General features: G+C 61.9%; 102 protein-coding genes and 1 pseudogene (1 of these 103 only partly in view). 52 read left to right on the plus strand and 51 right to left on the minus strand.

Going from position 1 to position 113607, the window contains the following annotated elements:
• A pseudogene (locus tag CAG25_RS28885) lies at positions 1–124 on the plus strand (IS110 family transposase); the annotation flags it as partial.
• 36 nt (positions 125–160) lie between these two features.
• Here the strand turns inward: CAG25_RS28885 and dxs are convergent.
• The 3 genes from dxs to CAG25_RS17995 form a co-directional block, all read right to left on the minus strand.
• Positions 161–2059, minus strand: coding sequence for a 1-deoxy-D-xylulose-5-phosphate synthase (gene dxs, locus CAG25_RS17985; RefSeq protein WP_085612526.1), 1899 nt, complete (start codon positions 2057–2059; stop codon positions 161–163).
• A 91-nt stretch (positions 2060–2150) separates the two neighbouring features.
• Complete coding sequence (ispA, locus tag CAG25_RS17990; RefSeq protein ID WP_085612527.1) at positions 2151–3038, minus strand: (2E,6E)-farnesyl diphosphate synthase; 888 nt, start codon at positions 3036–3038, stop codon at positions 2151–2153.
• Positions 3035–3277, minus strand: a complete 243-nt coding sequence (locus tag CAG25_RS17995; protein ID WP_007894317.1) for an exodeoxyribonuclease VII small subunit — start codon at positions 3275–3277, stop codon at positions 3035–3037. The genes ispA and CAG25_RS17995 overlap by 4 nt, the downstream gene beginning before the upstream one ends.
• A gap of 363 nt (positions 3278–3640) precedes the next feature.
• Here CAG25_RS17995 and CAG25_RS18000 point away from each other — a divergent pair, with 363 nt between their 5' ends.
• The 6 genes from CAG25_RS18000 to CAG25_RS18025 are packed head-to-tail and all read left to right on the plus strand — an operon-like array spanning position 3641 to position 13814.
• Positions 3641–4432 carry a YfaP family protein gene (locus CAG25_RS18000; RefSeq protein ID WP_085612528.1) on the plus strand — a complete coding sequence of 264 codons (792 nt, stop codon included), beginning with the start codon at positions 3641–3643 and terminating at the stop codon, positions 4430–4432.
• Positions 4433–4467: 35 nt separating this feature from the next.
• Positions 4468–6180, plus strand: coding sequence for a DUF2138 domain-containing protein (locus CAG25_RS18005; RefSeq protein WP_085612529.1), 1713 nt, complete (start codon positions 4468–4470; stop codon positions 6178–6180).
• Complete coding sequence (locus tag CAG25_RS18010; protein ID WP_085612530.1) at positions 6150–6815, plus strand: DUF1175 domain-containing protein; 666 nt, start codon at positions 6150–6152, stop codon at positions 6813–6815. The genes CAG25_RS18005 and CAG25_RS18010 overlap by 31 nt, the downstream gene beginning before the upstream one ends.
• Positions 6812–11377 (plus strand): alpha-2-macroglobulin, encoded by a 4566-nt coding sequence (locus CAG25_RS18015; RefSeq protein ID WP_085612531.1) that lies wholly within the window; start codon positions 6812–6814, stop codon positions 11375–11377. The genes CAG25_RS18010 and CAG25_RS18015 overlap by 4 nt, the downstream gene beginning before the upstream one ends.
• A gap of 1 nt (position 11378) precedes the next feature.
• A complete protein-coding gene (locus CAG25_RS18020; RefSeq protein ID WP_085612532.1) occupies positions 11379–12998 on the plus strand; it encodes a DUF2300 domain-containing protein in 1620 nt (539 codons plus the stop codon).
• Positions 12999–13001: 3 nt separating this feature from the next.
• The gene (locus CAG25_RS18025) at positions 13002–13814 is read left to right on the plus strand and encodes a YfaP family protein (RefSeq protein ID WP_085612533.1); all 813 of its coding nucleotides are present in this window, start codon (positions 13002–13004) and stop codon (positions 13812–13814) included.
• Between the two features lie 61 nt (positions 13815–13875).
• Here CAG25_RS18025 and CAG25_RS18030 read toward each other — a convergent pair whose 3' ends face one another.
• From CAG25_RS18030 to CAG25_RS18080, 11 genes are all read right to left on the minus strand, one after another.
• Positions 13876–14172, minus strand: coding sequence for a type II toxin-antitoxin system RelE/ParE family toxin (locus tag CAG25_RS18030; RefSeq protein WP_085612534.1), 297 nt, complete (start codon positions 14170–14172; stop codon positions 13876–13878).
• On the minus strand, positions 14162–14401 hold the full coding sequence (locus tag CAG25_RS18035) for a type II toxin-antitoxin system RelB/DinJ family antitoxin (protein WP_085608779.1): 240 nt from the start codon (positions 14399–14401) through the stop codon (positions 14162–14164). Before CAG25_RS18035 ends, CAG25_RS18030 begins: the two co-directional genes overlap by 11 nt.
• A 409-nt stretch (positions 14402–14810) precedes the next feature.
• On the minus strand, positions 14811–15551 hold the full coding sequence (locus tag CAG25_RS18040; protein ID WP_085612535.1) for a helix-turn-helix transcriptional regulator: 741 nt from the start codon (positions 15549–15551) through the stop codon (positions 14811–14813).
• 220 nt (positions 15552–15771) lie between these two features.
• Positions 15772–16299 carry an inorganic diphosphatase gene (gene ppa, locus CAG25_RS18045; protein WP_007933577.1) on the minus strand — a complete coding sequence of 176 codons (528 nt, stop codon included), beginning with the start codon at positions 16297–16299 and terminating at the stop codon, positions 15772–15774.
• 114 nt (positions 16300–16413) lie between these two features.
• Positions 16414–17226, minus strand: coding sequence for a zinc-dependent peptidase (locus tag CAG25_RS18050; RefSeq protein WP_085612536.1), 813 nt, complete (start codon positions 17224–17226; stop codon positions 16414–16416).
• 4 nt (positions 17227–17230) lie between these two features.
• Positions 17231–17881, minus strand: a complete 651-nt coding sequence (locus CAG25_RS18055; protein WP_011336118.1) for a DedA family protein — start codon at positions 17879–17881, stop codon at positions 17231–17233.
• Positions 17882–18108: 227 nt separating this feature from the next.
• A complete protein-coding gene (locus tag CAG25_RS18060) occupies positions 18109–18570 on the minus strand; it encodes an N-acetyltransferase (protein ID WP_042610602.1) in 462 nt (153 codons plus the stop codon).
• Positions 18571–18686: 116 nt separating this feature from the next.
• Complete coding sequence (eutC, locus tag CAG25_RS18065) at positions 18687–19520, minus strand: ethanolamine ammonia-lyase subunit EutC (protein ID WP_371857729.1); 834 nt, start codon at positions 19518–19520, stop codon at positions 18687–18689.
• Entirely contained in the window at positions 19517–20911 is a 1395-nt protein-coding gene (locus CAG25_RS18070; protein ID WP_085612538.1) for an ethanolamine ammonia-lyase subunit EutB, read from the minus strand. Before CAG25_RS18070 ends, eutC begins: the two co-directional genes overlap by 4 nt.
• Positions 20912–21102: 191 nt before the next feature.
• On the minus strand, positions 21103–22473 hold the full coding sequence (gene eat, locus CAG25_RS18075; protein ID WP_039771884.1) for an ethanolamine permease: 1371 nt from the start codon (positions 22471–22473) through the stop codon (positions 21103–21105).
• A gap of 306 nt (positions 22474–22779) precedes the next feature.
• Complete coding sequence (locus CAG25_RS18080; RefSeq protein ID WP_039771883.1) at positions 22780–24300, minus strand: aldehyde dehydrogenase family protein; 1521 nt, start codon at positions 24298–24300, stop codon at positions 22780–22782.
• Between the two features lie 301 nt (positions 24301–24601).
• On the opposite strand from CAG25_RS18080, the gene CAG25_RS18085 reads away from it, so the two are divergent.
• From CAG25_RS18085 to CAG25_RS18100, 4 genes are all read left to right on the plus strand, one after another.
• A complete protein-coding gene (locus CAG25_RS18085) occupies positions 24602–26518 on the plus strand; it encodes a sigma-54-dependent Fis family transcriptional regulator (protein WP_085612539.1) in 1917 nt (638 codons plus the stop codon).
• 91 nt (positions 26519–26609) lie between these two features.
• Positions 26610–27959 (plus strand): UDP-N-acetylmuramate:L-alanyl-gamma-D-glutamyl-meso-diaminopimelate ligase, encoded by a 1350-nt coding sequence (gene mpl / locus CAG25_RS18090; protein WP_007958628.1) that lies wholly within the window; start codon positions 26610–26612, stop codon positions 27957–27959.
• The gene (ubiX, locus tag CAG25_RS18095) at positions 27956–28603 is read left to right on the plus strand and encodes a flavin prenyltransferase UbiX (protein WP_039771880.1); all 648 of its coding nucleotides are present in this window, start codon (positions 27956–27958) and stop codon (positions 28601–28603) included. The genes mpl and ubiX overlap by 4 nt, the downstream gene beginning before the upstream one ends.
• A complete protein-coding gene (locus CAG25_RS18100; RefSeq protein ID WP_085612540.1) occupies positions 28596–28880 on the plus strand; it encodes a YceK/YidQ family lipoprotein in 285 nt (94 codons plus the stop codon). Before ubiX ends, CAG25_RS18100 begins: the two co-directional genes overlap by 8 nt.
• A gap of 43 nt (positions 28881–28923) precedes the next feature.
• On the opposite strand, the gene CAG25_RS18105 is transcribed toward CAG25_RS18100, so the two are convergent.
• The 4 genes from CAG25_RS18105 to CAG25_RS18120 all read right to left on the minus strand — a co-directional run bounded on the left by CAG25_RS18105 (position 28924) and on the right by CAG25_RS18120 (position 34780).
• Positions 28924–31581, minus strand: a complete 2658-nt coding sequence (locus CAG25_RS18105) for a hypothetical protein (RefSeq protein WP_143492961.1) — start codon at positions 31579–31581, stop codon at positions 28924–28926.
• A gap of 236 nt (positions 31582–31817) precedes the next feature.
• The gene (locus CAG25_RS18110; protein WP_085612542.1) at positions 31818–32459 is read right to left on the minus strand and encodes an oxidoreductase; all 642 of its coding nucleotides are present in this window, start codon (positions 32457–32459) and stop codon (positions 31818–31820) included.
• A 27-nt stretch (positions 32460–32486) separates the two neighbouring features.
• The gene (locus CAG25_RS18115; RefSeq protein ID WP_085612543.1) at positions 32487–34214 is read right to left on the minus strand and encodes a C13 family peptidase; all 1728 of its coding nucleotides are present in this window, start codon (positions 34212–34214) and stop codon (positions 32487–32489) included.
• 110 nt (positions 34215–34324) lie between these two features.
• The gene (locus CAG25_RS18120; protein WP_064599685.1) at positions 34325–34780 is read right to left on the minus strand and encodes a MaoC family dehydratase; all 456 of its coding nucleotides are present in this window, start codon (positions 34778–34780) and stop codon (positions 34325–34327) included.
• Between the two features lie 193 nt (positions 34781–34973).
• Here CAG25_RS18120 and CAG25_RS18125 point away from each other — a divergent pair, with 193 nt between their 5' ends.
• From CAG25_RS18125 to CAG25_RS18135, 3 genes are read left to right on the plus strand one after another with little or no spacing between them, the layout of a single operon-like run.
• Positions 34974–35336 (plus strand): CidA/LrgA family protein, encoded by a 363-nt coding sequence (locus tag CAG25_RS18125; protein WP_085612544.1) that lies wholly within the window; start codon positions 34974–34976, stop codon positions 35334–35336.
• Complete coding sequence (locus CAG25_RS18130; protein ID WP_007958637.1) at positions 35336–36052, plus strand: LrgB family protein; 717 nt, start codon at positions 35336–35338, stop codon at positions 36050–36052. The genes CAG25_RS18125 and CAG25_RS18130 overlap by 1 nt, the downstream gene beginning before the upstream one ends.
• Before the next feature lie 10 nt (positions 36053–36062).
• Positions 36063–36653: an LON peptidase substrate-binding domain-containing protein gene (locus CAG25_RS18135; RefSeq protein ID WP_064599681.1), complete on the plus strand. Its 591-nt coding sequence runs from the start codon at positions 36063–36065 to the stop codon at positions 36651–36653.
• An 11-nt stretch (positions 36654–36664) separates the two neighbouring features.
• Here CAG25_RS18135 and CAG25_RS18140 read toward each other — a convergent pair whose 3' ends face one another.
• From CAG25_RS18140 to CAG25_RS18155, 4 genes are all read right to left on the minus strand, one after another.
• The gene (locus tag CAG25_RS18140; RefSeq protein WP_256575390.1) at positions 36665–38128 is read right to left on the minus strand and encodes a hypothetical protein; all 1464 of its coding nucleotides are present in this window, start codon (positions 38126–38128) and stop codon (positions 36665–36667) included.
• A gap of 247 nt (positions 38129–38375) precedes the next feature.
• Positions 38376–41822, minus strand: a complete 3447-nt coding sequence (locus tag CAG25_RS18145) for a calcium-binding protein (RefSeq protein ID WP_256575391.1) — start codon at positions 41820–41822, stop codon at positions 38376–38378.
• Between the two features lie 148 nt (positions 41823–41970).
• Positions 41971–43287, minus strand: a complete 1317-nt coding sequence (locus tag CAG25_RS18150) for a bifunctional DedA family/phosphatase PAP2 family protein (protein ID WP_085612547.1) — start codon at positions 43285–43287, stop codon at positions 41971–41973.
• Positions 43288–43341: 54 nt separating this feature from the next.
• Positions 43342–44037: a DNA-3-methyladenine glycosylase gene (locus CAG25_RS18155; RefSeq protein WP_085612655.1), complete on the minus strand. Its 696-nt coding sequence runs from the start codon at positions 44035–44037 to the stop codon at positions 43342–43344.
• A 177-nt stretch (positions 44038–44214) separates the two neighbouring features.
• On the opposite strand from CAG25_RS18155, the gene CAG25_RS18160 reads away from it, so the two are divergent.
• From CAG25_RS18160 to CAG25_RS18220, 13 genes are all read left to right on the plus strand, one after another.
• Positions 44215–45486 (plus strand): glutamate-5-semialdehyde dehydrogenase, encoded by a 1272-nt coding sequence (locus CAG25_RS18160; protein WP_085612548.1) that lies wholly within the window; start codon positions 44215–44217, stop codon positions 45484–45486.
• Positions 45455–46177 carry a nicotinate-nucleotide adenylyltransferase gene (nadD, locus tag CAG25_RS18165; protein ID WP_085612549.1) on the plus strand — a complete coding sequence of 241 codons (723 nt, stop codon included), beginning with the start codon at positions 45455–45457 and terminating at the stop codon, positions 46175–46177. Before CAG25_RS18160 ends, nadD begins: the two co-directional genes overlap by 32 nt.
• A gap of 72 nt (positions 46178–46249) precedes the next feature.
• Positions 46250–46744 carry a ribosome silencing factor gene (gene rsfS, locus CAG25_RS18170; protein ID WP_064382180.1) on the plus strand — a complete coding sequence of 165 codons (495 nt, stop codon included), beginning with the start codon at positions 46250–46252 and terminating at the stop codon, positions 46742–46744.
• Between the two features lie 9 nt (positions 46745–46753).
• On the plus strand, positions 46754–47221 hold the full coding sequence (gene rlmH / locus CAG25_RS18175) for a 23S rRNA (pseudouridine(1915)-N(3))-methyltransferase RlmH (RefSeq protein WP_009051038.1): 468 nt from the start codon (positions 46754–46756) through the stop codon (positions 47219–47221).
• Between the two features lie 9 nt (positions 47222–47230).
• Positions 47231–49126 (plus strand): penicillin-binding protein 2, encoded by a 1896-nt coding sequence (gene mrdA, locus CAG25_RS18180; RefSeq protein ID WP_039771860.1) that lies wholly within the window; start codon positions 47231–47233, stop codon positions 49124–49126.
• Positions 49127–49157: 31 nt separating this feature from the next.
• A complete protein-coding gene (rodA, locus tag CAG25_RS18185) occupies positions 49158–50261 on the plus strand; it encodes a rod shape-determining protein RodA (protein WP_050761190.1) in 1104 nt (367 codons plus the stop codon).
• A gap of 17 nt (positions 50262–50278) precedes the next feature.
• On the plus strand, positions 50279–51289 hold the full coding sequence (gene mltB / locus CAG25_RS18190) for a lytic murein transglycosylase B (RefSeq protein WP_007958658.1): 1011 nt from the start codon (positions 50279–50281) through the stop codon (positions 51287–51289).
• Positions 51289–52296, plus strand: a complete 1008-nt coding sequence (locus CAG25_RS18195; RefSeq protein WP_085612550.1) for a septal ring lytic transglycosylase RlpA family protein — start codon at positions 51289–51291, stop codon at positions 52294–52296. The genes mltB and CAG25_RS18195 overlap by 1 nt, the downstream gene beginning before the upstream one ends.
• 325 nt (positions 52297–52621) lie before the next feature.
• Complete coding sequence (locus tag CAG25_RS18200; protein ID WP_011336095.1) at positions 52622–53779, plus strand: D-alanyl-D-alanine carboxypeptidase family protein; 1158 nt, start codon at positions 52622–52624, stop codon at positions 53777–53779.
• Between the two features lie 84 nt (positions 53780–53863).
• Positions 53864–54139 carry a DUF493 domain-containing protein gene (locus tag CAG25_RS18205; protein ID WP_008087908.1) on the plus strand — a complete coding sequence of 92 codons (276 nt, stop codon included), beginning with the start codon at positions 53864–53866 and terminating at the stop codon, positions 54137–54139.
• On the plus strand, positions 54139–54786 hold the full coding sequence (gene lipB / locus CAG25_RS18210; RefSeq protein ID WP_039771855.1) for a lipoyl(octanoyl) transferase LipB: 648 nt from the start codon (positions 54139–54141) through the stop codon (positions 54784–54786). Before CAG25_RS18205 ends, lipB begins: the two co-directional genes overlap by 1 nt.
• A 25-nt stretch (positions 54787–54811) precedes the next feature.
• On the plus strand, positions 54812–55810 hold the full coding sequence (gene lipA, locus CAG25_RS18215) for a lipoyl synthase (RefSeq protein WP_162130488.1): 999 nt from the start codon (positions 54812–54814) through the stop codon (positions 55808–55810).
• A gap of 174 nt (positions 55811–55984) precedes the next feature.
• Positions 55985–56935 (plus strand): LD-carboxypeptidase, encoded by a 951-nt coding sequence (locus tag CAG25_RS18220; RefSeq protein WP_085612551.1) that lies wholly within the window; start codon positions 55985–55987, stop codon positions 56933–56935.
• 49 nt (positions 56936–56984) lie between these two features.
• Here CAG25_RS18220 and CAG25_RS18225 read toward each other — a convergent pair whose 3' ends face one another.
• The 5 genes from CAG25_RS18225 to leuS form a co-directional block, all read right to left on the minus strand.
• Entirely contained in the window at positions 56985–58307 is a 1323-nt protein-coding gene (locus tag CAG25_RS18225) for a lytic murein transglycosylase (RefSeq protein ID WP_085612552.1), read from the minus strand.
• Between the two features lie 61 nt (positions 58308–58368).
• On the minus strand, positions 58369–58533 hold the full coding sequence (gene arfA, locus CAG25_RS18230; RefSeq protein WP_007958672.1) for an alternative ribosome rescue factor ArfA: 165 nt from the start codon (positions 58531–58533) through the stop codon (positions 58369–58371).
• Between the two features lie 142 nt (positions 58534–58675).
• Positions 58676–59713: a DNA polymerase III subunit delta gene (holA, locus tag CAG25_RS18235; protein ID WP_039771848.1), complete on the minus strand. Its 1038-nt coding sequence runs from the start codon at positions 59711–59713 to the stop codon at positions 58676–58678.
• A 39-nt stretch (positions 59714–59752) separates the two neighbouring features.
• Positions 59753–60358 carry an LPS assembly lipoprotein LptE gene (lptE, locus tag CAG25_RS18240; RefSeq protein ID WP_064599662.1) on the minus strand — a complete coding sequence of 202 codons (606 nt, stop codon included), beginning with the start codon at positions 60356–60358 and terminating at the stop codon, positions 59753–59755.
• A gap of 87 nt (positions 60359–60445) precedes the next feature.
• Positions 60446–63052: a leucine--tRNA ligase gene (gene leuS, locus CAG25_RS18245; protein WP_064599659.1), complete on the minus strand. Its 2607-nt coding sequence runs from the start codon at positions 63050–63052 to the stop codon at positions 60446–60448.
• Positions 63053–63306: 254 nt separating this feature from the next.
• On the opposite strand from leuS, the gene CAG25_RS18250 reads away from it, so the two are divergent.
• Both CAG25_RS18250 and CAG25_RS18255 read left to right on the plus strand, forming a co-directional pair.
• Positions 63307–63630 carry a hypothetical protein gene (locus CAG25_RS18250; RefSeq protein WP_039771843.1) on the plus strand — a complete coding sequence of 108 codons (324 nt, stop codon included), beginning with the start codon at positions 63307–63309 and terminating at the stop codon, positions 63628–63630.
• A 105-nt stretch (positions 63631–63735) separates the two neighbouring features.
• A complete protein-coding gene (locus CAG25_RS18255; RefSeq protein ID WP_085612553.1) occupies positions 63736–64515 on the plus strand; it encodes a YdcF family protein in 780 nt (259 codons plus the stop codon).
• A gap of 35 nt (positions 64516–64550) precedes the next feature.
• Here the strand turns inward: CAG25_RS18255 and lnt are convergent, their stop codons facing one another.
• The 5 genes from lnt to miaB form a co-directional block, all read right to left on the minus strand.
• Entirely contained in the window at positions 64551–66074 is a 1524-nt protein-coding gene (lnt, locus tag CAG25_RS18260) for an apolipoprotein N-acyltransferase (protein WP_085612554.1), read from the minus strand.
• A gap of 14 nt (positions 66075–66088) precedes the next feature.
• A complete protein-coding gene (locus CAG25_RS18265) occupies positions 66089–66928 on the minus strand; it encodes an HlyC/CorC family transporter (protein WP_007909641.1) in 840 nt (279 codons plus the stop codon).
• A 5-nt stretch (positions 66929–66933) separates the two neighbouring features.
• Positions 66934–67428, minus strand: a complete 495-nt coding sequence (gene ybeY / locus CAG25_RS18270) for an rRNA maturation RNase YbeY (RefSeq protein WP_085612555.1) — start codon at positions 67426–67428, stop codon at positions 66934–66936.
• Positions 67421–68425 carry a PhoH family protein gene (locus CAG25_RS18275; protein ID WP_085612556.1) on the minus strand — a complete coding sequence of 335 codons (1005 nt, stop codon included), beginning with the start codon at positions 68423–68425 and terminating at the stop codon, positions 67421–67423. Before CAG25_RS18275 ends, ybeY begins: the two co-directional genes overlap by 8 nt.
• A gap of 207 nt (positions 68426–68632) precedes the next feature.
• Positions 68633–69961: a tRNA (N6-isopentenyl adenosine(37)-C2)-methylthiotransferase MiaB gene (miaB, locus tag CAG25_RS18280; RefSeq protein ID WP_064382169.1), complete on the minus strand. Its 1329-nt coding sequence runs from the start codon at positions 69959–69961 to the stop codon at positions 68633–68635.
• Positions 69962–70094: 133 nt separating this feature from the next.
• Between miaB and CAG25_RS18285 the strand changes: the two genes are divergently transcribed.
• Positions 70095–70424 (plus strand): DUF1820 family protein, encoded by a 330-nt coding sequence (locus CAG25_RS18285; protein ID WP_027617776.1) that lies wholly within the window; start codon positions 70095–70097, stop codon positions 70422–70424.
• A 111-nt stretch (positions 70425–70535) separates the two neighbouring features.
• On the opposite strand, the gene CAG25_RS18290 is transcribed toward CAG25_RS18285, so the two are convergent.
• The 4 genes from CAG25_RS18290 to CAG25_RS18305 form a co-directional block, all read right to left on the minus strand.
• Positions 70536–71090, minus strand: coding sequence for a tetratricopeptide repeat protein (locus tag CAG25_RS18290; RefSeq protein WP_085612557.1), 555 nt, complete (start codon positions 71088–71090; stop codon positions 70536–70538).
• 226 nt (positions 71091–71316) lie between these two features.
• Entirely contained in the window at positions 71317–72600 is a 1284-nt protein-coding gene (gene hemL / locus CAG25_RS18295) for a glutamate-1-semialdehyde 2,1-aminomutase (RefSeq protein WP_064599654.1), read from the minus strand.
• A gap of 10 nt (positions 72601–72610) precedes the next feature.
• Complete coding sequence (gene thiE / locus CAG25_RS18300) at positions 72611–73234, minus strand: thiamine phosphate synthase (protein WP_085612558.1); 624 nt, start codon at positions 73232–73234, stop codon at positions 72611–72613.
• A gap of 24 nt (positions 73235–73258) precedes the next feature.
• Positions 73259–74056: a hydroxymethylpyrimidine/phosphomethylpyrimidine kinase gene (locus CAG25_RS18305; protein WP_039771996.1), complete on the minus strand. Its 798-nt coding sequence runs from the start codon at positions 74054–74056 to the stop codon at positions 73259–73261.
• 304 nt (positions 74057–74360) lie between these two features.
• On the opposite strand from CAG25_RS18305, the gene CAG25_RS18310 reads away from it, so the two are divergent.
• The 4 genes from CAG25_RS18310 to CAG25_RS18330 all read left to right on the plus strand — a co-directional run bounded on the left by CAG25_RS18310 (position 74361) and on the right by CAG25_RS18330 (position 80854).
• Positions 74361–76709, plus strand: a complete 2349-nt coding sequence (locus CAG25_RS18310; protein ID WP_085612559.1) for a hybrid sensor histidine kinase/response regulator — start codon at positions 74361–74363, stop codon at positions 76707–76709.
• Between the two features lie 95 nt (positions 76710–76804).
• On the plus strand, positions 76805–78454 hold the full coding sequence (locus tag CAG25_RS18315; protein ID WP_085612560.1) for an acyl-CoA dehydrogenase family protein: 1650 nt from the start codon (positions 76805–76807) through the stop codon (positions 78452–78454).
• A 192-nt stretch (positions 78455–78646) separates the two neighbouring features.
• Positions 78647–80146 carry an AMP nucleosidase gene (amn, locus tag CAG25_RS18325; RefSeq protein WP_178076482.1) on the plus strand — a complete coding sequence of 500 codons (1500 nt, stop codon included), beginning with the start codon at positions 78647–78649 and terminating at the stop codon, positions 80144–80146.
• A gap of 72 nt (positions 80147–80218) precedes the next feature.
• Entirely contained in the window at positions 80219–80854 is a 636-nt protein-coding gene (locus CAG25_RS18330) for a pseudouridine synthase (protein WP_085612563.1), read from the plus strand.
• On the opposite strand, the gene CAG25_RS18335 is transcribed toward CAG25_RS18330, so the two are convergent.
• A complete protein-coding gene (locus tag CAG25_RS18335) occupies positions 80849–81058 on the minus strand; it encodes a DUF2788 domain-containing protein (protein ID WP_003228500.1) in 210 nt (69 codons plus the stop codon). The genes CAG25_RS18330 and CAG25_RS18335 overlap by 6 nt on opposite strands.
• Before the next feature lie 106 nt (positions 81059–81164).
• Positions 81165–81644 carry an Lrp/AsnC family transcriptional regulator gene (locus tag CAG25_RS18340; protein ID WP_008081091.1) on the minus strand — a complete coding sequence of 160 codons (480 nt, stop codon included), beginning with the start codon at positions 81642–81644 and terminating at the stop codon, positions 81165–81167.
• Between the two features lie 455 nt (positions 81645–82099).
• Between CAG25_RS18340 and CAG25_RS18345 the strand changes: the two genes are divergently transcribed.
• A complete protein-coding gene (locus CAG25_RS18345) occupies positions 82100–83149 on the plus strand; it encodes a DUF6515 family protein (RefSeq protein ID WP_085612564.1) in 1050 nt (349 codons plus the stop codon).
• Here the strand turns inward: CAG25_RS18345 and CAG25_RS18350 are convergent.
• Together CAG25_RS18350 and CAG25_RS18355 are read right to left on the minus strand one after the other, a co-directional pair.
• Positions 83143–84039 carry a cation diffusion facilitator family transporter gene (locus tag CAG25_RS18350; protein ID WP_085612565.1) on the minus strand — a complete coding sequence of 299 codons (897 nt, stop codon included), beginning with the start codon at positions 84037–84039 and terminating at the stop codon, positions 83143–83145. The two genes, CAG25_RS18345 and CAG25_RS18350, sit on opposite strands and share 7 nt — an antisense overlap.
• A 15-nt stretch (positions 84040–84054) precedes the next feature.
• Positions 84055–84474, minus strand: a complete 420-nt coding sequence (locus CAG25_RS18355; protein ID WP_039771823.1) for a hypothetical protein — start codon at positions 84472–84474, stop codon at positions 84055–84057.
• 108 nt (positions 84475–84582) lie between these two features.
• Here CAG25_RS18355 and hrpB point away from each other — a divergent pair, with 108 nt between their 5' ends.
• Positions 84583–87102: an ATP-dependent helicase HrpB gene (gene hrpB / locus CAG25_RS18360; RefSeq protein WP_085612566.1), complete on the plus strand. Its 2520-nt coding sequence runs from the start codon at positions 84583–84585 to the stop codon at positions 87100–87102.
• An 82-nt stretch (positions 87103–87184) separates the two neighbouring features.
• Here the strand turns inward: hrpB and CAG25_RS18365 are convergent, their stop codons facing one another.
• Entirely contained in the window at positions 87185–87514 is a 330-nt protein-coding gene (locus CAG25_RS18365) for a hypothetical protein (RefSeq protein WP_085690985.1), read from the minus strand.
• A 185-nt stretch (positions 87515–87699) separates the two neighbouring features.
• On the minus strand, positions 87700–88614 hold the full coding sequence (locus CAG25_RS18370; RefSeq protein ID WP_085612568.1) for a LysR family transcriptional regulator: 915 nt from the start codon (positions 88612–88614) through the stop codon (positions 87700–87702).
• 239 nt (positions 88615–88853) lie between these two features.
• On the opposite strand from CAG25_RS18370, the gene CAG25_RS18375 reads away from it, so the two are divergent.
• The 5 genes from CAG25_RS18375 to CAG25_RS18395 all read left to right on the plus strand — a co-directional run bounded on the left by CAG25_RS18375 (position 88854) and on the right by CAG25_RS18395 (position 94753).
• The gene (locus CAG25_RS18375; RefSeq protein ID WP_085612569.1) at positions 88854–90347 is read left to right on the plus strand and encodes an aldehyde dehydrogenase; all 1494 of its coding nucleotides are present in this window, start codon (positions 88854–88856) and stop codon (positions 90345–90347) included.
• A 32-nt stretch (positions 90348–90379) separates the two neighbouring features.
• Positions 90380–91750 carry an aspartate aminotransferase family protein gene (locus tag CAG25_RS18380; RefSeq protein WP_085612570.1) on the plus strand — a complete coding sequence of 457 codons (1371 nt, stop codon included), beginning with the start codon at positions 90380–90382 and terminating at the stop codon, positions 91748–91750.
• A gap of 387 nt (positions 91751–92137) precedes the next feature.
• On the plus strand, positions 92138–93115 hold the full coding sequence (locus CAG25_RS18385) for an ABC transporter substrate-binding protein (RefSeq protein WP_085612571.1): 978 nt from the start codon (positions 92138–92140) through the stop codon (positions 93113–93115).
• 10 nt (positions 93116–93125) lie between these two features.
• Positions 93126–93929: an ABC transporter permease gene (locus CAG25_RS18390; RefSeq protein ID WP_064599626.1), complete on the plus strand. Its 804-nt coding sequence runs from the start codon at positions 93126–93128 to the stop codon at positions 93927–93929.
• Complete coding sequence (locus CAG25_RS18395; protein WP_085612572.1) at positions 93917–94753, plus strand: ABC transporter ATP-binding protein; 837 nt, start codon at positions 93917–93919, stop codon at positions 94751–94753. The genes CAG25_RS18390 and CAG25_RS18395 overlap by 13 nt, the downstream gene beginning before the upstream one ends.
• A 2-nt stretch (positions 94754–94755) precedes the next feature.
• Here the strand turns inward: CAG25_RS18395 and CAG25_RS18400 are convergent, their stop codons facing one another.
• Together CAG25_RS18400 and CAG25_RS18405 are read right to left on the minus strand one after the other, a co-directional pair.
• A complete protein-coding gene (locus CAG25_RS18400; protein ID WP_085612573.1) occupies positions 94756–95832 on the minus strand; it encodes an endonuclease/exonuclease/phosphatase family protein in 1077 nt (358 codons plus the stop codon).
• A 74-nt stretch (positions 95833–95906) separates the two neighbouring features.
• A complete protein-coding gene (locus tag CAG25_RS18405) occupies positions 95907–96581 on the minus strand; it encodes a YciC family protein (protein WP_218191697.1) in 675 nt (224 codons plus the stop codon).
• Between the two features lie 178 nt (positions 96582–96759).
• On the opposite strand from CAG25_RS18405, the gene CAG25_RS18410 reads away from it, so the two are divergent.
• The 3 genes from CAG25_RS18410 to CAG25_RS18420 all read left to right on the plus strand — a co-directional run bounded on the left by CAG25_RS18410 (position 96760) and on the right by CAG25_RS18420 (position 98796).
• Entirely contained in the window at positions 96760–97533 is a 774-nt protein-coding gene (locus tag CAG25_RS18410; RefSeq protein ID WP_085612575.1) for a DUF2076 domain-containing protein, read from the plus strand.
• Positions 97534–97670: 137 nt separating this feature from the next.
• A complete protein-coding gene (locus tag CAG25_RS18415) occupies positions 97671–98150 on the plus strand; it encodes an NYN domain-containing protein (protein WP_085612576.1) in 480 nt (159 codons plus the stop codon).
• Between the two features lie 40 nt (positions 98151–98190).
• The gene (locus tag CAG25_RS18420) at positions 98191–98796 is read left to right on the plus strand and encodes a PolC-type DNA polymerase III (protein ID WP_085612577.1); all 606 of its coding nucleotides are present in this window, start codon (positions 98191–98193) and stop codon (positions 98794–98796) included.
• 127 nt (positions 98797–98923) lie between these two features.
• Here CAG25_RS18420 and CAG25_RS18425 read toward each other — a convergent pair whose 3' ends face one another.
• The gene (locus CAG25_RS18425) at positions 98924–99379 is read right to left on the minus strand and encodes an Lrp/AsnC family transcriptional regulator (protein WP_085612578.1); all 456 of its coding nucleotides are present in this window, start codon (positions 99377–99379) and stop codon (positions 98924–98926) included.
• A 163-nt stretch (positions 99380–99542) separates the two neighbouring features.
• Between CAG25_RS18425 and yedA the strand changes: the two genes are divergently transcribed.
• A complete protein-coding gene (gene yedA, locus CAG25_RS18430; protein WP_085612579.1) occupies positions 99543–100493 on the plus strand; it encodes a drug/metabolite exporter YedA in 951 nt (316 codons plus the stop codon).
• Positions 100494–100558: 65 nt separating this feature from the next.
• Positions 100559–101896: a DEAD/DEAH box helicase gene (locus tag CAG25_RS18435; protein ID WP_085612580.1), complete on the plus strand. Its 1338-nt coding sequence runs from the start codon at positions 100559–100561 to the stop codon at positions 101894–101896.
• Between the two features lie 38 nt (positions 101897–101934).
• Here the strand turns inward: CAG25_RS18435 and CAG25_RS18440 are convergent, their stop codons facing one another.
• Both CAG25_RS18440 and CAG25_RS18445 read right to left on the minus strand, forming a co-directional pair.
• A complete protein-coding gene (locus CAG25_RS18440; RefSeq protein ID WP_143492963.1) occupies positions 101935–103212 on the minus strand; it encodes a TIGR03862 family flavoprotein in 1278 nt (425 codons plus the stop codon).
• 139 nt (positions 103213–103351) lie between these two features.
• On the minus strand, positions 103352–104272 hold the full coding sequence (locus CAG25_RS18445) for a histone deacetylase (protein ID WP_007958746.1): 921 nt from the start codon (positions 104270–104272) through the stop codon (positions 103352–103354).
• Positions 104273–104354: 82 nt separating this feature from the next.
• Here CAG25_RS18445 and CAG25_RS18450 point away from each other — a divergent pair, with 82 nt between their 5' ends.
• The 3 genes from CAG25_RS18450 (at position 104355) to CAG25_RS18460 (ending at position 106490) form a co-directional block, all read left to right on the plus strand.
• Positions 104355–104924, plus strand: coding sequence for a GNAT family N-acetyltransferase (locus CAG25_RS18450; RefSeq protein WP_064599611.1), 570 nt, complete (start codon positions 104355–104357; stop codon positions 104922–104924).
• Between the two features lie 106 nt (positions 104925–105030).
• A complete protein-coding gene (tesB, locus tag CAG25_RS18455; RefSeq protein WP_007958750.1) occupies positions 105031–105900 on the plus strand; it encodes an acyl-CoA thioesterase II in 870 nt (289 codons plus the stop codon).
• A complete protein-coding gene (locus tag CAG25_RS18460) occupies positions 105897–106490 on the plus strand; it encodes an HAD family hydrolase (RefSeq protein ID WP_085612582.1) in 594 nt (197 codons plus the stop codon). Before tesB ends, CAG25_RS18460 begins: the two co-directional genes overlap by 4 nt.
• A 130-nt stretch (positions 106491–106620) precedes the next feature.
• On the opposite strand, the gene CAG25_RS18465 is transcribed toward CAG25_RS18460, so the two are convergent.
• The 4 genes from CAG25_RS18465 to CAG25_RS18480 all read right to left on the minus strand — a co-directional run bounded on the left by CAG25_RS18465 (position 106621) and on the right by CAG25_RS18480 (position 111206).
• Complete coding sequence (locus CAG25_RS18465) at positions 106621–107574, minus strand: hypothetical protein (protein WP_085612583.1); 954 nt, start codon at positions 107572–107574, stop codon at positions 106621–106623.
• The gene (locus CAG25_RS18470; RefSeq protein WP_085612584.1) at positions 107575–108462 is read right to left on the minus strand and encodes a neutral zinc metallopeptidase; all 888 of its coding nucleotides are present in this window, start codon (positions 108460–108462) and stop codon (positions 107575–107577) included.
• 190 nt (positions 108463–108652) lie between these two features.
• Complete coding sequence (locus CAG25_RS18475) at positions 108653–109486, minus strand: aldo/keto reductase (RefSeq protein ID WP_085612585.1); 834 nt, start codon at positions 109484–109486, stop codon at positions 108653–108655.
• The gene (locus tag CAG25_RS18480; RefSeq protein WP_178076483.1) at positions 109470–111206 is read right to left on the minus strand and encodes an FAD-dependent oxidoreductase; all 1737 of its coding nucleotides are present in this window, start codon (positions 111204–111206) and stop codon (positions 109470–109472) included. Before CAG25_RS18480 ends, CAG25_RS18475 begins: the two co-directional genes overlap by 17 nt.
• Positions 111207–111383: 177 nt before the next feature.
• Between CAG25_RS18480 and CAG25_RS18485 the strand changes: the two genes are divergently transcribed.
• The 3 genes from CAG25_RS18485 to CAG25_RS18495 all read left to right on the plus strand — a co-directional run.
• Positions 111384–112160 (plus strand): IclR family transcriptional regulator, encoded by a 777-nt coding sequence (locus tag CAG25_RS18485; RefSeq protein ID WP_085612586.1) that lies wholly within the window; start codon positions 111384–111386, stop codon positions 112158–112160.
• A gap of 116 nt (positions 112161–112276) precedes the next feature.
• Positions 112277–113338, plus strand: coding sequence for a Gfo/Idh/MocA family protein (locus CAG25_RS18490; protein ID WP_085612587.1), 1062 nt, complete (start codon positions 112277–112279; stop codon positions 113336–113338).
• 2 nt (positions 113339–113340) lie between these two features.
• Positions 113341–113607: the beginning of a sugar phosphate isomerase/epimerase gene (locus tag CAG25_RS18495; protein ID WP_085612588.1), read on the plus strand. Its footprint extends 549 nt past the window's final position; 267 of the gene's 816 nt are visible here — the first part of the coding sequence; the start codon lies at positions 113341–113343; its stop codon lies beyond the right edge, outside the window.

Below are 113607 nucleotides of genomic sequence, written 5' to 3' on the forward strand. Positions count from 1 at the left end.
TCTAGCCAGAACCCAAGCCTTGGTCATCCTCGCCCGCAAGCTTTGCCGGGTGGCATTCGCCCTCATGAAAAACCAGAGCGAATACCAACCGAATTTAAGGTTGCAGGGTTCCCCTGCAACATAGAATCTCCCACATGGGGTTTTGCGTGTATCCAGCGAGTTAGCGGCTGAGCAACTCCAGGCGCTCACGCACCGCCGCTTCGATCCCCACTTCATCCAGCCCGCATTCGGCCAGCATCTGCGCCGGTTTGGCGTGCTCGACATAAACGTCCGGCAAGCCCAGGTGCAGCACCGACTTGAGGATGTTCTCGCGGGCGAGGAATTCACTGACCGCGCCACCGGCGCCGCCCATGATCGCGTTTTCTTCGATGGTCACCAGCAGATCGTGGCTGTTGGCGATCTCGCGTACCAGCGCTTCGTCCATCGGCTTGACGAAACGCATGTCGACCACGGTCGCGTCCAGCGTCTCGGCCACTTTCAGGGCTTCGGCCATTTGCACGCCGAACACCAGCAAGGCGACCTTGCTGCCTTGGCGACGCACCACACCCTTGCCGATCTCGATCGGTTCGAGGTCTTTTTCGATGGTCGCGTTCGGGCCGGTGCCGCGCGGGTAACGCACCGCCGCCGGGCCGTTGTACAGGTGGCCGGTGGTAAGCATCTTGCGCAGTTCGTTTTCATCGCTCGGGGTCATGATGACCATGCCCGGGATGCAGCGCAGGAATGACAGGTCGAAGCTGCCGGCGTGGGTCGGGCCGTCTTCGCCCACCAGACCGGCGCGGTCGATGGCGAACAGCACATCGAGGTTCTGCACCGCGACGTCATGCACCAACTGGTCGTAACCGCGTTGCAGGAACGTCGAGTAGATCGCCACTACCGGTTTCGCGCCTTCGCAAGCCATGCCGGCGGCGAGGGTCACGGCGTGTTGCTCGGCGATCGCCACGTCGAAGTAGCGCAGCGGGAAACGCTCGCTGAACGCCACCAGATCCGAGCCTTCCTTCATCGCCGGGGTGATGCCCACCAAGCGCGGGTCGGCAGCGGCCATGTCGCACAGCCATTCACCGAACACGCCGGAATACTTCGGCCCGCCGGCCTTTTTCGGCGCAGCGGCCGGGGCGTCCAGCGGTTCGAGTTTGGTGATGGCGTGGTAACCGATCGGGTCGACTTCCGCCGGGGCGAAGCCTTTGCCTTTCTTGGTGACGATGTGCAGGAACTGCGGGCCTTTCAGATCGCGCATGTTGCGCAGGGTGGCGATCAGGGTCGGCAGGTCGTGGCCATCGATCGGGCCGATGTAGTTCCAGCCCAGTTCTTCGAACAGGGTGCCGGGGACCAGCATGCCTTTTGCGTATTCTTCGGTGCGGCGGGCGATTTCCCAGGCGCCGGGCAGGCGCGACAGCACTTTCTTGCTGCCCTCACGCATGCTCGCGTAAGTGCGGCTGGAAAGGATCTTCGCCAGATAGTTCGACAGCCCGCCGACGTTGCGCGAGATCGACATGTCGTTGTCGTTGAGGATCACCAGCATGTTGGCGTCGACTTCCGGCGCATGGTTCAGCGCCTCGAACGCCATGCCGGCGGTCAGTGCACCGTCGCCGATCACCGCGATGGCCTTGCGATCACTGTTCTGCAGGCGGGCGGCGATGGCCATGCCCAGCGCGGCACTGATCGAGGTGCTGGAGTGGCCGACACCAAAGGTGTCGTACTCGCTCTCGGAGCGGCGCGGGAAGGCGGCGATGCCGTCCTTCTGGCGCAAAGACTCCATGCGCTCGCGACGACCGGTGAGGATCTTGTGCGGATAGGCCTGATGACCGACGTCCCACACCAGCCGGTCGTCCGGGGTGTCGAAGACGTAATGCAACGCGATGGTCAGCTCGATGACGCCCAGGCCGGCACCGAAATGCCCACCGGTCTGGCCGACCGTGTAGAGCAATTCCAGGCGCAACTCATCAGCCAGGGTTTCCAGCTCGGCTTCGCCTAACCGGCGCAGGCCGTCCGGCGTGTTCGCGCGGTCGAGCAGGGGCGTGGTCGGGCGCTTGCGGGGAATCTCATGAAACGTCGTGGGCATCAGGCGAATCGTTATAGGTATAAAAGATGCGGCAGTTTACCTGATGCATCGCCCCCTGCCCACGCGTTGGTCTTTTTTGGCAGATAAGCCTTCAGTTGCGCCGGTCGACGATATACCGGGCCAGATCGCGCAACGGCTCGGCAGCCGCGTCAAACGGTCGCAGCGCGTGCAGGGCCTGATCGCGCAGTTCCAGCGCGTAAGCCTTGGCGGCGTCGAGGCCGAGCAGGGCCGGGTAAGTTGGCTTGTCACGGGCAATGTCGGCGCCCTGGCGTTTGCCGAGGGTTTCGGTATCGCTTTCGACGTCGAGAATGTCGTCCTGCACCTGGAATGCCAGACCGATGGCCTGTGCATAAGTCTGCAGGGACTTCAGTTCATCCTTCTCGGCACGGCCGCTGGCCAGGGCGCCGAGTTTGACGCTGACTTCGATCAGCGCGCCGGTCTTGTGCCGGTGCATCTGTTCCAGGGCTTTCTGATCAAGCTTGAGGCCGACCGAACCGAGGTCGATGGCCTGACCGCCGACCATGCCGGCCGGGCCTGCCGCGTGCGCCAGCGCTGTGACCTGTTGCAGGCGGATGTCCGCGCTCAGGTCGCTCAGGCGCGGGTCGAGCAGGGCGCTGAACGCCAGGCTCTGCAAGCCGTCGCCGGCCAGGATCGCGCAAGCTTCGTCAAATTTCTTGTGAGTGGTCGGCTGGCCGCGACGCAGATCGTCGTCGTCCATCGCCGGCAAATCGTCGTGTACCAGCGAATACGCGTGGATCAGCTCAACCGCACACGCCGCGCCGTTGGCCTGTTCGGCCTTGCCGCCGAGGGCTTCGCACGCCGCGTACGCCAGCAGCGGACGCACGCGTTTGCCGCCGTTCATCACGCTATAGCGCATGGCTTCATAAAGGCGCGCCAGTTCTGGCAGCGGGGCGTTGAACAGGGTTTCCAGTGACGCGTTAACCCGCGCCTGGCTGGTGGCCGAATACGCTGCAATCATTCTGGCTGATCCGCGTCGAAGGGTTCCTCGGCGAGTTCGCCATCGCGCTCCAGCAACACCTGGACCTTCTGCTCGGCCTGGGCCAGCGCCGCCTGGCAGTCACGGGTCAGGCCGATGCCTTGCTCGAAAGCGGTCAGCGAGTCTTCCAGCGACAATTCACCGTTCTCCAGACGCTCCACCAGCGTTTGCAGGTCGGCGAGGGACTGTTCGAAATCCAGTGCAGCTTTTTTGCGGGCCATGGCGGCTAATTCCGGTTGACGTTAAACCGGCGCGACACTAGCAGATAGGGGGGGTATGGGCAAATGAGCGGGGTGTTGTGGCCGTTTCATCATGGTGTCGATATCGGTCTTGTCTGGCCCGAAAGTTATTCGGCTCATTTTGTGAGCCGAATAAGTCCGCTATTCGGCTCACGCCCCGTCAATGTGCGTGATTCCCACCGCAAATCCACATGTATCCGATTGTTAAAAAACTGCCGAATCGCTAACCTTCGCGCCTTCTACGACCCGACAGTCACGGGTCTTTCAGACGAAACGCAGTTTTCACCGCTGTGAAGTACCGAGGATCGGGTGCAAGGTTTCGTCAGGCATGGCAGGAGGCATCACATGCATTCACTTCTTTTGCTGCTGATCGGGTTCGCCTGCGCGCCCGCGCTGCTGGCAGCGCCGAGTGCGGAGCTGTCAGAGCCTGTTGGCGGCTGGCGCTATCACGGGCTGCTTGATCGCACGGAAAACCCGCAAGTCGCCTATCCCACGCCGCCTATCGATCGCGGCATCCAGCGCAATCGCACAATGATCCAGGGCCAGCTCAAGGCGATCGGGCATCTGCGTCCGCCCCACAGCCTGGCAGTGAATGGCAATCCACTGAATCTGTACACCGACGACGATGGGCGTTTCGCCCGGCCGTATGCGTTCGGCGCCGGCTCCAACAGCGTCGAAGTGATCAGCGCCGACGGCCAGCCGCTCAAGCGCGTTCAATTCTACGAAGCCAACAATTTGCGCACGCCGGCGCGGATCCGCGTGGTGCTCGGTTGGGACGACCCTAAAGCCGAACTCGACCTGCACGTCATTACGCCTGACGGCCAGCACGCCTTCTGGGCGCGTCCGGCGATGAGCAACGGCGGCGGCCTCGATCCGGACGGTGTCGACGGCCCCGGCCCGGAAATGTTCACCATGACCGCGCCGCTGCACGGCACCTATCTGGTTTACGTCAACTATTGGGGCAACTTCGGTAACGGCGGCTATAACTTCGAGGAGACCAGCAACCAGAACGAGGTGATCACCTCGCAGATCACGCTGGTGCTCAACGAAAACACCGTCGACGAAAAACGCGAAACGTTCATCGTGCCCCTGCGGGCCATCGGTGATCTGCTGCTGGTCAAGACTTTCAACTATTAAGCATCCCGCCACGGATGAACTCGGGTTCTGGAAAGATGAGCGATAACACTGCTGCACCGGCCGCCGTAACACCTGCCGGCAAACCTTCCCGGCGCTGGCCGTTACTGGCGGTCGGGCTGTGCCTTGTCGCCGGCGTGGCGGGCGGGCTCGGCTGGCTGATGCACAAACCCAAGGCGCCACCGGCGGAACTGGCCAGCGACAAGCTCGGCCTGAGCCGCCCGGACGCGCTGCTGGAAACCCGCTCCCTGAGCCAGTTGCCCAAGGACCTGCTGACGGTGCCGTTCCTCAAGGCCACGCTCACCGAGGATTTCGTCTTCTATTACGAAACCCACGCCGACCGCCTCGGGCTGATCGGCAGTCTGCGGCGGATCATCTACGAGCATGACCTGAAGCTGCAGGACAGCTTGATCGAGCAGCTCTTCGATCAACCGGCAGACGTGGCGTTGTGGCGCGGCGCCGATGGTCGCTTGAAGGATTTCCTGCTGGTGATGGATCGCGGCGGGCTGGCCAAAGTGCTGGAGCCGCTGGCGAAAGTCGCGCTGGATGATTCGCAACTGAGCGTGCTCAGCACCCTGAAAGTCGGCGGCGACGAAGTGCCGCTGTATCAGCTGACCTACAACGCCGGCAAATCCCTGCTGTTCGCCTCCCGTGGCGACAAACTGGTGGTGCTGTCCAACCCGGCCAAATTCTACGACCCGGAAAGTGGTGCTTCGGAGGAATCCGGCCACGTCTCGCCGCAAGCGCTGGCGGCGCTGCTCAACGGCGAAAAACTGTTCCCCGAAGCATTCGGGCTCACGGCCAAAACACCTGAAACCAAACAGCGCCTGTCGGTCAATTCCAGCGTCCTGGCCATGGGTTACCAGCGCTTCATCCCGAATTTCGCCGGCCTGCGTTTCGACATGGACGACAAGGGCTGGCACAGCTTTCTGGCCATGGATGAGCTGGAAAACCAGCCGGACTTCGATTTCAAACCGGTCTGGCAAGCCATGCCGCTGGGCGCCAGCGCCTGCGTGACCTTGCCGGTGGCGGCCGAGCCGCAAAAACCGTTGCTGGTGAAACTCGGCGCCGAAGAAGCGGTGGCGCAGAAACTCACCGAGCACGTGGCTGGCGCGGCGGGCCTGTGCTGGTACGCCGATTCGCGGCTGTACACGCCCTTGCTAGTGGCCAGCCTGAACGACGAAGACAATGGCAAACTCGACGCGGATATCGGCACGCTGTTCGATTCGATGGTCGGCGCCTACGAAGGCAAGGTCGACGAGCACGCGTTCCCGGTGGTCGAGAAACAGGAAGGCCAGAGCCATCGCTGGCAACGTCAGGTCAGCTCTAACTTCGGCTCGTACGCGGCCAAGGAAGCCGAGAATCCGGACGCGATCACCGGCCGTGCGTTCATGAAAGTCAGCCTGGCGCGCCATGGTTCGACGCTGCTGTTTTCCCTCGACGACAAACTGGTCGACAAGGCCCTCGGCACCCTCGACAAACGCTTCCCGCCGATGGCTGACGTACTGCCGAAAGACGTGCTGATGCCGATCTACTTCGGCCCGGATTCGATGGCGCAACTGATCCGGCAGGAAACCCTCGACAGCCTGCCGCAGGACATGGAGCCGGTGTTCTACAACGCCGCGCAAACCTACCTGATCCCGAAACTGCGCACCCTCGGCGGCATGGGCAAATACGCCCTGACTTTGCCGGAAGGCAGCGAGCCTGACGGACACTGGCAATGGCTGCCGCTGGAGTGGAAAGCGCTGTGACCAGACTGATTCGCAGCCTCGGCTTGCTGGCGCTGTTGCTCAGCGCCGGCGCCCGAGCCGTTGAGGCTCCGGCCCTCGATCCGCAGCAGTCTCAGGTGTTTCGCGCCTGGTTCGTGCGCATCGCCCAGGAACAATTGAGCAAAGGCCCGAGCCCGCGCTGGTATCAGCAGGATTGCGCCGGCCTGGTGCGGTTTGCCGCCAACGAAGCGCTGAAAGTCCACGACGACAAATGGCTGCGCAGCAATGGCGTGTCCAATCGCTACCTGCCGCCGGAGCTGGACCTGAGCGCCGACCAGCGCAAGCTCGCCCAGCAATGGCAACAGGGCGGCGGCAAGGTCGGGCCCTACGTCAACGCGATCAAACTGATTCAGTTCAACAGCCATCTGATCGGCCGCGACGTGTCCCAGGCGCGCCCCGGCGATCTGATGTTTTTCGATCAGGGCGACGACCAGCACCTGATGATCTGGATGGGCCGCTACATCGCCTATCACACCGGTACGACCACCCCAACCGACAACGGCATGCGTTCGGCAAGCCTGCAGCAACTCATGACATGGAAGGACACCCGATGGATACCCGACGCAGCCAACCCCAACTTCATCGGCGTCTATCGACTGAATTTTCTCTCCCAATGACCGGTGCCCGCATGCTGCGTTTACTGCCTTTTCTGTTGCTGTTGACCCTGCCGTTTTCGGCCGTGAATGCCGAAGACACCGTGGAGCCAAGCGGCTACACGCCGGTGTCCGGTGAAAGCTTTTTCCTGCTGGCCGACAGCAGTTTCGCCGCCGACGAACAGGCAGTGGTGCGCCTCGAAGCGCCGGGTCGTGACTACCGTCGATTCCGCATGGAACCGTACGGCGGCGCCGACATCCGCGTGTACAAAATCGACAAGCCGCTGGACTTCCTCAAACGCCAGAAGAACCTGCACCGCGTGGTCAGCGACGGCCAGTTCAAGGGCGAAGGCCTGTCGAACACCCTGGCGTACCTGTGGGACAACTGGTACCGCAAATCCCGTCGGGTGATGCAGCGTGCCTTCTCTTACGAGTCGCGCCAGCAAGTCACCGAGGAAGTGCCGGAGCTGAAGATGGGCAATGCCATCGCCGCGCCGACGCCGTACGACGCGCAACCGCAGTTCGCCCTGATTCCGGGCCTGCCGGTGGTCAGCCAGTTCCGCTATCCGCTGTGGCAGGCCAAACCGATCCAGCCGCCGACCGGCGTCAATCTGGCCGGGTCTTCCAGCGAGTTCGTCAGCGTCGCGCCGGGTAACGTCTACATCCCGTTGGGCAATCTGAAACCGGGTCTGTATCTGGTCGAAGCGCTGATCGGCAAGTACCGCGCGACCACCATGGTGTTCGTTTCCAACACCGTGGCGGTGAGCAAGATTGCCGGTGATGAATTGCTGGTGTGGGCCGCACGCAAACACGAAGGCAGCTCGGTGCCGAAGGTCAACGTGCTGTGGACCGACGGCCTCGGCGTGATGAGCAGCGGCGCCACCGACACCGATGGTCTGCTGCGCCTGAAACACGTCAGCCCCGAGCGTTCGTTCGTGATCGGCGAGGACGAAGAGGGCGGCGTATTCGTCTCGGAAAACTTCTATTACGACAGCGAAATCTACGACACCAAACTCTACGCTTTCACCGACCGGCCGCTGTATCGCCCGGGTGATTGGGTGTCGCTGAAAATCGTTGGCCGCGAATTCAAGAATGCGCGGGACTCGGTGCTGCCGGGTGCAGCGGACGTCAATGTCAGCGTGCTCGATGCGACCGGCACCGAGCTGCAGCGCCTCGATCTCAAACTCGATTCCAAGGCCGGTACTCAGGGCCGTTTCCAGTTGCCGGACAACGCGGTGGCCGGTGGTTACGAGCTGCGTTTCAACTACAAGGATCAGGCCTACAGCAGCGCGTTCCGGGTGGCGGAGTACATCAAGCCGCACTTCGAAATCTCGCTGAATCTGGCCAAGCAGGATTACCGCACCGGCGAACCGGTGAAGGGCAGCCTGGTGCTGCTGTACCCGGACGGCAAACCGGTGGCCAGCGCCAGACTGACCCTGAGCCTGCGCGCCCAGCAACTGTCGATGGTCGACAACGAGCTGCAATACCTCGGGCAATTCCCGGTGGAACTGACCAGCACCGAACTGACCACCGACAGCAAGGGCAATGCGAGCCTCGACCTGCCAGCCGCCGACAAACCGAGCCGCTACATGCTCACCGTGTTCGCCAGCGATGGCGCGGCGTATCGGGTCAAGACCACTAAGGAAATCCTCATCGACCGGGGCGCCGCCAGCTTCCGCCTGAGCGCGCCGCAGCGCTTCAGCGCGGTCGGTGACAAGGTCGCGTTCAGCTTCGCCAACGAGGGCGGCAGCCAACAGGCGCAGGCCGTTGTGCCGAGCAGCTACAGCTGGGTTCGCCTCGAAGACCAGACCACCGGCGAAGGCAAACTGGCGGCGAAAGACAAAGGCTTCAGCGTGGCTTTTGATCGCCCGGGCACCTACAACCTGTCGCTGAAAGATCAGCACGGCCGAGTGCTTGGCGCGACCGGTCATTCGGTCACCGGCGACGGCGTCAAGGCTGTGCCGGGCACCGTGGAAATCGTCCTCGACAAACCCGAGTACAAGGCCGGCGACGAAGCGCTGGCGCTGATCACGTTCCCCGAACCAGTCAGCGATGCACTGCTGTCGCTGGAGCGCGACAAGGTCGAAGCCACCGCGCTGTTGGCCAAGGGCGGCGACTGGCTGAAACTGGAAAAACTCAGCGACACCCAATACCGCGCACGCATTCCGGTGAAGGACAATTTCGCGCCGAACCTGACGTTCTCCGTGCTCTACACCAAGGGCGGTCAGTACAGCTTCCAGAACGCCGGGATCAAGGTTGTTGCGCCGCAGATCGACGTGGCGATCAAGACTGACAAAGAGACCTATCAGCCGGGCGATACCGTGACGGTCGACCTGACCACGCAGTTCGCCGGCAAGGCTGTGCCGGCGCACCTGACGGTCAGCGTGGTTGATGAAATGGTCTATGCGTTGCAACCGGAAGTCGCGCCGACCATCGACCAGTTCTTCTACCACCCGCGCCGCAACAACGTGCGCACCAGCGCCAGCCTGTCGTTCATCAGCTACGACGTGGCGTTGCCGGGCAGCCCTGGCGCACCGGGCAAGGCCAACCGCAGCGAGCGCGGGGTGAAAGTGCTGGAGCGGCCGCGTCGCGAAGACGTCGACACCGCTGCGTGGCAGCCGGAATTGCTGACCGACGCCGACGGCAAGACCCGCTTCACCTTCAAGATGCCGGACTCGCTGACCCGCTGGCGCATCACCGCGCGAGCGATTGCCGATGACGGTCAGGTCGGGCAGAAGAAGCAGTTCGTCCGTTCGGAAAAACCGCTGTACCTGAAGTGGAGCGGGCCGAGCAAATTCCGCAAGGGCGATCAGCCGCAACTCGGTGTGTTCGTCTTCAGCCAAGCCGAGAAACCGGTCAAGGCTGAACTGGTGACGCACTACGCCGGCGCCGAACAACGTCTGCCGGTGACCCTCAACAACGGCATCAACTACCTGCCGCTGCCGGCCTTCGCACTGGCCACCGGCGAATGGACCGCCGAACTGGTGCAGGACGGCAAAACCGCCGACGCCCTCGCGGTGCGCCTGACCGCGACCGGCGAAGGCTGGCAAGTGACGCAGACCCAGAGCCTCGACGTGGCCAGCGGTGACACGCCGCTGAGCCTGCCGGCGGACGCCACCGACATTCGCCTGCGTCTGGATGACAGCCCGCAAGCGCTGTTCCGTTCGGCCCTCGACGATCTGCTCAGTTATCCGTACGGCGGCGTCGAACAGACCGCCAGCCGCTTGCTGCCGCTGAGCATCGCCTATCCGTCGCTGGCGTCGAGCCCGCAGATCCGCGACCGCTTGCGCCTGATCATGCAGAACAGCCGTCTGCGCCTGGTGCAAATGGCCGGGCCGTCGGCGAGCTTCACCTGGTGGGGTTTCGACGGTGAACCGGATGCGTTCCTCACCGCTTACGCCTATTACGCTGACTGGAACGCCAGCCAGGTGCTGGACCTGAGCCTACCGCCGGAGCACTGGCAGCGGGTGCTGGAGGTTTACGCCAAGCAGGCGCCGAATACACCGTTGCTGCAACGGGCGTTGATTCTGTCCTTCGCCAAGCAGATGCATCTGCCGGTCAACACGCTGCTCAGCGGTTTGATGGAGGATCTGGCCAAGGCCGGGGAAGGCAATGCCGAAACGCTGATGGACGACGGCGAAGACAGTCTGGTGATGGGCGATCCGGATTCGGCGCTCGGTCTGGCGGCGGCGCGGGTCTTGACCGCATCGTTGGCCACGCAGTCGAAAGTCGCTTTGCCGGATGCGTTCAATCGTCAGTTGGGCGCTGCGCAACAGCGCTTGTCGGTCAGTTCGCAGCCGTTTGCCGAAGCGCTGAACCTGTCGCTGCAACCGTTCGATCAGGCTCGTGCGACGGCGTTGTTGCAACGGCTGTTGCCGCAGCAATCGACCCTTGAACGTGCGCTGGCGCTGACCTGGCTGCAACGCAGCATCGCCCAGGCCTCGCCGACCATCGCGCTGACCCCGGGCGAAGGCTGGAAGAAAAACTACGGCACGACCGGCGAGATGTACTGGACGTGGCAGGGTGTTGCGCCGGTGCCGAGCGTGTTGTCGGTATCGGGCACTCAGGAGCGTCCATTGCGTGCCGCGCTGAGTTACCAGACCCAGCAACCGGCGGTCGATCCGATGGCGGTGACCATCACTCGTCGCCTGTCGCGTCTGGTGCCGGGTGACGAAGCCTTCACCTTCAAACTGGAGCCGGTCGGCACTAAACCGCTGTCCAGCGACAGCCTGTATCTGGACGAGGTGATCCTCACCAGCAAAGCACCAAAACCGTTGCGCTACGGCATGCTCGAAGTGCCGCTGCCGCCGGGTGCGGATGTTGAGCGCACCACGTGGGGCATCAAGTTGCAGGGCAAGGACGGCACCGAACCGACCGCGCTGGAGAAGGCGCGTTTCGAGCCGGGCCAACTGGCCTACGCGGTGCCGGTGGATGCGTTGAGCGGTGAATTGCGCCTGCGGCATCTGGTGCGGTTCTCGCAGAAGGGCCAGTTCAACCTGCCGCCGGTGCGCTTCACTCAGGTCTACGCGCCGCAGCATCAGGCCCGCGAAGCGAAAGCGGCCCTTGGTCAGGTCACGGTCAACTGACATGACCCGGCCGCTGGTCTGGCTGCTGATGTGTGTGATTCCTGCGCTGGCGACGGCGCAGGATGAGCCGTTGCGCGTGGCCTACAAGGGTGAGTTGCTGTCGCTGAATACCACTCAACTGACCGCTCGCGAGCCGTTGCCTTCTTCGCTGGAGACACCGCTGGGCAGTCTGTGGAAGGTGTTCGTTTATGCGTGGCTGGTGGATACCGGTGCGCGGGAACCGGCTTATGAATGTCGTGGGCAGTCGAAGGAAGAGGTTTATTGCTGCACGGCGGGCGGGAAGATCGAGCGTGATCAGGCGCTGGTGAAATCCTGCGGGCTGTATTTCGAGCCGGCGCGGTTGGGCATAACCGCTGGCGATTGGAGAACCTATTGGCAAGCCCGACAGGCGCCGTCGTGGTTGTTGGATTTGCCATCGGTGCAACCGGCTACTCGGGTTTCCGTGGCTGACTTGCTGAAGGTTCTGGTTTTGCTGCCGGCTCAGGAGCAGATGCGCCGTGTGCTGCTCGACGTGGTGCTGAACGCGGCGGACGGCAATGTCGTCGGCGAACTCGGTGGGCGCTTGCGGGTGAAAACCTGGAGCTGGCTCGGCGATCAGGATCCGCAATCACGTCAGGGCGGGTTCGCTGGGTGGACGGCGGATGGCTCGCCGATCTGGGCCGGTGGCAGGGGCACCAGTCAGATGGTTTTGCGGCATTATGGTTCGGCGTTAGCGACGGTGTTGCCCGCATCATGGCCGGCGGAAGCGGGGCGTTGTGTTGAGGTCGGGCTGTTCTCGCGTTATCCGGTTTCGCGGGTTCTGGCCGGTGATCGAGTGGTGAGCTCCGGCCCGTTGCAGGGCGATTACCGCGTCGAATTCGCCAATGGTAATGCGCTGGATATCCACAGCGACGGCGAGCTGTTTCTGCTCAACGACAAGCTTGTGGCTCGGCTGGATCGCGAAGAGTACGTCGCCCGTGTGCTGGAGCGTGAAGCCAAACCTGAACCGGCCGAAGCCGCGAAAGCGTTAGCCGTGGCGATCCGCACGTATCTGCTGCAAAACGCCACGCGCAATGGCGAATGTTTGAGCATCGACGACAGCAGCATTCGCCAGCGTGTTGCACCGCGTCCGGCCTCCGCCGAATCTCGCAACATCGCCGCTTGGACGGCGGACCTGGTATTGGCCGGCAGCACCGTCACCTATCACTCCGATCAACCCGGCCCCGACAAACTCGCCTGGCAGCAAGCCGTCGAGCAAACCAATGCCGGCCAGCGTTACGACGCTATTTTGCTGCACGCCTATCCGCGCGCGAGCCTCAGTCGCTGGGACAACCCGGTGGCGTCCTGTGAAGCGCTGCCCGCCGCACAAGACTGGCTGCAAAAGCAACGTCGCGGCTGGCGTCCGACGCTTGAAAGCGAAACCGGTTACAACGAAGTCAGCACGTTCGCCGTCTGCAAACTCGCCTTCGGCCGCCCCTTCGTCGACCGCGAACGCCAGCGCATCTACGTGCGCGGCGTGCTGTCCTTGCAGGATCGGCTCGACCTGACTCACGAATACCTGCACCTGGCCTTTGAAGCACACCCCAACGGCCAGGATGAAACCTATATCGAAGGGCTCGCCCGTCACCTTTTGCTGGAATAGACCATGACATTCCGTTATCCACAGGTCTTGCTGTTGCTCTGCGCGCTCAATGCATTGCCGATGGCGATGTCCGCCGACAGCGTCAAACTCGACACCCCGGTCGGCGGCTGGCGCAGTGGCGCCCCCGAAGGCGAGGGCGAAAGTTTCCGCCAGACCGTCAACTACCCGGCCTCCTCGGTGAATACCCCGATCGGCCAGGCCAACACCGCCCGCATCAGCGGCGAAATCAAAGCCACACCGAAAAACAAAGAGCCCGGCCGCCTGATCGTCAACGGCGTCAGCATGCCGCTGAAAATCGACGACAGCGGCCGCTTCGACCGCCCGTTCTCCTTCCCCAACGGCAGCAACAGCGTCGAAGTCCTCAGCCCCGACGGCCAGCAACGGCATCGCACGCAGTTCCTCAACACCAGCGGCGGCGCTACTCCGGCGAAACTGCGGGTGTTGTTGGCGTGGGACAGTGACGGCACCGACCTCGATTTGCACCTGATCACACCCGACGGCGCGCATATCTGGTACGGCGACCGCGTCGCGCCCAACGGCGCGGCTTTGGACGTTGACGTGACCACCGGTTACGGCCCGGAAATTTTCGCCATGCCGGCGCCGATCAAGGGGCAGTATCTGGTGTATGTGAACTATTTTGGCGGTGGGTATCGCGGGGGTGACGAGGGTGGGGAAGAGGCGGTGCAGCCATTGACGACCGCGCAGGTAACGGTGATTACAGAAGAGGGGACGCCTAGCGAGAAGATGGAGACGTTCCTGGTGCCGATGCGGGCGGTGGGGGAGTTGACGCTGGTGAAGTCGTTCAGTTATCCGTGACGGTAATTGGGGCAGCAGGTTGCTGCCCCAATTTCAGAATCGATCCTGATGATTAACTGGCTCAGGGTTGGGACGACAATCGATCCTGTGCAGCGTCATAAGCCGCCTCTCGCTCTCTCTTTCCGATAGCGACTACGAACACCACAATTTCGAGATCAATCACCTGATAAATCAGGCGATATCCAGCGCTTTTCAGCTTCACCTTGTAGCAATCTGGCAGCTCGCGAAGCCTGTTGGCTTCTATGCGAGGATTTTCGAGAACTTCGGAGAGTTTCTTTTTGAACTGCTCGCGAATTGTATCGCCCAGCTTGTTCCATTCCTTCAATGCACGACGATCAAACTCAAGGTTATAGGTCATCCAGACTTACCTTGACTCGCTGAGGAGCGGCAAGACGTTCAGTGACCACGGCGATAAGCGCTTCATCCTCTTCACTGAGCAATGCCGCTTTGAACGGCAATTTGCCCCGGTCCGCGACGTATTGAAGCGTTTGGCGCAGAAGCTCTGAGGGCGAAAGCCCGAGCTTTTCCAGCTCTGCGAAGGCGCGTTTTTTCAGTTCGTCGTCGATACGAATGTTGATGGATGCCATGATGGATTACCTGTAATGACGTTTGTCTTTACGGTACAAGCGCGTTTGGTATCCGGCAAGCGGCGATTCTGAATTCGGACGGTAGGCATTGGCTTTTGGCAGGCATTAAAAAGCCGGCTTGTGGCCGGCTTCTCGGGGACTGGCTTGGTTTATTTTTGGTAAACCGCGCCAGCCTTCAAAACGTACATCCGGATCTTGCGTCCGGCTGTGGGACTTGGTCAGACAGTGGTCTGCCGCGTCAGGCGTCATCTGGGCCGCTTGGCGGGTCGATGCGCGAATGTGGGGCGCAGGATACTGAGTTTTGTTGGGGATTCCCAGTGCGAAGTGCGGGATAGAGCGTTCTATCCATGAAAAATCCCGTATTTGTACCGACTATCCGGGCCGGTTGCCCCTCACGACAGAAGCAGGATCAGAGAAACGGCACCACCGGCCGCCGCTTGCCCAGCGTCGACCACCAGAACACCCATCCCAACACATGAATCCTCTGCTCTTCGATCTGTGAGGCCCGGAAGATCTCGTCCGGGTATTCGGCGCTGTTGTGGCTGCGCAGGCGCAGGGCGTTGCCGGGCATGCGGTGCAGGTATTTGATGCGCAGCATGCCGTCGTGTTCGATGGCGTAGATTTCGCCGTCCACCACCTGGGTGAGGCCGCGGTCGATGGCGAGGGTTGAGCCGTCTTCGATTTTCTCGGCCATGCTGTTGCCGATCATGTGGGTGCAGATGGCATCGGTGTGACGAATTTCCAGGGCTTCGAGGTGGCTGCGGGGAAGGCGTATGGTTTGGTCCGGGTCCTTGATGACGTGGGTCTTGTCGGAACCAGGGGCAGTCGGGGCTTCCTTGTAGAGCGGCAGTTCGATGTCGTTGGTTTCGAGCACCGTGTAGACGCCTCGAATGGCATGGGCATCGAGGATGTCGCCCGAGTCCGTATGCAGGTGCGGGGCGTCTTTCGGGCCTTCGCCGGTCTTCAGCCATTGGCTGTTGACGGACAGCAGGCGCGCAACTTCTTCCATGCGGTACGCGGGTACGCCCCGGGTGTACCAGTTATGAACGTTTTGGGCTTCCGTGCCCCAGAACTTTGCGAATCCCGTGGTGGTGATGTTCGCAGCTTCCAGGAGTGCCTTGAATCTTGGACCGCTAGTGTTCTTTCTCATAAACACGAGTCTACGACCGGCCTAGAGCGGTTTGAATAAACCTTGCGTTCAAAATCAGGGCAAATTTTGCGACGGGATGTAAGACGCCCTTGTGGGAAATTACACACACTAAAACTTTTCTGTAGGCCGCTATAAACAAGTCGTTTAAGCACTTATCAGGCAGGCACAAAAAACCCCGGATCAACCGGGGTTTTCTTCAAGCGTTCGCAGGTCGCGAGGCTTAGCCTTTGTAGGCAGCAACCGACTTGGTGATCGCGGCGCGGGCAGCGTCAGCGCCGTCCCAGCCTTCGATTTTCACCCATTTGCCTTTTTCGAGATCCTTGTAGTTCGCGAAGAAGTGCTCGATCTGCTGGATCAGCAGGGCTGGCAGGTCGGTGTATTCCTTCACGTCCACGTACAGCTGGGACAGCTTGTCGTGTGGAACGGCGATGACTTTGGCATCGCCGCCGCCGTCGTCGGTCATGTTCAGGATGCCGACTGGACGCGCGCGGATCACCGAACCTGGAGCAACCGGGTAAGGGGTCACGACCAGCACATCGAGGGGATCACCGTCGTCAGCCAGGGTGTTCGGGATGTAACCGTAGTTGGCCGGGTAGAACATCGGGGTGGCCATGAAACGGTCAACGAACAGGCAATCGCTGTCTTTGTCGATTTCGTATTTGATCGGCGCGTGGTTGGCCGGGATCTCGATCGCGACGTAGATGTCGTTCGGCAGGTCTTTGCCAGCCGGAATCTTGCTGTAGCTCATTGGGCTTTGCCCCCGTTAGTTGACCAAAAACACTTGGCCGGATTGACCAAAAAGTGGCGGCGATTATAGGCATATTCTGCCGTGGACGCCATGTACCGGAAGTCGTGCAGACCTTTACTCGTGAGCCTGATAGACCGGGTCGCTGGCCTGAAGTTGCTTCAGGCGGGTCAACGGATCCTGGCGATAGAAAAGCCGCAGCTGCGCATACACCTGTGGGTAAGCCTCGTGCAACAAGTCCGGAGCGCTGAAGAAGTACTCACTGGTGACGGCGAAGAACTCGGCCGGGTTCTCGGCGGCATAGGGGTCGATGGCGGTTTCGGCGTCGGGATGGCGGTCGAGCTGGCGATTGAGGTCGTCGTACGCTGCCTGCATCACTTCGGCCCAGTCTTTCACTCGCATGTCGGCATGCAGCGGGGGCAGGCCGTTGGCGTCACCGTTGAGCATGTCGAGCTTGTGCGCCAGTTCGTGAATCACCAGGTTGTAGCCTTCCCAGCCACCGCTGGCCATCACGCCGGGCCAGGCGAGGATGATCGGCCCTTGTTGCCACGCTTCGCCGCTGTGTTCGCCGTCCCACTCATGCTCGACGCCGCTGGCATCTCGATGGCGCTGGGGGCTGAGGAAGTCGTCGGGGTAGAGGACGATTTCGTGGAAACCCTGATACCAGTTCAGATCGCCGAGATGCAAAAGCGGCAATTGCGCCTGGGCGGCGAGCAGCAGACGCTGTTCCTGGTGCAGCTCGACGCCGGGCAGGGCGGTCAGGTGTTTGTCTTCGAGGAACAGCACGCTGGCTTCACGCAGCCACTGGTCTTCAGCGGGCGTGATGCCATCGAGAAAACTCAGGTGATGGCGCACCCGCTGCCACAGTTCGTCGGCAATCGGGTGCCTGGCCAGAATGCGCCGGCGGCGCCAGGCGCTCAGCGACCACATCGGCTTAGTGCGATTGGGCTTTGGTGCCGCCGAAACGGCTGCGAACCACGCCGATGATCATCGGAATCAGCGACAGCAGGATGATGCCGACCACCAGCAGCGACAGGTTCTTCTTGATGAACGGCACGTTGCCGAAGAAGTAGCCCAGCGTCACCAGACCGCCAACCCACAGAACGGTGCCGAACACGCTGAAGCCGAAGAAACGCGGGTAAGGCATCTTCGCGACACCGGCGACGAACGGTGCAAAGGTGCGGATGATTGGCAGGAAGCGCGCCAGGGTCACGGTTTTGCCGCCGTGCTTGTCGTAGAAATCGTGGGTCTGTTGCAGGTAGTCGCGGCGGAAGATTTTCGAGTTCGGATTGCTGAACAGCTTTTCACCCGCCGTTCGCCCGATCACGTAGTTGGTACTGTCGCCGAGAATCGCCGCGAGCATCAGCAAGCCCGCCAGCAATACCGGGTCCATACCGCCGCCCGCAGCCACTGCGCCGGCGATGAACAGCAGGGAATCACCCGGCAGGAATGGCATCACCACCAGACCGGTCTCGCAGAAGATCACCAGAAACAGGATGGCGTAGATCCATGGCCCGTAATTATTCACCAGCAGGTCGAGGTAAACATCGAGATGCAGGATAAGGTCGAGCGGGTTGAAATCCATGGAGGCACCTGTGGTGACGGTCTGACTCGGCAGACCTGTGCGGATGACTTCGTGTAAGCCTACAAGCGGGTGTAGTTTTTCTTACAAGCCGGAAAGATCGGGATTATACGGGCTGAGGGGTGAAAAGCGCCTTGGTTTTGTAGCGGGGGATGTCGGTGTGAATAAATGTCGGGTTGGCATTCATTTTGGGGAGGGAGTCGGCTCCCTCCCCGCAGGACACTCGGCGATCAGAGCTCGTCGCTGATCGGCAGCACGTAGTTCTTGAACTCGGTGTCTTCCTTGAACCCGATGGATTCATAGGTTTTCTGCGCCACTTCGTTGTCGGCGCTGGTGGAGACGCGCATGCGCACGGCCTGGGTTTCCTTGGCCATTTTCTTGGCGGTGCGGATCAGGTTGTCGGCTACCAACTGGCGGCGGGCGTCTTCGGCGACGTAGATGTCGTTGAGGATCCACACGCGCTTGAGCGACAGGGAGGAAAAGCTCGGGTAGAGCTGGCAGAAGCCCATGAGCTTCCTGTCGTCGTCATCGGCCAGGGCCAGGTAGATCACCGATTCCTTGCGTCGCAGGCGCTTTTCGAGAAAGGCCCGGGACGAGTCCGGATAGGGCAGGGAGCCGTAGAACTCGCGGTACTTAACGAACAACGGGGTCAGCAAATCCAGGTGTTCGAGGGTCGCTTGGATAATCCGCATGGTAGGTCTCGTCCTTCAAGTGGCTGTCTTCACGTGCTCTGACGGCGATGGGAAACCCGGGCGGCCGTGCATCGATCCTGCCTGAAACCGGCGCAGAAAGGCAATGCGGAAACGGTTCAGGCTGGGGGCAGATCGAGTAGGAAATTACTCTTCATGTCTGCACCGGCTTCCGATTCCAGCGTCTGAACCTGCGCCTCGTCCTTCAGATTGACGCCCGACAGCTGGCGCCGACAGGCTTCGCGCATCAGATACAGCAAGCGATGCGCCGCCATGCCATAGCTGAGCCCTTCCAGCCGCACATTGGAGATGCAATTGCGGTAAGCATCCGTGAGGCCGACCTTTGGATTGTAGGTGAAATATAAACCCAGGCTGTCCGGCGAACTGAGGCCCGGACGCTCTCCAATCAGCATCACAACCATTCTGGCGCCCAGCAACTGGCCGATTTCATCGCCAATCGCCACGCGTCCCTGTTCCACCAGCACCACCGGCGCAGTCGACCATTGGTCGGCGCTCATCTGTTCTTCCAGGCGGGTGAGAAACGGCAGGGTATGCCGATGCACCGCCAGTGCCGAGAGGCCGTCCGCCACCACCATCACCAGATCCACGCCGCCCGGATGCGCCTCGGCGTATTCGCGCAGGGCTCGCGCCGATTGATCGCTCAGCTTGCGCCCCAGATCCGGGCGTTGCAGGTAGCTGTTGCGATCCACCGCCGCGCTGTGCAGCAGCAGACTGTCGCGTTGGCGCTCGGTCAGTTGGGCGCTGAGCGCGGCGTGATCGAACGGCAAATGCACGGCGTCCCGCGCCTGGGCGTGGGCGTACTGGAAATCCAGCTGTGCACTGGTTGGCAGACTGGTGCCAGTACGACCGAGGGCAATGCGCGCCGGGGTCAGACGACGCAGCTCCAGACATGGGTTTTGTGGATCGACGGGTGGTTTTTCCATCTGACTCATCCCAGTTGCGCCAAGGCCTGACGAAAGGCCGGCGGCAGGTTGTTGCCGAAGCGGACCTTGCCATCCGCCTGAGTGAAAATGCCCATGTTCGCCAGCCACTGCTCGAACTCCGGCGCCGGTTTCAGGCCCAGGGTCTGGCGCGCGTAGAGCGCGTCGTGGAACGAAGTGGTCTGGTAGTTGAGCATGATGTCGTCGGAACCGGGGATGCCCATGATGAAGTTGATCCCGGCCACGCCGAGCAGGGTCAGCAGGGTGTCCATGTCGTCCTGGTCGGCTTCGGCGTGGTTGGTGTAGCAGATATCGCAGCCCATCGGCACGCCGAGCAACTTGCCGCAGAAGTGGTCTTCGAGGCCGGCGCGGATAATCTGTTTGCCGTTGTAGAGGTATTCCGGGCCGATGAATCCTACGACGGTGTTCACCAGAAACGGCTTGAAATGGCGCGCCACGGCGTAGGCCCTTGTCTCGCAGGTCTGTTGATCGACGCCGTGGTGGGCGTTGGCCGACAGCGCGCTGCCCTGACCGGTTTCGAAATACATCAGGTTCCGCCCGAGTGTGCCGCGATTGAGGCTCAGGCCCGCTTCATAACCTTCCTGCAAGATGTTCAGGTTGATACCGAAACTGGCGTTGGCCGCTTCGGTGCCGGCAATCGACTGGAACACCAGATCCAGTGGCACCCCACGGTTGATCGCTTCTATAGAGGTGGTGACGTGTGTGAGCACGCAGGCCTGGGTCGGAATGTCGTAGCGCTGGATGATCGCGTCGAGCATTTCCAGCATCGCGCAGATCGAGGCGATGCTGTCGGTGGCCGGGTTGATGCCGATCATCGCGTCGCCATTGCCGTACAGCAGACCGTCGAGAATGCTCGCGGCGATGCCGGACGGCTCGTCAGTCGGATGATTGGGTTGCAGCCTTGTGGATAACCGCCCACGCATGCCGAGGGTGCCGCGAAACTTCGTGACCACGCGGATCTTCTGCGCCACCAGCACCAGATCCTGCACGCGCATGATCTTCGACACGGCAGCGACCATTTCCGGCGTCAGGCCGGGGGCGAGGGCGCGCAGGCTGGTTTCATCGGCGGCGTCACTGAGCAGCCAGTCGCGAAAACCGCCGACGGTGAGATGGCTGACCACGGCGAAAGCCTGTTTATCGTGGGTGTCGATGATCAGTCGGGTGACTTCATCGGTTTCGTAGGGAATCAGCGCTTCCTGCAGGAAATGCGTGAGCGGGATGTCGGCCAGTGCCATTTGCGCGGCTACCCGCTCGCCATCGTTGAGCGCGGCGACGCCGGCCAGGAAATCCCCGGAGCGTGCCGGGCTGGCCTTGGCCATCACGTCCTTGAGGCTGTCGAAACGATAGGTCTGGGCGCCGACGGTATGAGCAAATGCGGCCATTGGGCGCGTTCCTCCTGATTCTGTGGATAACTCGATCCCCTGTGGGAGCGGGCTTGCTCGCGAAGGCGTCGTGTCAGGCGACATCATTGTTGAATGACGCACCGCATTCGCGAGCAAGCCCGCTCCCACATTGGATCTTTATGCACTTCTATATAGCGGGCACCGGGCGAAAGGCGCGGTGCCGGTGCAACTCATATACCTTCGAGCATAGCGTCTGCCGGTGCTTCGGAGCGTTGCTTGGCGGTCAGCTGGAAGTACAGGTAGCCAGCGGCCATGAACCCGAGGAACACACAACCGATCAGCGTGTTGAACCAGGCCATCGCCACCAGGCACACCAGCGCCAGAAACAGCGCGATGGCCGGCACCACCGGGTAACCGGGCGCGCGGAAGGTGCGTTCCAGATTCGGCTCGGTTTTGCGCAGTTTGAACAGGCTGAGCATGCTGATGATGTACATCACGATGGCGCCGAACACCGACATGGTGATCATTGCCGCCGTCAGGGTCATGCCTTGCAGATTGACCAGACCGTCGCTGTAGATTGCCGCGATGCCGACCACGCCGCCCGCCAGGATCGCCCGGTGCGGCGTCTGGAAGCGCGAGAGTTTGGCCAGACCTTTGGGCAGATAACCGGCCCTGGCCAGGGCAAAGAACTGTCGCGAGTAGCCGAGGATGATCCCGTGGAAACTCGCCACCAGCCCGAACAGGCCGATCCACACCAGCATGTGCATCCAGGTCGAATTGTTGCCGACTACCGCTTTCATTGCCTGCGGCAGCGGATCGTTGATGTTCGACAGTTGACGCCAGTCGCCGACGCCGCCAGCCATCACCATCACGCCAATGGCCAGGAACACCAGGGTCAGGATGCCGCTGACGTAGGCCCGTGGAATCGTGCGTTTCGGGTCCTTGGCTTCCTCGGCCGCCATGGCCGCGCCTTCGATGGCGAGGAAGAACCAGATCGCGAAGGGAATAGCGGCGAAAATGCCAGGAATCGCGCCCATCGTAAACTCATTGGCGCCTGACCAGCCGTTCAGCACAAAGTTGCTGAAGCTGAAGCCCGGTGCGACCACGCCCATGAACACCAGCAATTCGGCGACGGCGAGCACGGTCACCACCAGCTCGAAGGTCGCGGCGATGCTGACGCCAAGGATGTTCAGGGTCATGAACACGAAATACGCGCCGACCGCCGCAAGTTTGGGATCGAGCCCCGGATATTGCACATTCAGATAGGCGCCGATGGCCATGGCAATGGCCGGCGGGGCGAACACGAATTCGATCAGGGTGGCGATCCCGGCGATCAATCCGCCTTTTTCGCCGAACGCCCGACGGCTGTAGGCAAACGGCCCGCCCGCGTGAGGAATCGCGGTGGTCAGTTCGGTGAAACTGAAGATGAAGCAGGTGTACATGGTCGCGACCATCAGGGCCGTGACCAGGAAACCCAGGGTTCCCGCCGTGCCCCAGCCATAACTCCAGCCGAAGTATTCGCCGGAAATCACCAGGCCGACGGCAATGCCCCAGAGGTGCAGGGTGCCGAGTGTGGGTTTGAGCTGTGTGGTGGAAGTCATAAGTCCTCTCTGTCTTTTTTATTGTTCGATCTGTTGGACTTTCAGGAGTAGCGGTTGGGTGGGTGGAGGCTGTTCACGCAGCGGCAGTGTTTAGGCAAATCCTGAATGACGGGTACGCAAGGCCCGTGCCAGAGCGGCCAGGCTTTGTGTTGTGTCACTAAGGACGCCTTCGCGAGCAAGCCCGCTCCCACATTGGATTTGTGCAGAATCCAATAATGTGGGCCGACGCAAGTCCCCTGTGGGAGCGGGCTTGCTCGCGAAGGCGATTGAACAGGCAACACAGAATCATCTGTGTTGCCCCGAGGTTTAGAAGAAGCCCAGCGGATTGATGTCGTAGCTCACCAGCAGGTTTTTGGTCTGCTGGTAGTGGTCGAGCATCATCTTGTGGGTTTCCCGGCCGACGCCGGACTTCTTGTACCCGCCGAACGCGGCGTGCGCCGGGTACAGGTGGTAGCAGTTGGTCCATACACGACCGGCCTTGATGGCGCGGCCCATGCGATAGGCGCGGTTGATGTCGCGGGTCCAGAGGCCGGCGCCGAGGCCGAACTCGGTGTCGTTGGCAATCGCCAGGGCTTCGGCTTCGTCCTTGAAGGTGGTGATACTCACCACCGGGCCGAATATTTCTTCCTGGAACACACGCATCTTGTTGGTGCCCTTGAGCAGCGTCGGCTGGATGTAATACCCGGTCGCCAGGCTGCCCTCGAGTTTTTCCACCTTGCCGCCGGTCAGCAGTTCGGCACCTTCGCCCTTGGCGATTTCCAGGTACGACAGGATCTTGTCGAATTGCTGCTCGGACGCCTGGGCGCCGACCATGGTGTCGGTGTCGAGTGGGTCGCCACGTTTGATCTGGCTGACTTTCTTCATCACCGCTTCCATGAACTGCGGATAGATCGATTCCTGAACCAGTGCACGGGAAGGGCAGGTGCAGACTTCGCCCTGATTGAAAAACGCCAGCACCAGGCCTTCGGCAGCTTTTTCGATGAAGCTTGGCTCGGCCTGCATGATGTCTTCGAAGAAGATGTTCGGCGACTTGCCGCCCAGCTCTACGGTGGACGGAATGATGTTTTCGGCAGCGCATTTCATGATGTGCGAGCCGACCGGGGTCGAGCCGGTGAAGGCGATCTTGGCGATGCGTTTGCTGGTGGCCAGGGCTTCGCCGGCTTCTTTGCCGAACCCTTGCACCACGTTGAGCACGCCCGGCGGCAGCAGGTCACCGATCAGTTCCAGCAGCACGCTGATGCCCAGCGGGGTTTGCTCGGCAGGCTTGAGCACCACGCAGTTGCCGGCGGCCAGGGCCGGGGCGAGTTTCCATGCGGCCATCAGGATCGGGAAGTTCCACGGGATGATCTGGCCGACCACACCCAGTGGTTCATGGATGTGATAGGCCACGGTGTTGCCATCGATCTCGGCGGCGCTGCCTTCCTGGGCGCGCAGGCACCCGGCGAAGTAGCGGAAATGGTCGGCAGCCAGCGGGATGTCGGCGTTGAGGGTTTCGCGGATGGCTTTGCCGTTGTCCCAGGTTTCGGTGATCGCCAGGGTTTCGAGGTTCTGTTCGATGCGGTCGGCGATTTTCAGCAGGATCAGCGAGCGGGCCTGGGCGGAAGTCGAGCCCCAGGCATCGGCAGCGGCGTGGGCGGCGTCCAGGGCCTTGTCGATGTCTTCGGCCGTGGAGCGCGGGAATTCGGCAATCGGCTGGCCATTAACCGGCGAGGTATTGGTGAAGTACTGACCTTTGACAGGCGCGACGAACTCGCCGCCGATGTAGTTACCGTACTTGCTCTTGAACGAGACTTTGGCGCCTTCAGTACCGGGGTGAGCGTAACGCATGATGATGTTCTCCTTGGCTTTGTACTTATTAGAGAAACGCGCATGAGCGCTTGCTATAAGCGTAGAGCAAAGGCCGGGCCACTGCCGTGCAGGTCAGGCAAATCAAGGCCTTGCGTGATTTCTGTCGGACAAGTGGCGAACGTCTGTGACGGTATCGGTACAGCCTGGGTGACAGTTTGTACCGCTTCTGGCACAACCCGTGACCGGGCGGTCTTGCCAGCATTGCAAAGACCGGTGGGCTGGAGGATGCTGGGCACCACTTCACGCATGGGCCGATGAGCCTCGGGGAGAATAATAAGAAATGCACGACAACCATTTGAGTCGCCATGCCCGGCAGGTTCTCACCGTCACCCAGGGCAAGCCGCACCTGCACGGCCCCGGTGCCGACCCGTCGATTGCCCGTTCGTGGCTGCGTTGTCTTGAGGACTATCACCTCGACCCGGCCCTGACCATGGCGCCGACCGTGCTCGAACACGGTCGAATCCTCGAAAGCCGCGAACGGCTGCAACAGGTGTTGCAGATTGCCGGCAATGAAATGAGCAGCCTGCATCAACAACTCTCCGGCGCCGGCCACGCGGTGCTGCTGACCGACGCGCGCGGGGTGATCCTCAACTGCGTCACCGCTCCCGCTGAACGCAAGATTTTCGAACGCGCCGGCCTGTGGCTGGGTTCCGACTGGAGCGAGGCCTGCGAGGGCACCAACGGCATCGGCACCTGCCTGGTGGAGCGTCAGGCTCTGACCATCCATCAGGACGAACACTTCCGCGGCCGCCACACCGGCCTGACTTGCTCGGCGAGCCCGGTGTTTGACCCGCACGGCGAACTGCTGGCGGTGCTCGACGTTTCCTCGGCTCGGCATGACGTATCGCGCCAGAGCCAGTTCCACACCATGGCGCTGGTCAATCTGTCGGCGAAGATGATCGAGAGCTGCTATTTCCTGCGTTGTTTCGATAACCAATGGTTGCTGCGTTTTCATCTCCAGGCCGAGTCCGTCGGGCTGTTCAGCGAAGGGTTGCTGGCGTTTGACGGGGAAGGGCGGATCAGCGCGGTCAATCAGAGTGCCTTGAACCTGCTCGGGCACATTCGTGGCGGCTTGCTCGGTAAGCCGGTTGAGGCGTTTTTCGATTGTTCGCTGGATGAGTTGCTCGGGCGCGCCAGCGCCAATGCCAGCGCCAGTTGGCCGTTGCGCACTCGTGACGGGCGGCATCTGTTTGCGGTGCTGCGCGGCGAAACCCGTCGGCCGCTGCCGGTCGCGCCGGTTCCCACGCCGGTCGAAGTACCGCGTCTTGCAGGCATTTGCCTCGGTGATGCGGCGTTGCAGGCGGATTTTCGCAAGTCGCTGCGGGTATTCGAGCGTGACGTGCCGCTGCTGATCAACGGCGAAACCGGCTCCGGCAAGGAGGCATTCGCCAAGGCTGTGCACAACGCCAGTCAGCGCGCCGGCAAAGCCTTCGTTGCCCTCAACTGCGCGGCGATTCCCGAAAGCCTGATCGAGAGCGAACTGTTCGGCTATCGCGGCGGCAGTTTCACCGGCGCGCGCAAGGACGGCATGCGCGGAAAGCTGCAGCAGGCCGATGGCGGCACGCTGTTCCTCGATGAAATCGGCGACATGCCGCTGGCTCTGCAAACCCGTTTGCTGCGAGTGCTGGAAGACCGGCAAGTGGTGCCGATCGGTGGCGAGCCGGAAGCGGTCAACGTGCGGATCATCAGCGCCACCCACCGCAATCTGCTGGAGCGGGTTGGCGACGGCAGTTTCCGGGAAGACTTGTACTACCGGCTCAACGGGCTGGAAGTGGCGCTTCCACCGTTGCGCGAGCGCAGTGACAAGTCGCAGCTGCTGGATTTTCTGCTGGCCGAAGAGGCGGGCGGGGAAACGATCCTGATCGAAGAGCCGGCGCGCCAGGCGTTGCTGGGCTTCAACTGGCCGGGCAATGTGCGGCAGATGCGCAATGTGCTGCGTACGCTGGCGGCGTTGTGCGATGAAGGGCGGATCGGACTGGAGGATCTGCCGGCGATGTTTCGGCAGGTGCAGCCACTGTTGGTCAAAACCGATGAAGCGGCGTCCGGACAGCCGCTGGAAGATGCCGAGCGGCTGGCGTTGCTCAGTGCGCTGGAACACACGCGCTGGCACATGACCCACACGGCGCAGCAACTGGGCGTCAGTCGCAATACGCTCTACAGAAAGCTGCGCAAGCACGGGATCGCCCGAACTGCTTGAATCCCCCTCCCGACAAGGTCGGGTGATCAGCTAAAGAGTGCGATTTCCCCCTCCCTGCGCTAACCTGCGGCCATGTTTTACGAGGTCGACTATGCACATTCATATTCTGGGTATCTGCGGGACTTTCATGGGCTCGATGGCGGTTCTGGCCAAAGAGCTGGGCCATCACGTGACCGGCTCCGATGCCAACGTCTATCCGCCGATGAGCACCCAGCTCGAAGCTCAGGGTATTCAGCTGACCCAGGGTTACGACCCGGCGCAGCTTGATCCGGCGCCGGATCTGGTGGTGATCGGCAACGCCATGTCCCGCGGCAACCCGGCGGTGGAATATGTGCTGAACAAAGGCTTGCCATACGTTTCCGGCCCGCAGTGGCTGGCCGACCATGTGCTGCAAGGTCGCTGGGTGCTGGCGGTTGCCGGTACGCACGGCAAGACCACCACCAGCAGCATGCTCGCCTGGGTGCTGGAGCATGCCGGCATGAGCCCGGGTTTCCTGATCGGCGGCGTGCCGCAGAATTTCTCGGTGTCGGCGCGTCTGGGCGGCACGCCGTTCTTCGTGATCGAAGCCGACGAGTACGACAGCGCGTTCTTCGACAAGCGTTCGAAGTTCGTCCACTACCGTCCACGTACGGCGATCCTCAATAACCTTGAGTTCGATCACGCTGACATCTTCCCCGATCTGCCAGCCATCGAGCGGCAGTTCCACCACTTGGTGCGCACCATTCCGAGCGAAGGGCTGGTGATTCACCCGACCACCGAACCGGCCTTGCAGCGTGTGATCGAGATGGGTTGCTGGACCCCGGTGCAAACCACCGGTGCCGGCGGTCAGTGGCAGGTCAAGTTGCTGAAAGACGACGGCTCGGCGTTCGAAGTGATGTTCGAAGGCGTGTCCCAAGGCGTGGTCGAGTGGGAGTTGACCGGTCAGCACAACGTCGCCAACGCCTTGGCCACTCTGGCCGCCGCGCGTCACGTCGGCGTTGTGCCGTCGATGGGCATCGCCGGGTTGAGCGCGTTCAAGAGCGTCAAGCGCCGGATGGAGAAAGTCGCGGAGGTGCGCGGCATCACCATCTACGACGACTTCGCCCACCACCCGACCGCGATTGCCACCACCCTCGACGGCCTGCGCAAGCGCATTGGCGATGCGCCGCTGATCGCGATCATCGAGCCGCGCTCCAACTCGATGAAGCTTGGCGCGCACCGTGACGGTCTGCCGGACAGCGTGGTCGATGCCGATCAGGTGATCTGGTACGCCCCGGCCAACCTCGGCTGGGATCTGGCAGGCACCGCCGCGTTGTGCACCGTGCCGTCGATCGTCAGCGATTCGCTGGAAGGCATCATCGAACGCGTGAAGAGCCAGGCCCAGCCCGGCACCCACGTGGTGATCATGAGCAACGGCGGCTTCGGCGGCCTGCACGGCAAACTCGCCGAGGCGCTGAAATGAACACTCGTTTCGAGAGCAACGGCCCCGAACGCATCACGCTGGCGATGACCGGCGCGTCCGGCGCCCAGTACGGTTTGCGCCTGCTGGATTGCCTGGTGCGCGAGGATCGCGAGGTGCACTTTCTGATCTCCAAGGCCGCGCAACTGGTGATGGCCACCGAGACCGACGTGTCGTTGCCGGCCAAGCCGCAAATGATGCAGGCGTTCCTCACCGAATACACCGGCGCGGCCGCCGGGCAGATCCGCGTGTACGGCAAGGAAGACTGGATGTCGCCAGTGGCCTCGGGCTCCGGCGCTCCGGCGGCCATGGTGGTGGTGCCGTGTTCGACGGGCACCTTGTCGGCCATCGCCACCGGCGCCTGCAACAACCTGATCGAGCGGGCGGCGGACGTGACGTTGAAGGAGCGGCGCCAGTTGATTCTGGTGCCGCGCGAAGCGCCGTATTCGAGCATTCACCTGGAACACATGCTCAAGCTCTCGAACATGGGCGTGACCATCCTGCCAGCGTCGCCGGGTTTCTATCACCAGCCGCAGACCATCGATGACCTGATCGATTTCGTGGTGGCGCGGATTCTCAATCTGCTGGGCATTCCGCAGGACATGCTGCCTCGCTGGGGTGAACATCACCTGAGCAGCGATGAATAAGCTGCTGGCGCTCCTGCTGGCGCTGCAACTGACCGGCTGCGCCACGGCGCGCACGCTCGATGCGGCCAAGCCCGGCGCGCCGGTGGTGTACTCCGGCACGCGGCTGGACTTATACGCCCTGAACGGCGGCTGTTGCGCAAAGGATCGCTTCGGCGCCGAGGCTCCGGGCTATCCCGGAGTCGACCTGCCGGCCAGTGCGTTGCTCGATACCCTGCTTTTACCGTTGTCTTTGCTGACGGTGATCGGCGTAGGCTTTCAGGCGACCGGAGGTTTATGAAAATCATCGGCTCGATTTGGCAAGAGCGAGCCGATTAAGCCTCCTACAGAGTGATTATTTCGGGAGGAAACTCGATGTCGTTGGAGAATATTGCGTTTCCCGTCGGCAACTCGAGGATGCGTTTGCCGGCGTTCGCGACTTCATCGATCAATGCGTCATATTCATTCCGGTTGAGAGCCCCGGCTTTCGTGCGGGCCTGGATGGCGTCGGCGCGGGTCTGATTCGAGCCGGTGGCGTGTGCAAGTGCCTGCAAATGTACATCCTCCACGGTAGCTGCACGGGTCATGGCTGAGTTGACCAGCCAGACCCGTCGCGACGTGAAACCGATGGGTGACGTCGAAACATGGCCCTCCATCCGCATGCTCGGAAACCACGTGCTGTCGCCCGGGGAGCTTTGTTCGAGCCGCGCTGAGTTGTAGGCGCGATTTTCCTGTCCTGGAACGACCTCGATATTGCGGGTATCGAGCAGGTAGCAAAACAGGATGCGCTGAGCGTGGGGCGTCGAAGCGCCGCTACTGGTCTGGTGCGATTCGTTGCCGGTCAGCGGATCCTTGGGTTGCGTGTAGTTCGAGCCTGTTACGTCTTTAACCTCGTTCGCGAAATCCATTGCAGCCTTGAGGCTGAACATTGCGCTTACAGGCGTCTCGGTCGTGACGACTCGGGCCGATACCTTCTGCGGAACCATGACCGCAGGCCTGGCGATGTCGAAGGGTGTCCGCTCATCCGCCTTGAATACCGCCGGGATGTCGGTTCTGTACAGATAATCCTGTCCGTTGCGCTGATAGCCACAGAGTCGCAGTAACTCCTGAAAAAACGGTTTTGTCAGAGTGGCCTTCAGGATACTGGTGCCTTCCCCCCGGTTTCTAAGACTGATGATTTCGGCGTTCATTTCCGGCAGAAACGGATCGAAAAGTTTTGAATTGGTGACAAGCCGCGTGCGAGCCTGATGCGCCGTCACCCATGCAGGCACGTCATCATTGATGAGGTGTTTGAACTGCCCTGTTGGCGAAATTTCCTTGCTCAGTCGAGCGAATTGCAGAGTTGACAGATTGTAGGGCTGGAAGCGGGCAAGGACCTGTTCCTTTGATTTGAGCGGAGAATCAGGATTGGTCCATAGCCGCAGGTAGTCGATCAACTGTTCACGCCGGGAAGGATAGTCCCGTTGTATGGCCCACTCTGGTTCTTTCATGTGGAGCGCAACATCCCGACGAAAGCGCAGGATGTCTTCCCCTTCGATCCTGTACAGGTTCCAGATATCGACGTCTCGCCAGAAGGGCCGCAGAGCAGTCTCTTTATGCAGTGGATACCCGGTCGGCTTGACGATAGTCAGCGCAATGCCGTCACGGAACGCCACTTGAACGAGCGGGCCGTGACTGTCATCCAGACCGGGCTTGCGCTGCATCTCGACGTAACCATGAAAGTTTGTCTTGCCGAGGTCCCAGGTGTAGTAACTCTGGTCCCCGTACGCTGGCGTGGTGTCTGTTGTCTCGGGCATTGCGGGAGGCGGCAGGCGTGGTGACGGCGTTTGCGTGGTTGGTGTGTCGTGGTGCTCCGGCGTTTCGGGTCTCGGCAGGCCCGGCAATGGCGTTTGTGTGTCTGGAGTACTGCGGTGCAGCGTGACGGATTCGAGGTGCTCTGCCCACTTGGCGGGCGTGAGCCTTTGGTGCTCCAGAAGGCGGTTGAACATATCTCGGTCCATCTCAGGGCCTAGCCAGCGGCGAAGCTCGTCATACAGGTACGCATTCTCCAGCCTTTGTTCCCGTACCTTGGCCCACTGTGGTTTTCTGCCCGTGCGATCTGCTTCGGTGCGAAAGCGAGTGATCTCTGCGCCCTGCAGACCGTAGAGATCCCAGATGTCGCGGTCTGTCCAGGCAGGCAGCAATTCGGCGGGCTGATCGATACGTGGGGCAGAAGGCTCGACGCTGATGAACGACCCGTTATCGTCCATGAAGGCATGGTGCATCAGAGGGCCGACGGAGTCGTCCAGCCGCATTTTTCGGTGCATGACCACGTAGCCATGGTGATTGGTGGCGGTGTTGTCCCAAATGTAGTGCCGGGTGTCGATGTGAGCTGTCACAGTGTTCGATTGCGTTCGGGAGGAACTGTCCGCAAGTGACGCAGGGATCTGCGCCGGGGTGTCATCTGTGTTGTCTGCCGGCCGATGTATCTGCTGTTCTATGGTTTGAGGAGTCTTTTGCGGCTCGCCAACCCGCCAGGTATTGCTGGCGGGGTCGAAGTGCAGGGCAGGGCCAGAGGGTTGCGCTTCCTGTGGAAACATGGCCCGGTAGGTTCCGAGGCTCTCGTCCCAGGCCACCATGACCGTTCCGGTTGTGGTGTACTGCACTTCGGCATAAATACGCCCCCTGTGGACGCGCAATCCTTCGGTGATGACGTCGGGCAAGAGCGTTCGCGTCTGGGGCGGCAACTCGTAGTGGCGAATCGATTCAGTCGAGCGCGGGTCGCTGGATGGGCCTCTTCCACTTTCCCTGACCGAAGGGGACAAGTCATGGATATGTACTGTGGGCAACTGATTGTCCGGCGGCGGCAGTGTCGCCAGTTGTCGGTCGGAGAGGTAGATATCCGGTCCTCCGGGGCGAATCACCACTGGAGGCTCAGAACGCGGAATCGGCAGAGGATGCGGTGTCTCGGGGTGACGGTGAGGTGTGCCGGGTAATTTCGGTGTCGGGTTTTTGGGTCGCATCAAGGAATCCGTTCATTGATTATCTGGCGTTCAGGCTGCCATCCGATAACAGGATGGCAGACGCAGGCATGCCGGGGAGGGCACGTTATCCATGAAAGGAAAGGGGCGAGTGGTAGATAGTTACGACACGATGGTTGATTCGAGTCGGTTCATTTCAGTTGTCGGGTGGTTCAACGCAATATCCTCGGACATTCATTGCAAATGTTTGTGCGGATCTGCGTTGAACCGCTGTGAGCTTATTTGCCGAGTTTTCTCAATTCATCCGACTCGACAATTCGCACGCCATCCTGCTCTTCAAGTGCCAGACGCCACATGGCCCGGGCCAGTTGGCAGGCCTCGATGCCACGGTATTTGCCGGGAATCAGTTTTGAGAGTGGTGCGGCCAGCTGTTCGCCCAGGCGGGGCTCGCTGCGTTCGCCGAGCAACAGCGACGGCCGGCAAATGGTGAGTTGCGGCCAGTTTTGCGCACGCAAGGCGTATTCCATCTCGCCTTTGACCCGGTTGTAGAAAATCGAGGATCGGCGATCGGCGCCCAGGGCACTGATCACAATCAGGTGCCGTGCGCCCATTTCCCGGGCGCGCTTGGCGAAGGCTACGACCATGTCCAGATCCACGGCGCGGAACGCTTCTTCGGAGCCGGCCTGCTTGATGGTGGTACCCAGGCAGCAATAGGCGATGTCGACGCGACCCGCCAACTGCGGCAGGAAGGTCTGTGGGTCGCCGACCGGGTTTTCCAGATGCGGATGTTCGGCCAGTGGCCGGCGTGAGGGGGCCAGGACACGGCTGATCGTCGGCTCGTTGAGCAGACGGTCGAGCAGATGTTCACCGGTCAGACCGGTGGCTCCGGCAAGCAGGACATGCTGAGGCGTCAAGTACATAGTGTCTCTCCCTTGATACTGTTCAGCTTAGTTGCTCTTTGTCGCTCCGTCGTTCAACGCAGCACTTTGCAATGCTTTTCTCGCTTGTTGTTTACGCAGTAGTTGCCAGTGCGCCAGCACGGTTTTCGGCGCCCAGATCTGCGGTTCAGAGGCTTCGAAATTGTCCGCCAGTTCGCGCTCGGCAACGGTAGCCTTGGCCAGTTTGAAGGCTTGCTCCAGGTCGTCGGTCTGGTTCAGTGCCTGGGCAAACAGGGCATCGCCGAAGTAGGTGAAGTTGGCCTCCTCGGAGCAACCGAACGACACGCGGTCGGCGCGTGAGGCGGTCATGATCAGCGTGCGTTCGTCCTTCAGCGCCGGTATGAAACCGCCGGAATAGCACGAGGAGATGACGATGATCTTGTCGCGGTTCTTCAGCGGTGCGAGCACGGCGGCGAGTTCGTCGGCGGGCAGGTCGGCCAGTTCCATTCGCGGCTGATCGAGCACCAGCTCGTGCTCGGCGGTGCCATGGCTGGTCAGATAGATGAAGACCAGATCTTCCGGGCCGCTGCGTTCGGCCAGGGTTTGAGCGGCGCGCCGCAGATTTTCGCGGGTGGCCATCGGCCGGTCGCCGAGGTGGTCGCGGTGGTTGACCAGGCGAATCTGGCCAAAGGCACCGAAACGGCTGGTGAGCATGTTCGCGACGTAATCGGATTCGCGCAGGAACACGCTCTGTTTGCCGTCGCCGCCGAGGGTCAGGGTGTACAGCTCAACGGCCGGGGTTGAGGCCGGTACGTTGGCCAGCGCCTCGTCGAGCAGACGACCCTGGGCCAACAGGCCGAGTTCGAGGGTGTCCGGCAGCAATTTGCCGTCGGCATCGCGCACCCGCTGGCCGTTGATCCAGGTGCCGCTGAGCACGCTGCCATCGGTGAGCACCAGGGTGCCGCGTCCGGAATAACTGTCGCTGTCGAATCCGCCGACGTAGAAACTGCCATCGGACAGGTTCAGGCGGCCCTGACCGCTGAAGCGCCAGTCATTGAAATAACCGATGTAATGGCTGCCGTCGGCGCCGATCAATTCACCCTTGCCGGTCAGCGCGCCTTCCTTGAACTGCCCGAGCCAGACGTCGCCATCGGCGTTCTCGTAGCGGCCCTTGCCGTGCAGTTGATTGTTCTTGAAACCACCGACGTAGATATCGCCATCTGCGCTGTTGAAGGTGCCGTTGCCTTCGAGCTGGCCGTTGACGAAATGGCCGGTGAACTGATTGCCGCTGGCATCGCCGCGCTGGCCTTCGCCATTGGGTTTGCCGTGGGCGAACTGGCCCTGATAGGAGCTGCCGTCGTCCAGCTCCAGGCGACCGAGCCCGGAGTACTGGTCGGCCTTGAATTCGCCGCGATAGGTCATCGCGTTTTCCTTGAGGGTGCCTTCGCCGTCGCGTCGGCCCAGCTTGAAACCGCCTGTGTAGCTGCCGGCGGCGGTGGTCAACGTGCCCTGGCCGTCGAACAGCCCTTGCTGGAAGTTGCCGCGATAGACTTCGCCATTGCTGCCGTGCCATTCGCCCTGACCATGCCATTGCCCCTTGTCGAACGCCCCGGCGTACCAGCTGCCGTTGGGGTAGTCGACCCGGCCCTGGCCTTGCAGCAAGCCATCGACCAGTTCACCGCGATAGCGGCCGCCGTCGGGCAGGCGCGCATCCGGCGGCAACAACGATTCGCCGTCGCCACACGCGGCCAGCAACAGGGTCAAGGCAAGGGGAGCAAGAGGGGCGAATGAGCGCATAGCGGGATCCGGGCAATTAGGCGACCGAGTATGCCGCAGCTATGTGACCTTATACAGCCGGCAGGGAGGAGCGGATGCGAAACAGCGTGAGCCGCTTCGCATCCAGGCGCTTAAACGAAGCAGAGCGACAGTGGTTCGGCGATGTAGGCCGGTTTGTCCGAGCCTTCGATCTCCAGGGTGGCGGTGGCCTTGAGCAGCCACTGGCCAGGTTTTTTCTCGGTCACTTCACCCAGATCGACCTTGAGCCGGACTTTGGAGTCGACCTTGACCGGCTGGATGAAGCGCACGCTGTCCAGGCCGTAGTTGACCACCATCTTCACGCCTTGCGGCAGAACCAGAATGTCTTCCATCAGTTTGGGGATCAGCGACAGCGACAGGAATCCGTGGGCGATGGTGCTGCCAAATGGCGTTTGCGCGGCTTTGACCGGATCGACGTGGATGAACTGATAATCCCCGGTGGCTTCGGCGAACAGGTTGATGCGCTCCTGATCGATGGTGAGCCATTCGGAACGTCCGAGTTCCTTGCCGACATAATCTTTGAGCTCTGCAACTGGAACATAGGGCATTGAGACTCTCCTTGGGTTCATCGGTTTTATAGTTTTTCAGGTGGGGGATTTGACCGCCCTGCGAACCACTGTAGATCATCATGGCGATTTGCTCAGGTCAACCGACCATGCTTTTGGCGAATGCCGATCCATAGCGCAGGCGTGCTTATAATGCCGACGACTTGCGGGTTGGAAAGTAAGACGGAGATGTCCGATGTTGCTACGTGGCCTGACCATGCTGGTGCTGTTTCAATTGCTCGGCACGGCCCTCAATCATTTGCTGTTGCCGGTGCTGCCGGGGCCGATCATCGGCCTTTTGCTGTTACTGGTATTTCTGATCGTGCGCGGTGAAGTCGGCGAACCGCTGAACCTCGCCGCCGGCAGCCTTTTGCGTTATCTGCCATTGCTGCTGGTGCCGCCGGCGGTGGGTGTGATGGTCTACGCCACGGCGATTGCCGCGGATTTCTGGGCCATCGTCGGTGCGCTGGTGGTCTCGCTGATTCTGTCGATGGCCTTCGCCGGCGTGCTGATGCAACGGCTGGTCAAGCGTCACGCGCCGCCTTCGGAGGAATCCTGATGCTGTTCGACTGGCAAGGTGCCTGGGCTTCGGTGATTCACCACCCACTCTTTGGCATCGGGATCACCCTGGGGGCTTATCAACTGGTGCTGGCGGCGTTCGAGAAAACCCGCTGGATCTTCCTGCAACCGGTGCTGGTCTCGATGCTGTTGGTGATCGGCGTGCTGGTCGGCTGCGGCCTGACTTACGCCGAGTACCGCAAGAGCACCGAGATCCTCAGTATTCTGCTGGGTCCGGCGACCGTTGCGCTGGCCGTGCCGCTGTATTTGAATCTGCGGCGCATCCGCCAATTGTTCTGGCCGATTTTTACTACGCTGGTGATAGGCGGCGTGGTCGCCACGGGGATGGGCGTGGCACTGGGCTGGTGGTTCGGGGCCGATCACATGATTCTGATGACCATGGCGCCCAAGTCGGTGACCTCGCCGATTGCCATGCTGGTGGCCGAGCAGATCGGCGGTGTCGCGGCACTGGCGGCGGTATTCGTGTTGATCACCGGAGTCATCGGCGCGATCTTCGGCCCGGCGCTGCTGACCCGCCTCGGCGTGCACAGCCCCGAGGCGCGTGGCATGGCGCTGGGCATGACGGCGCATGCGGTCGGCACGTCGGTGGCGTTGCAGGAAAGCGATGAGTGCGGCGCCTTCGCGGCGCTGGCGATGAGTCTGATGGGCGTGGCCACGGCGGTGTTCCTGCCGTTGGCGGTGTCGATGGTGGTGTAAGGAAATGTCTATGAGTCTGCCGCTTTTTCCGCTGAACACGGTGCTGTTTCCCGGCTGCAATCTGGATCTGCAGATCTTCGAGGCGCGCTATCTGGACATGATCGGCCGCTGCATGAAACAGGGCGGCGGCTTTGGCGTGGTATGCATCCTCGAAGGCCACGAAGTCGGAGTGGCGCCCGAAGGATTTGCGATGGTCGGGTGCGAAGCGCGGATCACCGATTTCCAGCAACAGGACAACGGCCTGCTGGGGATTCGTGTGCAGGGCGGGCGGCGCTTTCATGTTCTGCGCACCGAGGTGCAGCGCGATCAGCTGATCGTCGCGGAGGTCGAGTGGCTGGATGAAGAGCCCGAGCAGCCTCTGCAGGACGAAGACGCTGATCTGGTGGCGCTGCTCAAGGCCCTGGCCGAGCATCCGATGGTCGAAGCGCTGAACATGGGCATCGAAGCGGCGGGGCAGCAGGCGCTGGCGAACCAGTTGGCCTACCTGCTGCCGTTTGCCGAGGAAGACAAGATCGACCTGTTGCAACTCGACGATCCGCAGCAACGCCTGGATGCGATCCAGGCGTTGCTCGACGAGTTGCAGGGTGAACTGTTCGCCTAGGACCGCCTCGGTCACTCAGGCCAGACGATATCGTTGGCGAACCACTTCTTGCCCTTGTCCAGATACACAATGGGGTTGCCTGCTGCCGCCGCATCGTCGATCAACGTGTCATAGACAGACTGGTTGCGGTCGCCGTTGTGCGTTGCGTCCTCTATACGGCTTCGATCGTAATAGGGCGTCAGCTCGGCGATATCGTCGACCTTTGCCGCACGGGTGCGAGTGGAGTCGAGCAACCAGATGCGTTCCGAGGGAATGCCCCTTCTTGAGGCGGAAATCAAGGCTTCGTTTTCGTCTTCCGGGAACCACGCGCCGCGATCTCTGGCGCTCCCATTCAACAAGATGTTCTCTTCACGCAAAACCACTTCCATGTTCCGAGTATCGATGATGTATTCGAAGATGAAGCTTTGGTCGTGTCGGATCGTTTCGTAGTTTCGCTCGGAGTCCAGCTCGACATCGGAGGTCTCGGACCATTCGTTGTCGGACTTTCCGGAGTCATTGTCGGACTCACCGGGTTTTTTCCCGGGGTATTGGTTCTTCTGATTGTTGTAACGCAGGTATTCCGGATCCGGCTCGGCCCTGCCGTGGCCCGCGTACTCGTGAACCAGTTCCAGGCCGACCGTAGCGCTGATCGGCTTTTCGCTCGTTGCGCCCCGTTTGTGGTGCATGCGTGGCAGCATCCGGCGATCGTTGTACAGCTCGAACGGTGTGCGCTCATCGGCCCTGAACAGGCCGGGGATGTCGGTCCGGTACAGGCAGCCGCTGCCATTACGCAGGTACCCCAGCTTTGCGAGGAATCCGTCGAGGAATTCGCGGCTGACGCTTTCGCTGAAATCTTCATGATCGCCCAGATGACTGAGCAGTAACTTGCCGTTTCTCAGTGGCAGGAGCAGGGGCTCTATTTCCTGATGCAGTGCGTCGTAGCGTGCAGGGTCGTCCGCGTTCAGTGACCGGCTCTTGTGCTGTGCGACCCATTCCGGAAGCGCTGACGGATGGGCGATGAGGTCGTCGCGCAGTCGGACGTGCTGGAGAGGCGACAGGTTGTACGAGCGCAATTCCATGACCCGTTCGCCGTGATTCATCTGCGGATGCAGCAGTGCGAAATGTGTATCCAGCAATTCGGACGTTGCCGCCTTCAATTGTGCGGGCATCGACGTGATTCGAGGCTGTCTGGTGGGCACCGCCGCTTCTGCGGCACGGTTATCTGCATTCGGCCGTTTGAGTGGATTGCCTATATCGGTCTGGCGAGCAGGGCTCCAGGTTGATTCGTCGATGTTTCTGTAGAGCACAGGTCCCGGTGCGAGCTTTTTGTACAGATCCATCGCCCGATAGGCATTCAGGTTCGGATCGAACTCCACATACACAGTGCCGCTGTCTTTCACATCAACGAACTTGCGTCCGACGACATAACGCAAGCCTTCTTCATTGGCCGGCTGCATGTTGCGCAGCAAGGCGGGGCTCAACAGGTAGTGGCTCAATACGGGTGTCGATTCCCGGGGCAGCTCAGGCAAATCCGAGACTTCGATTCTCGAAGGGCCGGGTATCGCTGCGGGTGGCAGGTGATGGCCCGGGTTTTGATTGCCTGATATGACCGGATCGGAAATTGAATCATGTGAGTGTGGGGCCTGACCCTGTGGCCGAAGCCGGGGAGGTTGTATCGATGGGTTGGCAGACGTGTCGATCCTGGACGGTGTCGGCGTTGAGGGGGCTTTGGGGCGCATGGCGTCATTCCTTGACGATGGACAGTTGTTCGATCGATATCACCCGGGACGGCTCGCTCTCGAGTCTCCAGATGTTGGTGGCGACGTTGTAAAAAATCCTGCCGGGAGCGGCATCGTGCAAGCGCAGGTTCAGGACCTGCAAGTCACTGCGTTCAAGCTCGTCGCGATGCTGGTGATCCTTTGCGTCCTGAACAAGTGCATCAATTGTCGAGTAGGCCCGAGCATCGGCAGCGCAGAGGCCGATCACCTCGAACAGGGCATTGATCCGGTAACGGTTCCCCGATGAGATCGCCACCTCGATGGTTTCCAGTGGCAGTAGTGGATCATTGCTGTCCGGCAGGTGGACGTGAACGCTGCCGATCCTGATCAGGTCGTTCTTGATGCTGAGGTCGCGCCGGGTGATTTTTTCGGGCAGAAGATGCGTATGAATGAGCCACGTGGAGGAGCCGGAAAGTCTGGCCTCAGCGTCGGCGGTGGACAGGCGGATTGAGAGATTGCTGGCAGGAAAAAGCTCATAGCTTGCCGATCTTCCTTCCAGCCAGTAGGTTGCGTTGTGCTCGGTGGCCAGAAAATCGACCCGTTGCGGCGTGTTCTTCAGGGTGCGCTTGCTGACAGACGGTCTGACGAACAGGTATCGACCTGCCCGCTCGCGTAATGAGGCACGACTTTCAATGACCCGGTAGCCCGGGTTCCTTGCATCCTCCAGATAGGTGTTCCGAGGGCAGTCCAGATGGTAAGAAACGCCATCTCGCATCACCAGGGTCAAGGGATGATTCATTGCCCATCCGGCGGCCATGTTGCCGGCGCCCATGTCGCTCTTTCGGTCCCGGCTCCCGATCACGTTTCCATGTAGCGAGAGCCGGGCTCCCGGAGCGAAGGTCAGGGTGAAATAGACATTGTCGTAATCGAGGAATGTGAACGCCTCAGTCTCCGTGATGCTCACGACATAAGTGGCATTGACGCTGGAAATTTCCTGGCTGTCGAAATCGACGTACACGGTGCTGTGCGAAGGAAGGCCATCTTTCGGGGCGAACAGGGCGGCGCGACGGATCTGGCGGGAAACGAAATAGTGGGAGTGTGCTTGAGCCGAAAGTACGTGCGGATGATCGTTGATCTGCACCGGAGACGCCTTGGGTACGCCTGATGTGGGGATTGTGACGCTGACGGGCAGATCGCCGGACTCCGGAATCTCGGTGGGCCAATCCGGCTGCAAGTGAAAACCGTCCTGGGTAATGAACGCCCATTTGTCGTGATGCAGGATGCGCTTGCCATCGATGGTCTGGTAAGCGTTCTCCAGTATCAGTTCGCGCCTGGGCGACCGGAGGTCATCGTCTCGAAGTGACTCGATCACCAGCGCGTTCTCCCGGACGAACCAGCGCTGGATGGCTTCAAGCGATACGCCCAGATAGACCTTGCTCGGCTCCAGACCGTCTTCGGTGATGGAGATCTTGTGGCACATCGGGTCGAGATAATAGGTATCACTGCCGCGACCGCCATCGACTGTGGCATTCAGACCACGTACGGATATCTGATCGTCCCCGGCACCGGCATCGACGTGATCGTTGCCATTGGCCGCAATGATGTCCGCCTGATCGGAGCCGGTGACCCGATTGGTTGCGCCGGCAAGTGTTTCGACCTTTTCGATGGACTTGAGCGTCGAATGCAGTACCGGTTCAAGTCCCGGGCTCGCGGGGCGCAACGCCAGCCTTCCACGTTTCAGATCGATGTCATAACCGAGGTGGCGGGGTGGGTCTGGAACATGGTCGAGGTGTTTGTGCGTGCCTTGAAGCCACAACAGATCGATTCCGTCGCCCCCCGACAGCTCGCTGACCCTGATCGGATCGTAGGAGAGTGCTTCTGACGCTGTCTGAAACACAAAGGAGTCGTTTCTGTCGCCACCGCTCAGGGTTTTGCGGCCTGTGGTGTAGCTGAAGAAGTTTGGCTTGTCCTTGGCACCCTGCACCGTGTCATGGCCACCGCCCAGATTCCAGAAAACCCCTTTGGCAGGGTCGCTTTTCGTTATGGAGACGACGGAATCCGAATCCGGTAAACCGTCTCGCGTGTCATACGAGTCGTCCGTGTCTTTGGTGAGGGGCAGGTTTTCGATGGTGTAAGGCGTTTCGCCCTTGTCTTCGTCCCATTGGTAACGATAGAGGCGGGTGGGTTGCAGTGTCACCTCGAATCGACCGTTGACAATGACGTCGACGGTTTCCCTGAATTCATTGGCCAGCCAGTGAAGGCTGCGGGTTTTCAGGGCTTTGGTGTAGTCGGCGGTGGTCTTGGCGATCAGGTAGCGATCCATGAGCGCCTTGTCCTGATCCTGTCCGGTGAACGCAAACCAGCCGGCCCGCCAGCGCTCGTTCACCGTCAGCTCGATGTAATCGTCGATGTCGTCGACGGCTCGCACGGCACCATAGATTCTTGCCCCGACAATCATTATCGCGGCGGCGGCAATGCCCAGCGGACCCGCTGCCTGGAACCCTGTCAATGCCGCGCAGCCAAGTGCCAGGGACAATGCGCCGCTGAACACGCTCAGTCCACCCGTCACGTACAGATCCTGAGCTTCCTTGCCCTGAACCTTGGCGGCATCGTTGAAGGACTTGATCGCGATATAGATATCGAAAGGTAGTGTCAGCACGCTGGCGATCAACCCGGCCCCGCGGCATAGCCACTTGCCCATGGAAGTCCTGCCGAATTGTTCGAAGGCCATGGATCCCTGGCGGATCATTTGTTCCCCGCTCTTGCTCAGGGCGTACTCGACGCCCAGAGAGGTGATTTCCGCGACGCCTCCACCAACATTGATCAGCGCTTCACCTGTGTCGCCCTTCTTGAGGGCATCGATAGCACCGATGTAAGCGCTGTAGAGTCCATACGCCTGCATGCCGACACCCATGCTGGTCATTCCGCGGCTTTTGGCCTTGTCGACCCAGTTCGGCAGGTGCTCGGGCAGCGGGTCTCGACGAATGTCGAGGCGTTGGGTGGCGTTCAGTAAATGGTTGATCTTGTTCATGGCATCAGCGAACTCGCCGGTGGGCATCTCGCGCATGAGCGGTGCCGCATCGGGGGAGCGTTGGGTGACGATTTCGTACAGCAGGGGAGGGATCTGCAGGTTTTCGGGCGAGGGTACGGCTCTCATCCGTTGTTCCATTTGAACGGTGTCGAATTCCAGCGCATCGATGAATGCCTGGTCAGGGTCGGCAAAGTAGGTATTGGCCGCCGATAGGGTTTGCCCATCGATTCGGACGCCCAAGGCCTGAAGCGTCTGGCGACTGACACTGAATTCACCGATACGCAACGGGCCGAACAGGTCGTCCAGGTCTGCGAGCCCCGGCTTTTGGCCCGAGGGCGGGGGGCTGTACTGGATGGGGTGATCCGGTTGGGTGGTCAGGTCGGATATTTTGATTGGCGCTGACGGTCGGTCAGCCCGGGGAGGGTGGATCGGTTGATTCATCAAAGTCATTGCTCTTTTCACAAGTCCGTTTGTGGTGCCGCTGCCGGAATGTGGCATGAGGCACGGACTTGTTCATGAGCTTTTGCTTTGCCAAATGTTTGCCGGCGCTCACCGCCCGGGCATGCGCCGGTAGGCGTTGAGCGCGGGCCTAGTAGGCATATCGCAACAAGGTGTGTGGCAAGTGTCGCAATACGAAGAAGCCAAACAGAGCGACCAGGGCCGGCAATACCAGCCACCAGACTTTCTGCTGCATTGCACCCAGAGGTGCATGGCGTTGACTGAGCCACAGGCCCGCTGCGCAGACACAGGCGGCGAGCATGGCGCCGGCCAGGACATCCGTTGGCCAGTGCGCGCCCAGATACACCCGTGACAGGGCAATGGCCAGCGCCGGTATGCAGCCGAGCAACAGCCAGGTGAGGCGTAGCCGTGGCGGCTGCCCGCGTCCGGCCAGCACGGCGAGCGCCAGGAACAGCGCGAACGACCCCGAAGCGTGACCACTGGGCATGCTGTAGCTGGTAAGCGGATCAGTCAGTACTTCCGGGCGCACCCGGGCGAAGAACATTTTGGTGCCGGTGTTGGCCAGGGCCGTGACGAGCAGGGTGCCGCCCACGAATATCGCGTGGCGCCACTGTCGGCACAGCAACAGCAACGCAGTCAGCAGGGCGCTGAACAGCAGCATGTTGCGGAATTCACCGATCAGGGTGAAAACCACCGCGACTTCATCCAGCGCCGGGCGGCGGTGTTCCTGCACCAGGGTCATGACGCCCTGATCGAGGGCGGTCAGGTACGGGTAGCCGATGAACAGGCCGATCAGGATCAACAGGCTCATGCTGCTGATCCAGAGCGTCGCCCGGCGATGACGACGCAAGCTGCTGTTGGCACTCAGGCCGACCATCACCGCGATGCTGCCGGCAACGATCCCGGCCTGCAGCCAGAAGCCTTCCGGCAGTGGCAGCCGAATCGCCGCTCCGGTGGCCCAGCCCGGCAGCAGGTACGCGAGGCTCCAGCCGGCGGCGGCCAACAGACTTACGGCCGCAAAGCGCGGGAAGGGCATGTCGCACATCCCGGCGACCATCGGCAACATCGGCCGCAACGGCCCGATGAAGCGTCCGACCAGCAGGCTGGCAATGCCATAGCGCTGGAAATAGGTTTCCGCGCCGGCCATCCATTCCGGGTGATGGCGCAGGCCTGGCAGACGCCGGATGTTCTGGTGGAAGTGGCGGCCGAGGAAATACGAAATCACATCACCGAGGATCCCGCCAAGGAAACCCAGCAACAGGGTTTCACTCAACGACAGCGCTCCGCTGCCGGCCAGCACCGCCACCGCAAACAGCAATACCGTGCCGGGCACGATCAACCCGGCAATCGCCAGGCATTCCACGCAGGCCACGATGAACACAGCGGCGGCCAGCCACTGCGGATTGGCGGCCAGCCACCCGGTCACGCTATCGAGCCATGGGCCCATACAAACCACTCCATTTCATTGATGTCCCTGAACGGCGAGCCGCAGGGTGTGCATTCACAGCAGAAAATAATCGCGACCTTCGACCTGACCCCGGCGCAGCGGGTTCCGCGTGCACCACTGGGCATAGGCGGCATCGACGAAGCGATACATCAGGTGTTCGTCGCGGCCATGGGGAATGCCCAGGCGGGTGGTCTGAATCACATGAATTGGCGCAGGGCCGGTGTCTTCCACCAGCAGAATTTCGTGGTCGAAGCGCTTGGCATCCCACACCGGCACTTTCAGTCCCAGCGCCTTGCACAACAAGGTCTGGCCGGCGCAGAGCTTCTGCGTGGGACGCGGGCGGCCCTTAGCATCGGGGTTGTTCAGCAGCATCTGCGCCAGGCTGGCCGGGCCGCTGATCTCGTCGACCCACGGATAGGCCGATTTGATCAGCACCGCATTGCCAGGGCCCTGCGCGCTGAAGTTCAGCGAATCGCCGCCCCGGGCGTAATACATATAGATGTGGCCGCCATCCAGAAACAAAGCCTTACGCTTTTCTGTGTAGCCGAGGGACGCGTGGCTGCCTTTTTCTTCGCAGTAATACGCTTCGGTTTCGATGATCCGGGCGCTGAGCCATAAATCGCCGACCCGATGGCGAATGACTTTGCCGAGCAGATCCTTGGCCAGCGTCTGGGCGTCACGGTCGAAAAAAGCGTCCGCGAGGCCGACGGGCTGGCGCGCGGAGGGGGCGCGAACGGTCAGGTTGGACATGGCAAACACTGGTTATCCAGGCGAAGGAGGTCGTGATGATAACAATTCGCGGCTTAATCCCGGCTGAACGTCGGCAAATCGCCGTCCATTTCGACCATCCGCCCGTCACCGCTGTTAGTCCCGGGACGCGGCAGCTATAATCTGCCGCTTTCCTCTTTGCCAAGACCCCAGCAGACCATGACTGAGTCCGTTCTTGACTACATGACCCGATTGGGTCGCGCCGCCCGCGAAGCCTCCCGCGTCATCGGCCGTGCCAGCACCGCGCAGAAAAACCGCGCCCTGCTGGCCGCCGCCAATGCTCTGGACGCCGCCCGCGCCGAGCTTGCGGCAGCCAATGAACAGGATCTGGCCGCCGGTCGCGCCAACGGTCTGGAGCCGGCACTGCTGGAACGTCTGGAACTGACCCCGGCACGCATCGACGGCATGATCGTCGGCCTGCGTCAGGTCGCAGCGCTGCCGGATCCGGTCGGTGCAATCCGCGACATGAGCTTCCGTCCGTCGGGCATTCAGGTCGGCAAGATGCGTGTCCCGCTGGGCGTGATCGGGATCATCTACGAATCCCGTCCCAACGTGACCATCGATGCCGCGAGCCTGTGCCTGAAGTCCGGCAACGCGACGATCCTGCGCGGCGGTTCCGAAGCGATTCATTCCAACCGCGCGATTGCCGCCTGCATCCAGCGCGGTCTGGCCGAAGCCGAACTGCCGGCCGCCGTGGTGCAAGTGGTGGAAACCACCGACCGCGCCGCCGTTGGCGCGCTGATCACCATGCCCGAATACGTCGACGTGATCGTACCGCGCGGTGGCCGTGGCCTGATCGAGCGCATCAGCCGTGACGCCCGAGTGCCGGTGATCAAGCACCTGGACGGCATATGCCACGTCTATGTCAGCGAACACGCCGACCTGCCGAAAGCCCAGCGCATCGCCTTCAACGCCAAGACCTATCGCTATGGCATCTGCGGTGCGATGGAAACGTTGTTGGTCGATCAAAGTGTTGCGAAGGATTTCCTGCCGTCGATGGCGAAGCAGTTCCGCGAAAAAGGCGTCGAACTGCGCGGTTGCGAACGCACCCGGGCGATCATCGAGGCCGTAGCGGCAACCGAGGAAGACTGGAGCACCGAGTACCTGGCGCCGATTCTGTCGATCCGCGTGGTGGATGGCCTGGATCAGGCCATCGAGCACATCAACCGTTTCGGCTCCCATCACACCGACGCGATCGTCAGCGAAAACCTCGCCGACACCCGCCAGTTCGTGGCTCAGGTCGACTCGGCGTCGGTGATGATCAACACCCCGACCTGCTTCGCCGACGGATTCGAATACGGATTGGGTGCCGAGATCGGCATTTCTACTGATAAGCTGCACGCCCGTGGCCCGGTGGGCCTGGAAGGACTGACCTGCGAGAAGTACATCGTGGTCGGTGATGGCCAGTTGCGCGGCCAGGCGACGGTCTGACTTGTCCGACCTCGACCTGAAAGCGCCGAAACCCGGCAAGAAGTCCCGTCCCCGGCGCATCGGCGTACTGGGCGGGACGTTCGACCCGGTGCATGTCGGCCATTTGCGCGGTGCGCTGGAAGTTGCCGAAGCGCTGGGGCTCGATGAGCTGCGCATGATGCCCAGCGCCCGGCCGCCGCACCGTGATACGCCGCAGGTGTCGGCGCAGGACCGGCTGGCGATGGTTGAATGTGCGGTGGCCGGTGTGCCGCCGCTGGTGGTGGACGCCCGTGAGTTGCAGCGGGACAAACCGTCCTGGACCATCGATACCCTGGAGTCGCTGCGTGCCGAAATGGCCGCCGAGACCCAGGTTTTTCTGCTTCTGGGCTGGGACGCATTTTGCGGCCTGCCCACTTGGCACCGCTGGGATGAGTTGCTCCAGCATTGCCACATCCTGGTGCTACAGCGCCCGGACGCCGACAGCGAACCGCCGGATGCCTTGCGCAACCTGCTGGCAGCGCGTTCGGTGAGCGACCCGTTGGCCCTCAAAGGGCCGAGCGGACAGATTGCATTCGTCTGGCAGACACCGCTCGCGGTTTCCGCCACCCAGATCCGTCAACTGCTGGCCAGCGGTAAGTCGGTACGTTTCCTGGTGCCCGACGCGGTCCTGGCCTACATCGATGCGCACGGTCTGTATCGTGCGTCGAACTGAACAAGGCGTGCTTCACTGATACGAATCCACGTGTCGCCAAGCCGCCGAAAATATGAGCAAAACGAGTTTTATATGACTGACAAAGACCAAACCAAAGTAAAGCGCAAAGGCACATTCAAGAGCGCCCCGCTGCCAGAACCGGTCAACACCAACGAACCGCTGAAGGGCGACGAGCTGGTCAAGGTGGCCGTGGCAGCCCTGGAAGACGTCAAGGCCCAGGACATCCAGATCATTGATGTGCGCGACAAGCAGAGCATCACCGACTACATGATCATCGCCACCGGTACCTCCAACCGCCAGATCAACGCGATGCTGGACAAGGTTCGCGAAGAAGTGAAAAAGCAGGGCGCCAGGCCGCTGGGCGAAGAAGGCAAGGGCGACAGCGACTGGGTGCTGCTGGACCTGGACCTGGTGATCGTGCACATGATGACTGCCTCGGCACGTCAGTTCTACGACCTGGAACGCCTGTGGGCCGGTGCCGAGCAGAGCCGTGCGGCGGACGCCAAGCACCACAGCCCGGAAAACACCCACGAGCATTTCACCAAGCTCAACAAAGACCAGCTGTAAGGGATTGCTGTGCGACTGCGACTGATCGCCGTCGGTTCACGCATGCCCAAGTGGGTGGAAGAAGGCTGGCATGAGTATGCCAAGCGTCTTCCGTCCGAGCTGGCGCTGGAACTGGTGGAAATTCCGCTCAATACCCGTGGCAAGAACGCCGACGTGGCCCGCTTTATCCGTCAGGAAGGCGAAGCCATGCTGGCCAAGGTCGGGCAGAACGAGCGGATCGTCACCCTCGAGGTTCATGGCAAGCCGTGGAGCACCGAGCAACTGGCGGTCGAACTCGATCGCTGGCGCCTGGACTCGCGCACGGTCAACTTCATGGTCGGTGGCCCGGAAGGGTTGGCGCCGGAAGTCTGTGCCCGCGCGGATCAGCGCTGGTCGTTGTCGCCGCTGACGCTGCCGCACCCGCTGGTGCGCATCCTCATCGGCGAGCAGTTGTATCGTGCCTGGACCGTGCTGTCCGGCCACCCTTACCACAAGTAACCCGCCCTCATGTCTCAGCCGATCCGCATCAAGGACCACGAAAAAGACGCCCGTCTGGTGCGTGGTCGCGTCGTGTTCGGCGCGATTGCGGTGGTGGCACTGATTTGCGTGCTGATCGCGCGCCTGTATTACCTGCAGGTGATTCAGTACGAATATCACTCGACCCTGTCGGAAAACAATCGGGTTCACGTTCAGCCGATCCCGCCGACCCGTGGCCTGATTTTCGACCGCAACGGCGTGGTGGTGGCGGACAACCGTCCGAGCTTCAGCCTGAGCATGACCCGCGAGCGCTCCGGCGACTGGCAGCAGGTGCTCGACGTGATCGTCGAGGTGCTGGAGCTGACGCCGGAAGACCGGGTGATCTTCGAGAAACGCATGCGCCAGGGCCGCCGGCCGTTCGAGCCGGTGCCGATCCTGTTCGAACTGACCGAAGAGCAGATCGCCCGGATCGCGGTGAACCAGTTCCGTCTGCCGGGTGTCGAGGTGGTCGCGCAGTTGGTGCGTCATTACCCGCAGGGCGCGCATTTCGCGCACTCGGTGGGTTACATGGGGCGAATCAACGAGAAAGAGCTGAAGACCCTCGATCCGGTCAACTACAGCGGCACCCACCACATCGGCAAGACCGGCATCGAGCGCTTTTACGAAGCCGAGCTGCACGGTCAGGTGGGTTACGAAGAGGTCGAGACCAACGCCCGTGGCCGCGTCCTGCGCGTGCTCAAGCGGACCGATCCGGTGCCGGGCAAGGACATTGTCCTGAGCCTCGACATCAAATTGCAGGAAGCCGCCGAGGCTGCGCTGGGCGGCCGGCGTGGCGCGGTGGTGGCGCTCGATCCGAAAACCGGCGAAGTGCTGGCGATGGTCAGTCAGCCGAGCTTCGACCCGAACCTGTTCGTCACCGGCATCAGCTTCAAGGCTTACGCCGAGCTGCGCGATTCGATCGACCGGCCGCTGTTCAACCGCGTGCTGCGCGGTCTGTACCCGCCGGGCTCGACGATCAAGCCGGCGGTGGCGATTGCCGGTCTCGATGCGGGTGTGGTGACGGCGTCGAGCCGGGTGTTCGACCCCGGTTACTACATGCTGCCCAACTACGATCACAAGTACCGCAACTGGAACCGCACCGGGGACGGCTTCGTCGACCTCGACACGGCGATCATGCGGTCCAACGACACCTACTTCTATGATCTGGCGCACAAGCTGGGCATCGATCGGTTGTCGGCCTATATGAACAAGTTCGGCATCGGGCAGAAAGTCTCGCTGGACATGTTCGAAGAGTCCCCCGGCCTGATGCCGTCCCGCGAGTGGAAACGCGCGACCCGGCGTCAGGCGTGGTTCCCCGGCGAAACCCTGATTCTCGGGATCGGCCAGGGCTACATGCAATCGACCCCGCTGCAACTGGCCCAGGCCACGGCGCTGGTGGCCAACAAGGGCGTGTGGAATCGCCCGCACCTGGCCAGGACTATCGAAGGCGAGAAGCCCAAGGATGAAAATCCGATGCCGGACATCATCCTTCGCGATCCTTCGGACTGGAACAAGGTCAACCACGGCATGCAGCAGGTGATGCACGGTGCCCGTGGCACCGCGCGCAAGGCCTCGATCGGCGCGCAATACCGGATCGCCGGCAAGTCGGGTACGGCACAGGTCGTGGCGATCAAGCAAGGCGAGAAGTACGACCGCTCCAAGGTTCAGGAGCGCCACCGTGACCACGCCCTGTTCGTCGGTTTCGCGCCGGCGGATGACCCGAAAATCGTGGTGTCGGTGATGGTCGAGAACGGTGAGTCCGGTTCCGGCGTCGCGGCACCGGTGGTGCGCCAGGTCATGGATGCCTGGCTGCTGGATCAGGACGGACGGTTGAAGGCCGAATACGCCAGCCCTATCAGTGCGGAGGCTACGGCCCGTGATGAATAATTTCGATCGCATGCTCTCCAGCGAGGATGTGATGCGTCGCCGGGCGACGCTGCTGCAACGTTTGCATATCGACGGCCCGTTGCTGGTGCTGTTGTTGATCCTGGCCGCCGGCAGCCTGTTCGTGCTGTATTCGGCCAGCGGCAAGAGCTGGGACCTGCTGGCCAAACAGGCCACGTCGTTCGGCATCGGTCTGGTGTCGATGATTGTCATCGCCCAGTTCGAGCCAAGGTTCATGGCGCGCTGGGTGCCGCTCGGCTACGTGATCGGGGTGGTATTGCTGATGGTGGTGGACATCATGGGCCACAACGCCATGGGCGCGACCCGCTGGATCAACATTCCCGGGGTGATCCGCTTCCAGCCCTCGGAATTCATGAAGATCCTGATGCCGGCGACCATCGCCTGGTACCTGTCCAAGCGCACGCTGCCGCCGCAGCTCAAGCACGTGGGCATCAGTCTGCTGCTGATCGGCGTGCCGTTTGCCCTGATCGTGCGTCAGCCGGATCTGGGCACTTCGCTGCTGATTCTGGCCGGTGGTGCCTTCGTACTGTTCATGGGCGGTTTGCGCTGGCGTTGGATTCTCAGCGTGCTGGCGGCGGCGATTCCGGTGTCGGTGGCGATGTGGTTCTTCATCATGCACGACTACCAGAAGCAACGGATTCTGACGTTCCTCGACCCGGAGAGCGATCCGCTGGGCACCGGCTGGAACATCATTCAGTCGAAAGCCGCCATCGGTTCCGGCGGCGTATTCGGCAAGGGCTGGCTGCTGGGCACCCAGTCGCACCTGGACTTCCTGCCGGAAAGCCACACCGACTTCATCATCGCGGTGCTCGGCGAAGAGTTCGGGCTGGTGGGCATCTGCGCACTGTTGCTGATCTATCTGCTGCTGATCGGCCGCGGCCTGGTGATTACCGCTCAGGCGCAGACGCTGTTCGGCAAATTGCTCGCCGGTGCTCTGACCATGACGTTTTTTGTTTACGTTTTCGTCAACATCGGTATGGTCAGTGGCCTGTTGCCGGTGGTGGGGGTGCCGTTGCCGTTCATTAGCTATGGCGGAACTTCGCTGGTGACGCTGCTGTCAGCGTTTGGGGTTTTGATGTCGATCCATACCCATCGCAAGTGGATCGCACAGGTTTGAATAAGGTGAAGAGTTCAATGCAAGTAATGCGTGACTGGGCGACACGATACGCACCGTGGCTCGGCCTGGTAGGCATCCTTGGCAGCGCGCAGGAAGCGTTGGCCGGCGATTACGAAGGCTCGCCCCAGGTGGCCGAATTCGTCGGTGAAATGACCCGCGACTACGGTTTTGCCGGCGAACAGCTGATGGCCGTGTTCCGCGAAGCCCAGCGCAAGCAGGCGATTCTCGACGCCATTTCCAAACCCGCCGAACGGGTCAAGCAGTGGAAAGAATACCGGCCGATGTTCATCACCGACGCGCGCATCGCCCGCGGTGTGGACTTCTGGCGCCAGCACGAGGCCACCCTGGCCCGCGCCGAGCAGGAATACGGTGTTCCAGCCCAGGTGATCGTGTCGATCATCGGCGTTGAGACCTTTTTCGGACGTAATACCGGCAATTACCGGGTGATCGATGCCTTGTCCACGCTGGGTTTCGACTATCCTCCCCGTGCCGAATTTTTCCGCAAGGAGCTGCGTGAGTTCCTGCTGCTGGCGCGGGAAGAGCAGGTCGACCCGCTGACCCTCAAGGGTTCCTATGCCGGGGCGATGGGGCTGCCGCAGTTCATGCCGAGCAGTTTCCGCGCCTACGCGGTGGATTTCGATGGCGACGGCCACATCAATATCTGGAACAACCCGGATGATGCGATCGGCAGCGTCGCCAGCTATTTCAAGCGTCACGGATGGGTCGCCGGCGAGCCGGTGGTGAGCCGCGCGGATGTCCGTGGCGAGCAGGTGGATGAAGGCCTTACCACCGGCATCGAGCCGACGAAAACCGTCGGGGAGTTGCGAGCGCTGGGCTGGTCGAGTCATGATGCGCTGCGCGATGACATGCCGGTCACCGCATTCCGCCTGGAAGGCGACAACGGCCCGGAATACTGGATGGGCCTGAAGAATTTCTACGCGATCACGCGTTATAACCGCAGCGTGATGTACGCCATGGCCGTACATCAACTGTCTGAACAGCTGGTACAAGCACGGGGCGTCAAGTAATGCGGGCATTGCCTATCAATAAACCCCTGAAGCTGGTGGCCTTTGCTGCATTGGCGGTACTGGTCGCCAGTTGTTCGACCAGTCGTTCGCCGACCCAGAAGCCGACCACCGCCGTACGTTCGCAGCCGGGCCTGGACATCAACCGGGCCCACAAGGACGGCGCGCCGTGGTGGGACGTCGACGTATCGCGCATCCCGGACGCCACGCCGACCCTGCACACCGGCCCGTACAAGGCCAACCCGTACACCGTGCTGGGCAAGACCTACTTCCCGTTGCAGGAATCCAAGACTTACGTGGCCTCCGGCACTGCGTCCTGGTACGGCACCAAGTTCCACGGTCAGAACACCGCCAACGGGGAGGTCTACGACCTGTACGGCATGAGTGCCGCCCACAAGACATTACCGCTGCCGAGTTACGTTCGGGTGACCAACCTGGACAACAACAAGAGCGTGATTCTGCGGGTCAATGACCGCGGGCCGTTCTACTCGGACCGGATCATCGACCTGTCCTACGCCGCCGCGAAAAAACTCGGTTATGCCGAAATCGGCACCGCGCGGGTCAAGGTCGAAGGCATCGACCCGCAGCAATGGTGGGCCGCCAAGGGCCGTCCGGCGCCTTTGATGCTCAACGAGCCGCAAGTCGCGCAGAATAGCGCCCCGGTGATCACGGCCTCGGCCGGCACCGTCGAGCAATGGACTCCGCCGCCGCAGCAGCACGCCGCGGCCGTCGTGCCAGTCCAGCTCGATGCAAAAAAAAACGCTTCTGCACCAGCGTCTGGCCAGTATCTGCAGGTGGGCGCGTTCGCCAACCCGGACGCTGCAGAACTCCTGAGGTCGAAGCTCAGCGGGATGGTGAGCGCTCCGGTGTTCATCAGCTCGATCGTGCGCAATCAGCAGACCCTGCACCGGGTTCGCCTGGGGCCGATCGGTTCGCCGGGTGAAATTGCCCAGGTACAGAACAGCGTGCGCCTGGCCAACCTCGGTTCGCCAAGTGTGGTCACCGAGTAAACGTAGGACTTGATTGACGGTTCACCAGCGATTGGGGGGTGAACCAGGTTGTTGGCTCGTCGAAGAACAAAAGCCCGGCAAGGGTGACTGGAGTGAGCAACTGAACACGCGATGCTCGTAGGGTTTGCTCGAAAGCTCGCCGAGCGGCGATCAGGCAAGGCAAAAACAGGTGAGGAAGCGGAGTGTAGGGGACCTACATGAGCATTCCGAATCTGTTTTTAACGCAGCATGATCGTCGCGCAGGCAGGTTTCGGGCAAAGCCTGAAAGACATCTGATTAAATTTTGTCCGCCAGGACAGTTTCCATTAGCGATTTCGAGAGACGGATGAACATCACCACCTTTGCCAAACGCCTGTGTCTGCTAGTCCCGCTGCTCCTCTCGCCTGCCGCGTTCGCGGCCGAGATGATGCCGTCGCCACCACAACTGGCCGCCAAATCCTACGTGCTCATGGATGCCAACAGCGGCAACGTGCTGGTGGAGAACAACGGTGACCAGCGTCTGCCGCCGGCCAGCTTGACCAAACTGATGACCGCGTACATCGCCACGCTGGAAATCCGTCGCGGCCAGATCGGTGAAAACGACCCGGTGACCGTCAGCGAAAACGCCTGGCGCACCGGCGGTTCGCGGATGTTCATCAAGGTCGGCTCGCAGGTCACTGTCAGCGACCTGCTGCACGGCATCATCATCCAGTCCGGCAACGACGCCAGCGTCGCGGTGGCTGAACACATCGCGGGTAGCGAAGACGCCTTCGCCGACTTGATGAACAAGACCGTCGCCGATCTGGGCATGACCAATACCCACTTCATGAACCCGACCGGTCTGCCGAACCCCGAGCACTACTCGTCGGCTCACGACATGGCGATCCTGGCGCGCGCGATCATCCACGAAGATCCGGCTCACTACGCGATCTACTCGCAGAAAGAGTTCTTCTGGAACGGCATCAAACAGCCTAACCGCAACCTGCTGCTGTGGCGCGACAAGACCGTTGACGGTCTGAAAACCGGCCACACCGACGAAGCCGGCTACTGCATGGTGTCCTCGGCCGTACGTGATGGCATGCGCCTGATCGCCGTGGTGTTCGGCACCAACAGCGAAGTGGCTCGCGCCGCCGAGACCCAGAAGCTGCTGACCTACGGTTTCCGCTTCTTCGAAACCCAGACCTTCTACCAGAAGGGCACCGAACTGGCTCAGGCCCCGGTGTGGAAAGGCACTACCAGCCAGGTCAAGGCCGGCCTGGCACAAGACCTGACCATGACCCTGCCGAAAGGCCAGCTGAAGAAGCTCGCTGCCAGCATGACCATGAACCCGCAACTGACCGCGCCAATCGCCAAGGGCGACGTGATCGGTAAAGTCGAAGTGAAACTGGACGACAAGGTGGTGCACAGCGCCGACCTGATCGCCCTGGACGCTGTCGAGGAGGGTGGTATCTTCCGCCGCATGTGGGATAGCATCCGTCTATTCTTCTACGGCTTGTTCAACTGATTTGAGTTGACCTGCATGGCCCCGTTCCGATCCGGAGCGGGGCCTTGTTCGTTACCGGGCTTACGCTTACGAGGCCGTTACGCCATGACCGATACCGAAGTAAAGGCGCCAAAGATCGAATTTCCCCAGGTTGATTATCCGGTTAAGGTGATCAGCGATACGGGGGTTGGCCACAAAGACAAGATCATCGAAATCGTGAAGAAATTCGCGAAGATCAACGATGAGCGTGTCGACGAGCGTTCGAGCAGCAACGGCAAATACACCACCATTCAGTTGCACATCGTCGCGACCGATCAGGATCAGCTGTACAACATCAACAGCGAACTGCGGGCTACCGGTTTCGTGCACATGGTGCTGTGATGCCGGGCACGCTGGGCTTTCGCGAGCTTGGCCAGATGGCTTACGAGCCGGTCTGGCAGGCCATGCAACGTTTTACCAACGAGCGTGGCACCACGGCCCCGGACGAAATCTGGCTGGTGGAACACCCGCCGGTGTTCACCCAGGGCCAGGCCGGCAAGGCCGAGCACCTGTTGCTGCCGGGGGATATTCCGGTGGTGCAGGTCGACCGCGGCGGTCAGGTGACCTACCATGGCCCAGGCCAGTTGGTGGCCTATCTGCTGCTGGATGTGCGCCGACTCGGTTTCGGCGTGCGCGATCTGGTCAGCCGCATGGAGCGCTGCCTGATCGAACTGCTGGCCAGCTACGGCGTGACCGCCGTGGCCAAGCCGGATGCTCCCGGCGTCTACGTCGACGGAGCGAAGATCGCTTCTCTGGGTTTGCGGATTCGCCACGGTTGCTCCTTTCATGGCCTGGCCCTGAACGTGGACATGAACCTGGAACCGTTTCGACGGATTAATCCCTGCGGCTATGCCGGGCTGGCGATGACCCAGCTGAGCGAGCACGCAGGATCGATTGAATTTGCCGAGGTAAGTGCCCGGCTGCGCGCGCAGCTCGTCAAACACCTCGACTATGCTGAGCAGACGACCCTGACGGGCGGAATCGACTGATATGACTACTGATGCAGTGCAAACCATGATCCCGACGCTCGACGTGACCGAGCGCCCGGCCCCGCGTCCCAAGGTTGAAGCCGGCGTCAAGCTGCGCGGCGCCGAGAAGGTTGCACGCATCCCGGTGAAGATCATTCCGACCACCGAACTGCCGAAGAAACCCGACTGGATCCGCGTGCGCATCCCGGTTTCGCCGGAAGTCGACCGCATCAAGAGCCTGCTGCGCAAGCACAAGCTGCACAGCGTCTGCGAAGAAGCATCCTGCCCGAACCTGGGCGAGTGCTTCTCCGGCGGCACCGCGACCTTCATGATCATGGGTGACATCTGCACCCGTCGCTGCCCGTTCTGCGACGTTGGCCACGGTCGTCCGAAACCACTGGACGTCAACGAGCCGGAAAGCCTGGCCATCGCCATCGCCGACCTGAAACTCAAGTACGTGGTGATCACCTCGGTTGACCGCGACGACCTGCGTGACGGCGGTGCCCAGCACTTTGCCGACTGCATCCGCGAAATCCGCAAACTGTCGCCGAACGTGCAGCTCGAGACACTGGTCCCGGACTACCGTGGCCGCATGGACATTGCCCTGGAAATCACCGCGGCCGAGCCGCCGGATGTGTTCAACCACAACCTGGAAACCGTACCGCGCCTGTACAAGGCTGCGCGTCCGGGTTCGGACTACCAGTGGTCGCTGACCCTGCTGCAACGCTTCAAGCAGATGATGCCGCACATCCCGACCAAATCCGGCCTGATGCTCGGCTTGGGCGAGACCGACGACGAAGTCATCGAAGTCATGAAGCGCATGCGCGAACACGACATCGACATGCTGACCCTGGGCCAGTATCTGCAACCGTCCCGCAGCCACTTGCCGGTGCAGCGTTTCGTGCACCCGGACACCTTCGCCTGGTTCGCCGAGGAAGGTTACAAGATGGGCTTCAAGAACGTCGCGTCCGGCCCGTTGGTGCGTTCTTCGTACCACGCCGACGAGCAAGCGAAACTGGTCAAGGCCGAGCTGCTCGGCTCCTGATTCAGCGCTGAATGAAAGAATGCCCGCCGGGGTTTATCGCCCGGCGGGCATTTTTTTGCCCGGCCTACACTCGTTACTGACTTCTCCTGCAATCTGCGGCGCAGCTGAGACTCTTCTGTTTGTCGCCGTTCCTGACTACTGTGTGAGCATGACTTCACACAGGGAGATCCATGGATGACCGTTCGACCGACCCACACCCTTTTTCCGCACAAGCCTGTGCCCGCACTGCCGTCGGAAGGGCTGATCGGCGTCATTGCGCCCGCCGGCCCCGGCACGCTGGATACCGAAAAGGCCGTTCAGTGGATGCGCGCCCGGGGTTACGGTTTACGGGTGTTCCCGGGCGTCTATGAAAAGGACGGTTATCTGGCCGGCAGCGACGAGGTGCGGCTCAACGATCTGCACGCGGCGTTCGCTGACGAAGAGGTCGATGCGATCATTTGCCTGCGCGGTGGTTACGGCACGCCAAGGTTGCTGGATCGGATCGATTACGACCTGCTGAGCCGCCATGCCAAGCCCTTCGTCGGTTACAGCGACATCACCGCACTGCATCTGGCCATCAGTCGCTACGCCGGGTTCGTGACCTTTCACGGGCCGTTGTTGAATGCCGATCTGCTGGGTGACAAGGAGCCGCCGACGGTGACGTCGTTCTTCGCCATGCTGCGCGGTCAGTTGAAGGCCGGCAGTGTGCTGAGTCATCCGGCGGCTTATCCATTGACCACCGTGGAGCCCGGCATTGCCCACGGACGTTTGCAGGGTGGCAATCTGGCGATGATCGCAGCGACCCTGGGCACGCCCTACGAAATCGACGTTGAAGGGGTGATTCTGCTGATCGAGGACATCAACGAGCCGCTGTACCGGATCGACCGCTTGCTGACCCAGATGCGTCTGGCGGGCAAATTGGCCCGATTGCGTGGGGTGCTGGTCGGGGACGTGGCGGGCGTGGATGTCGAGGCCTTGAACCGCTTGCTCAAACAGACCTTTGAACCCCTGCGGATTCCGGTGCTGTCCGGCTGGCGCAGCGGGCACTGCGATCCGAACCTGACGTTGCCGCTGGGGGCGTTGGTTCGACTGGATGCGGGCAAGAAGGAGTTGATGCTGGAACAGGATGTGGTGATCAAGGCGTAGAGACTGATCGCCTGATAGTCAGTCATCGCGGGCAAGCCCGCGATGCTTTTTACTGGTTACGCAGGCTTTCCAGCAGCTTGTGCGTCGGATAACCATCCGCCGGCCAGCCAAATGACTGCTGCGCAGCGCGAATCGCCTTGCGCGTATTGGCACCGATGATCCCGTCGGCGGTGCCTGCGTCGTAGTTGCGCGCGGTCAGCAGGTTTTGCAGTTCGATCCGCTCGGTGCGGCTCAACGGCAGGTCGTCTTTTGGCCAGGTGCCATTGATCAGGCCGGCGCCGTTGAAGCGCTCGGACAACAGGCTGACGGCCAGTGCGTAGGACGACGAATTGTTGTACTTGAGGATCGCCCGGAAGTTATCGAGGATCAGGAACGCCGGGCCACGATAGCCGGCCGGCAGCAGCAGGGCAGCCGACAATTGCTCGGAACCGGCCGGTGCCTGGCCGCCGTTGGGCAGGATCACGCCCAGTTGCCGCCATTCAGCGACGCTTTTACGAATCGCGCCGTCGGCCAGGGTGTAGTTGAAACCGCTCGGCAGTTGCACTTCGAAGCCCCACGGCTGGCCACGCTGCCAGCCGGAGCTTTGCAGGTAATGCGCGGTGGAGGCCAGGGCGTCAGCCGGGCTGCCCCAGATGTCGCGGCGGCCATCGCCGTCAAAGTCCACAGCATGGGTGTTGTAGGTGGTCGGAATGAACTGGGTCTGCCCCATGGCGCCGGCCCACGAGCCAAGCATCTTCTCCGGCGTGATGTCGCCCTGTTGCAGGATCTGCAGCGCCGCAATCAGCTGCGCATGGGCAAAGCCCGGACGGCGACCTTCATAGGCTAGGGTCGCCAGCGAGTTGATCACCGACTTGCTGCCTTGGAACTGGCCGAAGTTGCTTTCCATGCCCCACACCGAGACCAACGCCTGACGGTCAACGCCATAACGCTGCTCGATGCTCTGCAGAATGTCGGCGTACTGGCTGATCAGTGCCTGGCCTTTGCGCACGCGCAACGGCGACAGTGCTCCATCCAGGTATTCCCAGACCGGCCGGGCGAATTCCGGCTGGCTGCGGTCGGCGCGTATCACGCTGGCATCGAAGCTGACATTGGCGAAGGCACGGTCGAACAGGTCGGCACGAATGCCGGCGGCCAGGGCTTCCTTGCGGAAACCTGCCTGCCATTCGGCAAAGGTCTGGGTCGGTTGCAGGTCGAGGTTGTCACCGGACGGCACTACCGGCGGGATGACCGCTGGGGCTGTGGCAACGGGGACGGTCTGAAGCGGTTGAGCGTCAGCGGCGGTGGGTTTTTCCGCGCAGGCGACGAGCAATACGAAGCTGGAGGCAGCGATCAGTTGGCGAAAGGGCCAACGACGGGAAAGACTGAGGGGCATGCACGGGTCCAGGGAATACGAATCAGGTGCAGACCTTAACATGAGGAAGGGGTGCTGCGCTTCAAGCGGCCAGAAAGTAAGAAGCCTCCCAGCTGTCAGACTGGAAGGCTTCGCGGCGGTAGCTGCCTTTACCCTTGGTTGGTCGTTCCTGACGGCTGCGGAACAGGGGTTGGGCGACGATGGATTTGGCCTTGTTGTGGCCATGTTTCGATGGCTTTTTGCTCATGATGATTCTCTCGATTGAGTGAGGTTTTGCGCGGCAGATAATCTGCCGATCTAGAGCGTCTGTCTATAGGACCGACGGCGGGATGTTCTGTAGGAAATGGACTCGGTAAAAAAAACGGGATCGCAGCGCGCGATCCCGGAATTCATTCGGCAGGCAATGTCAGACGCTGACCGGCCATCAGCAGCGCCAACCGGCTCAGGCTCATCCACGGCGAGCCGGCCGCCTGGCCCTTGATTTGTGCATCGATGCGCTGGGCTTCGAGCAGCAACTGTGCCCAGCGTTGCGCCGAGTAGCGTTGCAGGGCCTTGCTCATCAGCGGTTTGCGCTTGTCCCAGACCGGCGGTTTGGCCTGACTGAAGCATTTGTCCAGCGGTGTGCCCTGGCTGTATTGCAACGAGATGTTGGCCAGCAGCCGTAACTCTCGAGCCAGGGCCCAGAGGATCACCGGCGGCTCGACCCCTTCACCGCGCAGCCCTTCGAGCATGCGCAGGGCGTGGGCCGGTTCGCCGTTGAGCACTGCATCGGTCAGGCCGAACACGTCGAAACGCGCACTGTCGGCCACGGCCGCCTGTACGGTTTCGATGGTGATCTGTCCGCCCTCGGCCATCAACTTGAGCTTTTCGATCTCTTGCGCAGCGGCCAGCAGGTTGCCTTCGACCCGCGCGGCAATCAGTTCGACCGCGTCCTGACTGGCCGACAAGCCGGCCTGGGACAGGCGCTGACGAATCCAGCTAGGCAACTGGTTGGCATCCACCGGCCAGATCTGCACGAACTGGGTCTGCTGACCCTCGACCAGCGCCTTGCCCCATTTGGTCTTCTGCGCGCTGCCGTCGAGCTTCGGCAGGCTGATCAGCAGCACCGTGTCTTCAGCCGGGCGCGAGCAATATTCGATCAGTGCGGCGGCGCCCTTGTCACCGGGCTTGCCCGAAGGCAGGCGCAGTTCCAGCAGGCGTTTTTCAGCGAACAGCGACATGCTGGCGCCGGCCTGCAGCAACGTACCCCAATCGAAATTGGCGTCGGCGGCAAACACCTGACGTTCGTCGAACCCTTGCTGGCGGGCAGCGGAGCGAATGGCGTCGGCGGCTTCCTGACACAGCAGCGGGTCATCGCCGCTGATGATGTAGACCGGCGCAAGAGCGCCTTGCAGGTGTTTGCCGAGTTGGGCGGGAGCGAGCTTCATAAGAGAGGGCGAACGGGGCGCCTGAGCGCCCCGAACGTCTTACTGCTGCGGCAGTTCGAGCGGCGACTGGCGCGGGGTTTCCGCTTCAGCCTTCTGTGCCGCTTCGAGGGCGTCGGCTTCTGCCTTGGCCCGTGCGTTGGCGGTTTGCTGCAGAGCGTCAAGCTGTGCCGGTGTCAGCTGTTGCAGACGCAGCATCATGCGCTGTACCAGCTCGCGTTGTGTTTCACGTCGGGCATCGTTGGCTTCCTGGTCGGAACCCACGAGGTTGTTGCCGTCGTGGATGAACACTTTCTGCACTTCAAGCTTGTCGCTCTTGAGCAACAGGTCCTTTTCGCCGCGGATATCGTAGGTCAGCACGGTGCTCACCTGATATTCGCCAGTACGACCGGCGCCCGCGTAGCTGAGGATGCGCTGGCTTTCCTGCTCATCGGACAGGTAAAGCTTGTACGGCGCACCGGAAACGACCTTGACGCCGCTGGCCTCCAGCACCTGACGCAGTTGCGTCACGGTTTCGCCGTAGGCGTTGCGGGCGCTCAGATCGAGCTCCTTGATCGAAAGTTCGTTGGTGCCGGTACCACGCAGCTGGAAACCGCAGGCGCTCAACAGGACGGCGAGGCCCATCACCAGCAGATTGCGTTTGATCATTGTGTTGCTCCCCTTGAAACCATGTGGGCCGACTCTGTGGCCCGAAAGGTTTTACTGGGCGTCAGGCACACCTGACGCCCGATCCAATTAGCTGGCGACGATATTGACCAGTTTCCCGGGCACTACGATCACTTTGCGAATCGTCAGGCCGTCAACGAAACGCAGTACGTTCTCGTTGGCACGGGCTGCCGCTTCGACTTCTTCACGGGTAGCGGCGGCCGGCATTTCGATCTGGCCACGCAGCTTGCCGTTGACCTGGATCACCAGGGTCAGGCTGTCCTGAACGAGTGCGCTTTCATCCACCACTGGCCAGCCGGCGTCGATCACAGGGTCGGCGTGGCCCAGTTGATTCCACAGTTCGTGGCAAATGTGCGGGGTGATCGGAGCCAGCAACAGCGTAACGGCTTCCAGACCTTCCTGAACCAGTGCGCGATCCTGTTCGGTGGATTGTGCTGCTTTTTCCAGTACGTTCATCAGCGTCATCACCTGGGCGATGGCGGTGTTGAATTTGTGATTTTGGCCGACGTCATGGCTGGCCTGCTTGATCGCCTGGTGGATCGCGCGACGAACGGCTTTCTGCTCGTCGTTCAGGCCGGCGATGTCCAGTTTGCCCGGCAGGCCCTGAGTGACGTGGGCCTGAGCCAGACGCCAGACGCGCTTGAGGAAGCGGTGCGAACCTTCAACGCCGGAGTCGGACCACGCGGCGCTCATGTCGGGCGGCGAGGCGAACATCATGAACAGGCGGCAGGTGTCCGCGCCGAACTGGTCGATCATCGATTGAGGGTCGACGCCGTTGTTCTTCGACTTGGCCATTTTCTCGGTGCCGCCGATTTCCACCGGCAGACCGTCGGTTTTCAGTCTGGCGCTGGTGACGTTGCCCTTGCCGTCGCGTTCGAGATCGACGTCCGCCGGGTTGAACCAGGTGTAGGCGCCGTTGGCTTCGCGGCGATAGTAAGTCTCGGCAATCACCATGCCTTGAGTCAGCAGGTTCTTGAACGGCTCGTTGGAGCTCACCAGGCCTTCGTCGCGCATCAGCTTGTGGAAGAAACGCGCGTACAGCAGGTGAAGAATGGCGTGTTCAATGCCGCCGATGTACTGATCCACCGGCAGCCAGTGGTCGGCCGCGGATTTTTCCACCAGACCGCCTTCGAAGTGCGGCGAGGCGTAACGGGCGTAGTACCAGGACGACTCGACGAAGGTGTCCATGGTGTCGGTTTCACGCTTGGCAGGCTGACCGCATTTCGGGCAGGTGCACTCGTAGAACTCGGGCATGCGTGCCAGCGGCGAACCGGCGCCGTCCGGCACCACGTCTTCCGGCAGGACGACCGGCAGTTGATCTTCCGGCACCGGCACGTCGCCGCAGGCATCGCAGTGGATGATCGGGATCGGGCAGCCCCAGTAGCGCTGACGGCTGATGCCCCAGTCGCGCAGGCGGAACTGGGTGCGCGAGGCGCCGAGGTTTTTCTTGATCAGGGCGACTTCCATGGCGTCGAACGCGCCAGCGAAGTCCAGACCGTCGAATTCGCCGGAGTTGATCAGCGTGCCGTGCTCGCCGTAGGCGTCTTGCCATGGCGCCGGGTTGGTTTCACCGGAGCTGGTGCGCACCACGGATTTGACCGGCAGGTTGTACTTGTGGGCGAATTCGAAATCGCGCTCGTCGTGCGCCGGCACAGCCATGACCGCGCCGTCGCCGTAGTGCATCAGTACATAGTTGGCGACCCACACCGGCAGTTTTTCGCCGGTCAGCGGGTGCTCGACGAACAGGCCGGTCGGCAGGCCTTTCTTCTCTTGAGTGGCGACGTCGGCTTCGGCGACGCTGCCGCCCTTGCATTCGGCGATGAACGCTTGCAGCTCAGGGTTGTTCTTCGCGGCGAGAGCGGCCAGGTGGTGCTCGGCGGCCACGGCAACATAAGTTGCGCCCATCAGGGTGTCCGGACGGGTGGTGAAGACTTTCAGGGTGCCGGTTTCGCCGATCGAGTCGACGTTGTACGGGAACTGCACTTCCATCCCGCGCGACTTGCCGATCCAGTTGCGCTGCATGGTCTTGACCTGCTCAGGCCAGCCGGTCAGTTCGTCGAGGCTCTCCAGCAGCTCATCCGCGTAGGCGGTGATCTTGAAGTAGTACATCGGGATTTCGCGCTTTTCGATCAGCGCGCCGGAACGCCAGCCGCGACCGTCGATCACCTGTTCGTTGGCCAGAACGGTCTGGTCGATCGGGTCCCAGTTCACGGTGCCATTCTTGCGGTAGATCACGCCTTTTTCGAACAGGCGAGTGAACAGCCATTGTTCCCAGCGGTAGTAATCCGGCTTGCAGGTGGTGACTTCCCGCGACCAGTCGACCGCCAGGCCCAGGCTGCGCAGCTGGGATTTCATGTAGGCGATGTTTTCGTAGGTCCACTTGGCCGGGGCCACGTTGTTCTTCATCGCGGCGTTTTCCGCCGGCATGCCGAAGGCGTCCCAACCCATCGGTTGCAGAACGTTCTTGCCGAGCATGCGCTGGTAGCGGGAGATCACGTCGCCGATGGTGTAGTTGCGCACGTGCCCCATGTGTAGCTTGCCGCTGGGGTAAGGGAACATCGACAGGCAGTAGTAGGTTTCCTTGCCTGGCTGTTCACTGACTTCAAAGGACTTTTGCTCGTCCCAGAACGATTGGGCGGCGGCTTCGATTTCACGGGGCTGATATTGTTCGTGCATGGCTACTTTTGTACTGGATAGGGGTGGCCTAATCCTCTTCAATGCGACGTCCCGGGCATGTCGGACGAGCTGGAAGTGGAGTTACAGGAAGCGCCGTAGCATACATGACCGCGCTTGGCCTAGGGAAACCCTGATTGCAGCCGTTTGACCGGCCGAAATCGCGGCGAGGGCCGTTGGTCGCGGCACGCAGCCGGTTTGTGCAGCGAAGCTAAGCTCTAACTGGGGAGTGAGTCTTATCTTCAATGAGGTGAGGGATGGTGGAGTCACAGCAAAAAAACGTTACCAAACCCGAGTTGTACGAGCGGTTGATCGATCGTCTGGGGATGGCCCTGGACGCGGCAAAAACCGCTGGAAGGCTGCGCGACGAGCGCCCCCTGGAGCTGGAATTGCGTGGCTTGAGTCCCGCCGAGTTCAAACTGGTCAAGGCCTATCTGGATCGCAGTGAGCGTGAAACCCACGGATACCTGTCACAAGCAGTGAAACAGCTCGATGCTGCCCATTCGGCCAAGGTCATCTGGCTCAAGGACAAGGCACCCGGCAGAGACGCCGTCAAAGTGCGGACTCTGCAGGCCAAGTAAACGCATGGCAGGTCAAAAAGCGGATCTTTTTCAACGGGATCCGACCCTACTGGTTGTCGCGCTGTATCAACCCACTTAGGCTTCGGGCATCTCTGGAGATGCTCGATGCCTTTTCGTTATTTCATTAAACAACTTCTATTGCCGCCAGGCCTTCTCTTGTTGCTGCTACTCGTCGCCTGGTGGTTGCGACGTTCGCGGCCGCGACTGGCCGGGCTGTGTTTCGCCCTGGGTTTTGGCGGCTTTTTGCTGATGAGTCTGCCGGTGGTCGTGCAATGGGGCGCCAAAGCTCTGGAGCGCGAGCCGCCGCTGGCCCGGGAAGCATGGAAAAGCCTGGCGCAGCGCGCCGATGCGATTGTGGTGCTGGGCTCCGGCCGCGAGCGCGGCGATCTGGCCTGGGGTGAAGATCAACCGACCGGTGTCGGGCTGGAGCGCCAACGTTATGCGGCGCGACTGGCCAAGGCGTCCGGGCTGCCGATTCTGACCAGCGGCGGCCTGCATTACGGTACGCCGCCGACCGAGGCGAAGCTGATGGCGGATTCGCTGCGCGATGACTTCGGCGTGACCGTGCGCTGGCAGGAGGGAGAGAGCCGCACTACGTGGGAGAACGCCGAATTCAGCGCCAAAATGCTGTTGCCGGAAGGCGTCAAACGCATCGTGCTGGTCACCCAGGCCTGGCACATGCCGCGAGCGGTGTGGAGTTATCAACAGGCCGGGTTCGAGGTCGTGCCGGCGCCGGTCGGTTTCCTCGGCACGGACAATGCGCGACCGTTCGGCGGCTGGCTGCCGGAGTTCAAGTCGATCTGGCAGAGCGGGCAGTTGATGAACGAGGCGGTGGGGCAGATCGGCTATTCGCTGTTCTACCGAGGGAATGGCAGAGCCGAGTGATCACTCCCGCGCAGGACGCGGGAGTGAGCGGGTTTTCAGAGTGTCTTGGACATCCGGTTGGTCATCAGCGCCCAGCCGAACAGCACCACACACAGGATGATCAGCGGCCACGAGCGCCATTGCAAATACGGCGTCAGGTTGTGCATCGGCACCACTTCGCCGTAGAGCACGCCCTGCTCGAACTGCGGAATTCGCTCGGTGATCTGGCCGAACGGGTTGATCAGCCCGGTCACGCCGTTGTTGGTCGCGCGAATCATCCAGCGTCCTGCTTCAAGCGCGCGCATCTGCGCCATTTGCAGGTGTTGCAGCGGGCCGATTGACGTACCGAACCAGGTGTCGTTGCTGATCGTCAGCAGCAGATCGCTGCGTGCCGCCAGGCCTGCGGCGAATTCCGGATACACCACTTCGTAGCAGATGAACGGCGCGATCTGGTAGCCCTTCGCTTGCAACAGCGCCTGATCGGCAGGGCCGCGGGCGAAGTCGGACATCGGCAGGTCGAAGAACGCGATCAGCCCGCGCAGGATGTCCTGCAACGGTACGTATTCGCCGAACGGCACCAGTTTCTGCTTCAGATAAGTGCCGTCGCCTTCGCCGACTACGGTGATGCCGTTGAAGAAGCGTTTTTCGTGACGGACCATTTCGCGGATCGGCACGCCGGTGATCAGCGCCGATTTACGCTCGGCGGCGAAGTTGCCCATCATGGTCAGGTAGCCCTCGGCGGACTCCTTGAGCACCGGGACAGCGGTTTCAGGCCAGATCAACAGGTCGGCCGGTTTGGAGCGGAAGCTAAGGTCGCGGTACAGCGCCAGTTGCGCATTGAGCTCGGCCGGGTCCCATTTCATGCTTTGTGCGACGTTGCCCTGAATCGCAGCAACGGTCAGCGGCGCGCCGGCCGGGCTGGTCCAGGCATGACCCTTGAGTGCAATGCCCGCTGCCCATGGTCCTATCAGCAATACCAGCCCAGCAGCGATGAACGCTTTGCGGCGGGTTTGCAGCAGGCGCGGTGCGTTGTAGATCAGTGCAGCGGTCAGTGCGAGGACGAACGACACCAGCCACATGCCGCCCACCGGCGCGAGTCCGGCCAACGGGCCATCGAGCTGGCTGTAACCGGAATACAGCCACGGAAAACCGGTGAGGAACCAGCCGCGGAAAGCTTCCTGGCCTACCCATAGCGCCGCAAATGCAAGGGCGTCGGCCACCGGCGCTTCGTTACGCCGCAACCAGCGCGCCCAGAGCCAGGCGGGCAGGGCGAAGAACCAGGCAATGGCCGCCGTGAAGATCAGCATCAGGAAACCGGCCAGCAGCACCGAAGCTCCGCCGAAGTGGTGGATGCTGTAATAGATCCAGCTGGTGCCGGCGCCGAACAGGCCGAAACCGAAGCACCAGCCACGACCCAGTGCCTGACGCGGGCTCAGCTCGCGCAGGCCGGCGTAGAACAGGCCGACCGCCAGCAGGGCCAGCGGCCAGAGATCGAACGGTGCCAGAGCGAAGGTGGTGATTGCACCGGCCGCCACGGCCAGCAGGTTACCGGGCCAGCCGGGGCGGGTTGTCCAGCGCATTTCAGTCCTTAAATTTACCGGGCGATTGGCGTGAGTCGCAGCAAGTGAATCCGACGGCTGTCGGCGTTCAGGATGCGGAAGCGATAGGCGCCGATTTCAGTGATTTCGTTGCGTTTTGGCAAGTGCCCGAACGCGCTCATCACCAGCCCGCCGACGGTGTCGAACTCGTCGTCGGAGAATTCGCTGTCGAAGAACTCGTTGAAGTTTTCGATCGGCGTCAGGGCCTTGATCAGGAAATCACCGCTGGGCAGCGGCTTGATGTAGCTGTCTTCTTCGACGTCGTGTTCGTCTTCGATGTCGCCGACGATCTGCTCGAGCACGTCTTCGATGGTCACCAGACCGGCCACACCACCGTATTCGTCGATCACGATGGCCATGTGGTTGTGGTTGGCGCGGAATTCGCGCAGCAACACGTTCAGGCGCTTGGACTCCGGCACGAACGTGGCCGGGCGCAGCAGGTCCTTGATATTGAAGCTGTCGCCGTTCTCCTTGAGGATCAGCGGCAGCAGATCCTTGGCCAGCAGCACGCCCATCACGTCGTCATGGCTTTCGCCAATGACCGGGTAGCGCGAGTGGGCCGAGTCGACCACGGCGGGGAGGAATTCGCGGGGTGTCTGGGTCGCCTTGATGCTGATCATCTGCGAGCGCGGCACCATGATGTCGCGAACCTGCAGGTCAGCCACCTGGATGGCGCCTTCGACGATGGCCAGCGCTTCGCTGTCCAGCAGTTTGTTCTGATGTGCATCGCGCAGCAGCTCCAGCAGCTCCTGGCGGTTCTTCGGCTCGTGGGCAAAAGCCTGGGTCAGTTTACCCAGCCATGACTTTTGCCCGTTGCTCGATCGATCTTCGCTCATAGCGATTACTCTGAATCCTTTGTTGTAACGGTAGGGGATGTTTCGGTTTCGTCGTCCGCGTACGGATCGGGATAACCCAATTCGGCAAGCAACTCGCGTTCCAGTGCTTCCATTTCCTCGGCTTCCTCGTCATCTATATGGTCGTAACCAAGCAGATGCAAGCAGCCGTGAATGACCAGATGTGCCCAATGGGCCTTTAATTCCTTGCCCTGTACGGCAGCTTCGCGCTCGACCACGGCCACGCAGATCACCAGATCGCCCAGCAATGGAATGTCGAGAAACTCGTCGGGCACTTCGGCGGGAAAGGACAGGACGTTGGTCGCGTAATCCTTGTGCCGCCAGGTGTGGTTCAGTTCGCGGCCTTCTTCCTCGTCGACCAGACGAATGGTCATTTCCGAGTCGGCGGTGCGCTGACGCAAGGCCAGTTCGCACCATTGGCGGAATTCGGCTTCGGTCGGCGCAGACGCTTCGGTCGCGATTTGCAGGTCAAGCTCAAGCATCGTGGCGAGTGTCCTTTGGCGCTTCTTCAGCGATACGCGTCTCGAAGCGCTCGTAGGCTTCGACGATGCGTTGCACCAACGGGTGGCGCACCACGTCTTTGGGCTGGAAATGGGTGAAGCTGATGCCCGGCACATCTTTCAGGACTTCGATGACGTGATGAAGTCCGGATTTGGTGCCACGCGGCAGGTCGACCTGGGTGATGTCGCCGGTGATCACAGCTGTGGAGCCGAAACCGATCCGGGTCAGGAACATCTTCATCTGCTCGACGGTGGTGTTCTGGCTTTCATCGAGAATGATGAAGCTGTTGTTCAGCGTGCGACCGCGCATGTAGGCCAGCGGCGCAACTTCGATCACCTGACGCTCGATCAGCTTGGCCACGTATTCGAAGCCGAGCATCTCGTACAGCGCGTCGTAGAGCGGGCGCAGGTACGGGTCGATCTTCTGCGACAGGTCGCCGGGCAGGAAGCCGAGTTTTTCACCCGCTTCGACCGCCGGACGCACCAGCAGGATGCGCCGGATCTGCTCGCGCTCCAGGGCATCGACGGCGCAGGCCACGGCCAGATAGGTCTTGCCGGTACCGGCGGGGCCGATGCCGAAGTTGATGTCGTTGCCGAGGATTTCCTTCACGTAGCGCAGCTGATTCAAGCCGCGTGGGCGAATCATGCCTTTCTTGGTGCGCAGGGCGACGGAGGCTTCGGCGGGGGCGTGGTTGTCCAGTTGCTCGACGGCCGATTCCTGGAGGAACAGGTGAACCGTATCCGGCGACAGCTCAGAACCCTTGGTTTCCCGGTACAGGCGGCGAATCAGGTTTTCCGCGGAAGTGGTGTGCTTGGGTTCGCCGATCAGCTCGAACTGATTGCCGCGGTTGCGGATCTCGATGGCCAGGCGCTGTTCGATCAGGCGCAGGTGCTCGTCGAACTGCCCGCACAGATTGGCGAAGCGGCGAGCCTCAAAGGGCTCGAGGATAAAACGATGTGGTTCGATGGGTGCGTTCAAGGTCGTATTTAGCCGCCCTGGGGCAATTGGGATGAATTGAAGGATAACGCCAGTGGCGTGGGTGCGAAAGCTCTTAAATAGCGCAAGATCAATCACAGTTCCTGTGGGAGCGGGCTTGCTCGCGAAAGCGGTGTGTCAGCACAGTCAATAGTGGCTGATACGACGTCTTCGCGAGCAAGCCCGCTCCCACAAGGGAAATATGCGGTGTTACTGGATCAGCGAGCCGCGCAGCGAGTGCGGTTGCGCCGCGTCGATGTGCACGTCGGCGAACTGGCCGATCAGGGTCGGATTGTCGCAGCGGAAGTTGACGATACGGTTATTCTCGGTTCGCCCTTGCAGCTCGCCCGGGTCTTTCTTCGAATAATCGGTCACCAGAATCCGCTGGATCGAACCGACCATTTGTCGGCTGATCTCGAACCCTTGCTGATTCAAACGGTGCTGCAAGGCGTTCAGGCGTTCTTTCTTCAGTTCTTCCGGGGTGTCGTCGGCCAGATCGGCGGCCGGGGTGCCCGGGCGCTGGCTGTAGACGAACGAGTAGGAAAAGTCGAAACCGACGTCGGCAATCAGCTTCATGGTCTGTTCGAAGTCTTTCTCGGTTTCCCCCGGGAAGCCGACGATGAAGTCCGAACTGATGCAGATGCCCGGTACGGCGGCGCGCAGTTTGCGCAGCTTGGATTTGTACTCCAGTGCCGTGTGGTTGCGCTTCATCGCGGCCAGGATCCGGTCCGAACCCGATTGCACCGGCAAGTGCAGGTGCTTCACCAGTTCCGGCACTTCGGCATGGGCCTGGATCAGGCTGTCGGAGAACTCCAGCGGGTGCGAGGTGGTGTAGCGAATGCGGTCGATGCCGTCGACCGCCGCGACCACGCGGATCAGTTCCGCCAGATCCGCCAGGCGACCGTCGTGGGTCAACCCGCGATAACCGTTGACGTTCTGCCCCAGCAGGGTCACTTCACGCACACCGTTTTCGGCCAGGTGGATGATCTCGGCGATCACGTCGTCGAACGGGCGGCTGACTTCTTCGCCGCGGGTGTAAGGCACCACGCAGAACGTGCAGTACTTGCTGCAGCCTTCCATCACCGACACGTAGGCGCTGGGGCCGTCGATGCGCGGCTCGGGCAGGTGGTCGAATTTTTCGATTTCCGGGAACGAGACGTCGACTTGCGGCAGCTTGCTGATGCGCGCGGCGTCGATCATTTCCGGCAGGCGGTGCAGGGTCTGCGGGCCGAACACCACGTCGACATACGGCGCGCGATCACGGATCGCCGCGCCTTCCTGGCTGGCCACGCAACCGCCGACGGCGATCACCATGTCCGGGTTCGCCAGTTTCAGTTCGCGCCAGCGGCCGAGCTGGGAGTACACCCGGTCCTGGGCGCGTTCGCGAATCGAGCAGGTGTTGAGCAGAATCACGTCGGCATCTTCGGCGCGCGCCGTGACTTCCAGGGCCTGGTGTTCGCCCAGCAGATCGACCATGCGCGAGCTGTCGTACTCGTTCATCTGGCAACCGTGGGTTTCGATGTAAAGCTTCTTGGCCATGGAATAGGGTCGTCACGTGGTTCAAAGAACCGCGCATTATAGGGAACATGTCCCCAGGTTCCTACAGCTGTGCGTCCGGTGGCTATGCTATAGTTCGCGCCCTCATTTTTTACCCCGATGTCGTCCGCCCGCCATGACCAAACGCGAAGCTCCAATCTACAAGGTGATTTTCCTCAACCAGGGCCAGGTGTTCGAAATGTACGCCAAACAGATCTATCAAAGTGATCTGTGGGGCTTCCTGGAAGTGGAAGAGTTCGTCTTTGGCGAGCGCACGCAAGTCGTCGTCGACCCGAGCGAAGAAAAGCTCAAGGCGCAGTTCGAAGGTGTGGTGCGCAGCTTTGTGCCGATGCACTCGATCGTGCGCATCGACGAGGTCGAGCGTCTGGGAACGCCGAAGATCAGCGAAGCCCGTGGCGGCGTTGGTAACGTGATGCCGTTTCCGATGCCGATGCCTGAGAAGTAAACCGTAAGACCGAGTCGCCTCATTCGCGAGCAAGCCCGCTCCCACAGGGGAATGCAATCCAATGTGGGAGCGGGCTTGCTCGCGAAGAAGCCAGAAAAATCTATAGAGAAATCAGGGAAGGGGCGAGAACGGCGTACGCCCGTCGGCGCTTTGCAGTTCCATCAGGTATTTACGGAAAATTTGCCCGAGCACCTGGGTCGCGGTTTCGAGATCCTCGCGGGACATCTTTTCAGAAACTTCGTCGGCGGTGTCGAGCGCGTCTTCGGCGCCGTTGACCGCCGCCATCTTCAGCACGATGTAGGCCTGAATGTTGTTGGCCTGCACGCCTTCCCCGTGGAAGAACATGGTGCCGAGCTTGAACTGCGCCTGGGCGTGACCCTGCAGCGAGGCCTTTTCGAAATAGCTCAGGGCTTGATTGAGGTCGCGCGGCGTATTCTTGCCGTCGTAGTAGAACTCACCCAACTCGTATTGCGCTTGCGCATCCCCTTCATCCGCTGCCTTTTGGCAGGCGGCGAGGGCCTGCGTGACATCTTGCGGCTGAGTATTGAGGGTGCAGCGACCCATCGCCGGGATCAACAACGAGTTGCCGCCTGCTTGTGCATGTGCGAGCAGCGGCTGAAGGAGCAACAGGCAGCCCAAGGCAAGGGTGCGGCCGGTGCGGTTCATGGGAATCGACTTACCTCTGAAGGGCGCGCGGACCCGTCGAGGGATCCAATAAGCGCGCATTATGAAATAAGCAGGGCCATCCTTACAAAGTCTTTACTCGATTTTCTGCTGCGCGGGAAATATATCGCCCACTTTATGGGAGATTTTTGGCAGGCGTGTCGGAAAAGGCGTGCAGATGTAGGAGAACGCTGACGCTGGCAATGGCCAACGTCAGCGGCGGGGCGTTTTACTTCAACTTGGCGAAGGCGCGTTCGGCAGCGTCGAGGGTCAGTTTCAGCTCGGCTTCGCCATGGGCGATCGAGGTGAAACCGGCTTCGAAGGCGCTCGGTGCCAGATATACGCCACCTTCCAGCATCAGGTGGAAGAAGCGGCCGAACAGCGCTGCATCACTGGCCATCACGTCTTCAAACGTAACAATGTCGTCGGCACCGCTGAAGTACAGACCGAACATGCCGCCCGCCTGGGTGGTCACGAACGGAATGCCGGCGGCATCGGCGCGCTGTTGCAGGCCGTCGAGCAGACGCGTGGTGTAATCGGTCAGCTCGGCGTGGAAACCCGGACGGCTGATCAGGCGCAAGGTGGTCAGGCCGGCGGCCATCGCCAGCGGGTTACCCGACAGGGTGCCTGCCTGATAGACCGGGCCCAGCGGCGCGATGCGTTCCATGATCGAGCGTTTGCCGCCGAAACAGCCGACCGGCATGCCGCCACCGATGATTTTGCCGAAGGTGGTCAGGTCCGGGGTTACGCCGTAGTAGGCCTGGGCACCGCCGAGGGCGACGCGGAAACCGGTCATCACTTCGTCGAAAATCAGCACCACGCCGTGCTTATCGCACAGGCTGCGCAGGCCTTCGAGGAAACCCGGCGCCGGCGGTACGCAGTTCATGTTGCCGGCCACTGGCTCGACGATGATGCACGCCACGTCCTGACCGACTTCGGCGAGCATTTTTTCAACCGCGTCGATGTCGTTGAACGGCAGGGTCAGGGTGTGTTTGGCGAACGCTGCCGGTACGCCGGCCGAGCTTGGTACGCCTTGGGTCAGTGCGCCGGAGCCGGCCTTGACCAGCAGGCTGTCGGAGTGACCGTGGTAGCAGCCTTCGAACTTGATGATGCTGTCGCGGCCGGTGAAACCACGGGCCAGACGGATCGCGCTCATGGTCGCTTCGGTGCCGGAGCTGACCATGCGCACCATCTCCATCGACGGCACCAGCGAGCAGACCAGGTCGGCCATCTCGGTTTCCATCGCGGTCGGCGCGCCGTAGGACAGGCCGTGCTGCAACTGGTTACGCACTGCGTCCAGCACGTCCGGGTGGCTGTGGCCGAGGATCATCGGGCCCCAGGAGCCGACGTAATCCACATAACGCTTGTCGTCTTCGTCAGTGACGTAGGCGCCTTCGGCGTGCTTGAAGAACAGCGGCGTGCCGCCAACGCTCTTGAACGCGCGCACCGGCGAGTTCACGCCACCGGGAATGTGTTTCTGGGCGTTGGCAAACAGGGTTTCGGAACGAGACATGATCGGGCTCTCAGACTTTTAATAATTCATTGAAGGCGCGGGCGCGGCGGGTCACTTCGGCGCTGCTGTCGGCGCCGAACAGGCCATGGACCACGGCCAGCAGATCGACACCGTGGGCCACCAATGGCGCAGCGTTGTCGAGGGTGATGCCGCCGATCGCGCAGATCGGCAGGTGCAGGGTGCGCTTGGCTTCGTCGAGCAGATCGAGGCTGCAACTCGGTGCACCGGGTTTGGTGTTGGAATTGAAGAACCGACCGAAGGCGACGTAACTCGCGCCTTCCCTGGCGGCCTGTTCGGCCAGTTCCAGCTGCGCGTGGCAGGTCGAACCGATGATCGCCTTGGAGCCGAGCAGGGCGCGGGTCGGCGACAGCGGGCCGTCGGTCTGGCCCAGGTGCACGCCGACGTTCAGGCGCGCGGCCAGTTCGGCGTCATCGTTGATGATCAGTTGCGTCTTGTAGCGCTCGCACAGATCGCGCAGGGCTTCGGCCTCACGCAGACGGCGGGCCTCGTCGCTGCTCTTGTCGCGGTATTGCAGCAGGGTGACGCCGCCTTCCAGCGCCGCCTCCACGTAGGACAGAAACTTGCCGGCCAGCAACTGGCTGTCGGTGATGGCATACAGGCCACGTAGTTTCATCGCGCAGACCTCAGGCTCGGAACATCAGGAACAGAAATCCAGCGGCAGACGACGCGGCACGAACTGGCCTTTGCCCAGCTGTTCGGCATCGCGCAGGGTGCGCCAGGTGTAATCCAGCGCAGTACGCACCGCGCTGGCGAGGTTTTCGCCCAGTGCCAGGCGGCCGGCGAGGGTGCTGGCCAGGGTGCAGCCGGAACCGTGATAGCTGCCGGGCAGGCGCTGGCACTTGAAGGTTTCGCGCAGACCGTCGCGGCTGTACAGGCGGTTGTGGATTTCGGTTTCGTCGCCGTGACCGCCGGTGATCAGCAGGTTCTTGATGAACGGCAGGAGTTTTTCAGCGCACTCGTCCGCGGTGCCTTCCGGCAGTTCGGCAAGGATCCGGGCTTCGGGAAGGTTGGGGGTGGCGATGATCGACAGCGGCAGCAGGCGTTCGCGCATGGCGTAGCCGACTTCGTCCTTGCCCAGGCGTCCGCCGCCGCCGGCACGCAGCACCGGGTCGCAGACCACTGGCAAGTGCGGGTGCGCCTGAAGCAGTTCGACGACGGTGTCGACCATTTCCAGGGAACCGAGCATGCCCAGTTTCACCGCCGCGACTTCGGAGTCGTTGAGCACGGCATTGGCCTGGGCCAGTACCCACTCACGGTCGAGGACGCGAAAGTCAGTGACGTTGACGGTGTCTTGCACGGTCAGGGCGGTGACGGCCGGAGCCGCATGGCAACCCTGAGCGAGCAGGGCTTCGATATCTGCCTGCAGGCCGGCGCCACCACTGGGGTCGTGGCCGGAGAGACAGAGGACAACGGGGCGTGAGCTGTAGATATTCATGGTGCGCGAGCTTACCACCAAACCTGTTTTCCGGGTGTTGTGGCGCAGTGCGCGGCCGATAACCCGGGTAGCGAGATCCACAGCGCTTGTCACAATCTGACCGAGCCAACAGCTCTAGCCCGGTGTTTTGCTCTGGAACGCCCGTTCTAGAGCCTTTGTGGGAAAAATTTCCATGGTGCTCAATGGCCATCAACGGCTATGCTAGAGTGGATCCAAACCAATAACAGGTAATACCGGTTTTACGTCATCTCAAAGGGAATGGGGGGCTTCCTGACACAACCGGCCAAGCCACGCTGGGGCTTCAATGCGCTATTTGTTGATGTTGCTGTTCTGCTTGCCCCTCCTGGCAAGCGCCGTCGAGTTCGACGAGTTCACCCAGAGCCTCCCGCTGGGTCGATCCCTGCAAGTGTTCGAAGACCCGAGCGGTCAGGCGAGCATTGCCGACGTCCGCGCGCAAGCCGCCGCCGGAAACTTCAAACCCCATGACAAAGCCACGCTCAATGCCGGTTATTCGCGCTCGGCGTTCTGGCTGAAGATCGACCTGCATTACCGCCCGACCCACCCGTCGGCGCAGCGCAGCTGGCTGCTGGAACTGGCGTATCCGCCGCTCGATCATCTCGACCTGTATCTGCCCGATGCGGCCGGTGACTACCGTCTGGTGCGACAGACAGGGGACGCCTTGCCGTTCGCCAGTCGCGAGATCCGCCAGAACAATTACCTGTTCGACCTGGCGTTCAAGCCGGATCAGCAACGAACCGTTTACCTGCGGTTGTCCAGCGAAGGCTCGATCCAGGCGCCGGTGACGTTGTGGTCGAGCACCGCGTACCTTGAAGACCAGCCGGTGCGCCTGTACGTGCTGGGGATCATTTATGGTGTGCTGCTGGGGATGCTGGTCTACAACCTGTTCATCTATCTCAGCGTGCGCGACACCAGTTACCTCTATTACATCTTCTATATCGCTTCGTTCGGCCTTTATCAGCTCTCGGTCAACGGCGCGGCGGTCGAGTATTTCTGGCCGGACAACCCGTGGTGGGCCAACGCCGCCACGCCGTTCTTCATCGGTTGTGCGGGGCTGTTCGGCAGCCAGTTCGCCCGCAGCTTCCTGCAGACCAGGAACCACAGCCGCTGGCTCGATCGCCTGCTGATTGCCCTGATAGCGTTCGGCGCCGTGGTGATCGGCCTGTCGTTGATGACCAGTTATGGCCTGGCCCTGCGCCTGGCGACGACCCTGGCCCTGACCTTTACCGTGGTGATTTTCGCCGCCGGGATCCTGGCCTGGTGGCGCGGCCTGCGGGTGGCGCGTTATTTCATCATTGCCTGGTCGGCGTTCCTGATCGGCGGCATCGTCAACACGATGATGGTGCTGGGCCTGCTGCCGAATGTGTTCCTGACCATGTACGCCAGTCAGATCGGTTCGGCCATTGAAGTGGCGCTGCTGTCCCTGGCCCTGGCTGACCGCATCAACGCCATGCGCGAACAACAGGCGCAGACCCTGTTCGACGCCGGCCAGAAACTTGAAGTGCTGAACCAGCAATTGGCCCACAGCAACAAGCTCAAGGACGAATTCCTCGCGACCCTGACCCACGAACTACGCACGCCGATGAACGGGGTGATCGGTTCGCTGGAGCTGATGCAGACCGTCGAACTCGATCCGGAACTGGAGCAATACCAGCAGACCGCCGCCGGTTCGGCGCGAGACATGATGCGCATGGTCAACGGCATCCTGACCCTGACCGAATTGCAGGCCGGCAAGCTCAAAGCCACGCCGGGCAGTTTCAGCCTGCGCGGGGTGGTCGAGGCGTTGCGGATTCAGTTCGATGGCAATGCTTCGAGCAAGTCGCTGGACTTCAAGGTCGACGTGCTGCCGACCCTGCCGGATCGCCTGCACGGCGACAGCGCCAAACTCGCGCAATGCCTGGAATGCCTGCTGGACAACGCGATCAAGTTCACCCGCGTCGGCGGCCTCGCCTTGCGGGTCACCGGCAAACCGTCGACGGACAATCGCCTGGCGCTGTCCTTTGCGGTGATCGACACCGGCATCGGTTTTACCGATCTGGGCGAGGCGACGATGTATCAGCGGTTCTTCCAGCTCGACGGTTCGATGACCCGCGAGTACGGCGGGCTGGGCGTCGGTCTTGCGATCTGCCGTCAATTGGTGGAATTGCTCGGTGGCAAGCTGACACACCGCTCCGAACCGGGCAGTGGCAGCCGCTTTCAACTGGATGTCGAGTTTGATTTGCCGGAAGTTGAAGCCGTGCCGGTGTTCAGCCGCGACACCGTGCGCGCGCCGCAGGATTGCACCGTGCTGCTGGTGGACGACAACAGCGTCAACCAACTGGTGATGCGAGGCATGTTGCTCAAGCTCGGTTTCCGGGTGCGCACCGCCGACCACGGCGCGGCGGCGCTCGACTGCTTGCAGCGCGAGCGTTTCGATGCCGTGCTGATCGATTGCCAGTTGCCGCCGCTGGATGGAGCATCGCTGTGTTGCCAGATTCGTGACCTGCCGGGATGCGCTTATCTACCGGTGTTCATGATCGCGCTGGGGGCGGATCGAGAGCATTGCGCGTCGGGTGGCTCGATCGACTACCTGAGCAAGCCAGTGAAATTCGAGGATCTGCAGGTGGCGATGCAGCGGCGGCTATTGAGCTGCTGACAGGGTGAAAGCGCCGGTATTTAGGCCGATATGACACTTTGATCGGTTCGGGGGCGGTGCTTAACTGAAGCTCTGGCCGATCAAGGAGCCCCGTCATGAACCTGCATCAGTTCGCCGAAACCCACGAAGTCACCAACCAGCCACCGTCGCTGGACGGCACCAACCTCTACCGCATCGACCTGCCATTGCAGGAGTGGTCGCGGCGGTTCGGCGCCGGTTGGGCCGAGTCGCGGATCGACGCTTACGGCGCCTTGGCCGGCGGCCCGTTGATGGAGGCCGGGTTCCTCGCCAATCAAAACAAACCGGTGTTCGCCAGCCATGACCGCTACGGTCATCGCATCGACCTGGTGGAGTTTCATCCGGCGTATCACGAGCTGATGCGCACCGCCATCGAACATGGCTTGACGTCGTTGCCCTGGGCTCATCCACAGGACGGCGCTCATGTTGCCCGTGCCTCCATGACCTATTTGCACAGCCAGGCAGAAGCCGGCAGTGGCTGCCCGCTGACCATGACCTTCGCCAGTGTGCCGGCGATGCGTTTGCAGCCGAATCTGGCCGAGCAGTGGCTGCCGAAAATCCTCGCCACCGAATACGACCCGCGCAATGTCGGCATGGCCCACAAGGCTGGCGTAACCATCGGCATGGCGATGACCGAGAAGCAGGGTGGCACCGACGTGCGCGCCAACACCACCAAGGCTTATCCGGTCGGCGCCAGTGGCCCGGGCCAGGCTTATGAACTGGTGGGGCACAAGTGGTTCTGTTCGGCGCCGATGTGTGATGCGTTCCTGACGCTGGCGCAGACCGACAAGGGCCTGAGCTGTTTCCTGCTGCCGCGCCATCGTCCGGACGACACGCGCAACCAGTTCTACATCCAGCGCCTGAAAAACAAACTCGGCAACCAGTCCAACGCCTCCAGCGAAGTGGAGTTCCGTGGTGCGCTGGCGTGGATGGTCGGCGAGGAAGGACGCGGGGTGCCGACCATCATCGAGATGGTGGCGATGACCCGTTTCGACTGCATGGTCGGCTCCAGTTCGCTGATGCGTCAGGCGCTGACCCAGGCCAGTCATCACTGCGCCCATCGCAAGGTCGGCGGCAAACTGCTCAGCGAACAACCGCTGATGCAGAACGTGCTGGCCGATCTGGCGCTGGAAAGCGAAGCCGCGCTGGGTCTGAGCCTGCGCATGGGCAAGGCGCTGGATCATCTGGACGACGGCCATGAAGCGCAGTTCGCCCGGTTGGTGACAGCGGTGGGCAAATACTGGATCTGCAAACGTGCGCCGGGGATGATCAACGAAGCCGCCGAGTGTATGGGCGGCGCCGGGTATGTCGAAGACAGCATTCTGCCGCGTCTGTACCGCGAGGCACCGGTGAACTCGACGTGGGAAGGCTCCGGCAACGTGCAATGCCTCGACGTGCTGCGCGCCTTGTCGAAAGAGCCGGGCGTGCTCGATGTGCTGTTCAGCGAGTTGGGCGACGGCCATGGAGACAAGCGTCTGGCCGCGCACATTCAGCAATTGCAGGCGCAGTTCAAGGACACCAGTGACATTCAGTACCGCGCTCGGCAATTGACCGAAGACATCGCTTTGGGACTGCAAGCTAAGCTGCTGCTGGAGGCCGGGAATTCGGCGGTCAGCGATGCTTTTATCGCCAGTCGCCTGAGCGGTGGCGGCCGGGTCTACGGCGCGTTGCCGCGTGGGCTGGATGTCGAGGCCATCGTCGCTCGCTCGACACCGCAAGGTTTCTGAAGCAAATCTCCCACACACTGCAATACCCTGTGGGAGCTGGCTTGCCAGCGATGACGGCCTGTCAGTCAACATCGATGTTGAATGTGATGGCCTCATCGCGGGCAAGCCCGCTCCCACAGGTATCTTCATTGTTTGAAAGATTAGGGTGAACCCACAACGCCACTGTTTCCGTGACGCCACGATGCAGGCAAGATGAAGCCCTGCAAGTCAGAACACAGGAAGCTGATCGTGACCGAAGCGTTTATTGTCGTTCAAACCGCCGAACAGGCCGTGGATCGTCTGGCCGAGCTGCATGAGCAGGCCACCACGGCGCTGAACTCGGCGCTCAAGCGTTACCTCAAGGACCGCGTCGAGCCCGACGCCGAGCAACGTGCCCTGTTCCGTTATCCCGAACTGCGTCTGACCTACCACTGCCAGGGTGAAGTCCCGCAGACCACCCGCGCCTACGCCAAGGTGCAGCTGCCGGGCACCTACAGCGTGACCGTTACCCATCCGAAGGCGTTTCGCAAATACCTGCTCGAGCAGCTCACGCCGCTGATGCACGACTTCACCGTGACCGTCGAAGTCGGGGTCAGCGGGCAGAACATTCCGTACCCGTACGTGGTCGAGCAGGGCGATGAACTGGCCGGCTCCGGCGTCACGGCTGCCGTGCTGGCGCGAGTGTTCCCGAGTACCGACCTGTCCGCCGCCACCGATGGCATCGCCGATGGCCTCTACGACTGGGAAAACACCGATCCGCTGCCGCTGGCGCTGTTCGATGCGGCGCGCGTCGACTTCTCGCTTCGTCGTCTGGTGCACTACACCGGCAGCGACTGGCGCCATGTGCAACCGTGGATCCTGCTGACCAACTACCATCGTTATGTCGACCAGTTCATCGTTCATGGCCTGGAGCAACTTCGCCGCGACCCGCGCTTCGTGCGCATGGTGCTGCCGGGCAACGTGATCATCGAAAAGGGTATGGATCACGGTGAAGCGTCGGCGATTGCCGCCGGCGTGGTCTGGCACCGCTACCAGATGCCGGCCTATCACCTGATCGCCAGCGATGGCCACGGCGTGACCTTGGTCAACATCGGCGTCGGCCCGTCCAATGCCAAGAACATCACCGACCACCTGGCCGTGCTGCGTCCGCATTGCTGGCTGATGATCGGTCACTGCGGCGGCCTGCGTCAGTCGCAGACCATCGGCGACTACGTGCTGGCTCACGCTTACATGCGTCGCGACGGGATTCTCGACCGGGTGGTGCCGCCGAACATTCCGATTCCGGCCCTGGCCGAAGTGCAACTGGCGCTGCAACAAGCGGCGGCCAACATCACCGGCGAAAAAGGCGAAGAACTGAAGAAACGCCTGCGCACCGGCACCGTGCTGACCTACGACGACCGTAACTGGGAACTGCGTTGGGCCCAGGAGCGACCGCTGATCAACCTGTCCCGCGCCGTGGCGGTGGACATGGAAAGCGGCACCATCGCCGCCCAGGGTTATCGCCTGCGAGTGCCGTACGGCACGTTGCTGTGCGTTTCGGACAAGCCGCTGCACAGTGAAATCAAGCTGCCGGGTTCGGCCAACGCGTTTTACGAACGTGCGGTCAGTCAGCACTTGAAGATCGGCATTGAAGCGGTGGATCTGCTGCGCACCGAGCTCAACTCGCTGCACTCGCGCAAACTGCGCAGCTTCGACGAACCGCCGTTCCGCTAACGGTTTGTCATGGTCATTTGGCGGTCGGGGCACTAGCATTGTCAGCCCTGATCGCCAAATGCCTGTGCACTTATGTCCCGTCCCCAACGTCCACCTTCCCGCCGTCCCGGCGCGAAGCCAGCTTCTTCAGCCCCGCGCCGTGTCGCCAAGGCACCGCCCGCTGAGCCGAAGCTGATCCTGTTCAACAAACCGTTCGATGTGCTGACGCAGTTCAGCGACGGTGAAGGGCGGGCGACGCTCAAGGATTACATCGACATTCCGGGCATCTACCCGGCCGGGCGGCTGGACCGCGACAGCGAAGGTTTACTGCTGCTGACCAACGACGGCCAGTTGCAGGCGCGGATCGCCGACCCGAAGCACAAGCTGGCGAAAACCTATTGGGTGCAGGTCGAAGGCGTGCCGACAGCCGAGCAGTTGCAGCGCCTGCGTGACGGCGTCGAGCTGAATGACGGCATGACCTTGCCCGCGCAAGCGCGGCAACTGGATGAGCCCGAGCTGTGGCCGCGCAATCCGCCGGTACGCTTTCGCGCAACGATTCCGACAACCTGGCTGGAGCTGGTGATTCGCGAAGGGCGCAACCGCCAGGTGCGGCGGATGACGGCGGCGGTGGGGCTGCCGACGTTGCGGCTGGTGCGGGTCAGGATTGGTGACTGGACGATCGAAGGGCTCGATCAGGGCCAGTGGAAAGAAGTGCCGGCGCGCTTATAAGGCGCCGGACTCGATCAGGCCGATCACCACACTCTTGATGATGAACGCGGCCACGCCCAGGCCCAGCACGAAGAACAGAATGAACGAGCCGAAGCGCCCGGCCTTGGATTTCTTCGCCAGATCCCAGACGATGAAACCCATGAAAATGATCAGGATGCTGACAAGGCCAGTCATCATCCACTCTTCAAATACTGCTGGATCCATCGGGCATCTCCGGCGCTGCGCGGCTGAAAGGGCGGCCGGGAGTATACGCCAGCGGTGAACGACGCAGCATTGACCTGCGTCGGTGTGCCGCAGTCATTCGTCGATTTCAGTTGCGCAGGTGAGTCAGCGGCAGTTCGGTGCTGTTGAGCACCTGATTCAGCACAAAGCTCGAGCGCACGCTGGTCACGCCTTCGATCCGTGTCAGATGCCCCAGCAGCAGCTTCTGATAGTGATCCATGTCCGGCACCACCACTTTCAGCTGATAGTCGGCATCCACCCCGGTCACCAGGCTGCATTCCAGCACTTGCGGCAAAGTGCGGATTGCGGCTTCGAAGTTCTCGAAACGCTCCGGCGTGTGCCGGTCCATGCCGATCAGCACGTAGGCGGTCAGGCTCAGGCCGAGCATCTTGCGATCGAGCAGGGCGACCTGACGGGAGATGTAGCCGTCATCCTCCAGTTGCTTGACCCGGCGCGAGCACGGGGAGGGCGACAGACCGATGCGCTCGGCCAGTTCCTGGTTGGAGATGCGGGCGTCGCGCTGCAATTCCGCCAAAATACTCAGGTCGTAACGGTCGAGTTTGCTCATCAAACGGTCCTTTGTCTTAACTATTGCGGCGGATTATCTATCCAGGGTTAAAAATTGCGCAAGTGATGTTTATTTGAGCAATCTTCGCAATCATCTGTCGCAGCTCCGGGCCTATTCTTATCACCAGAATCACTGCTCGGTAACACAGTCCACTGCGGCCCGCCCAATCCGGCCCGCCGCGGCCGCCACCCCCACCGGGGTTGTGCCGGCCCCCGAGCTGCACACTGTCCAGAAGACGGCGTGAGGTGAGCCGACGTCAAAAGCGTCGAGCCAGGACGAAGTTCTCTAAAAGGGAGGCCGACGGGTCTCCCTTTTTTCTTGCCCGCGATTTGGCCCATCTCGCTCAATAAATAAATGGCGTGACTGATAACCTGTAGCAGAACCCGGTGTGTCCATTCCCGGTCTTAGCTACAAGCCCTCTTAATTTCAGGCGCTAGTCCGCAGTGAGGAATTTCATGAAGTCGCGCATCTGGCGTCTGGCCAGTGTTGGTTTTCTGTGTGTGAGTATCGGTGCGCAAGCGCTGGCGGATGAGCCGCAGAATCGCGGCCCCGACGGCGGCGGACGCGGGCCGGAGCATCAGGGTAACAATCCGGGGCATGGCGGCGGCAATCAGCAGCGCGGCCAAGACAATCCGCAGCGGCAGAACAACGACATCATCCGTGGCGACAATAGCCGCCAGTTCGAGCACAACGGCCAGCAGAACCGCGGCCAACCGAACAATGGCCAGTGGCAGAACCAGAACCAGCCACGTCCGGCCTACAACCCCAACCCGGTGCGCCAGCCGCCACCGCCGCCGCAACTGCCGGCCAATGACCTGCCGATCCAGCCGCGCCCCGACACCGTGCGCCAGACCCAGGAACCGCGTCAGGGTTACTACCGCGACGAGCGTCCGCAGAATGGTTATCACCAGAACTGGCAGACCGGCAACCGCCCCAACGACAACCGCTGGCCGGGTCGCCCCGACGGGCATGGCAACGGCTGGGGCCCCGGTCCGCAATACCGGCCGGGTCATGTAATCGATCGTTTCCCGGATCGCGACTACCGCGTGCCGTATCGCGGCCAGGACTATTTCTACTCCGGCGGCTACTGGTATCGCCCGCAAGGCCCGCGCTACATCGTGGTCCAACCGCCGCGCGGAATTCGCATCCAGTACCTGCCGGATTACGCTCGTGAGGTGTGGATCGGCGGTTCGCTGCTGTTCCTCGCCGCCGGCTCGTACTACGCCTATCAGGAAGCGACGCAGGATTACGTGGTGGTCGAACCGCCGGTGCAGCAACCACCGCAGCCGACCGGCAATGGCTACGACGTGGAGGCCTATCCGGCCAACGGTCAGTCACCGGAGCAGGTTCAGCGCGACGGGTACGAGTGTTATCAGTACGCGGTGCAGCAGAGCGGCTTCAATCCGCGCACCGCGACTTACCAACCGGCGCCCGAAGTGGTGCAGGCCTACCGCCAGGCCCAGGGCAATTGCCTGAGCAGTCGCGGTTATCAGGTCAACTACTGAGCCCGAGCGGCTTTGACCACTTCCTGCGGGTCGGCGTGCACCAGCACTTCGGCCCGTGGGTAGGCTTTGTGAATGGCATCCGCCGCCTGATCGCTGATGCCGTGAGCCACTGACAGCGTCAGTTCCCCCGGCAGTTCCAGGTGCAACTGCACGAACCAGTGATTGCCGGAAATCCGCGTGCGCAAATCATGCGCGCCCAACACGCCCGGTACGCTGCAGGCCAGTTCGAGCATGTGCTGACTGACATCCGCCGGCAGCTCTTCATCCATCAGCACCGAAAAACTTTCCCGGGCGATCTGGATCGCGCTCCATAGGATGTACGCCGCGATCCCCAGACCGAACCACGCATCCAGCTGCTCGAACCCCACCCCGGCCAGCACCAGCGCAATCAGAATGCTGCCGTTAAGCAACAGGTCCGAACGGTAATGCAGCGAGTCCGCCCGCACGGCGTTGGAGCCGGTCTGCTTGATGACCCGATGCTGCAGCATCAACAGTGCGACAGTCAGCAGCAGGGAAAATACGATCACACCAATGCTCAGCCACGGCGCGCCGAGTGGCTCGGGATGTTTCAGGCGCTCATAAGCCTGAAACGCGATCAGCACCGCACTGCCGCCAATGAACAGCGCCTGCGCCATGCCCGCCAGGGATTCGGCCTTGCCGTGCCCATAACGATGATCGTCATCCGCCGGGCGCAGCGCGTAATGCACCGCCAGCAGATTGAGCAGCGAGGTGACGCCATCGAGGGCCGAGTCGGTGAGGCCGGCGAGCATGCTCACCGAACCGCTCAGCCACCAGGCGATGGCTTTGGCGATGATCAGCGTACAGGCCACCGCCACCGAGGCGCGGGTCGCCAGCCGCAGCAGGCGGGCGTGTTCGGTGCTTGTGGTCATGGGTGCGTCAATTCCTTATGCGGCAGGTTGCAGGCCGAACATCGCCAGTTGCTGGGTGCTGCCCTTGTGCTGGATCAGGCGCGGGTCGTCCAGCGGCAGATTGCGGCCCAGCTCGGTTTCGAGAATAGCCTGCAACTTCAGGTTATCGACCTGGCCGTCCGGGCCGATGGCTTGCTTGAGCTTGGCCGGATCGACTTGCGCCGTGTGGCCCGGTTCGAAGTAGATCGCGCCGGTGGCGAAGTCCACGGCAAACGCGATTACGCCAGGAAGGATATAGAACAGTAGGCCCACGGCATCGAGCACGGCGATCGCCGGGTCGATCTTGCCGTCGATCTGGCCGCGCCGGTCGGGATAGAAAATCGAACCGCACGCGGTGATCTGAGTGAGCAGGGTGGCAACCAGTACACCGCCGATCAGGCGAAAAGGTAAGCGCATGGGAATCTCCTGAGTCATCTGTTAACGAAGCGTCATCGTGTGAAGTTAAGACCCTGACGAACGCCTGGCAGTTCGCCGTTATACTCGGCCCTCTGTTTTGGAGCCAGCATGAATTCGTTGCCGATCGATGACGTTTTACCCGCCCTGCGTGAAGCCCTCGCGACACGCCACGAAGCCGTGCTCGAAGCACCGCCCGGCGCCGGTAAAACCACCCGCGTGCCCTTGGCCCTGCTCAATGAAGCGTGGCTGAACGGGCAGACCATTCTCATGCTCGAACCGCGTCGGCTGGCCGCCCGCGCAGCCGCGGAACGGCTGGCCAGCGAGCTGGGCGAGAAGGTCGGTGAAACCGTCGGTTATCGCATCCGCCTCGATAGCAAGGTCGGCCCCAACACCCGCATCGAGGTGGTCACCGAAGGCATCCTCACCCGGCGCTTGCAGGACGACCCGGCGCTGGAAGGCGTGGGTCTGCTGATCTTCGACGAATTTCACGAACGCAGCCTCGACGCCGATCTGGCGCTGGCGCTCAGTCTGAACGGTCGCGAGCTGTTTCGAGCTGAACAACCGCTGAAGATTCTGCTGATGTCCGCCACCCTTGAAGGTGAACGTCTGGCCGGGCTGCTCGACGACGCACCGATCCTGCGCAGCGAAGGCCGGATGTTCCCGGTGACGATGCGCTGGGGCCGGCCGTTCCAGCCCGGCGAATACATCGATCAACGCGTCACGCAAACGGTGCTCGAAGCGCTGCACGATGAAACCGGCAGCCTGTTGGTGTTTCTGCCGGGGCAGGCGGAAATCCGCCGGGTTCATCAGCAGTTGGCGGACGCCATCGGTGAGCGCAGCGATGTGTTGCTCTGCCCGTTGCACGGCGAACTCGACCTGAACGCGCAACGTGCCGCCATCGACCCGGCCCCGCCGGGCCAGCGCAAAGTGGTGCTGGCCACCAACATCGCCGAGACCAGCCTGACCATTAACGGTGTGCGCGTGGTGATCGACGCCGGGCTGGCGCGGGTGCCGCGTTTCGATCCGGGCAGCGGCATGACCCGCCTCGACACTCAGCGCATCTCGAAGGCCAGTGCCACCCAGCGTGCCGGCCGGGCCGGGCGTCTGGAACCGGGCGTGTGTTATCGCCTGTGGTCGCAGGACCAGCATGAGCAACTGGCGGCTTATGGCAGCGCGGAAATCCTCTCGGCAGATCTTGCGGGCCTGGCCTTGCAACTCGGGCGCTGGGGTGTGGCGCCGAGTGATCTGATCTGGCTGGACGTGCCGCCGGCCGCCGCTTATGCACAGGCTCAAGACCTGTTGCAGCGCCTCGGTGCGCTGGACGGCGAAAGCCTCAACCGCCACGGTCAAGCCATGGCTGAATTGCCGGCACATCCGCGCATCGCCCATTTGCTGTTGCGCGGTCAGGCACTGGGATTGGCAAACATGGCGTGCGACGTCGCCGCGTTGCTCGGCGAGCGCGACATTTTGCGTGGCGCCGGGGCCGATCTGCACAGTCGTCTGGCGCTGCTGTCCGGCGAAGAGCGCGCGGCTCGTGGTGCCCAGGGCGGTGTGCAGCGCGCCCGGCAATTGGCGCGGCAATATCGCGGCTACTTGCGTGGGCAACCGAGCGAGCCGGTCGCCGACCCGGATCATCCGCGCTGGCTCGGTGCCTTGCTGGCGTTGGCCTACCCGGATCGCGTTGCACAGCAGCGGCGTCCTGGTGGCGCCGAATATCGTCTGGCCAACGGTCGTGCGGCGCTGTTCGCCGAAGCCGACAGCCTGATGAAGCAACCGTGGATCGTGATCGCCGACCTCGGCAGCCGCCAAGGCCAGCGTGAAGAACGGATCTATCTGGCGGCGGATTTTGATCCGGCGCTGTTCGATTCGGTGCTCGCCGAACAGGTGCACAACGTCGATCAACTGGACTGGGACGAACGCGAAGGCGTGTTGCGCGCCGAGCGTCAGCGCAAGGTGGGCGAACTGATCCTCAGCCGCGAACCGCTGACCGGTCTCGACGAAAATGCCCGCAGTCAGGCGCTGGTCAATCTGGTGCGGCGCAAAGGTCTGGAGCTGCTGCCGTGGACCCCGGAGCTGCGCCAGTGGCAGGCGCGAGTCGCGTTGCTGCGCCAGCTCGACCTGGACGCCAAGGGCGACAGCCAATGGCCGGATGTCAGCGACGCGACGCTGCTGAAAACCCTCGAGGACTGGCTGATGCCTTATCTGGGCAAGGTTTCGCGCCTCAGCCATTTCGCCAACCTCGACCTGTCGAGCATCGTGCGCAATCTGCTGCCTTGGCCACTGCCGCAACAACTCGACGAGCAGGCACCGCATCACCTGAGCGTGCCGTCGGGCTCGTCGATTCGCCTCGACTACAGCGAGCAACCGCCGATTCTCGCGGTGCGCTTACAGGAGCTGTTCGGCCTCGCCGAAACACCGTGCATCGCCGGCGGCCGGCAAGTGGTCAAGCTGCACCTGCTGTCGCCCGCACGGCGCCCGGTGCAGGTTACGCAGGATCTGGCCAACTTCTGGCGCAGCACTTATGCCGAGGTGAAGAAGGATCTGAAGGGACGGTATCCAAAGCATTACTGGCCGGATGATCCGCTGGTGGCTGAAGCCACTGCTCGGGCAAAACCGCGCGGTACCTGATTTTTAGCGATTTGATTGGTAACCCGCCTGGTTATGCAAGGCGGGTTGCCTTGCCTCTCACCGTGGGTAGAAGCCGCTCCACCTAATAGCAAGCACGTCCACAAAAGGTGAGTGCCTCGACCTCCCCTTTTTTACTGCCGGACAGACGCCAACTGGTGAATTTTCCCGCTGGCAAATCTGTACGCTTGACGACTTCCATGTGGAGAGTACGAGCGTGAGGGTCATTGGTTTCCAGCATGATTTCATCTCCCTTCACTGAGAAATGATCATGTAGCAGGAGAACTCCAAAACGATTGATGTTCCCATGCCGTTCCAGCAATGCATGAAGCTCGCTAATGAAGGCTGTATCCTCCGGGCCAAGTGGTTTCGCCTCTGCGAAGGAAGGGGTGCTGGATTGAGTATCGTCATTCATGACATTTGACTCCCTAAAGTAATCAATGTGAGGACCGGTCAAATACATGGTCATAGGCTTACGCCGGCCATTGCAGTCCGGTTACATCAAGCTCCTTTCAGGTTGTCGCGTCTACTGTCAGAAATAACAGGTAGGTCGATTTAGCGATCAGCGGTCGCTGATAGCGATCTTTTGATTTTGAGCTTTCAAGCATTCGCCTTCGCGGTCAGTTGCTCTCGGCAATAATCGGCAAACAACTGCGCCGGTTTGGTCAGTTGCCCGCGCTTGAGCCACGCCGCCACCAGACCCGAGCCGGTGACGTCTTCGACGATGTCGACGCACACGACTTTCTTGCCGTCGTAGGTGCATTCCGAGTGCGGGCGGGTCACCAGGATCGAGAAGCCGAAACCCTGGCCGACCATGCCGCGTACCATTTCGATCGAAGGTGAGCTGAACTCGATGCGCGGCGACAGTCCGAGTTCTTCGAACAGGCTGACGAAGTAGGTGCGGCTCGGTTGCACGTCGAGCAGGATCATCGGTTCCAGGCACAGGTCTCGCAGCGAAACCTGTTTGAGCTGGGCGAAGCGGTGATCCGCCGGCAGCAAGGCGTAAGGCCGCTGGGCCGGCATCAGCGGTTCGGTTTCGATGGTGGCGTCGAGGTCGTGCTTGTACAGGATTGCCAGATCGAAGGTGCCCGAGGTCAGGCCTTGCACCAGTTCCTGTTGTTCGCCGTCGCGGATGCGAATCTTCACCCCCGGATACAGCGCCGAGAACCCGGCAATCAGTTGCGGCAGGTACAGCGGCGCTACCGTTTCGAAACAGCCGATATCGATCTGTCCGGCCACCACGTCGTTGTCGGCGAGGGCGTTCTGTTCGAACTCCTTGGCCATGCGCAGCAGTTCCTGGGCCTTGCGGAAGAACCGCGCGCCGCTGGGTGTCAGGGACACGCCCTGGGCGTGATGGCGGATCAGCAGTTGCACGCCGAAGCTGTCTTCCAGCCCCTTGATCGCCGTGGAAATCGCCGGTTGCGCGATGTACAGCTTGCGCGACGCTTCGGCGACGCTGCCGCATTCGACGGTGGTGATGAAGTATTTCAACTGACGCAGATTGTAAGCGGCCACGGTGAACCTCAAAGCGAACGGATATCACATCCAAGCAATTTGTAAGCCGCCGGCCTCCGTTCTGTCGGCGGTTTTTTTGTCCCTGAACAATAGCCCCATACGCGCGCGAAGGGGCCATCGGCTGGTTACCTTTTTTATTGTCTGCGAAGACATTTTTACTGGTTTTAGCGCGCACGGGCCTGAGCGACTATCGACCCCGCACTGTTCGCAAAAGAATAAAAGTCCAAGGAGCAACCACCGTGTTCGAGCTTGCAGACTGGCAGCGCAAGGCCGCTGAATTGAGCTATCCGTACCAGGCCGTGATCGACGGCAAATTGCGTGCGGCGCAGTCGGGGCAGACCTTTGCCGCGATCAACCCGGCCACCGGCCAGCTGCTGGCAAACATCGCCGCTTGCGGTGAAGAGGATGTCGATGCGGCAGTGAAAAATGCGCGGCAGGTGTTCGAGGCCGGCACCTGGGCCGGGCGTTCACCGACCGAGCGCAAGCAAGTGCTGCTGCGGCTGGCGGATCTGATTCTGGCCAATCGCGAAGAACTGGCGCTGCTCGATTCGCTGAACATGGGCAAACCGGTGATGGACGCTTACAACATCGACGTGCCGGGCGCCGCCGGGGTGTTCCGCTGGTACGCCGAAAGTCTCGACAAGCTCTACGATCAGGTCGCGCCAAGCGCATCGAACGTACTGGCGACCATCACCCGCGAAGCGCTGGGCGTGGTCGCCGCCGTGGTGCCTTGGAATTTCCCGTTGGACATGGCCGCGTGGAAACTCGCGCCGGCGCTGGCGGCGGGCAACTCGGTGATTCTCAAACCCGCCGAACAATCGCCGTTTTCCGCGTTGCGTTTGGCCGAGCTGGCGCTGGAAGCCGGGCTGCCGGCCGGTGTGCTGAACGTGCTGCCGGGGCTCGGCGAACAGGCCGGCAAAGCCTTGGGCTTGCACCCGGATGTCGATTGCCTGGTGTTCACCGGCTCGACCCAGGTCGGCAAATATTTCATGCAGTACTCCGCGCAGTCGAACCTCAAACAGGTGTGGCTGGAGTGCGGCGGCAAGAGCGCCAATCTGGTGTTTGCCGACTGCAAGGATCTGGATCTGGCGGCGCAGAAAGCCGCGTTCGGGATCTTCTTCAATCAGGGCGAAGTCTGTTCGGCCAACTCGCGGTTGCTGGTGGAGCGCTCGATTCATGATGAGTTCGTCGAGCGGCTGAAGGCTCAGGCCGAGCGCTGGCAGCCGGGCGATCCGCTGGATCCGGCGAGTGCGGCCGGGGCAATCGTCGATACTCGTCAGACCGAAAGCATTTTGCGCTTCATCAACCAGGCCGAACGCGAAGGCGCGACCCGCGTCTGCGGCGGGCGGCAGCTGAGTTTCAACGGTTCGGACAACTTCGTGCAGCCAACGATTTTCACCGGCGTGCAGCCGCACATGACCCTGTTTCGTGAAGAAGTGTTCGGCCCGGTGCTGGCGGTGATTCCGTTCGATGACGAGGCCCATGCCGTGCAACTGGCCAACGACAGCGTCTACGGTCTGGCGGCGTCGCTGTGGACCGATGATCTGCACCGCGCGCACCGGGTGGCGCGGCAATTGCGAGCCGGTACGGTGTCGGTCAACAGCGTCGATGCGCTGGACGTGACCGTACCGTTCGGCGGCGGCAGGCAATCGGGTTTCGGCCGCGATCTGTCGCTGCACTCGTTCGACAAATACACCCAGTTGAAAACCACTTGGTTTCAACTGCGCTCATGACAGCCGCTCACAACAAGAAAGGAGATCCGGCGATGACCACCTCACGTGAAACCCGCGACTACCAGGCCGCCGATGCAGCGCACCACATTCATGCGTTCGTCGACCAGAAGGCCCTCAACGACGAAGGCCCACGGGTGATGGTGCGCGGTGAGCGTCTGCATCTGTGGGACAACGACGGTCGGCGCTACCTCGACGGCATGTCCGGGCTGTGGTGCACCAACCTCGGTTACGGGCGCAGGGATCTGAACGCCGCGGCGAGCCGGCAACTGGAGCAGTTGCCGTACTACAACATGTTTTTCCACACCACCCACCCGCAAGTGATCGAGCTCTCCGAGCTGCTGTTCAGCCTGCTGCCGGGGCACTACAGCCACGCGATCTACACCAACTCCGGCTCCGAGGCCAACGAGGTGCTGATCCGTACCGTCCGCCGTTACTGGCAGGTGCTGGGCAAGCCCGAGAAGAAAATCATGATCGGCCGCTGGAACGGCTATCACGGTTCGACCCTGGCGGCGACGGCGCTCGGCGGCATGAAGTTCATGCACGAAATGGGCGGGATGATTCCCGACATTGCGCACATCGACGAGCCGTACTTCTTCGCCCACGAAGGCAGTCTGACCCCGGCAGAATTCGGCCTGCGGGCGGCGCAGCAACTGGAAGCGAAGATCCTCGAACTGGGCGCGGACAAGGTCGCCGGGTTCATCGCCGAACCGTTCCAGGGTGCGGGCGGGATGATCTTTCCGCCGGAAAGCTACTGGCCGGAAATCCAGCGCATCTGCCGCCAATACGACGTGCTGCTGTGCGCCGATGAAGTGATCGGTGGCTTCGGTCGCACTGGCGAATGGTTCGCCCACGAATACTTCGGTTTCGAGCCGGACACCCTGTCCATCGCCAAGGGCTTGACCTCCGGTTACATCCCCATGGGCGGGCTGATCCTGTCGAAGAAAATGGCCGACGTGCTGGTGGAGCAGGGCGGTGTGTTCGCCCACGGTTTGACCTATTCCGGGCACCCGGTGGCGGCGGCGGTGGCGATTGCCAACCTCAAGGCATTGCGCGATGAAGGCGTGGTGATGCGGGTCAAGGATGACATCGGCCCGTACCTGCAACAGTGCCTGCGCGAGGTGTTCGGCAATCACCCGCTGGTGGGCGATATCCAGGGCACCGGCATGGTCGCGGCGCTGCAACTGGCCGAAGACAAGGCCACGCGCAAGCGCTTTGCCAATGAGAACGACATCGCCTGGCGCTGCCGCACGATTGGTTTTGAAGAGGGGGTGATCATTCGCTCGACGCTGGGGCGGATGATCATGGCGCCGGCGTTGATTGCCAGTCGTGAAGAGATTGACGAACTGGTGGGCAAGACGTTGAAAGCGGTTGATCGTACGGCGCAGGAATACGGTCGCCTCTAGGTATTCGTAGGGCTCAAGGCCCCCTTCGCGGGCAAGCCCGCTCCCACAGGGATCCCGAGCGTACACAATATTTGTGTTAGCCAAGAAACCTGTGGGAGCGGGCTTGCCCGCGATTGCGTCAGTCGATTCAACATCGTTTTTGCTGTCTTGCACCCCCTCCGTGCACCCCCGTCCGACGCGCCCTTTCGCGGTGCGCACTACCCAGTTTTTTCATCGTTCGCGTCTAACTATTTCCTCGTTTTCCTGAGGCCAAGCCTGGGTCAACATCGATTTCGCCAGCCAAGGCATTGCCCGCCAGAGTCCAGCAGAGACCGCAGCGTGCATCCGCGCCGACGAGGCTGGCCGTACTGCCCATGACAACTAAATCAACAGCGTTGGGAGTGCTCCATGAACAAGTCCTTGTTTACCCGTCTTGCAGGTCCTCTGGCGATTTCCGCCCTTTGCGTCACCGCCGCTCAGGCCGGCACCTTGTCGATCGGCCACACCACGTGGGTCGGCTACGGCACCCTGTACCTGGCCCAGGATCTGGGCTACTTCAAGGAAAACGGCCTGACCGTCGAATTGCCGGTGGTCGAAGAGGCTTCGATGTACATGGCCGCCCAGGCGTCCGGGCAATTGTCCGGTTCGGCCTCGACCATCGACGAAGTGCTGAAGTACCGCCCGCAGTTCTGCTTCAAGGCCGTGGCCGCGCTGGATGACAGCCATGGCGGCGACGGTGTGCTGGTCGGTAAAAACGTGAAGAGCCTGCAAGAACTCAAGGGCCAGGCCGTGGCCGTCAACGAAGGGTCGACCTCGCAGTTCTGGCTCTCGTACCTGCTGAAAAAGAACGGCATGAGCATGAGCGACATCACCGTGCAGAACATGACCGCTGACGATGCTGCCACCGCGTTCATCGCCGGTCGTGTGCCGGCCGCCGTGACCTGGGAGCCGCATCTGTCGATGGTGCGCGACAAGCAGCAGGGCAAGGTGCTGATCGACAGCAGCAGTACGCCGGGGGTGATCGTCGATGTGGTGGCGCTCAATTGCACGGTGATCGAGAAGCAGCCGGAAGACGTCAAGGCGCTGGTCGCCGGTCTCTACAAAGCGGTGCAGTTCACCAAGGACCATCCACAGAAAGCCTACGAAATCATGGCCAAGGGTGTCGGCGGTTACCTGTCCGATCCAAAGGAACTGGCCGCTGCCGCGCAGGGCGTGCGCTTCTACGATCAGGCCATGAGCGAAAAACTGCTCGGCTCGCCGGGCAAGCCGGGTGACAGCGCGCCGCTGATCAAACTGGCCAACGAAACCGCCAGCGAATTGCAGGGCAAACCCTACAACGTCAGCAACGATGATCTGGTGGATAACCGTTTCGTCAGCCCGCTCTAGGAGACTGGTCATGTTCAAGCGCAATTCATGGCTGAGCCGCTGCATCACGCCGAAGACCGGTTTGCCGGTGCCGGTGGTGTGGAGCGCCAGCGGTCTGGCCTGGGTGTTGCTGGTCGGCCTGTGGGCCGGGTTGTCCTATGGCGGCGTCGTGCCGGGGATGTTCCTGCCGACGCCCGGCGCGGTGGTCGAAGCCGCCGTGCGCCTGAGCCGTGACGGCACCTTGGGCCAGCATGTCTGGGCCAGTGTCGAAGTGGTGATGGTCGGTTTCATCGTGTCGTCGCTGGTGGCGGTGCCGCTGGGTTTGTTGATGGGCAGTTTTCGCATCGTCCAGGCGTTCCTCGAACCGCTGGTCAATTTCATCCGCTACCTGCCGGTGACCTCGTTCGTGCCGCTGTTCATCCTGTGGATCGGTATCGGTCTGGAGCAGCGGGTGTCGGTGATCATTTTCGGCGTGTTCTTCCAGCAACTGGTGATGATCGCGGACGTGTCCAAAGGCATCTCCAAGGACTTGATCAACGCCTCCTACACCCTCGGCTCGAACCGGCGTGACGCGGTGCTGCATGTGATCGCCCCGGCATCGTTGCCCGGCGTGCTCGACACCTTGCGGGTGACCATGGGTTGGGCGTGGACGTATCTGGTGGTCGCCGAACTGGTCGCCGCGTCCAGTGGCCTCGGTTACTTGAGCCTCAAGGCCATGCGCGGCTTTCAGGTCGATGTGATTTTTCTCGCCATCGCGATCATCGGCCTGCTCGGCCTGGTCACCGATCAACTGTTCCGCTTCTTGCGTTTGAGGATTGCCGCATGGGCTCAGTAACCGCTGCAAACCGTCGTTTCATCGAGCCGGTCGCCGCACCGGCACTCGCCGCGCCAAGGTTGCAGGTGGACAAGGTCAGCCTGCGCTACACCAAGCCCGGCGGCGGAACCTTCACCGCGCTGGAAGAAGTGTCGTTCGAGGTGCCGGATCAGCAATTCGCGGTGCTGGTCGGGCCGTCGGGCTGCGGCAAGTCGAGCCTGCTATACCTCACCGCCGGCCTGGCCGAGCCGACCTCCGGCGAAATCTACGTCGGCGGCCAGCAAGTGCAGGGCCCCGGCGCGGATCGCGGGATGGTGTTCCAGAGCTACACGCTGTTTCCGTGGCTGACGGTGCGGCAGAACGTCGAGTTCGGCCTCAAGCGACGGGGCATGCCGGCGGCGCGGCGCAAGGAAATCGTCGATCACTATGTGCACGAAGTCGGCTTGTCCGGGTTTGCCGACAACTACGCCAAACAGCTCTCCGGCGGCATGATGCAGCGGGTGGCGATTGCCCGGGCACTGGCCAACGACCCGCAGATCCTGCTGATGGACGAACCCTTCGGCGCCCTCGACAGCCAGACCCGTCTGCAAATGCAGCAGCTGTTGTTGCGGGTGTGGGGCAACAGCAAGAAGACCGTGCTGTTCGTCACCCACGACATCGACGAGGCGATCTTGCTTGGCGACCGGGTGTATGTGATGGGCGCGCGGCCTGGGCGGATCAAGCAGATTCTCGATGTGCCGATCGAACGCCCACGCACCCTGGACATGGTGATGGAGCGCTCATTTATCGACATGAAACGGCAGATCTTCGGGCTGTTGCACGACGATCTCGAAGAAGCTCATTGAGGTCAGTTGGGCGGCAGGAGGAACTTGGCAATCACCGGCAAATGATCGGAAATGCGCAAGGTATCGTCCTGCCGCACCGTGGCTTCAACCCGTTTGATCTTCGGGCTGTAGAACAGGTAATCGACCGTGCGGTCCGGGCCGGTGAGGCCGGGGTCGTTGGGGTAATGGGTCAGCCATTTGGCGCGGTCGATGCCGCTGGCTTCGTTGTTGGTCGGGATCATCGGGTACTTGTCCCACAGCACATGCAGCGCACTGTCGGCGGAGTACGGCGTGCGCTGCTCGGTGGGCAGGCGCCGGTACTGGCCAAGTGGCAACAGGTTGAAGTCGCCGCCGATCAGCCACGGCGTGCCGTGGCTTTCGTGTTTGTCGAGAACCTTGGCCACCGCGGTCACCTGCGCCTGCAAGGTGTCGTCCGGCTGTACGGCGCGATCCAGATGGGTGTTGAACACCACCAGTTGCCCGCCATCGCTGAGCGGCAAAGTGGTGGCGAGCAGCGCATCTTTCGGCTGGAACTGACGGCTGATGAGGTTCGCCGGCTGCACCGGCAATTGCAGGCGCTCGGCGTGTTCGATGCGGTAGCGGCTGAGGGTCGCGAGTTGCCGGCCGACGCTGCCGAAGATGTGCGGATCCGGGACGAAGTCGGCCTTCCAGTCAAAGGCGTGGGCGCTGCACGGATAGAGGTCGGTCAGGCGCTCCTGCAACAGCTTGAGTTGATTCTGATAGTCGCTGGCCTTGGCGCCGTCATCCAGTTCCTGCAACAGCACCACGTCGGGCTGTTCGTCGCGGATCACCCGCGCCACTTCATCGAGGCTGAACGCCATGTCTTCCGGGGTCGGGGCTTCGTCGTCGCCTTGCGCCAGGTCATTCCAGAACACGTAGCGCTTGCCGGCCAGGTATTGCACGTTCCAGGTCATGACCTTCAGGGCCTGGCCGGGGACCAGCGTCGGCGGTTGCCCGATGCAACTGACCGGCAGGGTTTCCCGGGCGTCGGGGCGCCAGGTCAGGCTGTAGATCAGCGTGCCGATCAGGGCGAGGGCGAGCAGTACGGGCAACAGGATGTAGCGCAGTAGACGGGTCATGGCTCGGCTTATAGCGATACGGAAGTGGTCCCGAGCATACCCGAGACCCATCGATCAGCCCAAGCTCGGTGCAGTCAGACTAATCCGTCACGTTTGTCGGGCAATTCGCTGATCAGCATGAACAGGCGGAACAGCACCACGCTGGTGAACAGTTGCAGGAAGCTGTGGCCGCTGTCGATCAGCACCGCGATCAATGGATTTTGCGGATCCGGATAGACCTGCAGGGTCATGCCCTTGAGCAGCCACAGCGGCCCCATCACACACAGGATGCACACCAGAATCCGCAGAAAATGCCCACGGCTCAGGCGCAGGCTTTCCTTCATCGCCTGCAACGGGCCGTAACCGCGCAGCACCAGCAGGTATTCACCGAAGGCCAGGGTGACCATCAGCCACAGGCCTGGCAGGAAATACAGCGACAGCCCGAGCAGGATCAACAGCGTGTTCAGCGCAGTCAGCAGGGCAAAGCGCGGCCAAAGACGAGCGGCCATCGCCAGCAGATCGCGGGTTTGCGGGGATTCGCCGCGGGTGCGGGCATCGAGAAACAGAATCAGCGCGGCGGTGTACAACGGATACACCAGCAGGCCGACGATCACGCTGATGGCCGAGTAGCCGTCCGGGTCGCTGGCATGGTCGACCACCTGTTGCAGCACGGCTTCGACAATCACCAGCGGCAGGCACAACTGGACGATCCGGCCCAGATTGCGTTTGAAGAAATACAGGGAGTCGCGCAGCACATCGAAGGCATTCATCAGTCGGTATCGCAGGTCAAAAACAGTGGCCCACTTTAACCGATGATCCGTTTCGCTGCGCAAACGTAAACGTTCGGTAAAGGTCATTGAAACATTCTGTTGCTGCCTCCATTACAGAGGTGCGCCTCCTCCGACGTGGAGGAGGGCAACGTTATCTCCGGCAATCTACGAGGTCGCCATGAACAGCGAAGAACAAACCCTGATCGACGGACTGTTTTCCCGGCTGCAACAGGCCGAAACGGAGGCAGCCCCGCGCGACGCACTGGCTGAAGCGCGGATCAAGGAACACCTGACGCGCCAGCCGGCCGCAGGTTATTTCATGACCCAGGCGATTCTGGTGCAGGAGGCTGCCCTCAAGAGCCTCGACGAACAGAACAAACAACTGACTCAACAGGTCAAGCAATTGCAGGCCGAACTGCAATCGGCCAAGGCGCAGAGTGCGCCGCCGGCCTCCAGCGGCGGTGGCTTCCTGTCGAGCATCTTCGGTGGCAGCAGCTCGCGCCCGGCACCGCCCCAAAGCGCCCAGGCCTCCACCGGCGGTTGGCGTGAGCCGGCACCGCAGCAGAATTTTGGTGCACCCGCGCCGCAACAGAACTTCGGCGCGCCACCACCGGGTTATGGCCAGCAACAAGCGGCCCCGGCGGCCGGCAGCAGCTTCCTCGGCGGCGCCCTGAAAACCGCCGCCGGTGTGGCCGGTGGCGTGATGCTGGCACAAGGCATCAGCAGCCTGTTCCATCACAACCAGCAGCCGGAAGAAATCGTCGAAGTCATCAAGGAAGAGCCGGCCCAGGTCAACGACCAGAGCAACAACGACCAGAGCAACAACGGCTGGGGCGATGACCAGCGCATGGCCAACAACGACTCCTACGGTAATGACCAGGGCGGCTTTGCCGACACCGACTACAGCGACGACAACTCATCGTTCTTCGATGACGACGATTCCTTCGTCTGATTCACCATTCGTCCGGGGCGCCTGATCGCCCCGGGCCGATTATTCGCGGAACCTTCCTTCGGGCTGGCATACTGAGCGCCTTTTTCGGGCCTGGTGCCTGATCCGGCTCATGCGCGTCAGCGCTCACAGGAACTCCGGTGAAAAAAATCGCAGTGTTCGCCGATGTGCAGAACCTCTACTACACCGTGCGTCAGGCCTACGGTTGCCACTTCAACTACGCGGCGCTGTGGGCGGATGTCAGCCAGCACGGGCAGATCGTCGAGGCCTACGCCTATGCGATCGACCGGGGCGACAGCAAACAGCAGCAGTTCCAGCAGATCCTGCGCAACCTCGGTTTCACCGTGAAACTCAAACCCTATATCCAGCGCAGCGACGGCTCGGCCAAGGGCGACTGGGACGTGGGCATCACCCTCGACATCATGGACGCCGCCGACCACGTCGACGAAATCGTCCTGGCCTCTGGTGACGGCGACTTCGATATGTTGCTCGAACGCATCATCAGCAAACACGGCGTGCAAGCGGTGGCCTACGGTGTTCCCGGCCTGACCGCCAACTCGCTGATCCGCGCCGCCAGCCGTTATGTGCCGATCGAAGGCGCACTGCTGTTGAAAAATTGAGCGCAAGCTCAAGTATTGATTTGGACGGAGTACCACCCGGTTGGAACGCATTGCAGTCATCGACTTTGAAACCACCGGCATCTCGCCGAGCAGCAGCTGCCGGGCCACGGAAATCGCCGTGGTCATGCTGGAAAACGGCCGCATCGTCGAGCGTTACCAGAGCCTGATGAACGCCGGCGTCCGCGTCCCGGCCTTCATCGAACAACTCACCGGCATCAGCAATGCCATGCTGCGCACCGCGCCACCGGCCGAACAAGTGATGAACGAAGTCAACGAATTCGTCGGCTGCACACCGCTGCTGGCGCACAACGCCGCCTTCGACCAGAAGTTCTGGGACTTCGAACTGGGCCGGATCAAACGCACCCGTTTGCAGAACTTCGCCTGCTCGCTGCTGCTGGCCCGTCGTCTGATGCCGGCGGCGCCGAACCACAAGCTTGGTACGCTCACTACCTTCGCTCAATTGCCGCATACCGGCCAGGCGCACCGGGCGATGGCGGATGCGGAGATGGCGGCGAACCTGATGGCGCATTTGGCTGAAGAGTTGCGGCGCAAGCATGGGGTGCGGGAGCTATCGCACGACCTGCTGTGCAAGTTGCAGAAAGTCCCGGCCGCCAAGGTCGGTGAGCACCTTCAGCGCTATCGCTGATTTTCAGGCAAACACATTTCCCTGTGGGAGCGGGCTTGCCCGCGATGGCGTATTGTCAGTCACCCAAATTGTTGGATGTGATGGCCTCATCGCGGGCAAGCCCGCTCCCACAGGGATCACTCTTGTCTCAGGATTTGCCGTTGCCTTCAATGTGGCCGAGCGGCACCCGCTTCTCTATCGCGCTCGACAACACGATCGAGGTCTTGCTGAAGCCGAATTTCGCCACCCGGTTGATCAGCTCTTCCAGCTCGGTCATCGAGCCCACGGCTGCCTGCATGATCACGCACGGGTCGCCGGTGACGCGGTGGCATTCGGTGAGTTGCGGAATTCTGATCAGTTCGTCGTACACCTTCGGGTTGCCGTGCTGGTTCAGGCGCAGTTCGATAACGCACTGGATCGGCAGGCCGAGTTTGGCCATGTCGACTTTGGCCGAGTAGCCGGTGATGACGCCGCTGGCCTCAAGTTTGGCCACACGCTCGGCGACGGCGGGGGCGGAGAGGTTCACTTTGCGGGCGAGGTCGGCGTAGGACGCGCGACCGTTTTCGAGCAGGGCGCTGAGCAGCATGCGGTCGTATTTGTCCAAGGTCGGACTCCTGAAAATGCCAGACTTTCGAAATCGCGGTTTTGGCCGTCGATCTCCGTGTTTTCAAAAGTGTACCGGCGCTATAAACAGGTTTTGTAACTTATTTTTAGCGGTTGGCCTTTCTAGAATAACCCATCCCCTGAGTCTGACTTTCGAGCTGCCCATGTCTGCCTTGCGCCGTTTTTCCCTGCCCTTGATCGCTGCGTTTTTTGCGCTGTACGTGATTTGGGGATCGACCTATCTGGTGATCCGCATCGGCGTCGAATACTGGCCGCCGCTGATGCTCGGCGGCGTGCGCTTCGTGATTGCCGGCACCCTGATGTACGCGTTCCTGCGCTGGCGCGGAGCACCGGCGCCGACCTGGGCGCAGTGGAAGGCGGCGGGGATCATCGGGATTTTGTTGCTGAGCTTCGGCAACGGCGCGGTGACCCTGGCCGAGCACAGCGGCGTGGCGTCGGGTGTTGCTGCGCTGGCGGTAGCGACGGTGCCGCTGTTTACCTTGCTCTGCGGTTATTTCTGGGGCGCGCGCAACACTCGCCTGGAGTGGGCCGGGGTGGTGATGGGGATTATTGGCATCGCGATGCTCAACATGGGCTCCAACCTGCAATCGAGTCCGCTGGGCGCGGCGTTGCTGATTTTCGCGGCGGCGAGCTGGGCGTTCGGTTCGGTGTGGAGCAAGCACTTGCCGCTGCCCCAGGGTGCAATGGCCAGTGCCGTGGAAATGCTGGTGGGCGGCGTGGTGCTGTTGATCGGCAGCGCGGCCAGCGGTGAGCACCTGCAGGCCATGCCGCCGCTGGAAGGCTGGCTGGCGCTGGCGTACCTGATCTTCTTCGGCTCGATCATCGCCTTCAACGCTTACATGTATCTGTTGAAAAACGTTCGTCCGGCGGCGGCCACCAGTTATGCCTACGTCAACCCGGCGGTGGCGGTGTTGCTGGGGATCGTGTTTGTCGGCGAGACCATCGGCATCGAAGAGGCGCTGGCGATGCTGGTGATCATCGGCGCGGTGGTGCTGATCAGTCTGCCGCAGTGGCGGCGTCCGGCGCGGTCGCCGGTGGTCAGCGAGCCGGCTGCCGCAGCGAAGGTCATAGCGACGGAGCAGCGTGGGAATTAGGGTAAACTGCGCGTCATCGCATACTTGTTTTGCACAACCGCTCTGATTTTTCCTACGGTACTCCCATGACTTTCGCCACCCTTGGCCTGATCGAACCCTTGCTGCGCTCCCTCGAGAAGCTCGGCTACCAGACCCCGACGCCGGTGCAGGCGCAAGCCATTCCGGCCGTGCTGGCCGGTCGCGACCTGATGGCTGCGGCCCAGACCGGCACCGGCAAGACCGCCGGTTTCGCTTTGCCGCTGCTGCAACTGCTGGCGATGGAAGGGCCGAAAGTCACCGCCAACTCGGTACGTGCGCTGATTCTGGTGCCGACCCGCGAGCTGGCCGAGCAAGTCCACGAAGCCGTGCGCCAGTACGCTGAGAACCTGCCATTGCGCACTTACGCGGTGTACGGCGGTGTCAGCATCAACCCGCAGATGATGAAGCTGCGCGGCGGCGTCGATCTGCTGGTCGCGACCCCGGGCCGTTTGCTCGACCTGTTCCGCCAGAACGCGCTGAAATTCAACCAGCTGCAAACCCTGGTACTGGACGAAGCCGACCGCATGCTCGACCTGGGCTTTTCCGAAGAGCTGGCGAACATTTATCGCGCGCTGCCGAAGAAGCGGCAGACGCTGCTGTTCTCCGCGACCTTCTCCGATGACATCCGCCTGCTGGCCGGGCAGATGCTCAACGATCCGCAGAGCATCGAAGTCAGCCCGCGCAACGTCGCCGCCAACACCGTCAAGCAGTGGGTGGTGACGGTGGACAAGAAGCGCAAGCCGGAACTGTTCGTGCACCTGATGCGCAAGAACAAGTGGAAGCAGGTGCTGGTGTTCGCCAAGACCCGTAATGGTGTGGACGCGTTGGTCGAGAAACTTCAGGGCCTGGGCGTGAACGCCGACGGGATCCACGGCGACAAGCCGCAGGCGACCCGGCAGCGGGCGCTGGACCGCTTCAAACTGAGCGAAGTGCAGATTCTGGTGGCCACCGACGTGGCGGCCCGTGGTCTGGATATCGAAGACCTGCCGCTGGTGGTCAACTTTGATCTGCCGATCGTGGCCGAGGATTACATTCACCGTATCGGCCGGACTGGCCGCGCGGGTTCGACCGGTGAGGCGATTTCGCTGGTGTGCGCCGATGAAGTGAACATGTTGTCGGCGATTGAAATGCTGACCCGCAGCACGTTGAAGCGCGAGGTTGAGCCGGATTTCGTGCCCGAGCACCGCGTGCCGGACACCGATGCCAGTGGTCAGGTGATCAAGAAGCCGAAGAAACCGAAGAAGCCGAAAGCTTCCGGTGGCGGTGGCAAGCGCAATCTGGGCAAGTGGGTGGACAGCGGCGAGACCCAGGCGCCGGAGCCTTCGATCAAGCCTGTGCGCAAGGTGCCGGTGTTCAATACCGGGCCGCGTAAGTGTAAGCCTTAAGCGTCAGACAGGGTCGTTCCCGCGCAATGCGGGAACGATCAGTTACGCTGTTTCAACCAGTCCAGCATTCCAGCTCCGGCCGCCCGGCCACTGGCAAAACATGCCGTCAGTAGATAACCGCCAGTCGGCGCCTCCCAATCCAGCATCTCCCCCGCACAAAACACCCCCGGCAACGCCTTGAGCATCATCCGCTCATCCATCGTCTCGAACGTCACCCCGCCGGCACTACTGATCGCCTCATCCAGCGGACGGGTTTTCACCAGCGTCAGCGGCAAAGCCTTGATCGCTCTCGCCAACAACGCCGGATCAGCAAACGTCGCCGCATCAGTGAGTTCCCGCAGCAACGCCGCTTTCACCCCATCAATCCCGACCTGACTGTGCAGATGCTTGGCCATCGAGCGCGAACCCCGTGGTTTGCTCAATGCCGCCTGCAATTTATCCACAGGTCGGCCGGGCAGCAGGTCGATGTGAATGGTCGCGGCACCGTGCACATTGATCGCCTCACGAATCGGCGCCGACAGCGCGTAGATCAAACTACCCTCGATGCCGGTTGCGGTAATTACGCATTCACCCAGACGCGGAACATCGTCGTTCAAACCGATGGCGATATTTTTCAGCGGCGCGCCGGCGAATTTGCTGACCATCACTTCGCTCCAGGCCTGCACCTCGAAGCCGCAATTGCTCGGCTGCAACGGCGCCAGTCCTACACCGCGTTGCTCCAGCGGCAGCATCCACGCGCCGTCGGAGCCCAGTCGCGACCAGCTGCCGCCGCCGAGGGCGAGCAGGGTGGCGTCGGGGGAAAGGGTTTTCTCGCCTTCCGGGCTGTCGATGCGCAGTGCGCCTTTTTCGTCCCAGCCGAGCCAGCGGTGGCGGGTGTGGATAACCACGCCGCTGTCGCGCAGGCGCTTGAGCCAGGCGCGCAGCAATGGCGCGGCTTTCATGTCGGTGGGGAACACCCGGCCGGAGCTGCCGACGAAGGTTTCGATGCCCAGTTCGTGAATCCAGCGGCACAGTGCATCGGCGTCGAACGCGCGCAGCAGCTGGGCGATGTTCGGGGCGCGTTCGGCGTAGCGCGAGAGGAAGGCCGGGTAGGCTTCGGAATGGGTGATGTTCATGCCACCGACCCCGGCCAGCAGGAACTTGCGGCCCACCGAGGGCATGCCGTCGTACAGATCGACGCGGACTCCGGCCTGGCTCAGCACTTCGGCGGCCATCAGGCCGGCGGGGCCACCGCCGATGATGGCGACGTGAGCGGGAAGGGCGGCGGGAGTCTGGGTCATGGCAGCGGCAATAGCGTGGCGGAATAAGCCGCGCATTCTAGCAGCAGCGGCCATCGTCAGGCCTGATCAAAAAATAACCAGCGCGCTGCAGGCCATGTTCAGCGTGGGCTGTAGTCCCTTTCGCTCAGGTTATCCACAGGCCGTTCCACAGCCATTGTGGGTAACGCAGCACAACTCAATGACAACCGGATGACTGCCAGACGCGCTGCGCACTGTGATGCAGGATCCCGTGGCGGCGGGCGAGGGCGTGGCGATCCTTGCTGTAGCCGCCACCGATCACCCCGACCACCGGGATGTCGCGACCCAGGCAGTGGCGCATCACGCTTTCGTCGCGGGCGGCGACGCCTTCGTCGGTCAGTTGCAGATAACCGAGGGCGTCGTCCTTGTGCACGTCGACACCGGCGTCGTACAGCACCAGGTCCGGCTGATACAGCGGCAGCAGATAGTTGAGTGCGTCGTCGACAACTTTCAGGTAGTCGGCGTCGCCCATGCCGTTGGGCAGCGGAATGTCCCAGTCGCTTTCGGCCTTGCGTGCAGGAAAATTCTTTTCGCAGTGCAGGGAAACGGTGATCGCTTCCGGCGTGTTGTGCAGAATCCGCGCAGTGCCGTCGCCCTGATGCACGTCGCAGTCGAAGATCAGCACCCGGTTCACCCGACCGCTTTGCAGCAAATAGTGACTGATGATTGCCAGGTCATTGAAGATGCAGAACCCGGCGGGGTAGTCGTAGTGGGCGTGATGGGTGCCGCCGGCGAGGTGACAGGCCAGGCCATGTTCCAGCGCTTTTTCCGCTGCCAGAATCGAACCGCCGACCGCCCGCACCGTGCGTCGCGCCAGCGCTTCATTCCACGGCAGACCGAGGCGCCGCTGGTCTTCGCGGGACAACTCGCCGCTCATGTAGCGTTCGATATAACCGCGGTCATGGGCCAGGGCGAGAATGTCGGCAGGGCACAACTCGGGGCGCAGCAGGTCTTCGTCGCGTGTCAGGCCGCTGTCCACCAGGTGATCGCGCAGCAGGCGGAACTTGTCCATGGGGAAGCGGTGATCCGCCGGAAATTCCGGGCTGTAGTCTTCGTGGTAGATCAGCGGCAACGGCATGGTGGACTATTCATAAAGGCTGCAGGAAAGAGTGCAAAGCCTAACAGCGATGTAGACTGACGGCATCAAGCGGAGGGGCGGGATGGAACCGATACTGGAGCTGCAAAGCGCAAGGCTGCTGATGCGCCAATGGCAGGACGAGGATTTGCCGGCGTTCGCGGCCATGTGCGCCGACCCGCAGGTGATGCGCTACTTCCCCGCGCCTTTGAGTCGGCTGGAAAGCGCCGCGTTGATCGGCCGGGTGCGTGGGCATTTTGCCGAACACGGTTACGGCCTGTGGGCGCTGGAGCGCAAAGACACTGGCGAATTCATCGGTTTTACCGGGCTCGGCGTGGTCGGCTTCGATGCGCCGTTCACCCCGGCGGTGGAAATCGGCTGGCGGCTGGCCAAGGAACATTGGGGCCTGGGTTATGCCAGCGAAGCGGCGTGGACCGCGCTGCGTTGCGGCTTTGACCGTTTGTCCCTGAAGGAGATCGTGTCCTTCACCGCGCAGAGCAATCTGCCGTCGGAAAAAGTCATGCAGGCGATCGGCATGCATCACGATCCAGCCGACGATTTCGATCACCCGAAACTGGCTGTCGACCATCCGTTAAGTCGACATGTGTTGTACCGCATCACCCGGGAGCAATGGCTGCAGACCTTGCATGGCTAAGCCGACACGGACGTTTACAATGGCGCGATCAATGGCTCGCGCCAGAATCTGAATTGGCCGCCGCAGCCAGGGCTGCGCGGCATAGCGTTGTGTGAGGAGAGTCTGAATGAGCCAAGTGTTGGAAGATCTGGTGGATCTGCTGACCCTCGAACCGATCGAGGAAAACCTGTTCCGTGGTCGCAGTCAGGATCTGGGCTTTCGCCAGTTGTTCGGCGGCCAGGTGCTCGGCCAGTCGCTGTCGGCGGCCAGTCAGACCGTTGAAGAAGCGCGCCATGTGCATTCGATGCACGGTTATTTTCTGCGTCCGGGCGATGCCAAGTTACCGGTGGTCTACTCGGTTGACCGCGTGCGTGACGGCGGCAGTTTCAGCACCCGCCGCGTGACCGCGATCCAGAAGGGCCACCCGATTTTCACCTGCAGCGCTTCGTTCCAGTACGACGAAGAAGGCTTCGAGCACCAGAGCCAGATGCCGCAAGTGGTCGGCCCGGAAAATCTGCCGTCGGAGCTGGAACTGACCCAGCAACGCGCGCACCTGATCCCGGAACACATGCGCGAAAAGCTGCTGTGCCCGAAGCCGATCGAAGTGCGCCCGGTCACTGAAAAAGACCCGTACAACCCGCAACCGGCGGATCCGGTCAAGTACGTGTGGTTCCGCGCCGACGGCGCGTTGGCCGACATCCCGGCGCTGCACAAATACCTGCTGGCCTACGCTTCGGACTTCGGTCTGCTGACCACCTCGATGCTGCCGCATGGCAAATCGGTCTGGCAGAAAGACATGCAGGTCGCCAGCCTCGACCACGCCTTGTGGTTCCACAACGACCTGCGTGCCGACGACTGGTTGCTTTACGCCATGGACAGTCCGTGGGCCGGCAACTCTCGCGGTTTCTCCCGTGGCAGCGTGTTCAACCGCGCCGGGCAACTGGTGGCGTCGGTGACCCAGGAAGGCCTGATCCGTCATCGCAAGGACTGGGCATGAGTCTGGCGGATGTGCGGCACTGGGTGTTCGACATGGACGGCACCCTGACCGTCGCGGTGCATGATTTCGCGGCGATTCGCGTGGCGCTGTCGATCCCGGCGGAGGACGACATCCTCACCCACCTCGCGGCATTGCCCGCCGAGGAAGCAGCGGCGAAACACGCTTGGTTGCTGGAGCATGAGCGCGATCTGGCGCTAGGCTCGACCCCGGCGGTCGGCGCGGTGGAGCTGGTGCGCGACCTGCACGCGCGGGGGTATCGCCTCGGCATCCTGACCCGCAATGCGCGGGAGCTGGCCCATGTGACGCTGGAGGCCATCGGCCTGGCTGACTGTTTTGCGGTGGAGGATGTGCTGGGCCGCGATGAAGCACCGCCGAAACCGCATCCGGGTGGTCTGCTGAAACTGGCCGAGGCCTGGCAAGTGCCGGCGAACGAGATGGTGATGGTCGGTGATTACCGGTTTGATCTTGATTGTGGCCGGGCGGCGGGCGCACGCACGGTGCTGGTGAACCTGCCGGACAATCCATGGCCGGAGTTGACCGACTGGCATGCGAAGGATTGTGTGGAATTGCGGCGAATGTTGTTCGCCTGAGGCCTGCATTGTCTGCACGGACGCCTTCGCGAGCAAGCCCGCTCCCACAGGGAAACGCATTCCAAATGTGGGAGCGGCGGTGCGACGACTCGACTTGCTCGCGAAGAGGCCAGACCATCCACCCAACAACTTATTGCTCGAACAGTGCTTTCTGGCCTTCCGGCGAGGTCAGCATGCCGTCGCCGTTGTGCCCGACCCCGGGCACTTCGATCAGGCGCTGATTGACCCCTTCAGGGTGACGACGCAGCAAGTACCCGAAAAACAGCTTGCCGCGCTCCAGTCGATAAGCCCCCTGGGCTTTGGCGGCGCAGCTCTTGTCCAGCGCCGGGTGTTGCGGGTCGGTGTCCTGCTGGCCCAACAGATAAATCACCTCGCGTTTGACGTAACGGCCTTCAAGTTGCGCGGGCGTCTGCCCACCCGCGTAGATCGGCGGGTCCACCAGACCGTACTTCCAGCGGTTGAAACCCGGGCACTTCGCATGATCGAAAGCTACCGGGCGTTGCTCATTGAAGTAGGCGTACGACGACGGGTTGGCTACCACGTAGCGCAGGCGAATGCCCTCGGTCTTGAGCGCCGGTTGTTCCTGGGCCAGCAGCGCGTAACGCTGCACCACCTGCGCGCCGCCGGAGTGACCGAAGATCACGATCTGCTTCACGTCCGGAAACTGCTTGCGATCGCTCAGCCTTCCGACGATTTCGTCCAGTGCGGCGTAGGAACTCAGCGGATTCGGTCCTGTGGATAACCCGCCACCCATCCATTCGTTGCCTTGCCAGCGCAGCACGCTGGCGGGTAACGAGTAGAGCGACACATCGCTTTCGTTGAGAAACTGCGGGGCGATCACCAGGGTGTTGGCGGTTTGCCCGGCCAGTTCCGCCGCGACTTCACCGCTTTTGCGATAGGTCTCGGCGTTGCGCAGACGGCCATGAATGACGATCAGCACGCGCTCGATTTTCGCCGGCGCCGGGCCGATGCCCACCGCCATTTCGCCGGCCTGCAATTGCAGGCGCCCGGGACTGATTGCGTCGACGCCGGCCGCTTGGGCGGTGCCGCCGATGAACAGTAAAGCCAACAGCCATTTATGCATTTACAGGTTTTTCGCCGCAAAGGTATCGCACTGGCCGACCTGGCCCTGGGCGAATCCGGTTTTGAACCAGCGCACCCTTTGCGCCGACGTACCGTGGGTAAACGAGTCCGGCACCACGCGGCCCTGACCCTGTTGTTGCAGGCGATCATCACCGATGGCGTTCGCTGCGTTCAAGGCTTCTTCGATGTCGCCCGGTTCCAGCCAGTTCAGGCGCTTCTGGGCGTTGTAGGCCCAGACGCCGGCCAGGCAGTCGGCTTGCAGTTCCTGACGCACCAGCAGACCGCCGTCGCCTTCCATCTGCCGGCCTTGCTGACGGGCTGTCTGAATTTTCGCCGAGACGCCGAGAAGCGTCTGCACATGGTGTCCGACTTCGTGAGCGATCACGTAGGCCTGGGCAAAGTCGCCGGCGGCCTTGAAGCGCTGGGCCATTTCCTGGAAGAACGCCATGTCCAGATAGACCTTCTGGTCTGCCGGGCAATAGAACGGGCCGGTGGCCGAGGTTGCCAGACCGCAGGCGGAATTGACCCGGTTGCTGAACAGCACCAGGGTCGGATCCTTATATTGCCGGCCGGCCTGCTGGAAGATTGCGCCCCAGGTGTCTTCGGTGTCGCCGAGGATCGAACGCACGAATTCGGCCTGTTCATCGTTGGCCGGCGGTGCCTGACGGGTTTGCGAAGTACGGGCCGATTGTTCGGTCATCTGCCCGGTGAGCTGGCCGAGGATCTGTAACGGGTCCTGCCCGGTGATCCAACCGATACCGACGATCAGCAGGATCGCCCCGAGGCTCAGCCCCTTGCCACCGCCGAAGCGCATGCCGCCGCCACCACCCATGTCATCGCCACGGGCATCGACGACGTTGTCACTGCGTCGGCCTTTTTTCCATAGCATGTGGGAATCCTCTATTTGTAGGTGGTGATGAGTGTTGCTGGTGTGTGAGTGTGGCGCCAGTCCGGTCGTCCGTCTATTCGCACACACGCACAAAGGCCCGGCCTCGGGGTGACGAGGTCGGGCCTGTTATTGACGAGCGCGAGCGCCGGGAATTCAATCCGGCGGCAGATTTCTTTCGCCGGGTCAGGTATCAGCGGTCGAAGGCATCCCACACCGGCGCGAAGTCCGGGCTGACCTGACGTTCGCGCTTGGGCAGCGCGGCGATCAGCGCCCGGTCGTCATCGTCCAGTTCGACCTTCAATGACGCCAGGTTGGCCAGTTGATTGGTCTTGCTGCTGGCCTTGGGAATCGCCGCCACGTTGTCTTGATCCAGCAGCCACTTCAGCGCGACCTGAGTCGGCAGCACGCCGTGTTTTTCGGCGATCTGCTGAATCTGCGGAATTTCCGAGACCTTGTTACGCGCCAACGGGGTGTAGGCCGTCAGCGCCAGATCGTGTTGACGGGCGTAGTCGAGCAGGGCGTTTTGTCCGAGCAGGACGTGGTACTCGACCTGAATGGCTGACAGAGGAATGCCGTATTCCTCGACGACTTTGCGCAGCAGCGGCAGCGGAAAATTCGCCACACCGATGTTGCGAGCCAGCCCCTGTTCCTTGAACGACGCGAGGGTTTCAAGAGTGCGCGGCAGGTCCCAGTCAGTGCTCGGCCAATGGATCATGAACAGATCAACGTACTCGCTGCGCAAGGCCTTGAGGCTGCGATCCAGCGAGTGACGCATGGCGTCCGGTTGCAACTGATCCCACCAGACCTTTGTGGTGACGTGGATCTGCTCGCGGGGTGTCGGCGTATTCGCCAGCGCCTGTCCGACTGCGTCTTCGTTGTTGTAGGCCGCTGCCGTGTCGATGTGTCGGTAACCGAGTTCCAGGGCTTGCTCCACGGCGCGGGTGCATTCGTCGCCGAGCATCGGCCAGGTGCCGAGGCCGAGTTTTGGCAGGTTCAGTCCTTTTTTGTTAACGATGTGCTGCATGGTCGATCTCCTGTTCGAAAGCCGTGACGCCCGCCATGTGCCGGGCGGCGATGTAACCGAAAGTCAGGGCCGGGCCGAGGTTGATCCCGCCCGCCGGATAATGCCCGCCCATGATGCTGGCCATGTCGCCACCCGCCGCGTAGAGCCCGGCGATGGGCCGGTCTCCGGCGTCGAGCACTTGCGCATGCGGATTGACCTTGAGCCCGGCGAAGGTACCGAAGCAGCCCGGCTGCACCTTCACCGCGTAGAACGGGCCTTGTTCGATAGGTGCCACGCACGGATTGGGCTGTTGCGCGGGATCGCCCTGTTTGCGGTTGTACGGGGTCGAGCCGCGACCGAACAGCGGGTCTTCGCCGTGCCGGGCGTGGCGGTTGTAGTCATGGAGAGTGGCGCGTAATCCGTTCGGATCGATGCCGCATGCGGTGGCCAATTCCTCAAGGGTATTGCCGGTTTTCAGATAGCCGCTGCGGATAAAACCTGACACCGGAACCGGAAACGGCCGAGACATGCCGAGCCCGTAACGTCGCTGGAACGCGCGGGAGCAGATCAGCCAGGACGCAACCTCTCCACCCTCGGGGGCGGCGGCGACCATAGCGCTGACGTAGTCGTAATAGCCGTTGGCTTCGTTGACAAAGCGCTGGCCGTTGCGCAGTACGCCGATGACGCCCGGTTTGCCGCGCTCGATGATGTGTGGGAAATGGCCGATGCTGCCGTCGGAATGTGGCACCTGCGAGACCGGCGCCCACGCCACGGGCGAAGCCACATCGGTGTTGACCCGGGCTCCGACGGTTTCACCCAGTCGCAGGCCATCGCCATTGACTGCCAGCGGAGGCAACGCCCAATGTTCATGACCGGTGGGCGTGCGAGGGAACAAGGCCTTGCGCCGCTCGATGTCATTGGCAAAACCGCCCGCCGCGAGCACCACGGCTTTGCGTGCATGGACGGTGACCGGGCCTTTTGCGGTGTTCACGCGAGCGCCGGTGATGCGTGATTCGTCGCGCAGCAGTTCCGTCACTGGCGCCGATTCCCACAGCAGTACGCCGAGGTCTTCGGCGGATTTCGCCAGCCGCGCTACCAGCGCCACGCCGTTGACCAATTGCATCGCCCGGCCATGCAACGCCAGATCCAGCAGATGACGGGTGAAACGCCGGGTCACGTGCCAGGCCGCCGACAACGAGCGGGTCAGATTGAGAAACGCCGACAGATCCGCCCCCGCCATGATCGGCATGCCCATGAATGAAGTTTCGCGCATGGTTGTGCGAAGACGCTTGAGCAGGCGCCCGACCTTTCGCCCGTCATAGGGAGCGGCAATCACCGAGCGTCCGCCGGTGCCGGCGCCCGGTGTTTCGCCGTGGATGTCGGCGATGGCGTTGCCGTCGGCAAATTGCAGGGCGGTGTGTTGTTCGAAGAACGCCACCATGCGCGGGCCGGCTTCAAGGAAGGCGTCGATCATGGCCGGGTCGTAGTGCTCGCCGAGTTCGTGGCGCAGATAGGTGCGCGGCAATTCCACGTCTTCGACGATCCCGGCGCGCCGGGCCAGCGGATTGCACGGCACCCACGCCCAGCCGCCGGACCACGCGGTGGCGCCGCCGAACACCGGATCCTTTTCCACCACGATGACCTTCAAGCCATGCCAGGCGGCGGTGACGGCGGCCGACAAACCGGCGGCGCCGGAGCCGACCACCAGAACGTCGCAGTCGATATCGGGAAGGGCAGACATCAGCAAGGGCTCCAGCAATCAATTTTTTTTAGAATCATGTTCCAGAAAATAACCAGTGTGGGCGAAGCAGATCAACCGACTGACGCGCAAAGTGGGCGGTTATCGGACGTCGGGTTCCAGATTTCGCATTCCTCGGGATGTCTTCTAGAATCGGCGAAATTTCACCGAGAGCGCACCATGGCCGGCAGTCAAATCGAACGGGTTTTCAGCGTGCTGGAAAGCCTCACCAGTGATCCGCGCGGGCTGCCGATGCAGACCCTGGCCGAGCAACTGGACATTCCGAAGAGCGCCACACACCGCCTGCTCGCCGAGCTGATCCGCCTGGGTTACGTGCGGCAGAATCCGGAAACGTTGCGCTATCACCTTTCCACCAAACTGGTTGCGATGGGCTTCCAGTACCTGTCGAGCAGCGGTTCCGACATCGTGCAGCCGGTGCTCGATCGACTGGCCCAGGAAACCGGTGAGCTGGTACGCCTCGGGGTGATCGACGGCGAGCGTCAGACCTGGATCGCCAAGGCCCAGGGCGCCCGCACCGGTCTGCGTTACGACCCGGACATGGGCCGCGACGCGCCGCTGTTCTACACCGCGTCGGGCCATGCGTGGCTGGCGTGCATGAGCGACGCCGAGGCGTTGTCGCTGGTCGAGCGCCAGGGCGCGGAGGTGCCGGCGGATATCGGGCCCAATGCGCCGCGCTCCAACATTGAACTGCTCGAACGCCTGCGCGTGGCCCGGGAGCAGGGTTATGCCTGTGTTGAAGAAAGCTCGGCGGTGGGCACGTCGGCGATTGCCGCCGTGGTGAAACATCCTGCCGATGGCCGAGTGATCGGCGTGCTCAGCATCGCCGGGCCGAGCGCAAGGATGTCGGCGGCGCGCTTGCATGAACTGGCGCCGTTGCTGCTGACGTTTACCGAGGAGCTGTCGGCGGCGAGCCTGGCCTCGGAATTGTTCGTTTAAGCAAAGCTGTGCGCTGTTCGCCCACTTTTCGGTCGGGTGGGTGTGAGAATCTGGAACCCGGTTCTAAATTGTTGATTGAGTGAGTTTTCCCACAACAATCACAAAAGGATCGCACCTTGAACCCGCCCCTTCGAATTGCCTTGATCGGCGCCGGCAACATGGGCCAGCAACATTACCGGCACTTGAAGAATCTCACTGAGGCCACGTTATGCGCCGTGGCCGACCCCGGCCCTCAGGCACCGGCCCTGGCGGCGGAGTGGGGTGTGGCGCATTTCGCCGATCACCGTCAGATGCTGGAGCAGAACCGGCCAGACGCAGTGATCGTCGCCAATCCGAATAATCAGCACGTCAGCACCGCGCTGGATTGCTTGGCCGCTGGCGTTCCGGTGTTGCTGGAAAAGCCGGTGGGCGTAAACCTGGATGAAGCGCGGGAATTGGTGGCGGCGGTGAAGCGCAGTGGCGTACCGGTGCTGGTCGGCCATCATCGGCGGCACAATCCGTTGATCGTGCGTGCTCATGAGCTGGTCAAGGGTGGGGCGTTGGGACGGCTGACGCTGGTGACTGCGTTGTTCCAGCTGCGTAAGCCTGACCAGTATTTCGAAACCGCGTGGCGGCGCGAGGCAGGTGCCGGAATGCTGTTGACCAATCTGATCCACGACCTCGATCTGCTGCGTCATCTATGCGGTGAAGTGCGTTCGGTGCAGGCGATCACCGACCATTCGGTGCGCGGTTTTGCCAATGAAGACAGCGCGGCGATTCTGCTGCAATTCGATGGCGGAGCGCTCGGCACCCTGACCGGTTCCGATGCGGTGGCGGCTCCATGGAGCTGGGAGTTGAACTCCGGTGAGAACCCGGTCTATCCACGTCAGGCGGATCAGCCGTGCTATTTACTGGCGGGAACGGCCGGGGCCTTGAGCATTCCGCAACTCAAGCGCTGGCATTACCGCGCCGAGCAGGTGGACGCCGGTTGGCATGAGCCGTTGCTGTCCGTTGATGAACCGTTCACACCGGACGAAGCCCTCCGGTTGCAGTTGCAGCATTTCGTCCGCGTGGTACGGCGGGAAGTCGAACCATTGGTGAGTGCCGCCGACGCCGCCCGCACGCTGGCGCTGGTCGAGGCCATCCGTGAAGCGGCAGCCAGCGGTCGCGCCACCGAACCTGCGCAGATCGAGGCCTGAACATGAGCGAACGAATTCTGTCCCTGGCCAGCCTGACCGTGCTGGAGTTGTCGCCACCCGAGATGGTCGAGGTCGCGGCCCGTGCCGGATACAGTCATGTCGGCCTGCGTCTGGAGCCGGCGACGCCAGAGGAATATCACTTTCCGTTGGTAGCCGATGGCGATTTGCGGCGTCAGACACTGGCGCGTTTGCGTGACACCGGAATCGGTGTGCTCGACGTGGAAATCCTTCGATTGAAGCCGCAGACAGTGGTGGCGGATTTCGAGCCA

Origin of the sequence: Pseudomonas sp. B16(2017) (assembly GCF_002113205.1) — a bacterium.
GTDB classification, from domain to species: domain Bacteria; phylum Pseudomonadota; class Gammaproteobacteria; order Pseudomonadales; family Pseudomonadaceae; genus Aquipseudomonas; species Aquipseudomonas pharyngis.

What these genes read in the sequence shown, in the direction of transcription:
- dxs (WP_085612526.1), bottom strand. Translation starts at nt 2,059, where the DNA reads ATGCCCACGACGTTTCATGAGATTCCCCGCAAGCGCCCGACCACGCCC.
- ispA (WP_085612527.1), bottom strand. Translation starts at nt 3,038, where the DNA reads ATGATTGCAGCGTATTCGGCCACCAGCCAGGCGCGGGTTAACGCGTCA.
- CAG25_RS17995 (WP_007894317.1), bottom strand. Translation starts at nt 3,277, where the DNA reads ATGGCCCGCAAAAAAGCTGCACTGGATTTCGAACAGTCCCTCGCCGAC.
- CAG25_RS18000 (WP_085612528.1), top strand. Translation starts at nt 3,641, where the DNA reads ATGCATTCACTTCTTTTGCTGCTGATCGGGTTCGCCTGCGCGCCCGCG.
- CAG25_RS18005 (WP_085612529.1), top strand. Translation starts at nt 4,468, where the DNA reads ATGAGCGATAACACTGCTGCACCGGCCGCCGTAACACCTGCCGGCAAA.
- CAG25_RS18010 (WP_085612530.1), top strand. Translation starts at nt 6,150, where the DNA reads ATGGCTGCCGCTGGAGTGGAAAGCGCTGTGACCAGACTGATTCGCAGC.
- CAG25_RS18015 (WP_085612531.1), top strand. Translation starts at nt 6,812, where the DNA reads ATGACCGGTGCCCGCATGCTGCGTTTACTGCCTTTTCTGTTGCTGTTG.
- CAG25_RS18020 (WP_085612532.1), top strand. Translation starts at nt 11,379, where the DNA reads ATGACCCGGCCGCTGGTCTGGCTGCTGATGTGTGTGATTCCTGCGCTG.
- CAG25_RS18025 (WP_085612533.1), top strand. Translation starts at nt 13,002, where the DNA reads ATGACATTCCGTTATCCACAGGTCTTGCTGTTGCTCTGCGCGCTCAAT.
- CAG25_RS18030 (WP_085612534.1), bottom strand. Translation starts at nt 14,172, where the DNA reads ATGACCTATAACCTTGAGTTTGATCGTCGTGCATTGAAGGAATGGAAC.
- CAG25_RS18035 (WP_085608779.1), bottom strand. Translation starts at nt 14,401, where the DNA reads ATGGCATCCATCAACATTCGTATCGACGACGAACTGAAAAAACGCGCC.
- CAG25_RS18040 (WP_085612535.1), bottom strand. Translation starts at nt 15,551, where the DNA reads ATGAGAAAGAACACTAGCGGTCCAAGATTCAAGGCACTCCTGGAAGCT.
- ppa (WP_007933577.1), bottom strand. Translation starts at nt 16,299, where the DNA reads ATGAGCTACAGCAAGATTCCGGCTGGCAAAGACCTGCCGAACGACATC.
- CAG25_RS18050 (WP_085612536.1), bottom strand. Translation starts at nt 17,226, where the DNA reads ATGTGGTCGCTGAGCGCCTGGCGCCGCCGGCGCATTCTGGCCAGGCAC.
- CAG25_RS18055 (WP_011336118.1), bottom strand. Translation starts at nt 17,881, where the DNA reads ATGGATTTCAACCCGCTCGACCTTATCCTGCATCTCGATGTTTACCTC.
- CAG25_RS18060 (WP_042610602.1), bottom strand. Translation starts at nt 18,570, where the DNA reads ATGCGGATTATCCAAGCGACCCTCGAACACCTGGATTTGCTGACCCCG.
- eutC (WP_371857729.1), bottom strand. Translation starts at nt 19,520, where the DNA reads ATGAGTCAGATGGAAAAACCACCCGTCGATCCACAAAACCCATGTCTG.
- CAG25_RS18070 (WP_085612538.1), bottom strand. Translation starts at nt 20,911, where the DNA reads ATGGCCGCATTTGCTCATACCGTCGGCGCCCAGACCTATCGTTTCGAC.
- eat (WP_039771884.1), bottom strand. Translation starts at nt 22,473, where the DNA reads ATGACTTCCACCACACAGCTCAAACCCACACTCGGCACCCTGCACCTC.
- CAG25_RS18080 (WP_039771883.1), bottom strand. Translation starts at nt 24,300, where the DNA reads ATGCGTTACGCTCACCCCGGTACTGAAGGCGCCAAAGTCTCGTTCAAG.
- CAG25_RS18085 (WP_085612539.1), top strand. Translation starts at nt 24,602, where the DNA reads ATGCACGACAACCATTTGAGTCGCCATGCCCGGCAGGTTCTCACCGTC.
- mpl (WP_007958628.1), top strand. Translation starts at nt 26,610, where the DNA reads ATGCACATTCATATTCTGGGTATCTGCGGGACTTTCATGGGCTCGATG.
- ubiX (WP_039771880.1), top strand. Translation starts at nt 27,956, where the DNA reads ATGAACACTCGTTTCGAGAGCAACGGCCCCGAACGCATCACGCTGGCG.
- CAG25_RS18100 (WP_085612540.1), top strand. Translation starts at nt 28,596, where the DNA reads ATGAATAAGCTGCTGGCGCTCCTGCTGGCGCTGCAACTGACCGGCTGC.
- CAG25_RS18105 (WP_143492961.1), bottom strand. Translation starts at nt 31,581, where the DNA reads ATGCGACCCAAAAACCCGACACCGAAATTACCCGGCACACCTCACCGT.
- CAG25_RS18110 (WP_085612542.1), bottom strand. Translation starts at nt 32,459, where the DNA reads ATGTACTTGACGCCTCAGCATGTCCTGCTTGCCGGAGCCACCGGTCTG.
- CAG25_RS18115 (WP_085612543.1), bottom strand. Translation starts at nt 34,214, where the DNA reads ATGCGCTCATTCGCCCCTCTTGCTCCCCTTGCCTTGACCCTGTTGCTG.
- CAG25_RS18120 (WP_064599685.1), bottom strand. Translation starts at nt 34,780, where the DNA reads ATGCCCTATGTTCCAGTTGCAGAGCTCAAAGATTATGTCGGCAAGGAA.
- CAG25_RS18125 (WP_085612544.1), top strand. Translation starts at nt 34,974, where the DNA reads ATGTTGCTACGTGGCCTGACCATGCTGGTGCTGTTTCAATTGCTCGGC.
- CAG25_RS18130 (WP_007958637.1), top strand. Translation starts at nt 35,336, where the DNA reads ATGCTGTTCGACTGGCAAGGTGCCTGGGCTTCGGTGATTCACCACCCA.
- CAG25_RS18135 (WP_064599681.1), top strand. Translation starts at nt 36,063, where the DNA reads ATGAGTCTGCCGCTTTTTCCGCTGAACACGGTGCTGTTTCCCGGCTGC.
- CAG25_RS18145 (WP_256575391.1), bottom strand. Translation starts at nt 41,822, where the DNA reads ATGAATCAACCGATCCACCCTCCCCGGGCTGACCGACCGTCAGCGCCA.
- CAG25_RS18150 (WP_085612547.1), bottom strand. Translation starts at nt 43,287, where the DNA reads ATGGGCCCATGGCTCGATAGCGTGACCGGGTGGCTGGCCGCCAATCCG.
- CAG25_RS18155 (WP_085612655.1), bottom strand. Translation starts at nt 44,037, where the DNA reads ATGTCCAACCTGACCGTTCGCGCCCCCTCCGCGCGCCAGCCCGTCGGC.
- CAG25_RS18160 (WP_085612548.1), top strand. Translation starts at nt 44,215, where the DNA reads ATGACTGAGTCCGTTCTTGACTACATGACCCGATTGGGTCGCGCCGCC.
- nadD (WP_085612549.1), top strand. Translation starts at nt 45,455, where the DNA reads ATGGCCAGTTGCGCGGCCAGGCGACGGTCTGACTTGTCCGACCTCGAC.
- rsfS (WP_064382180.1), top strand. Translation starts at nt 46,250, where the DNA reads ATGACTGACAAAGACCAAACCAAAGTAAAGCGCAAAGGCACATTCAAG.
- mrdA (WP_039771860.1), top strand. Translation starts at nt 47,231, where the DNA reads ATGTCTCAGCCGATCCGCATCAAGGACCACGAAAAAGACGCCCGTCTG.
- rodA (WP_050761190.1), top strand. Translation starts at nt 49,158, where the DNA reads ATGCGTCGCCGGGCGACGCTGCTGCAACGTTTGCATATCGACGGCCCG.
- mltB (WP_007958658.1), top strand. Translation starts at nt 50,279, where the DNA reads ATGCAAGTAATGCGTGACTGGGCGACACGATACGCACCGTGGCTCGGC.
- CAG25_RS18195 (WP_085612550.1), top strand. Translation starts at nt 51,289, where the DNA reads ATGCGGGCATTGCCTATCAATAAACCCCTGAAGCTGGTGGCCTTTGCT.
- CAG25_RS18200 (WP_011336095.1), top strand. Translation starts at nt 52,622, where the DNA reads ATGAACATCACCACCTTTGCCAAACGCCTGTGTCTGCTAGTCCCGCTG.
- CAG25_RS18205 (WP_008087908.1), top strand. Translation starts at nt 53,864, where the DNA reads ATGACCGATACCGAAGTAAAGGCGCCAAAGATCGAATTTCCCCAGGTT.
- lipB (WP_039771855.1), top strand. Translation starts at nt 54,139, where the DNA reads ATGCCGGGCACGCTGGGCTTTCGCGAGCTTGGCCAGATGGCTTACGAG.
- lipA (WP_162130488.1), top strand. Translation starts at nt 54,812, where the DNA reads ATGATCCCGACGCTCGACGTGACCGAGCGCCCGGCCCCGCGTCCCAAG.
- CAG25_RS18220 (WP_085612551.1), top strand. Translation starts at nt 55,985, where the DNA reads ATGACCGTTCGACCGACCCACACCCTTTTTCCGCACAAGCCTGTGCCC.
- CAG25_RS18225 (WP_085612552.1), bottom strand. Translation starts at nt 58,307, where the DNA reads ATGCCCCTCAGTCTTTCCCGTCGTTGGCCCTTTCGCCAACTGATCGCT.
- arfA (WP_007958672.1), bottom strand. Translation starts at nt 58,533, where the DNA reads ATGAGCAAAAAGCCATCGAAACATGGCCACAACAAGGCCAAATCCATC.
- holA (WP_039771848.1), bottom strand. Translation starts at nt 59,713, where the DNA reads ATGAAGCTCGCTCCCGCCCAACTCGGCAAACACCTGCAAGGCGCTCTT.
- lptE (WP_064599662.1), bottom strand. Translation starts at nt 60,358, where the DNA reads ATGATCAAACGCAATCTGCTGGTGATGGGCCTCGCCGTCCTGTTGAGC.
- leuS (WP_064599659.1), bottom strand. Translation starts at nt 63,052, where the DNA reads ATGCACGAACAATATCAGCCCCGTGAAATCGAAGCCGCCGCCCAATCG.
- CAG25_RS18250 (WP_039771843.1), top strand. Translation starts at nt 63,307, where the DNA reads ATGGTGGAGTCACAGCAAAAAAACGTTACCAAACCCGAGTTGTACGAG.
- CAG25_RS18255 (WP_085612553.1), top strand. Translation starts at nt 63,736, where the DNA reads ATGCCTTTTCGTTATTTCATTAAACAACTTCTATTGCCGCCAGGCCTT.
- lnt (WP_085612554.1), bottom strand. Translation starts at nt 66,074, where the DNA reads ATGCGCTGGACAACCCGCCCCGGCTGGCCCGGTAACCTGCTGGCCGTG.
- CAG25_RS18265 (WP_007909641.1), bottom strand. Translation starts at nt 66,928, where the DNA reads ATGAGCGAAGATCGATCGAGCAACGGGCAAAAGTCATGGCTGGGTAAA.
- ybeY (WP_085612555.1), bottom strand. Translation starts at nt 67,428, where the DNA reads ATGCTTGAGCTTGACCTGCAAATCGCGACCGAAGCGTCTGCGCCGACC.
- miaB (WP_064382169.1), bottom strand. Translation starts at nt 69,961, where the DNA reads ATGGCCAAGAAGCTTTACATCGAAACCCACGGTTGCCAGATGAACGAG.
- CAG25_RS18285 (WP_027617776.1), top strand. Translation starts at nt 70,095, where the DNA reads ATGACCAAACGCGAAGCTCCAATCTACAAGGTGATTTTCCTCAACCAG.
- CAG25_RS18290 (WP_085612557.1), bottom strand. Translation starts at nt 71,090, where the DNA reads ATGAACCGCACCGGCCGCACCCTTGCCTTGGGCTGCCTGTTGCTCCTT.
- hemL (WP_064599654.1), bottom strand. Translation starts at nt 72,600, where the DNA reads ATGTCTCGTTCCGAAACCCTGTTTGCCAACGCCCAGAAACACATTCCC.
- thiE (WP_085612558.1), bottom strand. Translation starts at nt 73,234, where the DNA reads ATGAAACTACGTGGCCTGTATGCCATCACCGACAGCCAGTTGCTGGCC.
- CAG25_RS18305 (WP_039771996.1), bottom strand. Translation starts at nt 74,056, where the DNA reads ATGAATATCTACAGCTCACGCCCCGTTGTCCTCTGTCTCTCCGGCCAC.
- CAG25_RS18310 (WP_085612559.1), top strand. Translation starts at nt 74,361, where the DNA reads ATGCGCTATTTGTTGATGTTGCTGTTCTGCTTGCCCCTCCTGGCAAGC.
- CAG25_RS18315 (WP_085612560.1), top strand. Translation starts at nt 76,805, where the DNA reads ATGAACCTGCATCAGTTCGCCGAAACCCACGAAGTCACCAACCAGCCA.
- amn (WP_178076482.1), top strand. Translation starts at nt 78,647, where the DNA reads ATGAAGCCCTGCAAGTCAGAACACAGGAAGCTGATCGTGACCGAAGCG.
- CAG25_RS18330 (WP_085612563.1), top strand. Translation starts at nt 80,219, where the DNA reads ATGTCCCGTCCCCAACGTCCACCTTCCCGCCGTCCCGGCGCGAAGCCA.
- CAG25_RS18335 (WP_003228500.1), bottom strand. Translation starts at nt 81,058, where the DNA reads ATGGATCCAGCAGTATTTGAAGAGTGGATGATGACTGGCCTTGTCAGC.
- CAG25_RS18340 (WP_008081091.1), bottom strand. Translation starts at nt 81,644, where the DNA reads ATGAGCAAACTCGACCGTTACGACCTGAGTATTTTGGCGGAATTGCAG.
- CAG25_RS18345 (WP_085612564.1), top strand. Translation starts at nt 82,100, where the DNA reads ATGAAGTCGCGCATCTGGCGTCTGGCCAGTGTTGGTTTTCTGTGTGTG.
- CAG25_RS18350 (WP_085612565.1), bottom strand. Translation starts at nt 84,039, where the DNA reads ATGACCACAAGCACCGAACACGCCCGCCTGCTGCGGCTGGCGACCCGC.
- CAG25_RS18355 (WP_039771823.1), bottom strand. Translation starts at nt 84,474, where the DNA reads ATGCGCTTACCTTTTCGCCTGATCGGCGGTGTACTGGTTGCCACCCTG.
- hrpB (WP_085612566.1), top strand. Translation starts at nt 84,583, where the DNA reads ATGAATTCGTTGCCGATCGATGACGTTTTACCCGCCCTGCGTGAAGCC.
- CAG25_RS18365 (WP_085690985.1), bottom strand. Translation starts at nt 87,514, where the DNA reads ATGAATGACGATACTCAATCCAGCACCCCTTCCTTCGCAGAGGCGAAA.
- CAG25_RS18380 (WP_085612570.1), top strand. Translation starts at nt 90,380, where the DNA reads ATGACCACCTCACGTGAAACCCGCGACTACCAGGCCGCCGATGCAGCG.
- CAG25_RS18385 (WP_085612571.1), top strand. Translation starts at nt 92,138, where the DNA reads ATGAACAAGTCCTTGTTTACCCGTCTTGCAGGTCCTCTGGCGATTTCC.
- CAG25_RS18390 (WP_064599626.1), top strand. Translation starts at nt 93,126, where the DNA reads ATGTTCAAGCGCAATTCATGGCTGAGCCGCTGCATCACGCCGAAGACC.
- CAG25_RS18395 (WP_085612572.1), top strand. Translation starts at nt 93,917, where the DNA reads ATGGGCTCAGTAACCGCTGCAAACCGTCGTTTCATCGAGCCGGTCGCC.
- CAG25_RS18400 (WP_085612573.1), bottom strand. Translation starts at nt 95,832, where the DNA reads ATGACCCGTCTACTGCGCTACATCCTGTTGCCCGTACTGCTCGCCCTC.
- CAG25_RS18405 (WP_218191697.1), bottom strand. Translation starts at nt 96,581, where the DNA reads ATGAATGCCTTCGATGTGCTGCGCGACTCCCTGTATTTCTTCAAACGC.
- CAG25_RS18410 (WP_085612575.1), top strand. Translation starts at nt 96,760, where the DNA reads ATGAACAGCGAAGAACAAACCCTGATCGACGGACTGTTTTCCCGGCTG.
- yedA (WP_085612579.1), top strand. Translation starts at nt 99,543, where the DNA reads ATGTCTGCCTTGCGCCGTTTTTCCCTGCCCTTGATCGCTGCGTTTTTT.
- CAG25_RS18435 (WP_085612580.1), top strand. Translation starts at nt 100,559, where the DNA reads ATGACTTTCGCCACCCTTGGCCTGATCGAACCCTTGCTGCGCTCCCTC.
- CAG25_RS18440 (WP_143492963.1), bottom strand. Translation starts at nt 103,212, where the DNA reads ATGCGCGGCTTATTCCGCCACGCTATTGCCGCTGCCATGACCCAGACT.
- CAG25_RS18445 (WP_007958746.1), bottom strand. Translation starts at nt 104,272, where the DNA reads ATGCCGTTGCCGCTGATCTACCACGAAGACTACAGCCCGGAATTTCCG.
- CAG25_RS18450 (WP_064599611.1), top strand. Translation starts at nt 104,355, where the DNA reads ATGGAACCGATACTGGAGCTGCAAAGCGCAAGGCTGCTGATGCGCCAA.
- tesB (WP_007958750.1), top strand. Translation starts at nt 105,031, where the DNA reads ATGAGCCAAGTGTTGGAAGATCTGGTGGATCTGCTGACCCTCGAACCG.
- CAG25_RS18460 (WP_085612582.1), top strand. Translation starts at nt 105,897, where the DNA reads ATGAGTCTGGCGGATGTGCGGCACTGGGTGTTCGACATGGACGGCACC.
- CAG25_RS18465 (WP_085612583.1), bottom strand. Translation starts at nt 107,574, where the DNA reads ATGCATAAATGGCTGTTGGCTTTACTGTTCATCGGCGGCACCGCCCAA.
- CAG25_RS18470 (WP_085612584.1), bottom strand. Translation starts at nt 108,462, where the DNA reads ATGCTATGGAAAAAAGGCCGACGCAGTGACAACGTCGTCGATGCCCGT.
- CAG25_RS18475 (WP_085612585.1), bottom strand. Translation starts at nt 109,486, where the DNA reads ATGCAGCACATCGTTAACAAAAAAGGACTGAACCTGCCAAAACTCGGC.
- CAG25_RS18480 (WP_178076483.1), bottom strand. Translation starts at nt 111,206, where the DNA reads ATGTCTGCCCTTCCCGATATCGACTGCGACGTTCTGGTGGTCGGCTCC.
- CAG25_RS18485 (WP_085612586.1), top strand. Translation starts at nt 111,384, where the DNA reads ATGGCCGGCAGTCAAATCGAACGGGTTTTCAGCGTGCTGGAAAGCCTC.